Here is a 107031-nt window from a genome sequence, read left to right as displayed (position 1 = left end):
CCACCCGGTCGTTCGACCGGGTGGGGCGCCGTCGTCGGGAGCGGGGCCGGCGCGGAGCCGGCCACCGCACGTCACACCGCGGCGACCTCCCGGGGGAAGAGCCGGGCCATGACGTCGGACAGGGCGATGACCCCGGCGACCGTGGCGCCGTCGGTCACGACCGCGAGATGGTTGCGCGTCTCGCGCATCTGCGCCAACGCCGCGTAGACGGGGACGGACGACTCGAGCGTGAAGGGCGGCCGCATGAGGTCCGCCGCGGGCCGGTCGCCGTCCACGTCGAGCGTGTCACGCACGTGCACGACGCCCGAGATGGTGGTGTCGTCGCCGAGCAGGATCCGCAGGTGACCGGAGGTGCGCGTGGCCTCCTGCACGTCGTGCACGGTCGCGCTCAGCGGGACCATGGTGGGCCTGCCCCGCCCGGTGAGCAGGTCGCCCACGGTGAGGGTCTGCAGGTCCAGCGCACCGGAGAGCTGGGCGAAGTACGCCGGGTCCAGGGCGCCGACGTTGGCCGAGTGCTCGACGAGGTGGCGCAGGTCGTCGGCGCTCTGGCCCGAGGCGACCTGACCGGTCGGCTCGACGCCGACCTTGACCAGGCACCAGTTCGCCATGTTGTTGAGCATCGTCAGCAGGGGACGGGTCAGCCACATGAAGCCGCGCATCGGGATGGCGAGCAGCGTGGCGGACGTCTCGGGGTGGGCGATGGCCCACGACTTGGGCGCCATCTCGCCGACGACCAGGTGCAGGAACGTCACGATGATCAGCGCCAGGACGAACCCGGCGGCGTCCGCGACCCACAGCGGCGCCCCCCACGCCTCGAAGGCGGGCGTGAGCCAGTGGTGGACGGCCGGCTTGGTGAGGGCGCCCAGCGCCAGGGTGCAGGCGGTGATGCCGAGCTGGGAGCCCGCGAGCAGCACGGTCAGCTCGGTCGAGCTGCGGAGCGCGGCGCGGGCCGAACGGCTGTTCGGGGCGGCGTCCTCCAGGCGGTGCCGCTTGGCCGCGAGCAGCGCGAACTCGACGGCGACGAAGAACGCGCTGAGCGCGATGATGACGACGGTGATGGACACGACGACCCAGGGGTTGCTCATCGGTCGCCCTCCTCGGTCTCGGGCGCCGCGGCGGGCGCCGCAGCGGGTGCGGTGTCGGGGACGGGGTCCGGCCGGTCGTCCGTCGGGAAGGTCACGCGGACCAGCGACGGGACGTGGCGCTCGACCTCGATCACGTCGACGCGCATCCAGGCGGGCTCGGGCTCGGCCGCGAGCGCCAGGTCGGCGGGGTCGAGGGGCAGCTCCACGACGATGCCCTCGCCGGGTTCGAGCAGCGAGCCGTGCTGGTCGATGACCAGCCCGGCGATCGTCTCGTAGTCGCCTCGTGGCAGGTCGCGGCCGATCGCGCGCTCGACCTCGTCGATGTGCGTGTCTCCGGGCATGACCCAGATGCCGTCGTCGTCGCGCGGGGCGATGGTGGGCGTCGCGGGGTCGTGCTCGTCGGTGATCTCACCGACGAGCTCCTCGGCGAGGTCCTCGGCCGTCAGGACACCCGCGAAGCCGCCGTACTCGTCGATCACGCACGCGAGCTGGTTGTGCGTCTCGGTGAGCTCGCGCAGCGCGTCCGGAAGGCTCATCGCGGTCGGGATCACGACCACGGGGCGCATGAAGTCCTGGGCGTGCACCTCGTCGGGATGAGCGGTCGTGAGCACGTCCACGAGGTGCACGACGCCGACGACCTGGTCGTCGTCCGCCAGCACCGGGTAGCGCGAGTGCCCGGCTGCCATCCGTGCGCGCACCTCTCCGAGGGTGTCGTCGACGTGCACGACGTCCACGCGGGCCCGAGGGATCATCGCGTGCTCGACGTCGCGCTCGGGGAAGTCGAGGATGCGGTCGAGGAGGACCGAGAGCTCACCGGGCAGGTCGCCGCTCTGGCGCGAGTCCGCGACGATGTGCTCGAGGTCACGGGCCGTGGCCGAGTGCTCGACGTCGTGGACCGGTTCGATCCGCAGCGCCTTGAGCAGGAGGTTCGAGGCCTGGTCGAAGATCTTGATGAGCCATCCGAAGACGGCCAGGTAGATGGTCGTCGAGCGGGCGAGCCACAGGGCGACCGGCTCGGGCCGTGCGATCGCGAGGTTCTTGGGGAAGAGCTCCCCGAAGATCATCTGGATGAAGGTCGAGAACACCAGGGCCAGGACGGTGCCTACGGCGATGCCGACGCCCGTCGGGACGCCTACCCCTCCCAGGGCCGTGCCCAGGGACTCACCGACGAGCGGCTCGGCGACGTAGCCGACGAGCAGCCCCGTCACGGTGATGCCGAGCTGGGCGCCCGAGAGCATGAAGGACGTGCGCTTGGTGACCGCCAGGGCGCGCTTGGCGCCGGCATCGCCCGTGCCGGCGCGCGCGCTCAGGCGAGACCGGTCCACGGCCATGTATGCGAACTCCTGGGCGACGAAGTAGCCGGTCACAGCCGTGATCGCGACGATCACGACGACGCCGAGCAGCAGTGTCAGCACCCACATCAGAACCTGCACCCCCTCGTCGCAGCATCGGTGGCCGGCACAAGGGGGTTCGTACTGTCTGCGTCCATGTCTCTCTCAGATCGCGGGTGGATTCCGACAGGTCAACGCGGAAGCGCGCCCGTGCGTTCCCGGAATCCCGCACCGATTCTCTCAGCGTCGGGCCCGTGCTTCCACCAGGGGGCGACGCGGGCACTCCCCACGGGGGTCCCCGCGGTGGACGAGGAGAGCGACGTAGGGTGTGAGCGACGACCGACGAGCGGACACGACAGACCGAGGAGACCGACGTGGCGACCACTGCCGTGGCCCAGGCGACCGTCAGCGACGTGCTGGCCGAGCTGGCGGCCCTCGAGGACCCGAAGATCCGTGCGGTGAACGCGCGCCACGGTGACGACCACGGCGTCAACCTCACCAGGCTGCGCGCGGTCGCGAAGTCGCTCAGGACGCAGCACGAGCTCGCGGGCGAGCTCTGGGCGACCGGTGACACCGCGGCGCGGCTCGTCGCGATCCTGGTCTGCCGCCCCAAGGCGTACTCGGCGGCAGAGCTCGACGCGATGCTGCGCGACGCGCGCGTTCCCAAGGTGCACGGATGGCTCGTGAGCTACGTCGTCAAGAAGAGCCCGCACGTCGAGGAGCTGCGCACCGTGTGGTTCGCGGACCCCGACCCGGTCGTCGCGAGCGCGGGATGGGCCCTGACGACCGACCGGGTCGCGAAGTCCCCCGACGGCCTCGACCTGCCCGGGCTCCTCGACCGCATCGAGGCAGACATGAAGGACGCCCCGGAGCGCCTCCAGTGGGCCATGAACGAGTGCCTCGCGACCATCGGCATCCACGACCCGGACCTCCGGCCGCGTGCGGTGGCCATCGGAGAGCGGCTCGAGGTCCTCAAGGACTACCCGACGCCCCCGGGCTGCACGTCGCCCTTCGCACCGACCTGGATCGCGGAGATCGTCCGGCGTCGGACCCTGGGGTAGCGGCTCCGGCCGGGGCCAGAGGGCACGGCGGACCGCTCCCTGCGACCACGCGCACCGGAACCCTTGCGCGCAGTCCCCTCGACGGGCCTGGCGGCCGGCTCGCGCGACCGTGCCCAGCTCGTCGTGCTCGCCTACGAGATCGGGCTCACGAGGCCCGGGCAGGGCTCACGGAGAGGTCGGTACGCCTGCGGACCGCGAGCGAGACCACGGCTGCGAGGGCCAGGAGGGCGGTCGCGACGAGGAAGGTCGCCTGCGTCCCGGCCGCGATCGAGGCCGCCGAGGCGTCCTGGATCTCGACCGACCCGGTCGCGCCCGCGAACACCGCGCCCATGACGGAGGCGCCCGCGACGAGGCCGAGGTTGCGCGAGAGGCTCAGGACGCCCGAGACCGTCCCGCGTCGTCCTGCGTCGACCGTGGTCATGACGGCGGTGTTGTTCGCGGCCAGGAAGAGCTGGTACCCGGGAGTCAGGACCACGAGCGCGAGCACGTAGCCGGGCAGCCCCCAGACGGGAGGAAGCCCGACGAGCAGCACGGTCCCCGTCGCCATGGTCAGCAGCGCGCAGGTCGTCATGGGCCCTGCGCCGGCGCGGTCGACGACCCTCCCGGCCACGACGCCGGTCAGGGCCGAGACGACCGGCCCGACCGCGAGCGTGAGGCCGATCGCGGCCTCGTTCAGCCCCAGACCTCCCGCGAGGTAGAAGGGCCCCACGACCAGGGTGCTCATCATGACGGTCGCGACGAGCAGGTTCATGAGCAGGCCGCCGCTCAGTGCACGGGTGCGCAGGAGCCCCCACGGCACGAGGGGAGCTGCCGCCCTGCGCTCGACCACGACGAGCAGCGCGACGAGGACCGCCGCGACCACGAGCAGGGGTGCGGCGCCCACCTGCGGGACCGCGGCAGGGGTCATGGCGAGGGTGCCCGCCACGAGAGCCCCCGCGAGCACGAGGGCACCGGCGACGTCGAACCTCGCACCGGATCGTGCCGGGGCGGGTGCGTCACCGAGGGCGCGCCCGGTCAGCACGAGAGCGACGCCCGCGAGCGGCAGCATGGCCACGAAGCCGGCCTGCCAGCTCGACGCGGCGATCAGCAGCCCGCCCCCGGCAGGTCCCAGTGCCGTCCCCGCCGCAGAGGTCGTACCCAGCAGCCCCATGGCCGCCCCGGTGCGCTCCTCGGGCACGACGTCCCGCACGAGCGCGAGCGGGAGCGCGATCATGACCGCGGCCCCGACCCCCTGCAGCGATCGGGCGGCGACGAGCACCGGGAGGGTGGGCGCCAGGGCGCAGGCGAGCGTTGCGACCGTGAACACACCGAGGCCCGCGAGGAGCACCCGCTGCCGCCCGAGGGCGTCGCCGAGCCTCCCCACGGCGACCGCGGTCACGGTCATCGACAGCAGGTACGACAGGACGACCCACTGCACCCGGCCGAAGGGCGCGTCGAGCTCGTGCGCGAGCGTGGGCAGCGCGACGTTCGCGACGCTCGTGCCGAGCGAGGCCAGGAGCGTGGAGAGCGCGAGCGCGCTCACGAGGACGGACCGGGAGCGTGGGTCGCGCGGGGTGGGGTTCATACCGCCGAGGCTGCCCGCTCCGACCCGGTCTCGGCAATGGATGTTGCTGGAACTGGGACAGGGTGGTGGGATGGCACGATGGACGACCCCACGGCAGCGATCGGACGCGCGCTCGACCAGGTCGGGCCACGGCTCGGCGCCCTCCGGCGGCGACGCGGGATCACCCTCGCGGCGCTCGCGGGCACGACGGGGATCTCGAAGAGCACGCTGTCACGCCTCGAGACCGGGGGGCGCAAGCCCAGCCTCGAGCTGCTCCTGCTCCTCGCTCACGCGTACCGGGTGCCGCTCGACGAGCTCGTGCGCGCCCCGGAGACGGGCGACCCCCGCATCCGGCTCGTCCCGCGCCGGGTCAACGGCCGGGTCGTCGTGCCGCTGACCCGGCAGCCCGCGAACCAGCACGCCTGGAAGATCCTCGTCCCGCGCAAGGCCACCGAGCCCGTGCTCACGGCGCACGACGGCTACGAGTGGCTCTACGTGCTGACCGGCCGGATGCGGCTCGTCGTGGGGGACCGGGACCTCGTGCTCGACGCCGGGGAGGTCGCCGAGTTCGACACCCGCACGCCCCACTGGTTCGGCAGCACGGGTCAGGAGGGCGCCGAGGTGCTCAGCCTGTTCGGGCCGCAGGGCGAACGAGCCCACACCCGCACCGATCTCGCGCCCGACCCCAACACCGACCCCAACACCGACCCCAACACCGACCCCGACCCCGACCCCGACCCCGACCCCGACCCCGACCCCGACGCCGACGCCGACGCCGACGCCGACGCGCCCGGTGCGCCCGGTGCGCTCACCGACGCGCCGCCCTGATCGACGACGCCGGTTCGCGCCCCCTGGCCCGCGAACCGAGCGCGGGCTGTCAGGGCGCGACCGCCACGACCTCCCCGGTCGCGGTGTCCGCGCGGAACGCCTGCTCGAACCGCTCCGTCCCGGCCTGCACGGCGCACCGCACGATCGCGAAGCCGGCCGTCACGTCCTGCGCCGTCACGGTGTAGGTCGGCGTGAAGTACAGGGCGTCCTCGCCGGGCGCGAGGCGCACGGCCGGGAACCGGGCCGCGACGTCGCCGTCGAGGTCCCCGCTCAGCGCGGCCGTGACGGGCTGCGGGCCACGGTGCCGGAAGCGCCCCGTGAACGCGAGGATGTCGCCCGCGCGAAGCCCCGGCGCGGCCGGACCGTAGTTGACGTCCTGCGCCTCGCGCGTGCCGAGGACCTGGTCGCCGTCGTACCCCTGCCCGATCTCCTTCCAGGTGTGCACGCCCCAGTCGCCCCCCTCGGCCGAGATGACGTGCGACGCGCCCACGCTGACCCACTGCGCGGGGCGCCCCGGGGTGATCGAGCGCAGCACCATGGTGAAGTCGCCGCCGTCGTCGTCCACGAACGTCTCGACGGCCTCGGCGAGAGCCGCGGGGGAGAGGGCGTGGGTGTCGACGCGGGCGAACACGATCTCGCTGTACCCGTCGCGCTCGTAGAGCACGCCGAGCGACCCGTCGGCGAGCACGGCCGCGGTCGAGTAGGCGCTCGATCCCGCGCAGATCGTCAGCGCGGGCCGCCAGGTCGTGCCCTCGTCGTGCGAGACGCTGAGCACGGTGTTGCGGCGCAGGTCGGCGTCGCGGTTGTTGGTCACGAGCAGGGGAGCGGCCGGGCCGGTCACCGTACCGAGCCGCAGGATGCTGCCGTTGTCGCTCGGGTCGGGCAGGTCCGGTACGGGCGTCAGCGGCCCGTAGGAGTGGCCGCCGTCGGTCGAGACGGCCTGCACCCGGCAGCCCTTCGCGCGCGAGCTCAGCAGGACGCGGCCGTCGCTCAGCTCGACGACCTTGTTCTCGTTGGCCCCGGGACCCGTGGGCTCGCCCAGCGTCCACGTGTCGCCGTGGTCGTCCGAGTACGCCGACGCCGCGCGGATCTCCCCGCCCAGGAGCAGGACCATCTGCTGGAGCAGCCGCCCCGCGTGCGGTCCGGTCTCGAGCTGGATCCCGGCGCCGGCCGCGGCGAACAGGCCCGTGACGCCGTGCGGCTTGAGCGAGCCCGTGACGCGGCGGTGCGACCAGGTGAGCCCGTCGTCGTCGGAGAACGACAGGTCGACGTGCTGGACGTCGTCCTCGGGCTCGAGGCCCTCGACCGCCTCGAAGAACCCCGCGTGGGTCCCCGCGGCGTGGAAGCAGAAGATGCGACCGGTCACCCGGTCGACGAGCAGGCTCGGGTCGCCGAAGCCCTGGAGCCCCGTACCGACGCGCACGTCCTGCTGCGGGCCCCACGTGCGGCCGTGGTCGGGGCTGCGCCTGACCAGGAGGTCGATCGTGTTCGGCAGGTCGTCGAGGTTGGGGCGTCCGTCGTACGCCGCGAGGACCGTGCCGCGCGTCGAGACGGCCAGGGCGGGGATGCGGTACTGGCGGTGCCCGCCGACGCCGCGGGCGGCCAGGACCTGATGGGTGATCTCGTGGGGGTTCGTGCGCATCACCTAGAAGTACCCCGGTCCGCGCCCGGGACCAAGCTCCGAGGGGCGGCGAGTCCCGGCGCGCGCCCTGCGGCACCTGCCCGACGGCGTCGCGCACCTCCACGCGGAAGGTGCGCGACGCCGTCGGGCAGGTCAGGCGGACCGCGCCTCGCGCGCAGGCGTCCACGCGACCGCGCGGCCCGCGGCGAGCGACGCCGGGACCGACAGGACGCGCTGGTTCGTGCTCCCGCGGAACGGGAGCGTGAGGTCGCGGTGCGCGTTCTCGAACCGGCCGTCGACCAGCACGTCGAGCCCCGCGAGCAGCTCCTGCTTGTCGGCCGACCCCGCGCGGAGCTCCTCGAACGTGTAGCCGGTCCAGCACCACACGTCCTTGCCCCGACCGTGCTGCTCGCGCAGGCGCCGTACGAGGCGCAGGCACACGCCCGTGTTGAGGAACGGCTCGCCGCCGAGGAGGGACAGGCCCTGCACGGACTCGTGCGCGAGGTCCGCCAGGATCCGCTCCTCGAGCTCGCCGGTGTACGGGGTGCCGTAGCGAAAGCTCCACGTCGCCTCGTTGAAGCAGCCCTCGCACGCGAACAGGCACCCGCTCACGTACAGGCTGCAGCGCACGCCCTCGCCGTCGACGAACACGAACGGCTTGTAGTCCGCGACGTGGCCCTGGCTGAAGCGCTCCGCGAGCCAGCCGGGCTGAGGGTCCCGCGGCACGACGACCTCAGGCTTCCGCCGGGCCGGCGCCGGCCGCGGGGCTCCCGTCGGGCGCGGCGCTCGCGGACCCGGCGGCGCCCAGGCTCACCGCGCCCGCCATGTGCTTGACGCGCGAGGAGATCTCGACGTGCCGTCCGTGCACCATGGGGCGCTGCTGCGGGTTGCCGAGGTAGCCGCACGTGCGCTTGACGACGTCGCACGTGCGCGGGTCCGTGTTGCCGCACCCCGGGCACGCGAAGCCGCGCGCCGTCGGTGCGAAGTCGCCCGCGTACCCGCACGCGTAGCAGCGGTCGATCGGGGTGTTCGTGCCGAGGTACCCCACCCGGTCGTAGGCGTAGTCCCACACGGCCTCGAGCGCCTTCGGGTTCTGCTGGAGCACGGGGTACTCGCAGTAGTGGATGAACCCGCCCGACGCGTACTGCGGGTAGTCCATCTCGAAGTCGAGCTTCTCGAACGGCGTCGGGTCCTTGCGCACGTCGTAGTGGAAGCTGTTCGTGTAGTACTCCTTGTCGGTGATGTCGGCCACCACGCCGAACTTCTCCCGGTCGAGCCGCGCGAACCGGTCCGTGAGGCTCTCGCTCGGCGTCGAGTAGACGCTGAACTGGTAGCCGTGCTCGGCCGTCCACGCGGACGTGTGCTCCTTGAGGGTCCGCAGCACGCGCAGCGTCATCTCCTTGGCCTCGGGGTCGGCCTCCCACGCACCCCCGTAGAACGCGGCCGCGACCTCGTACAGCCCGATGTACCCGAGCGAGACGGTCGCGCGCCCGTCGCGGAACAGCTGGTCGACGTCGTCGTCCGGGGCCAGGCGCTCGCCGAACGCCCCGTGCACGTACAGGATCGGGGCGTTGCCCGGGACGGCCTCCTTGCAGCGCTCGACGCGGTAGACGAGCGCGTCGTGGACCGTGGCCAGACGCTCCGCCAGGATGTCCCAGAACGCCTCCTGGCTGCCCTGGGCCTCCAGGGCGATGCGGGGCAGGTTGAGCGTCACGACACCGAGGTTCATGCGACCCTCGACGACGTCGTGGCCGTCCTCGTCGCTCCAGCCCTGGAGGAACGAGCGGCAGCCCATGGGCATCTTGAAGCTGCCCGTGATCTCGACGATCTTGTCGTAGCTCAGCACGTCGGGGTACATGCGCTTGGTCGCGCACTCCACGGCGAGCTCCTTGATGTCGTAGTTCTCGTCGCCCGGCTCCAGGTTCACCCCGCGGCGCAGCGTGTAGATCAGCTTGGGGAAGATCGCGGTGCGGCCCTCCGCCCCCAGGCCCTTGATGCGGATCTGCAGGATCGCGCGCTGGATCTCCCGCTCGAGCCACCCGGTGCCCAGCCCGAAGCCGACCGACGTGAACGGGGTCTGCCCGTTGGACGTGAACAGCGTGTTGATCTCGTACTCGAGGCTCTGCATCGCGTCGTAGATGTCCTTGGCCGTCTTGGCCCGCGCGTAGGCGTCGTGCGTCGACGCGTCGGTGAGCCAGCGCTCGGCCTCGACGAGGTGCTTGGCGTAGTTGAGCTCGGCGTACGGTGCCAGGAGCTCGTCGATCCGGTTGACCGAGCAGCCGCCGTACTGGCTCGAGGCGACGTTCGCGATGATCTGCGTGATCTGAGCGGCCGCGGTCTGGATCGAACGGGGAGGCTCGACCTGCGCGTTGCCGATGCGGAACCCCTCGGACAGCATCGTCCGGAAGTCGATCAGGCAGCAGTTCGTCATGGGTGCGTACGGGTGGTAGTCGAGGTCGTGGTAGTGGATGTCGCCCTTCTGGTGGGCGTTCGCGACGTGCGGAGGCAGCATGCGCAGGCCGATCGCCTTGCCGACCGCGCCCGCCGTCAGGTCGCGCTGGGTGTTGAAGACGTCCGAGTCCTTGTTCGCGTTCTCGTTGACGACCGCCGAGTCCTTGCTGATCAGGCCCACGATCGAGTGGTTGAGGTCGGTCGACCGGCTGCGCGCGAAGTCCCGCTGGACGCGGTAGTCGATGTAGGCGCGAGCCACGTCGTACTCGCGCGACTCGAGCAGCTCGTGCTCGACCACGGCCTGGATCTCGTAGATCTGCACGACGCCCGTGAAGCGCACCGAGATCTCCGCGACCACCCGGTCGAGCACCGCGTCGAGGGCGCGCTCGTGGAAAGGCGTCGCGGCACCGTGGACCTCCTCGTAGGCCTTCGTGAGCGCGGCGCGGATCCGGGAGTCGTCGAACGGGAGCGCTCGACCGTCACGCTTGAGCACCGTGAGGCCGTTCGTCGCCCCCGACGTGACGTCCTCGCCCTGCTCCACCCCGACCAGGCCCATGCGACCACAACCTCTCTGCGTGGCGCCCCGGGCCTGCCCGGACGGGCAGGAGGTGGCGCCGATGAAAACTAGATGTAGTAGCAATTACACCCGTGTGAGCCCACATGTAGTGGACAATCTCGGGCGCGCCGGGACCTTCCTCCCTGAGGTCGGGACGTTGGTCACTCGTTCGACGGACCTTCGGTCCCGGCGTGCCGCACGAGGTTCTCGCGAGCGGGCGGGGCGGTGTGCGGACGGCGGCGGCGGCCCGGCGACGCGGACGCAGCGGGCCGGGCCGGCGGGCCGGCGACGGGGGCCGGTGTCGCGGAGGCAGCAGGCCGGTTCTGCGGGCCCATGGCGCGGGCTGGGTGTGGCCGGGCCCGGACGGGATCGCCGCACAGAGCGATGGTCAAACCTATGTCCTAGGACATATGTTTGGTCGGTGGTCGTTCCGCTCGATGCGGGCGCCGGGACCGGGGAGGGGAGTGACCGTGATCGACAGGATCGACAGGATCGACAGGATCGAGGGCGCCAGCGCTGACGAGGTGGTCTCGTCCGTCCGAACGCTCGTCGAGACGGGAGCGCTGCGGGCAGGGGAGTCCCTGCCTCCCATCCGTGACCTTGCGGGAGCGCTGGGGCTCAACCGGAACACCGTGGCCGCCGCGTACGCCCAGCTGGCGGCCGCCGGGGTCGTCGAGAGCCGGCGGCGCGGGGGCACGGTCGTGCTCGGTGTCCCCGACCTCGACCGCGACGGACTGGCGCCCTCCGGGCTCGTGGACCTGTCGAGCGGGAACCCCGACCCGTCGCTGCTCCCGGGCCTGGCAGGAGCCCTCGACGCGGGCTACGCGCCCTCGCTGTACGGCGGACCACCGGTCGACGCCGACCTCGTCCGGTGGGCGCAGGAGCACCTCGCGCCGGACGTCGACCGCGAGCACCGCGTCGTCCTCGCGCACGGAGCCGTCGACGCGGTCGAGCGCCTGCTCGCCGCGCACCTGACACGCGGCGACCTGGTCGCGGTCGAGGACCCGTGCTTCCTGTCGAGCATCGGCACGCTCCGGCTCGGTGGGTACCGGGGCGTCCCCGTCCCGGTCGACGACGAGGGCATGAGCGTCGCCGGCCTGCGGGACGCTCTCGCGGCCGGCGCGCGAGCCGTGGTGTGCACGCCCCGTGCGCACAACCCCACGGGGGTGAGCCTGACGCCCCGGCGTGCGGCCGCGCTGCGCGACGCGCTGTCCGAGCACCCGGACGTGCTCGTCGTCGAGGACGACCATTTCTCGGCGGTGTCGACCCACCCCTACGTGCGGATCACCCCGCCGGGGGCACCCCGGTGGGCGCTCGTGCGGTCGGTGTCGAAGTTCCTCGGACCCGACCTGCGCCTGGCCTTCGTGCTCGCCGACGCCACCACCGCGGCTCGGCTCGAGACCCGGCTCGGCTCGTCCACCACCTGGGTCAGCCACGTCCTCCAGCGCGTCGTCGCCCACCTGCTCGCCGACCCCGGCACCGATGTCCTGCTCGACCAGGCCCGCGCCACGTACGCCCGCCGGAGCGACCGGCTCGCCGTCGCGCTCGGGGAGATTGGCGTCGCCGTCCCGGGGCCCGGGGACGGCCTCAACCTGTGGGTGCCGTTGCCCGTGCCGGGGTCCGCCCGGCGGGTCGTGGAGGACCTCGCGGCCCACGGGTGGGCCGTCCGCGCGGGCGACGACTTCACGCTCGGCACAGGCCGCCCGTCAGCGATCCGCGTCACGACCTCGACCCTCGACGCCCCGCAGGCAGAAGCCTTCGCGACCGACCTGGCCGCGATCCTCGGGCCTCACGACACCCTGGGAGCACGCGCGCGCGGCAGGACCGCACCGACGCGAGCCGGGACGGGCGGCGCGGAGCAGCGCGCCACCGGGCTCGATGCGCAGGGGGAGGCCTCGTGACCCGGCGGGCGCTCGCGGTCCGGCACGTCCCCTTCGAGGACCTCGGGCTCGCGGCGACAGCTCTCGACGCGCACGGCTACGAGGTGACGTACCTGGAGGCCGGGACGGACCCCCTCACCCCGGAGGCGTTCCTGGACCCCGAGATCCTCGTCGTGCTGGGTGGCCCTGTCGGGGTCGGCGACGTCGAGCGCTACCCGTTCCTCGCCGCCGAGCTCGCGGCACTCTCCGGTCGGCTGAGCGCGGGGCGACCGACGCTCGGCATCTGCCTCGGCGCCCAGCTCGTGGCGCACGCCCTCGGGGCCGACGTCTCCGCGACGGGCCGGCACGAGATCGGGTACGGACCGCTGACGCTCACCGACGCCGGGAGAGGATCGGTCCTCGCGCCGCTCGACGGCGTGCCCGTCCTGCACTGGCACGGAGACCAGTTCGAGATCCCCCCGGGGGCCGTACGCCTCGCGGAGACGCCCGGGTTCCCGCACCAGGCGTTCTCGGCGGGTCCGGCGTTGCTCGGGCTGCAGTTCCACCTCGAGGCGGACCACACCCGGATCGAGAGCTGGCTCGTGGGCCACGCGCACGAGCTCGCGGGCGCCGGGATCGACCCTCGCCGGATCCGTGCGCAGGCCCTCGAGCACGGACCGGTCCTCGCAGACGTGGCCAGGCGCGTCCTCGACGACTGGGTCGCGCAGAGCACCCGCCTCCTGCAGAACCCCGCCCCGACCCCCTCCGACCCGTGGGAGCGCTCGTGACCGCACGACCGGACGACCAGCCCTACCGGACGGCACGCACCGTCGCGGACTTCACCGGCGCGCTGGACACCGTGCGCTCGCGGATCGCGGCGGCGGCCGCCGAGGCGGGACGTGACCCGGACACCGTGCGGCTGCTGCCGGTCAGCAAGACCGTGCCCGAGGACCGGATCCGCCAGGCCGTCGCCGCAGGTCTCGTCCGGCTGGGCGAGAACAAGGTCCAGGAGGCCCGGCGCAAGTCCGAGAACCTGGCGGACCTCGACGTCGAGTGGGCCGTCGTTGGGCACCTGCAGACGAACAAGGCCAAGGACGTCGCGGCCTTCGCGACCGAGTTCCAGGCCCTCGACTCGCTCCGCGTCGCGCAGGCGCTCGACCGGCGGCTCCAGGCGCTCGGGCGGGGTCTCGACGTCCTCGTGCAGGTCAACACCTCGGACGAGCCCAGCAAGTACGGACTGGCGCCCGAGGAGGTGCCCGCCTTCGTCCAGGCGCTGCCGACGTTCTCCGCCCTGCGGGTCCGCGGCCTCATGACCCTGGCCGAGCTCACCACGGACCGCGAACGGGTCCGCGCGTGCTTCGCCCGGCTGCGGTCGCTGCGTGACCGGCTCCGTGACACGGCCCCCGAGGGCGTGGGGCTCGCCGAGCTCTCGATGGGCATGTCCGGCGACTACGAGCTCGCGATCTCCGAAGGAGCCACGTGTGTCCGCGTCGGACAGGCCGTCTTCGGGCCGCGCTCGGTCCCGGACTCGGCCTACTGGCCCACCTGACCCGCCCGGCGCGCGCCGGACGGCTCGTGCGCGGTGCCCCTGGTGTGCTCCGGCGCCGGGCTCAGCTCCCGTCGCGCAGGTCGCCGGGCGCGGTGTCGTGGAGCTCGATCCGGTCGAAGACCGCGGTGCAGGTCGTGCCGAGGGGAGCCTGCGCGAGGAAGCCCACCCGGACCGGCAGGTCGGAGTAGAGGCGGAAGAGGCGGACGAACTCCCAGGTCTCGCCGTCGCGCGAGGCGTGGAACGCCCAGGCGGGGCCGGTGCGCACGACCCGCAGGTGCACGGCCTCGTCGTCGACGTCCCACGAGTTGCAGTCGTCGGTGTACTCGTTCGTGACGGTCGAGACGACCATGGCCCGGCCGTTCGGTGCCTGCTCGAAGCAGAGCTTGGCCCAGTGCGCGTCGTCGGCCCACAGGACCAGGGCGCCTGCGTCGAAGGTCGTGCGCTCGGTCGTCACCCGGACCCGGGCCGACAGCGCGAGCTCGGCCGGGGCGTCGAGCACGAGTGCCGGGGCCGCGTGCTGCGGCGGGGCGCCCAGGGCGTCGTTGGTCCAGTCGGTGCCGGCTGGGGCGGTCAGGGTCACGGCGTCGTCGGCGACCTGACCTGCGCCTTCGTGGGACAACCAGTGCAGCGGGGGGAGGGAGATCTTCGTCACGCCGACACCCTACCCACGTTCGTCCTCCAGGGTGGAAGCGCTCCCGCGTGGCGCGCGGCGCCGTCGGGCAGGTGGTCGAGACGGGGGCGACGGGCGGTCAGGCCCGGTCGTCCGCAGCCTCTGCCCCCGCCCCGGACACCGCCGCCTCCTGCCGGGCCGTCGCGGCCCAGGTCGCGAGAAGATGCAGGGCGTCCTCGGACGGGCTGCCCGGCTCGGGGCTGTACGCGAGGATCGTCAGACCCGGGTCCGCGGGCAGCTCGAAGCCCTCGAAGGCGAGCTCGACCCGGCCCACCACCGGGTGGTTGAAGACCTTGGTCCCGGACCGGTGGTACTTGACGTCGTGCGCGGCCCACAACGTCCGGAACGACTCGCTGCGCGTCGACAGCTCGCCCACGAGGTCCGTGAGCGCCCTGTCGTACGGGTTGCGTCCGGCCTCGGCCCGCAGGATCGCGACCGTGTCGTGCGCGGCCTTGTCGTGGTCGCCCCAGAAGCCCTCGGCACGCGGGCTGAGGAACAGGAACCGGGCGTGGTTGACCGGCCGGACTGGGTCGACGTACATCGGCGAGTACAGGGCCTCGCCCAGGACGTTCGAGGCCAGGACGTCGAGCCGCCCGTTGCGCACGAACGCCGGGACGCCCTCCATGGCGTCGAGGATGCGCTGGACGACGGGGCGCACCGTGGGCCGGGGAGACCGGCGGGCCCGTGTCCGCTGCGAGGCGTTCGCCGTCCGGGCCAGGTCGAGCAGGTGCCCCCGCTCGGCCTCGTCGAGCTGCAGCGCCGAGGCGAGCGCCTCGAGCACGCTCTCGGAGACACCGGAGAGGTTCCCTCGCTCGACCCGGGTGTAGTAGTCGACGCTCACCCCGGCGAGCATCGCGACCTCCTCCCGGCGCAGCCCCGGCACCCGCCGGTTGCCCCCGTAGACGGGCAGCCCCGACTCCTCGGGGCTGATCCTCGCGCGGCGAGAGACCAGGAACTCCCGCACCTGCGTCCTGTGGTCCATGCCCTCGACGGTACGGCCTCGGCGCGGGGCGAGGGAGGTCCTGCCGGTACCCGGGACGTCCTGGCCTCCCGCGTGCGCTCGGGCCAGGAGCATCGTGGACTGGAGAGCGACCAGCCCGTCCCGACGAGGAGAGCCACCATGCCCGACACCGACCGCGCGCACCACGACACGATCTTCGGCGAGCACGTCGCCGCGCTCGCCACCACCGACCCCGAGCTCGTCGAGACGCTCGACCGCCTCGCGTCCGACGAGGCGCTGCGCACGAGCCGCCTCGACGCGAGGACCTGCCTCATGGTCCGGCTCGCTGCCCTCGTCGCGTGCCAGGGGCTGGGGGAGTACCGAGCCCTGCTCGGTGCGGGGCTCGGCGACGAGGTCACGCCCGTCGAGGTCAAGGAGATCGTCTACCAGGCCGTGCCCTACGTCGGCACGGCCAGGGCGCTCGACGCCCTGCGCGTCACGAACGAGGTCCTCGTCGAGCACGGCGTCGAGCTCCCGCTGCCGGGGCAGTCGACCACGACCGCGGAGGACCGTACCGAGAGGGGGCTCGCGGTCCAGCAGGAGATCGTGGGGCCCGACGTCGTCGCCTCGATGTACGCGAACGCGCCCGCCGACCAGGCGCACGTCCAGCGGCTGCTGTCCGCGAACTGCTTCGGCGACCACTACACGCGCACGGGGATCGACGTACCCACGCGCGAGCTGCTCACCTTCGCGATGCTCGTCGCGCTGGGCGGCGCCGACCCGCAGGTGCGCGGTCACGTGGCCGCGAACCGCAACGTCGGCAACGGTCGCGCGGTCCTCGTGGACGTCGCGACCCAGCTCCTGCCGTACATCGGCTACCCGCGCACGCTCAACGCCCTGCGCGCGGTCGACGACGTCGCCCCCGTCCCGTAGGCCGCGCGCCCTCCTGACGCGTCAGGACGTGCGCGGGTCCACGCGGAACGTCGCCGCGGCGCCCGCGGCCCCGGTCACGGAACCGACGATCGCGGGCCCGTACCGGTCGTACTTCGCGTGGTAGGCCGCGTCGACCGCCGGGTGCACCGAGTCGTCGGGCTCGACGAACGCGACGTCCTTCTCGACCCCGCCCGCCCGGACCCGGCCCCGCGGGTCCGCCAGGGCGCGGCGGAACCAGCCGTTGTCCCGGCCGTAGGCCGACCGGACGTAGACGCCGTCGCCCACCCGCACGACCCAGATGGTCACGAACGGGCGCAGGCTCCCGTCGGCGCGCAGCGAGGAGACCTGGAGCTCCTCGGCCCGGCCGACCCGGTCCAGCTCGTCGTCGGTCCAGGCCGTCGTCGTCGATCCGGTCATCGCTCTGCTCCTCGGTGGTGTCGTCGGCGTCGGGCGGCGGTGGCCCGCCAGGACCTCCACCGGTCCGAACCTACGTCGGACCGGCGCCTCGCGGGAGGTTCTCGTGGTACCCCGCACGCCGTGCCCCCGGAGTCCCGCACGCCGTGCCACCCGGTGTCCCGCTCGACGGGGTGTCCCGCGGTCGGACGCCGTGAGCGTGCCGGTGCATCGAACGCGGGCCCCGGGGCCTCCCTCTCGGTAGAGCGGCGACGAGGCCGCTCCCGGACGACCGAGAGCAGGCCCGCCATGGACATCCACGAGGACAGCGTCGGCGAGGACGCGGCCCCCGAGCCCCCCTCGGGGCTGCGCGCCGACGAGCCGGTGCCCGACGCCAGGATCGAGAACGACCCCGACGACTGGACGAAGGTCGTGATCGACGGCGGGACGTCGGTCCCGCCGTTCGACCCGCCCGAACCGCCCGTTCCCGGGCCCCCCGCCCCGGCGCGCCCGGTCGAGCCCGTCGTCCTCGACGGCTCGGTCGGGACCGACCCCTTCGACCCGGACGCCGAGGACCCGTCGTGACCGAGGAGACGGACGGGTCGGGACCCGTCCGGCCACTGCGCCCCGCGCCGCCACCGCCCCTCCCGCCACCGCCGCCGCCACCGCAACCGCCGTCGCCGCAGGTCGCGGCTCCCGACGACGTCCCGGCTCCCGACCCCCGGCTCGTCGCGGGGTACCGCAAGCACGTGCGCGGGATGTACACCGACTTCGCGCGGTACCACGCGCGTCAGATGAGGCGGTACCGCGCGACGCGCGTCGTCGTGATCGTCAGCGCAGGGTCGATCCCCGTGCTCACCGGTGTCCCGAGCGTCCCGACGTGGGTCGTGGCGGTGCTCGGCGCGGTCGCGGCCGCGACGGAGGCGCTCGTGCAGCTCTTCCGGTGGCGCGACTCGGCGATCACCGCCATGCGGTCGGCGAACCTCCTCGAGGATCACCTCACCCGGTTCGACCTGCACCTGCCTCCGTACGACGGTCCGCCCGGCCCGGCGTTCCGCTCCTTCGCCGACGCCGTCCTGGGCACGAACGCCACCGCGTCGCGCGACCTCCTCGGGATCTGGTCCGAGGAGGTGCCGGCAGCGTCCGGCTCGTCCGCCGCGACGGCCAGGCCTCGCGACGGCGCGAGCCCGGTCGGCGCAGGAGGCGCCGGCTAGCGGTCGGCGCCGACGAGCCGGTGCTCGTGCGCGTAGACGACGACCTGCACGCGGTCACGCAGGTCGAGCTTGCGCAGGATCGCGCCCACGTGCGTCTTGACGGTCGACTCGCTCACGAACAACCGCGCCCCGATCTCTGCGTTCGACAGCCCCGTGGCGACGAGCGAGAGCACCCTGCGCTCCTTGCTCGTGAGCGACCCGACCTCCGCAGGGACCGGCGAGACGGTCCGGAACCTGCCGTCGAGGAGCGTCGTCAGGTCCTGCGGTGCCATGACGGCGTTGCCGGCGTGCACCGTGCGGACGCAGTGGGCGAGCTGCTCGGGGCTCGAGTCCTTGAGGAGGAACCCGCTCGCCCCGTAGCGGATCGCGGTCGCGGCGCGGTCGTCGAGGTCGAAGGTCGTCAGGACGACGACCCGGACCGGTCGCGTGCGCCCCGCGGCGCGGGTCGGCGCGAAGATCTGCCGGGTAGCCTCCACCCCGTCGACCACGGGCATGCGGAGGTCCATGAGCACCACGTCGGGCTCCAGCTCGTCGACCAGGTGCACGGCCTCCAGGCCGTCCGCTGCCGACCCGACCACCCGGATGCCGGGCTGGGCGTCGAGGATCACCGCGACGCCCTGCCGGAAGAGCTCCTGGTCGTCGACGAGCAGGACGCGGACGTCCTCGGCGGTGGTCATGAGGCTCCTACGGGGTGGGGGTGGGGGTGGGGGTGGGGTGTGCGGGGCGGCTTGCTGCGGCCGTTGCTCACGAGAGGGGAAGGTGCGCGCTCGCCGTGAACGTCGCGCTGCCGTCCGGCAGGGGTGCGGTGCGGACCGACAGGTGCCCGCCGAAGGGTTCGAGCCGCTGACGCAGCCCGGCGATCCCGAGCCCCCCGACGCCGCGCTCGGCCTCGGGGGAGACGGTGTTCGCCACCTCGACGAGCAGGGAGCTCGTCCGACCCGCGCGGCCGCTCGGCACGGGCTCCGTGCTCCACGCCCGACGGACCGTGACCGCGTGGTCCCGGCGGCCGTGCTTGAGCGCATTGGTCAGCATCTCCTGGAGCACGCGGAACGCGACCGTCTGCTCCTCGAGGGTCAGGTCGCGCGCCTCGCCCGACTCGGTGTCCTCGACCTGGACGCCCGCGGTGCGGACGTCGTCGATCAGGGACTGCAGGCTTCCCTGCGGGAGCAGCCCGGCGGGGGTCGGTGTCCCGGTCGAGCCGAGGACGGCCCGCACGTCGCGCAACGACTGGCGAGCGGACCCGGCGATGCTCGCCATGGCACGCTTGGCGGCGTCGGGGTCGTCGTCGGCGAGCAGCTGGGCGGACTCGGCCTGGGCGAGGATCACGGCGAGCGAGTGCCCGACGACGTCGTGGACGTCGCGCGCCAGGCGAGCGTTCCCGGCCTGGAGACGAGCGATCTCGGTCGCCGCCGCACGCTGCTCGCGGGCCTCGTCGAGGGCCGCGAGGGCCGCCTGCTCGTCCCGGCGGGACGCGCGGGTGCGCTCGCGGCCCCGGAGCACGAGCCCGAGGAACCAGGGCAGCAGGAAGTACGCGAGCGAGCCGAACCCGACCAGGGCCGGACCGACGAGGTGCCCGCCCCCTGAGGACAGCACGAGCGTCACGAGGTCGCTCGAGACGTACATGCCGTCGCTGCCGAGGTACATAAACGCGAAGACCGGGGCGAAGGGGAGCGCGACACCGCTGAGCCACACGACGAGCGTCGACCCGTAGCGTGACGTCCCGTAGGCGACGAGGGGAGCGGTGAGCTGGACCGCGAGGAGCGCAGCCCCGGTCGCGACCTGGAACAGGCCGGTCGCGAGGAGCAGACCGAGCGCGAGCCCCGGGGCCCGGCGGAAGAGCGCGCACGCCAGGGCCGTCGCCAGGACGATCGCCACGCCGGCGACGTGGCGTGCGTCGGACATCCGCTCGTCCCGGCCGACCTCGGTGAGCCCCGCGACGACGACGAGCAGGGCGACGGTCGGGGCGAGCCAGGCGGCTGCGGCGGGAGGTGTCGCGGGACGGCTCGGGCTCACGCCCAGATGCTCCCACGGAGCCGGGCCGAACGGGACGGACGACCGGTGACCATCAGGCGGCGCTCCCTCTCATCGTGACTGCTCGTGGCGGGACCGCTCCCGTCGGGACCTGTCCCGCAGCGCGGGCCGCGGCGGCAGCGAGCACGAGCCCTTCGACCAGGTCCTCGTAGCGCGTCCCCAGCGCGGCGAACATCTTGGGCACCTGGGACGTCGCCGTCATCCCCGGCATCGTGTTGACCTCGTTGAGGACCAGTCCGTGCACGGGGGACAGGAAGAAGTCGAAGCGGGCGACGCCATGGCACCCGAGCGCGTCGAACAGCGCGAGAGCGGCCTCGCGCAGGGCTGCGTGCTCGGCCGGCGAGACCGGGGCGGGCAGGAGGAACGTCGGGTCGCCGTCGTACTTGTCGGCCGTGTCGAACACTCCGCCGGTCGGGACCACGATCTCCAGGGGTGGTCCCACGACCCGCGCACCGTCGGCGGTCTCGAGGACGGCGACGTCGATCTCGCGCCCGGCCACGAAGTCCTCGACGAGGACCCGTTCGTCGAGAAGTCCCGCGCGGGTCACGGACGCGCGCAGCTCGACGTCGTCGTGCGCGACCGTGACGCCGTGGCTGGACCCCGACGCGACGGGCTTGACCACGACGGGGAACGACCGGACCGTCGGGAGCGGCGACCGTGCGTCCACGAGCCTCCCTCCGGCGACGGCGATGCCGAGCTCGCGCGCCACGAGCTTGGTGGTCCACTTGTCCATGGCCAGGGCCCCGCCGCGCACGCCCGACCCGACGTACGGGATCCCGGCGAGGTCGAGCAGGCCCGCGAGGGTGCCGTCCTCGCCCCGAGGGCCGTGGACGGCCGGAAAGGCCACGTCGCACCCGCTGAGGATCCCGACGGCGGCCGTGAGGCTCACGCCGACGCCGTCCCCGAGCGACCCGTACCCGTCGAACCACCGCCCGTCCCGGCCGATCGTGAGCCGCACGACGTCGACGTCGCGCGCCTCGAGCGCCTCGCCGACCGACGCCGCGGTCGCCAGCGACACGTCGTGCTCACAGCTCTGTCCGCCGCCGATCACCGCAACGCGCAGGCGCCCGCTGCCCGGGACGGTGCCCGCGGGCACCGCCTCCGTGGTCACGGCGTCGCCGGGCACGCGGGCTTCGCGGGTCTCGTGCATCGCAGTCCCCATCAGTGGTCCTCCTCGACGTGGCGGCGGTCGACGCGCGGGCCGATGCCGGTGACGATCTCGTGCTCGATGGTGCCGGCCCAGTGCGCCCACTCGTGGGCCGTGGGCTCCCCGGCTGCGCCGGGACCGAGGACCACGGCGGTGTCCCCGGCGACCACGGGAAGGGTCCCGACGTCGACGACCACCTGGTCCATCGAGACGAGGCCCACGACGGGGCAGCGGCGCCCGTGCAGCAGGGCCGACGCGCGCCCGGACGAGATCCGGGGGATGCCGTCGGCGTACCCCACGGGCAGCAGGGCCAGCCGGGTCGCGCGGGGGAGCACGTGCGCCTCGCCGTACCCGACGCGCTGCCCGGCGCCGGCCTCGCGCACGGAGACGACGGGGGCGAGGAGGGTCAGCGCGGGTCGCAGCGGCGCCCTCGAGCCGGCGGGGTCGATGCCGACCAGGCCCGCCCCCACGCGGCACATGTCGAGCCGCGCACGGGGTTCGGTCAGCGCGGCGGCCGTGCCGCCCAGGTGCCTGACCGTCGGACGGAGGCCCGCCGCGTGCGCGACCCGCGTCGCTCGGTCGAACCGGTCGAGGTCGCGCGTCGTCGTCGGGTGCCCGGGACGGTCGGCGCAGCCGAGGTGACCCATGAGGGCGTGCACGACGACCTCCCGCGCTTCCTCGGCCGCACGGGCCTCGGTGCACAGCTGCCCCCAGGCGTCCTGCCCGGCCCCGTCGCGCGACATCCCGATGTCCACGTGCAGGTGGATCGTCGCGGGGACGCCCGTCCGCCGCGCGGCCGCGCGGACCGCCCGGAGGTGGTCGAGGCTCGGGACCGCGAGGTCGACCCGGGCGTGCAGCGCGGGGCGGAAGTCCGTCGCCGGGGCGTTGAGCCAGCTCAGGACCGGGACGTCGATGCCCGCCCGCCGCAGCGCGACCGCTTCCGCGACCGAGGTGACGCCGAGCGCGCTCGCGCCGCCGGTGAGCGCGGCCCGGGCCAGGGCGATCGCCCCGTGCCCGTACCCGTCGGCCTTCACGACCGCCAGGAGGGGCGTTCCCGTGAGCCGGGCGATCGTGAGGGCGTTCGCCCGCAGGGCGGCGAGGTCGACGAGCGCGGTCGGGCGGGTCACGAGGGCCGTCGGCCGCGCGCCGGCACGCCGGTGCAGGAGGTCGGTGCTCATGCTGCGGCCGACGGCCGTTCGACGGGCCCGTAGAGGGCGTGCGGCGCTCCCGTGACGAGCGCCCAGTACCGGTCGCCGTAGCTCCAGTGCCACCACTCGGTCGGGTAGTTGACCAGCCCGACCTGCGTCAACGCCCGGGCCAGGAGGTCGCGGTACGCACGGGCCTCCGGCGCGATCCCCGGGGCCGCGAAGTAGCAGGTGCCGCCGCTCTCCTCGGGCGTCGCGTCGAGCGGGCAGCCCATGTCGACCTCCCGGCCCCGGGCATCGACGAGGGTGACGTCCACCGCGGCTCCCGCCACGTGGGGTGCCACGTCGAGCGGGGCGACGTAGCGCGTCGAGAGCTCGACGACCTCCCACGGCGCGAGGTCCGGTCGTCGGGCGCGCAGCGACGACGTGTAGCGCGCGATGATCTCGGCCTGCGACCGCACGGGGCGGTAGCCCTCGGACAGCGAGAGACGCAGCCCGTCGGGGAGCGCGCGCTGCGCGGCGAGCAGCCGCTCGGCGAGACCCGCGCGCACGTGCCGCGCGGCTGCGCTCGCGGGGCCGTCGATCCAGGTGAGCTCGACGAGCGGGTCGCCGTCGTCCTGGAGCGGGACGAGCCGGACCTGCGGGTCGCCGATCAGCGTGGGGTTGGGCATGGCACGACGCTAGGTCGCGACCTGCGGTCCCGGCCTCCACCTGAGGTACCGGTCGGCGGCCCGTGGGGTCCGTCCAGGGTCCCCCCACGGGGTGACACCAGGGCGGAGGGAGACTCCGGGGCGTCGCGTCCCCCGCGGGCCCTGCCGGCTCGCGGAGGTGCCGGGACGCCCGTCGGCCGAGCCCGCGGGCGAGGGGAGCCGACGACGTCGCGGACGTGACGTCGTCGGGCCCGGTCAGTCCTGGGCCGGGTCGCCTGCCGCGACCCGTGCGACCGAGGAACGCTCGTCCCTGCGCCGTGACGCCGTCCGGACGGCGGCCCAGCCGACCAGGCCGAGGCCTGCGCCGAGCACGGGGTACGTCGCGGCCAGGCGCGCGAGGGAGAAGACGGTCACGGCGTGGTCGGTCGCGACGAGGCGCGCCGTCGCCCCGACCATCCCGACCGCTGCCCCCGCGCACAGGGCGACCACCGCGGAGCGCAGGTGCTGCGGGCGGTCGACAGGCTCCGCACGACGCCACCAGCGCACGGTGAGCACCGCGATCGTCACGAAGCCGACGAGCGAGCTCCCGTGCTGGAGGTACTTGTAGGCCATCACTCCCGCGACGGGCGTGCGCAGGACGTCCCACGTCTGGACCGCGGTGCCGCGCAGGTGTGTGAAGTCGTCCCAGAGGATGTGCGTGAGCGTGCCCGCCACGGCGAGCCCGACGGCGGCCCCCGCGATCACGAGCGGGCGTGCCGCGCGCGTCGACGCACCGGGCACGGGCACGGTACGGCGGGGGAGCGCAGCCAGGAACGGCCCCCGGACGACCAGGACCCACAGTGCGGTGAACGCGAGCGCGAGGGCCAGGTCCACGGTCACGACGCCCAGCAGGCGGTGCGTGGGGTGGGCCAGCTCGTCGGTGCCCGGGACCAGGACGTCGAGGAAGAGCGGGGCGTCGGGCACCATCGCGCCGACCGCGAAGGCGGGCAGCGCCCACAGGAGCAGGTCCGGGGGGAGCGTGCGCCGCGCACGGCGACCGGCGAGGGGGAGCGACACCAGGGCGTGGACGGGGGTGTACGGCACGCGGCACATCATGGCAGCGGCGCAGGACGCGCGGGAAGGCCGTCCGTGGGAGAGAGGGCCCCGAGGGAGCGTCGGACATCTCACACTTTTCGGGCTCGCCGGGACCTGAGGTTGAAAATAGTGTGCCAAGCGGAGATCGCCCCAGCACCCCACCTGCCGTACCCGACTCACCACCAGCAGGGAAGGACCGGGTTTCGCTCCGCCCAGGGTGTCGGAGTCGTCCCTCCCGTGGAAGGAAGCTCCGGACGGCGGTACTTTCGCTGAGGCGGGACAGGGGTCTCGCGCGCGACCTGGAGCGAAGGAGACGAGCATGGGAATCGACGACGCCAAGGACAAGGCGGCTGCCGCCGGCGACGAGGCCAAGGAAGGTCTGGGGGGACTGGTCGACAAGGCCAAGGGCTTCCTGACCGACGACAAGATCGACGAGGTCGCCGACAAGATCAAGGGATTCACGCCGGACTCGGTCGACGGGCACGTCGACGCCCTGGCCGAGAAGGCCAAGGAAGCGAACGACTGACCGGGCGCGATAAGCACGCGACCGGCCGAGGTCGGTAACATCGAGGGGCGCCGCCGTCTGGTGGCGCCCTTTCCACTGCCCTCTCGAGCCGCTAGGAGCGCGCACCGTGTCAGACGTTCTCTCGTCACCCTTGTCCATCACTCTCGACGGAGAACGGACCACGGTGGAGACGGGGACGACCGGCGTGGACCTGTTCCAGGGCCGCCGTGACGTCGTCGTCCTGCGTGTGAACGGTCAGCTCAAGGACCTCGACACCCCCGTCGCCGAGGGCGACGAGGTCGAGGGCGTGACCATCGACTCGCCCGACGGGCTCGACGTGCTGCGCCACTCCGCCGCGCACGTCCTCGCCCAGGCCGTCCAGCAGGTCAACCCCGACGCCAAGCTCGGCATCGGCCCGCCGATCCGCGACGGCTTCTACTACGACTTCGACGTCGAGACCCCGTTCACCCCCGACGACCTCAAGGCCCTCGACAAGGCCATGGCCCGCATCGTCAAGGACGGCCAGACGTTCAAGCGTCGCGTCGTGACCGAGGACGAGGCGCGCGCCGAGCTCGCGAACGAGCCCTACAAGCTCGAGCTGATCGGCCTCAAGGGCTCCGGCTCTGCCGACGAGGAGGCAGGGGAGGGCGTGTCGGTCGAGGTCGGCGCCGGCGAGCTCACCATCTACGACAACCTGCGTCGCGACGGCTCCGTGGCCTGGAAGGACCTGTGCCGCGGCCCGCACCTGCCCAGCACGCGCCTCATCGGCAACGGCTTCCAGCTCATGCGCAGCGCCGCGGCCTACTGGCGCGGCAGCGAGAAGAACCCCCAGCTCCAGCGCGTCTACGGCACGGCCTGGCCCACCAAGGACGAGCTGCGCGCCTACACCGAGCGCCTGGCCGAGGCCGAGCGACGCGACCACCGTCGCCTGGGCGTCGAGCTCGACCTCTTCTCCTTCCCGGACGAGATCGGCTCCGGGCTCGCGGTCTTCCACCCCAAGGGCGGGATCATCCGCAACGAGATGGAGGAGTACTCGCGCAAGCGGCACATCGAGGCGGGCTACTCGTTCGTCAACTCCCCGCACATCACCAAGGAGAAGCTGTACCAGGTCTCCGGGCACCTCGACTGGTACGCCGAGGGCATGTACCCCCCCATGCACCTCGACGAGGAGCGCGACGCCGACGGCACGCTGCGCCGTGCCGGGCAGAACTACTACCTCAAGCCCATGAACTGCCCCATGCACAACCTGATCTTCGACGCGCGCGGCCGCTCGTACCGTGAGCTCCCGCTGCGCCTCTTCGAGTTCGGGACCGTGTACCGCTACGAGAAGTCGGGCGTCGTGCACGGTCTGACCCGTGCCCGTGGCTTCACCCAGGACGACGCGCACATCTACTGCACGCGCGACCAGATGAAGTCCGAGCTGACCGACGCGCTCAACTTCGTCCTCGACCTGCTCAAGGACTACGGGCTCGACGACTTCTACCTCGAGCTCTCGACGCGCGACCCCGAGAAGTCGGTCGGCACCGACGACGCGTGGGAGGAGGCGACCGAGACGCTGCGCCAGGTCGCCGAGGAGTCCGGTCTGGCCCTCGTCCCGGACCCGGGCGGCGCCGCGTTCTACGGCCCCAAGATCTCCGTCCAGGCGAAGGACGCGATCGGCCGCACCTGGCAGATGTCGACCATCCAGCTCGACTTCAACCTGCCCGAGAAGTTCGACCTCGAGTACCAGGCCTCCGACGGCACTCGCCAGCGCCCCGTCATGATCCACCGCGCGCTGTTCGGCTCGATCGAGCGCTTCTTCGCGGTGCTCACCGAGCACTACGCGGGCGCCTTCCCGGCCTGGCTCGCGCCGGTCCAGGTCGTGGCCGTGCCGGTCGCCGAGCCCTTCAACGACTACCTCGCCGACGTCGTCGCGCAGCTCCGGGCCCAGGGCATCCGGGCCGAGGTCGACTACTCGGACGACCGCTTCGGCAAGAAGATCCGCACGGCCAGCACCCAGAAGGTGCCGTTCGTGCTCATCGCCGGCGGCGAGGACGTCGAGGCCGGTGCGGTCTCGTTCCGCTACCGCGACGGGCGCCAGGACAACGGCGTGCCCGTGGCCGAGGCCATCGAGCGGATCGTGTCTGCGGTCCGCGAGCGCAGCCAGGTCTGACGCGTGACGTCGGACGGCGCAGGGGCAGGCGGGTCGGTCGAGGGCCCGGAGGGGCATCCTCGGTTCGACGACGGGATGGACCGGTTGTGGACACCGCACCGGATGGTCTACATCGGTGGGCAGGACAAGCCGGTCGACGACCGGTCGTCGTCGTGCCCGTTCTGCCGGGTCCCTGCGCTGTCCGACGAGGACGGGCTGGTCGTGGCGCGGGGCACGTGGTGCTTCGTGGTGCTCAACCTGTACCCGTACAACCCGGGGCACCTGATGGTGTGCCCGTACCGGCACGTGTCGGACTACACGGAGCTGACGCCCGAGGAGACCGGCGAGCTGGCGCGGCTGTCGCAGCAGGCGATGCGGGTCACGCGCGCGGTGTCGGGTCCTGACGGCTTCAACCTGGGCATGAACCAGGGGGCGGTCGCGGGGGCGGGTATCGCGGCGCACCTGCACCAGCACGTGGTGCCCCGGTGGTCGGGGGACGCGAACTTCCTGCCGATCGTGGCGCACACCAAGGCGGTGCCGGAGCTGCTGGGGGACACCCGGGCCCGGTTGGCGGCGGCGTGGGGGAGCGTGGGCCCGGCGACGACCGGCGGGCCCACTGTCCCCGACGAGGTCCCCGCGCCGGAGTACGTGCCGGACGAGAACGTGCCGGACGAGAACGACGTGGCGCCGGTGGCGCCCACTTCCGAGGAGAGCTAGATGTTCGGTCGGCTGCGCGCCGTCGTGACGAGGTTGTTCACGCCGATCGCGGCGTTCCTGCTGCGTGTCGGGGTGTCCCCGGACGCGGTCACGATCGTGGGGACCCTCGGGGTCGTGGGGTCCGCGCTGTGGCTGTTCCCGACGGGGCACCTGTTCGCGGGCACCATGGCGATCATGGTCTTCGCGTTCTCGGACGCGCTCGACGGTGTGATGGCGAGGCTGTCGGGTCGTTCGGGGCCGTGGGGGGCGTTCCTGGACTCGACGCTCGACCGGCTGGCCGACGCCGCGATCTTCACGGGGCTGATCGTGTGGTTCGTGCGCACCGACAACACGTGGGGCATCTCGGTGGGGCTCGCGTCCCTGGTCCTGGGGTCGGTGGTCCCGTACGCGCGGGCCAGGGCCGAGGGGCTGGGCATGACGGCTGCCGTGGGGATCGCGGAGCGTGCCGACCGTCTGGTCGTGACGCTCGTCGCGGCGGGGCTCGTGGGTCTGGGGCTGCCCGTGACGGTGCTGGTCGTGGTCCTGGGCCTGCTCGCGGCCGCGAGCGCCGTGACGGTCGTGCAGCGGATGGCGACGGTTCGTCGTCAGGCGGTCGCTGCTGCGGGGGCCGCGCCGTCGGAGGGTGCTGCGGCGTCCGAGGGTGGTGCCTGAGGTGGGGGTGAGCGCGGACAAGGCGTTCACGTTCGCGTGGCGCAACGCGCACAAGGTGCCGGAGCCGCTGCTGCGCGGGTTGTTCACGGTGATCGCGGACGTGGCGTGGGCGACGCGCAAGGGGGGGGTGTCGCAGCTGGAGCGGAACCTGGCGCGGGTGCGCCCGGACCTGGACGCGCGGGGGCTGCGCCGGTTGAGCCGTGCGGGCATGCGGTCGTACATGCGGTACTACCGGGAGGCGTTCACGCTGCCGGCAGCGTCTCCTGCGCAGATCGAGGCGCGGGTGCGGCTGGAGGGGTACGAGAACTGCCTGCAGTTCACGTCGCGGGGGGTGACGCCTCTGCTGGCGCTGGGGCACACGGGCAACTGGGACCTGGCGGGCGCGTATGCGACGCCGCACATCGCCCCGGTGCTGACGGTCGCGGAGCGGCTGAAGCCGGAGGAGCTGTTCCAGGAGTTCCTGGCGTTCCGGAACTCGTTGGGGATCGAGATCCTGGCCCTGGGTGACGGGGACGTGTTCCGTGAGCTGATGCGTGGTGCGCGGGGGCCGGGCAGGCTCATCCCGTTGCTCGCGGACCGTGACCTGACGTCGCGGGGCGTGGAGGTTGACCTGTTCGGTGAGCGGGCCCGGGTGGCGGCGGGGCCGGCGGCGCTGGCGGTCTCGACGGGTGCGCCGTTGTTGACGGCGTCGATCCGTTACGAGCGGCTGACGGGGGTCCGGCGGCGGGCGGCGGGGACTCCGTGGGGGATCGTGATCCGGTTCTTCCCGCCGGTCGCGGTCCCGGACGGGGTGCCGCGCAGCGAGCGGGTGGCGGCGGTGACGCAGGCGTGGGTCGACCAGCTGGCGGAGGGTATCGCCGCGGACCCGGAGGACTGGCACATGCTGCAGAAGGTGTTCGTGGCGGACCTGGACCCGGACCGGTACGCCCGGACGCGGGCGACGGACGCGCAGGGTTCGACTGGTGGAGGGGTGGTGGGCTCGGCATGAGCCTGAAGGTCGGGATCGTGTGCCCGTACTCGTTCGACGTCCCGGGGGGTGTGCAGTTCCACATCCGGGACCTTGCGGAGGCGCTCATGGCGCAGGGGCACGAGGTGTCGGTGCTGGCCCCTGCGGACGAGGACACCCCGATCCCGGACTACATCACGTCCGCGGGTCGTGCGGTGCCGGTGAGGTACAACGGGTCGGTGGCGCGCATGACGTTCGGTCCGGTCACGGCGGCGCGGGTGCGCCGGTGGTTGGACGCGGGTCAGTTCGACGTGCTGCACCTGCACGAGCCGGTGACGCCGTCGCTGAGCATGCTGGCGCTGTGGATCGCGCAGGGGCCGATCGTGGCGACGTTCCACACGGCGTTGATCCGGTCGCGGGCGCTGCAGGTGGTGTACCCGTTGGTGCGTCAGAGCCTGGAGAAGATCTCGGCGCGCATCGCGGTCTCCGAGGATGCGCGGCGCACGCTCGTGGAGCACATGGGTGGTGATGCGGTCGTGATCCCGAACGGGGTGTACGTCGACACGTTCGCCGACGCCGAGCCGTCCGCGAAGTGGCAGGGGACCCCGGACGCGCCGACGATCGCGTTCCTGGGTCGCCTGGACGAGCCGCGCAAGGGTCTGCCGGTCCTGACGGCCGCGATCCCGCGAATCCTGGAGCAGGTCCCGGGGGCGCGCTTCCTGGTCGCGGGTCGCGGGGACCAGGGGCGGGCCGACGCTCTGGAGGCGTTGGGCGAGGCCGCGAGCGCCGTGGAGTTCCTGGGGTCGATCTCGGACGAGGAGAAGGCGTCGCTGCTGTCGTCGGTGGATCTGTACATCGCGCCGCAGACGGGTGGTGAGAGCTTCGGGATCGTGCTGGTGGAGGCGATGAGTGCGGGGGCGTGCGTGGTCGCCTCGGACCTGGGGGCGTTCCGTCGGGTCCTGGACGAGGGGGAGGCGGGGGCGTTGTTCCCGGTGGGGGACTCGGTCGCGTTGGCGGAGACGGTGGTGCGGGTGCTGGCGGACCCGGCGGGTCGGGTGCGGTACTGCGAGCGTGCGATCTCGTTCGTGCGCCGGTTCGACTGGTCGACGGTGACGGCGGAGGTGCTCGCGGTGTACGAGATGGCTTTGGCGGCGTCGGACGCGGTGATCCCGGTGCACGAGGATCCGGCGTCGTTGCGCGGCGGTCGCCGTCTGGGGTTGTGGCCCCGCCCGGAGCAGGAGAGGAACCCGTCGTGACGTGGTCGGAGATCGCCATCATCGTGGTGGCCGTGGTGCTGGTGGCGGGGTGGGCGCTGTGGGTCGCGGCTTCTCGCCTGGACCGGTTGCACCGCAAGGTGATGGCGTCGCGCCTGGCGTTGGACGCGCAGCTCGAGCGGCGGGCGTCGGCGGCCCTGGACCTGGCGGGGTCGGGGGAGCTGGACCCGGCGAGCTCGGTCCTGGTCGCGGAGGCGGCGTACGCGGTCCTGGACGACGACCTGCGCATGCGGGAGGTCGCGGCGGCGGTGCCGGGTCTGGCGGAGCTGGTGGCGGCCCCGGAGGGGGTGCGCAGGCCCGACGGCGGCGCGCCCGTGGTGCGGGCTCCTCGCCTCCTGGCGGGGGTGGGGATGCAGCGGGCGATGGCGGAGAGCGACCTGTCGGCGACGTTGCGCGGGGCGCTCGAGGACCCGCAGGAGGTCGCGGAGATCCGTGCCTCGCCTCTGGGGGCGGAGCTGCTGGCCGCGCTCGCGGGGGCCTGGTACCGGGCGCAGATCGCCCGCCGCTTCCACAACGAGGCGGTGGCGCAGACGCAGCGCCTGCGCCGGACCTGGTACGCCCGGGCGTTCTCCTTGGCGGGGCACGCACCCATGCCGGTCACGGTCGAGCTGGACGACGCGTGGCCTCCGGCGCTGGACCGCAACCCCTGAGCGGTCCTGGTGCCCGAGGGGTGAGCGCGCCTCCGTAGACTGGGGGTGACGTGCAAGCATGTCGGCGGCACGAGCGTGACCCCTGCTCGTGCGTCCCAACGTGAAGATTCGAGGTTTCGCGGTGTCCGTGGAGAATTCCGGCGAGAACAGCCCCCAGGTGACCGACGTCGTCGGCTCGGCCAAGGTCAAGCGCGGCATGGCCGAGATGCTCAAGGGCGGCGTCATCATGGACGTCGTCACGCCCGAGCAGGCGAAGATCGCGGAGGACGCCGGCGCGGTGGCCGTCATGGCCCTCGAGCGTGTCCCGGCGGACATCCGCGCCCAGGGCGGCGTCTCGCGCATGAGCGACCCCGACATGATCGACGGCATCATCGCGGCCGTGTCGATCCCCGTCATGGCGAAGGCGCGCATCGGTCACTTCGTCGAGGCGCAGGTCCTGCAGGCGCTGGGTGTCGACTACATCGACGAGTCCGAGGTCCTGACCCCGGCCGACTACGCGAACCACATCGACAAGTGGGCGTTCGACGCGCCGTTCGTGTGCGGGGCGACGAACCTGGGCGAGGCGCTGCGCCGCATCACCGAGGGCGCGGCCATGATCCGTTCCAAGGGCGAGGCGGGCACGGGCGACGTGTCCAACGCGACGACGCACATGCGCACCATCCGCGCCGAGATCCGCCGCCTGACGTCCCTGCCGGAGGACGAGCTGTTCGTCGCCGCGAAGGAGCTCCAGGCGCCGTACGAGCTCGTCAAGGAGATCGCCGCCACGGGCAAGCTGCCCGTGGTCATGTTCACCGCGGGCGGTATCGCGACCCCGGCCGACGCGGCGATGATGATGCAGCTCGGCGCCGAGGGCGTGTTCGTCGGCTCGGGCATCTTCAAGTCCGGCAACCCTGCCCAGCGTGCCGCGGCGATCGTCAAGGCCACCACGTTCTACGACGACCCGGCCGTCCTCGCGGACGTCTCGCGCGGCCTGGGCGAGGCCATGGTCGGCATCAACGTCGACGACATCCCCGTCCCGCACCGCCTCGCCGAGCGCGGCTGGTGACCCCGCGGGCCGGTCGGGTCGTCCCGGGGCCCCGGGGCGTCGCCCCCGTGACCTCCTCATGACGAGCACCCCCGACCGGCCCGTCGGCCACGCCCCGGCCGGGGCGGACGCACCCGCTGCGCCCGCCCCGGCGGCGTCCACGGCCCCGCCTGCCGGGGCGGGCGCCCGGGCACCGGCGCCCCCCAGCACGCTCGGTCCCGAGTGGGTCCTCGGACCCGACGGTCTGCGCCACCGGCGCGGCGCCCGCGTCCTGCTCCTCGACGCCGCGGACCGGGTCCTGCTCGCTCGCGGCCACGACACCGACCAGCCCGAACGCTCCTGGTGGTTCACGATCGGCGGCGGCATCGAACCCGGCGAGAGCGACCTCGACGCCGCGGTCCGCGAGGTCCGCGAGGAGACCGGGCTGCACCTGGACCCCGCCGCGCTCGAGGGCCCCGTGTGGACCCGCTCGGCGATCTTCGACTTCTACCGTGAGCGCTGCCGCCAGGACGAGGTCTTCTACCTCGCCCGCCTCACCGGCCCCGGCGCGACCGCGCCCCTGACCCGCGACGGCTGGACCGAGGTCGAGCACGACGTCGTCGACGAGATGCGCTGGTGGACGCTGCCCGCGCTGCGCGAGGTCACCATCGAGGTCTTCCCCGCCGGGCTGCCCGACCTCCTCGAACCTCTCCTCGGCGGCTGGGACGGGCGCACCCGCCACCTGGGCGAAGCGACCGAGTAGCCCCGCGCTCCCGCGCCCGTGCCCGCACCCGCCCGGCCGGGCTCCCCACGCACGGCGGGCGCCGCCGTCGGGCCCCTGCTGCGCGCTGCTGTCCCCGGGAGCGCGGACGGGGTGCCACGGGTGCCGCGTACGATGGGCGATCGTGAAACCGGTCATTGGAGTCCTCGCCCTGCAGGGCGACGTCCGCGAGCACGTGGCCGCCCTCGAGGTGGCCGGCGCCCGCGCCGTCACCGTGCGGCGCCCCACCGAGCTCGACGGCCTCGACGGCCTCGTGCTCCCCGGCGGGGAGTCGACCACGATCGACAAGCTGCTGCGGATCTTCGAGCTGTTCGACCCGCTGCGCACCGCGATCGGGGCAGGGCTGCCCGTGTACGGGTCGTGCGCCGGCATGATCCTGCTCGCCGACCGCGTCCTGGGCGCCACGCACGACCAGCAGACCCTCGGAGGGCTGGACGTCACGGTGCGGCGCAACGCGTTCGGCCGCCAGGTCGACTCGTTCGAGTCGTCCGTCGAGATGACCGGCGTCCCCGGCGGGCCCGTGCCCGCCGCGTTCATCCGCGCCCCCTGGGTCGAGGAGACCGGCCCCGGGGTCCAGGTCCTGGCCCGCACCCGCCACCGCGGCGCGGGCTCCCACGCGCCGTCCGGCGACGGGCCGGACGCCGGTGCCGACGGGACGGGTGACGCCGCAGGTAGAATCGTCGCAGTACGTCAGGGAACGTTGCTCGCCACCTCCTTCCACCCCGAGATCACGGGCGATGCGCGGGTGCACGAGCTCTTCGTCGCAATCGTGAAGGAGTAACAGGGGTATGTCAGGACACTCCAAGTGGGCTACGACCAAGCACAAGAAGGCCGTGATCGACGCCAAGCGCGGCAAGCTGTTCGCCAAGCTCATCAAGAACATCGAGGTCGCGGCCCGCACGGGCGGCGGAGACCTCGCCGGTAACCCCACGCTCTTCGACGCCGTCCAGAAGGCCAAGAAGTCCTCGGTCCCCAACGACAACATCGACCGCGCCCTCAAGCGCGGCTCGGGCCAGGAAGCCGGCGGCGCCGACTACCAGACGATCATGTACGAGGGCTACGGCACGGGCGGCATCGCCGTCCTCGTCGAGTGCCTCACCGACAACAAGAACCGTGCCGCCGCGGAGGTCCGCATCGCGTTCACGCGCAACGGCGGCCAGCTCGCCGACCCGGGCTCGGTGTCGTACCTGTTCTCCCGCAAGGGCGTCATCGTGGTCCCCAAGGAGGGCACCACCGAGGACGACGTCATGGAGGCCGTCCTGGAGGCGGGTGGCGAGGAGGTCACCGACGAGGGCGACACGTTCGAGATCCTCACCGAGGCCACCGACCTCGTCGCGGTCCGCACCGCGCTGCAGGACGCCGGCATCGAGTACGACTCCGCCGACGTCGTCTTCCACCCCTCCATGGAGGTCGAGGTCGACGCCGAGGGCGCCCGCAAGATCCTGCGCCTCATCGACGCCCTCGAGGACAGCGACGACGTGCAGAACGTCTACGCCAACTTCACCGCGAGCGACGAGGTCATGGCCGAGCTCGAGAGCGACGACTGACCCACCCTGGTGTGACGAAGGGCTCCCGCGCGACCGCTCGCGTGGGAGCCCTTCGTCGTGGGCGGCCCGTGAGAGGGTGAGCGCGTGCGCGTGCTCGGAGTGGACCCAGGACTGACCCGCTGCGGCGTCGGCGTCGTCGACTCGCTGCCCGGGCGGCGCGCCCGCATGGTCGCGGTCGGGGTCCTGCAGAGCCCGCCCGACCAGTCGGTGGACCTGCGCCTGCTCACCATCTCCCAACGCCTGGACGCCTGGATGGACGAGCACGTCCCCGACGTCGTGGCCGTCGAACGCGTCTTCGCCCAGCACAACGTCAGCACCGTCATGGGCACCGCCCAGGTCGCGGGCCTCGCGATGGTCGCCGCCGCGCGCCGCGGGGTGCCCGTCGCGATGCACACCCCCAGCGAGGTCAAGGCCGCCGTGACCGGCACCGGACGCGCCGACAAGATCCAGGTCCAGCGCATGGTCGCGCGCATCCTCGAGCTCGCCGAGCTGCCCAAGCCCGCCGACGCCGCCGACGCCCTCGCCCTCGCGATCTGCCACCTCTGGCGCCCCGCCGGCGCCCTGCAGGGCGGCGACCGGCACCAGCTCACCCCCGCCCAGCGCGCATGGGCCGCGGCCGAGCAGGCCTCGCGCGGCCCCCGCCGCTGACCCCCGCTGCCCGTGCCCGACGGCGAGGCTCACCCGGGAGCGCCACCGCCCGTTGCTAGAGTGGCCCACGGTTCGTACAGGTGTTCGGGGCCGGTCGTGCGCGGCCGGGACCCGCGAGGAAGCATGGAGGCACAGTGATCGCTTCGCTGTCGGGCACGGTCGCGGACGTCCGTCTGGACCGCGCCGTCATCGACGTGGGAGGCGCCGGGGGAGCCGTGGGCTACCTCGTCCACGCGACCCCCGCGACGCTGTCCGGGCTGCGCGTGGGCGAGCCCGCCCGCCTGGCCACGAGCATGGTCGTGCGCGAGGACTCCTTCACGCTGTTCGGGTTCACCGACGACGACGAGCGCGCCGTGTTCGAGGCCGTGCAGACCGTCAGCGGCGTCGGCCCGCGCCTTGCCCTGGCCATGCTCGCCGTCCACACGCCCGACGGGCTGCGCCGCGCCGTCGCGGGCGAGGACATCGCCGCGCTCATGCGCGTGCCCGGCATCGGGCGCAAGGGCGCCCAGCGCATCGCGCTCGAGCTCGGCGACAGGCTCGGGGCCCCCACGGGCACCGACCCGGGCGAGACCCCGGGAGGCCCGGGCGCCACAGTCGTGGACGACCAGCGCGACCAGGTCGTCCAGGCGCTCGTCGGCCTCGGGTGGAACCCCAAGGCCGCCGAGGACGCCCTCGCCACGGTCCTGACCCAGGCCGGGGCCGATGCCGTCGCCCCCGACGAGATCGCCGGCGCCCTGCGCGCCGCGCTGCGCGTCCTGGGCGGCCCCCGTGGCTGACTTCGACCGCGTCGGCTACGAGGACGGGCACGAGCCGTTCACGTCCGAACGCATCGTGACCTCGACCGCGGACGACCTCGAACGCGCCGCCGAGGCCGCCCTGCGACCGCGGCGCCTCGAGGAGTTCGTCGGGCAGCTCGTCGTGCGCGACCAGCTCTCCCTCGTCCTGCAGGCTGCGCTCGCACGCGGCGCGACGCCCGACCACGTCCTGCTCTCGGGCCCGCCCGGGCTCGGCAAGACGACCCTCGCGATGATCATCGCGGCCGAGCTCGGCACCTCGCTGCGCGTCACGTCGGGCCCCGCGATCCAGCACGCGGGCGACCTCGCCGCCGTCCTGTCCTCCCTCGAGGAGGGCGAGGTCCTGTTCATCGACGAGATCCACCGCCTCGCACGCCCCGCCGAGGAGCTGCTGTACGTCGCGATGGAGGACTTCCGCGTCGACGTCGTCGTCGGCAAGGGGGCGGGGGCCAGCGCCATCCCGCTGTCCCTGCCACCGTTCACCGTCGTGGGCGCCACCACGCGCGCCGGGCTCCTGCCCGCGCCGCTGCGCGACCGCTTCGGGTTCACCGGGCACCTCGACTTCTACTCGGCCGAGGAGCTCGAGCGCGTCATCATCCGCTCGGCCGGGCTCCTCGGCGTTGAGATCAAGCACGCCGCCGCCCACGAGATCTCCGGCCGCTCGCGCGGCACGCCCCGCATCGCCAACCGCCTCCTGCGCCGCGTGCGCGACTGGGCGCAGGTGCGCGGCGACGGGACCATGGACCTGCGGGCGGCCCGCGCGGCCCTCGAGGTCTACGAGGTCGACGAGCTCGGCCTCGACCGCCTCGACCGGGCCGTCCTGGGCGCCCTGTGCACCCGGTTCGGGGGCGGCCCCGTGGGGCTGAGCACGCTCGCCGTGACCGTGGGGGAGGAGTCGGAGACGGTCGAGACCGTCGCCGAGCCCTTCCTCGTGCGCGAAGGCCTGATCGGGCGCACCCCGCGCGGTCGCGTGGCCACCCCCGCGGCCTGGGCCCACCTCGGCCTCACCCCGCCCGACCCCCTCACGCCCCGCGGACCGGGCGCCGGGCTCGGCCAGCGGACCGGCTCCGCGCGGTCGGGCGGAACCCTGTTCGACACAGGGGCCTAGACTGAGGGAATCTGAGCGGCGGAACTCCACGGCCGGACGGTTCGTTGGTGATCCGTACGCGTGCGCCTAGACTGCCGCGCAGATCCCAGCACAGAACAGGAACCGGTTACCCCGTCATGGACTTCAGCCTCATTCTCATCCTCGCTCTCGCCGCCGGAGCGATGTTCCTCATGACCAACCGGTCGCGCAAGGCTCAGAAGGAAGCGGCTGCCTTCCGTACCAACCTGGCCCCCGGCCAGGAGGTCATGACCGGGTCTGGCCTGTTCGGCACCATCGTCGACGTCGACGAGGAGAAGGACATCATCACGATCGAGTCCACGCCCGGCACCCAGACGCGCTGGCTGCGTGCCGCGATCGCCAAGCTCGTCGACCCGCCCGTCGAGGAAGAGGGCACCGACGAGCTGACCGAGGGCACCGAGGAGGGCGCGGTCTACGGCGACGCGGCCACGGTCTCCTCGTCGAACGACGACGTCCTCGACGTCCCGGACGACCTGTCCGGGCTCACCGACAAGCCGGGGGACAAGCGGGACGACGGCACCGACAGCAAGTGACACCACGTCGCACCCCGATCCCGGGGTGCGACGTCGACCCGCGCCATCTCACGATGTCGCGCGCACGAGAAGAGACGGATAGTTGGCCACCTCCAACACACGACGCGCCAGGCCCGTACGCACCCTGGTGACCCTCGCTGTACTGATCCTCGCGTTGTTCGCGTCGATCTTCGCCGGCACCAAGTGGTCGGACGCGAGCATCACCCCGGGACTCGCCCTCGACCTGGAGGGCGGCACGCAGATCATCCTGACGCCGATCGCCTCCGAGGGTCAGGTCACCGACGAGACGATCACGCAGGCGATCAACGTGATCCGCCAGCGCGTCGACTCCTCGGGCGTGACCGAGGCCGAGATCACCAGCCAGGGCAACAACATCGTCGTCGGGCTGCCCGGCACCCCGAGCGACGAGACGCTCGACCTCGTGCGCAAGTCCGCGCAGATGCGGTTCCGCCCGGTCCTGACCGTCGGCGCCCCCACCCCGGTGGAGACCACGACCCCGGCCGAGGCTCCCGCGGAGCCCGAGACGCCCGTCGTCCCCGCCAACCCGAGCGACCTCGCCCAGATCACCCCCGCGGTCCAGGCCCAGTTCGACGCGCTCGACTGCACCGACCCCAAGAACCTCACGGGCGGGCTGGGCGACGAGCCCGACGCACCCCTGGTCACGTGCGCCGACGACGGCAGCGCGAAGTACATCCTGGGGCCGGTCGAGATCGAGGGCACCGAGATCTCCAACGCCAGCTCGGGCATGGGCACCACGGCGCAGGGCGTGAGCACCGGCCAGTGGGTCGTCAACCTCGAGTTCAACAACGAGGGCACCGCAGCCTTCAAGGACACGACGACGCGCCTGGTCTCGCTTCCCTCCCCGCAGAACGCGTTCGCGCTCGTCCTCGACGGGCTCGTCATCTCCGCCCCGACCGCGAACGACGTCATCACGGACGGCAAGGCCGAGATCTCCGGCAGCTTCACGCGTGAGAGCGCCGCGCTGCTCGCCAACCAGCTCAACTTCGGCTCGCTCCCGCTGACCTTCGAGGTCCAGAGCGAGCAGCAGATCTCCGCGACCCTCGGCAGCGAGCAGCTCGAGAAGGGCCTCATCGCCGGCGCGATCGGCCTCCTGCTGGTCGTCATCTACTCGCTCTTCCAGTACCGGGCACTGGGCCTGGTCACCGTCGCCTCGCTCGGCATCGCCGCAGTGCTCACCTTCGGGGTGATCCTGCTGCTGTCCTGGACGATCGGGTACCGGCTCTCGCTGCCCGGCGTCGCCGGCATCATCGTCGCGATCGGCATCACCGCGGACTCGTTCATCGTGTACTTCGAACGCATCCGCGACGAGCTGCGCGACGGCCGCACCCTGAACTCGGCCGTCGAGAAGGGCTGGGACCGCGCACGGCGCACCATCCTGGCCTCCGACGCGGTCAACTTCCTCGCCGCGGTCGTGCTGTACTTCCTGGCCGTGGGCGGCGTGCGCGGCTTCGCGTTCACGCTCGGACTGACGACCCTGATCGACCTGATCGTGGTCTTCATGTTCACCCACCCGGTCATGCAGCTCCTCGCGAAGACCAAGTTCTTCGCCAGCGGGCACCCGGCCTCGGGCCTCGACCCGCGTCGCCTCGGAGCGACCACCCGGTACGCCGGCCGCGGGCGGGTCGCCCGCCCCGGGACCACCGAGGACAAGGGCGCACCGGTCAGCGACGCGGCCGTCGACGAACCGTTCGACAGCCCCACCCGCGAGAAGGTCGGTGCCGGCGCGAGCCTCCAGGGCGCGACCGGAGGTGACGGCACCCGCATGACGATCGCCGAGCGCCGTGCCGCGGCCCGCCGGGCAGCCGAGTCCGACGCCCCCACCACCGGCTCCTCGACCGAGGGCGACAAGAACGAGGAGAACCTCTGATGGCGCAGGGATTCGCCCAGTGGGGCAACGACCTCTACACGGGTCGCAAGTCCTACCAGATCGTCGGCAACCGCCGCCGCTTCTACATCGTCGCGATCGTCATGGTCGTCCTGTCGTTCGGGGTCCTGCTCACCAAGGGCTTCAACCTCGGCATCGACTTCCGCGGCGGCTCGGAGTTCGTCGTCTCCAACGTGAGCGACACCAGCCAGCAGCCCGCGATCGACGCCGTGGCAGAGGTCGCGCCGGAAGAGGTCCCGCGCGTCACGACCGTCGGTGGCAGCGCGATCCGCGTCCAGACCGACCGACTGACGGCGGACGAGGTCCTCGAGGTCCGCGACGCGCTCGCCGGCGCCTACTCCGTGACAGAGAACGACGTCACGACCGCGTTCATCGGCCCCAGCTGGGGCAAGGACGTCTCGCAGAAGGCCATCACGGGCCTCATCGTCTTCCTCGCGCTCGTGGGCCTGGTCATGACGATCTACTTCCGCAACTGGCGCATGGCCGCGGCCGCGCTCATCGCGCTGTTCCACGACCTCATCATCACGGTCGGGATCTACGCGGCGATCGGCTGGGAGGTGACCCCGGCGACCGTGATCGGCTTCCTGACGATCCTCGGGTACTCGATCTACGACACGGTCGTGGTCTTCGACAAGGTCCGTGAGAACACGCACGGCATCCTCGACCAGACCCGCAGCACCTACGCGGAGCGTGCGAACCTCGCGGTCAACCAGACCCTCGTCCGGTCGATCAACACCTCCGTCGTGGCGCTGCTGCCCGTGAGCGCGATCCTGTTCATCGGCGCGTTCCTCCTGGGAGCCGGCACGCTGCGCGACATCTCGCTCGCACTGTTCGTCGGCATGGCCGTCGGTGCGTACTCCTCGATCTTCCTGGCGACGCCCCTGGAGGTCACGCTGCGCGAGCGCGAGCCCGCCATCAAGGAGCACACCAAGAAGGTCCTGGAGAAGCGGGCGGCTCTCGTCGAGCAGGCCGCGCAGTCCACGGGCGGCGCGACGGACGACGCCGCCCTGGCCGCCGCCGGGGTCCAGGGTGCCGGCCAGCTCCAGCCCGGCTCGCACCAGGGCGTCAAGGCACAACCGCGACGCAAGCGGGGGCACTGACCCCTCATGAGCACCAGCAGCATCCTTCCCGTCGGCCTGACGGGTCTGGGGGACGAGCGCGCGGCAGAGGTCCTCGGACTGATCCGCGACGTCCCGGACTACCCCCAGCCCGGCGTCACGTTCCGTGACATCACCGGCCTGCTCGCCGACGGCAGGGCGCTCGGCGACGTGGTCGACTCCCTCGCGGCCTTCGCCGCGGGGGGCGTCGACCTCGTCGCCGGTCTGGAGGCCCGCGGCTTCCTGATCGGCGCCCCGCTCGCGACCCGCCTCGGCGTCGGCTTCCTGCCGCTGCGCAAGGCGGGCAAGCTCCCGCCGCCCACCGAGACCGTCACGTACGACCTCGAGTACGGCACCGCCTCGATCGAGCTGCGCACGGGGACGCTCGCCCCTGGGGCACGGGTCCTCGTGGTCGACGACGTGCTCGCCACGGGCGGGACCGCCTCGGCCGGTGCCGAGCTCGTGGAGCGCTGCGGCGGCGTCGTCGTCGGCCTCGCCTTCCTGCTCGAGCTCGACGGGCTCGGGGGCCGCGAACGGCTCGCGGGCCGCCAGGTCGACACGCTCCTGCGCGTGGAGTCGTAGGATTGCCACTCCGACGGACGTCGAGATTCTCCGGCGATCAGGGTGAGGAGGCACGCATGAGCGAAGAGACACGGACCGGTCGGTCCACGAGCGACAGCGGGCAGTCCTCGGCAGCACGGGTACGGTCGCGGCTGGTGCGGTTCGGGGTCCGGGGGAGCCAGGGAGGCATCCCCGCGCTCGAGCCCGTGCTCCAGGCGGTACGGACCAACCACCCCAAGTCCGACCTGTCGGTCATCGAGCGCGCCTACGCGACCGCGGAGAAGGCTCACCGCGGTCAGATGCGCAAGAGCGGTGACCCGTACATCACGCACCCCGTGGCCGTCGCGACGATCCTCGCCGACCTCGGGTTCGACGGGGCGACGCTCGCCGCGGCCCTGCTGCACGACACGGTCGAGGACACCGAGTACTCGCTCGACCACCTGACCGAGGAGTACGGCGAGGAGATCGCCATGCTCGTCGACGGCGTCACCAAGCTCGACAAGGTGACGTACGGCGACGCGGCGCAGGCCGAGACGGTCCGCAAGATGGTCGTGGCCATGGCCCGCGACATCCGCGTCCTGGTGATCAAGCTCGCCGACCGCCTGCACAACGCCCGGACGTGGAAGTTCGTCCCGTCGTCCTCGGCCGAGCGCAAGGCCCGCGAGACGCTCGAGATCTACGCGCCGCTCGCCCACCGCCTGGGCATGAACACGATCAAGTGGGAGCTCGAGGACCTGTCGTTCGCGACCCTCTACCCCAAGGTGTACGAGGAGATCGTGCACCTGGTCGCCGAGCGTGCGCCGGCCCGCGAGGAGTACCTCGCCGTGGTCCGCGAGCAGGTGACCGCGGACCTGCGGACCGCGAAGATCAAGGCGACCGTGACCGGGCGCCCCAAGCACTACTACTCGATCTACCAGAAGATGATCGTGCGCGGGCACGACTTCGCGGAGATCTACGACCTGGTCGGCGCACGCGTCCTCGTGGACACCGTGCGCGACTGCTACGCGGCGCTCGGCGCGCTGCACGCGCGATGGAACCCCGTCCCCGGGCGGTTCAAGGACTACATCGCGATGCCCAAGTTCAACATGTACCAGTCGTTGCACACCACGGTCATCGGCCCCGGCGGCAAGCCCGTCGAGATCCAGATCCGCACGCACGACATGCACCGCCGCGCGGAGTACGGGGTCGCGGCGCACTGGAAGTACAAGGAGGTCGCCAAGTCGAGCGGCGCTCCGGACACCGCGTCGACCGACATGCAGTGGCTGCGCCAGCTCGTCGACTGGCAGCGGGAGACCGCGGACCCCTCGGAGTTCCTCGACTCGCTCCGCTTCGAGATCGGCGGCGCGGAGGTCTACGTCTTCACGCCCAAGGGTGACGTCATCGCGCTGCCCGCAGGGTCGACGCCCGTCGACTTCTCCTACGCGGTGCACACCGAGGTGGGCCACCGCACCATGGGGGCGCGCGTCAACGGGCGGCTCGTCCCGCTCGACTCCAAGCTGGAGAACGGCGACGTCGTCGACGTCCTGACCTCCAAGTCGGAGACCGCGGGTCCCAGCCGTGACTGGCTCGCGTTCGTCAGCAGCCCGCGTGCCCGCAACAAGATCCGCCAGTGGTTCTCCAAGGAGCGCCGCGAGGAGGCCGTCGAGCACGGCAAGACCGCGATCGCCAAGGCCATGCGCAAGCAGAACCTGCCGATCCAGCGCCTGCTCAGCCACGAGTCGCTCGTGGGTCTCGCGAACGAGATGCGCTACCCCGACGTCTCGGCGCTGTACGCGGCGATCGGCGAGGGCCAGGTCTCGGCGGCGAGCGTCGTGCAGAAGCTCGTGCACGCTCTCGGTGGCGAGGACGGCGCGTCGGAGGACCTGGCCGAGATCACGCGCCCCGGGCACACGGCCCGCCGCCCCCGCACGGGCGACCCGGGCGTGGTCGTCAAGGGCGTGGACGACATCTGGGTCAAGCTCGCCAAGTGCTGCACCCCGGTGCCCGGCGACGAGATCATCGGCTTCATCACGCGCGGTCAGGGCGTCAGCGTCCACCGGGCGGACTGCGCCAACGTCGTGGGGCTGCGCAACCAGCCCGAACGCATCGTGGACGTCGACTGGACCACGGGCAGCAACGCCCTGTTCCTGGTGCAGATCCAGGTCGAGGCGCTCGACCGGGCACGCCTGCTCTCGGACGTGACGCGGGTCCTGTCGGACCACCACGTCAACATCCTCTCGGCGACGGTCTCGACCTCGAACGACAGGGTCGCGATGTCCCGCTTCGTGTTCGAGATGGCCGAGCCGGGCCACCTGGCCACGGTCCTGTCCGCGGTGCGCAAGGTCGACGGCGTGTTCGACGTCTACCGCATCACGGGATCCAAGGCCGAGGAACGGCCGCCGCTCCCGGCCTGACCGGGCTGCGCCCCCGCGACGCCCGACGACGTCGGGCACCGGGGGCGTGCCCGTCGCCCGGGGGAGCGGCGCGCGGGCGAGCCGACCCGGCCCAGCCGGGCGACGTCGTCGGGCCTGGGTGCGCGGCCAGGGCCGTGCTCGACAGGTGCCCGCCCGCCCCCGGTGGCAGCATCGGGGGATGGACCTGCCCGTGCTGCCACCCACGCTGCCCATGCTCGCGAAGGCCGTCTCGGGTGTCCCGGACCCTGCTGCGGTCGCCGGCGGCCTGGTGTTCGAGCCCAAGTGGGACGGCTTCCGGGCGATCGTGTATCGGGACGGCGACGAGGTGCGCCTCGACAGCCGCAGCGCCAAGCCCATGGAGCGGTACTTCCCCGACGTCGTGGCCGCGGTGCTCGACGCCCTGCCCGAGCGGTGCGTCGTCGACGGGGAGATCGTGCTCGCGCAAGGGGGTCGGCTCGACTTCGAGGCGCTCCAGCAGCGCATCCACCCCGCGGCCTCGCGCGTCGCGCGCCTGGCCGAGGAGACCCCGGCGAGCCTCGTGGTTTTCGACCTGCTGGCCCTGGGCGACGAGGACGTCACGGGTGAGCCCCTGAGCCGTCGTCAGGAGCTGCTGGCGGGCCTGGGGCTCGACGGCCCGCACGTGCACCTGACCCCGCGCACGACCGACCGTGCGGTGGCCCAGGAGTGGTTCGCCGTCTTCGAGGGGGCGGGGCTCGACGGGGTCGTGGCCAAGCCGCTCGCGGCGCCCTACCAGCCGAACAAGCGTGTCATGCTCAAGGTCAAGCACGAGCGCACGGCCGACGTCGTGCTCGCGGGGTACCGGCTGCACAAGACCTCGACGCCCGAGGAACCGCTCCTGGGCTCGCTGCTCCTGGGCCTGTACGACGACGTGGGGGCGCTGCAGTTCGTCGGGGTCGCGGCGTCGTTCCCCCGGGCGCGCCGGGCCGAGCTCGTCCCCGAGCTGGCCCCGCTCGTGCTCGACCCGGCCGACCCGGACGCGGCCGAGCATCCCTGGGCGGGGTGGGAGAGCCCCGGCACGGGTCGCATGCCCGGCGCACAGTCGCGCTGGAGCGGCACCAAGGACCTGTCGTTCGTGCCGCTGCGGATCGAGAAGGTGCTCGAGGTCGCGTACGACCACATGGAGGGCAGCCGGTTCCGGCACACCGTCCAGCTCCGGCGCTGGCGCACGGACCGCGAGCCGTCGTCGTGCACGTACGACCAGCTCGAGGAGCCGGTGAGCTACCGCCTCGACGAGCTGCTGCCGGGGGCGCCGGGCGTGGCGTGAGCGCACACGGACCCCGGCCGAGCGGCGTCGGCGGCACCGACAGCGCTGACAAGGGCCCAGGAGGCGCCTCAGGCCTCCTTCCCGGCGCGGACGAGCCGGGCACGCGTCACGGGCCCTGGGAATCCTCGGCGTGCCGTGAGGCGTCCTTGCTGGGCTGCACGCGCTTGGGCTCGCCGGGCATCTTGGGATGCTCGGGCGGGTAGGGCAGGTCACCCAGGCCGTGGTCGCGCTCGTCGCGCGCCGCGAGCTCGAGGGTCTGCTCGAGCGAGAACCGTGGCTCGGGGGCCGCCGCGTCGAGGCGCGCGTGCAGGTCGCCCACCTCCGCGAAGCGCGCGGGCATGGTCAGCACGTCGAAGTCGTCCGGCCCGACGTCGGGCACCTCCTCCCAGCGCAGCGGCGCCGAGACCGTGGCCCGGGCGTTGGAACGGATCGAGTACGCCGAGGCGATCGTGCGGTCGCGCGCCATCTGGTTGTAGTCGACGAAGATCTTGACCCCGCGCTCCTCCTTCCACCACTTCGTCGTGACCTGGTCGGGCAGGCGACGTTCGAGCTCGCGCCCGATCGCGATCGTCGCCCGGCGCGCCTGCACGAAGCTCCACCGCGGCTCGACCGGGACGAACACGTGCAGCCCGCGGCCGCCCGACGTCTTCGGGAAACCCTCCAGACCCAGCTCGCCCAGCAGCTCGCGCAGGTGCGGGGCCACGCGTGCGGCATCGGAGTAGTCGGTGCCGGGCTGCGGGTCCAAGTCGATGCGGAGCTGGTCGGGGGACTCCACGTCCGCGCCCGTCACGGGCCACGGGTGGAAGGTCAGGGTGCCCAGGTTGGCGGCCCACAGGACGACCGCGAGCTCGGTGGGGCGCACCTCGTCGGCCGTGCGGCCGCTCGGGAACGCGATGCGGGCCGTCTCGACGTAGTCCGGGGCCCCCTGGGGGATGCGCTTCTGGTAGAACGCGTCGCCGCTGTTGTCCGTGCGCGTGCTCAGCCGTGCTCCCTCGAAGACTCCCTTGGGCCAGCGTTCGAGCGTCGTGGGCCGCTCTCGCAGCGCCGCGAGGATGCCCGGTCCGACCGACCGGAAGTAGGTGACGACGTCGAGCTTCGTCAGCCCGCGGCCGGGGAAGACGACGCGGTCGGGGCTCGTGACGCGCACGGTGCGCCCGTCGACGTCGAGCTCGACCGCCGGGGTCGTGGAACGAGGCATCCCCTCACGGTAGACGCGGGGCCGTCCCGGCGCCCGGCGACGACCCGGCGCCCGGCGGCGCGGGCGCGGCCGACAGGTCCGTGAGCAGCGCCCGGGCGCGCGGTCGGCCCGTGCGACGGTGACGCAGGTCGAGGACCCGCAGGGCCGCCCGGGCGTCCAGACCGGCCCGCTCCACCAGGGCCCGCAGGACCGGGGCCGCGAGCCGAGGGTCGGTCAGGCACGCGACGTCCACGGCGGTCCGCTCGACGGTCGTCACGAGGACCGACCCGAGCTCGACCGTCTCGGGGCGCAGCAGGGCGCTCTGGCGTGCGACCCGACCGTGGCGCGGTGGTGGTCGGTGGACACCCAGGGGGTGGACGACCTCGACCACGGCGTCGTCCGGGACCCCGCAGTGGACCCACGCGGCGCTCATCCCGCCGACCACGGTGCGCGGGGGGACGAGGGGAGCCAGGCAGAGCGCGCGGACGGCTGGGGTGACCTCCGTCGTCGGGCGGACCGCGACGTCCTCCCGGACCCGCACGAGCGCCCCGCACCGGACCAGGTCCGCCCAGGCGACACGACCGCCCACGTGCTCAGGACGGACCAGGAGCGGCGCGTCCGCGACGGGGACGTCCATCGCGAGGTCCGCGGGCGTGCGGGCACGGGCCGAGACGACGGCAGGAGGCTGGGTCAGCGTGGTCACGGACCCAGCCTGACGTCCCCCGCAGGCATGCGCGAGGGGCCCGGGCGGGCCTGTGGACAAGGTGCTCGTCCACAGGCCCGCCCGGGCCCCTCGTGTGCTGCGCGATCAGCCGCGCGAGTCCTCGGCGGCCTTCACGACCTGCTCGAGCCACGCGCGACGAGCCGTGATCGCCGACTCGATCTCGGCGACCTTGCGCTTGTCGCCCTTCGCCGTCGCGGCAGCCAGGTCCTCCTCGAGGCCCGCGATCGCGGACTCGAGCTGGGCGGCAGCACCCTCGGCGCGGGCGCGCGTCTCGGGGTTCGACCGCGACCACTGCGACTGCTCGGCGTCACGGACCGCGGTCTCGACCGCCCGCAGACGGGCCTCGACACGCTGGACGTCGGCACGCGGCACCTTGCCCGCGTCCTCCCACCTCTCCTGGATGTCGCGCAGCGCGACCTTGGCCTGGGCCAGGTCCGTGACCGGAACCAGCTTCTCGGCCTGCTCCAGGAGAGCCTCCTTGACCACGAGGTTCTGCGCGTACTCGGCGTCCGTCGCGGCGTTGAGCTCGTCACGGGCCTGGAAGAACGCGTCCTGCGCCGCACGGAAACGCGCCCACAGGGCGTCGTCGTCGCGACGGTTGGCGCGCCCGGCGGCCTTCCACTCGGTCATGAGGTCGCGGAAGGCGCCCGCCGTCGCACCCCAGTCGGTGCTGTTCTGCAGGGCCTCGGCTCGCTGGACCAGCTTCTCCTTGACCTCCTTGGCCGAGGAGTTGCGCTGCTCGAGCTCGGCGAAGTAGTGCCGGCGCTCGCGGTCGAAGGCCGTCCGGGCGTGGCTGAAGCGCTTCCAGAGCGCCTCCTCGCTGGTCCGGTCGATCCTCGGCCCGTTGCGCTGGGCGTCCTTCCACTGGTCGAGGAGCTTGCGCAGCTCCTCGCCCGCCGGGCGCCACTGGATGCGCGACGGGTCGGTCGAGGCGATCTTCTCGGCGGCCTCGATGATCTCGGTGCGGGCCGCGAGCGCCGCCTCCTTGGCGGCGTTGCGCTCGGCCTCGAGCTCGGCGCGGCGCGAGGCCGCGACCGTGCGCAGGGACTCGACGTGGGCGCGCAGGCCGTCGAGGTCGCCCACGGCGGACGGCTCGGCGGTCTCCTCGGTGAGCTTGGCGAGGGTCGAGTCGATCTCCTTGACGGACAGGTCCGTGCCGGTCAGGCGCGCCTCGAAGAGGGCGACCTTGGCCTGGAGGTCGAGGTAGCGGCGCACGTACAGCGCGAGCGCCTCCTCGGGGGTGACCCCGGGGAACTGCCCGACGCTGCGTTCGCCCGCGGTCTCGGTCACGTAGACGGTGCCGTCCTCGTCGACCCGGCCGAAGCCTGCGGCGGCCTTGGCGGCCGGGCTGTCGTCGGGGATGACTGCCGCGGCTGCGGCCGGGGCGATGGCCGTCGCGGCCGGGGCGGTGGGGGCCGGGGTCCCCGGCTTGGGGGGACGCGGGACCGGGATCGCGCTCGGCTTGGGCGCGGCCGACGGCTTGGGCACCGCGGTCGGCTCGGGGGCCGGTGCGGCGTCGGTCGGGGCCTCGGCCTCGGCGGTCTCTGTCGCTGCCTCGGTGACAGCCGCGGGTGCGGCGACCTCGGCGTCGGCCGGGGCGTCGGGCGTCTCGGCAGGAGTCTCGTCCGTGACGGGGGCGGCGGCCTCGTCGCCCGCTGCTGCGGGCGCGTCCGTCGTGGCCTCGGGCGCGTCGGTCGCAGGCGCGGCCTCGGTCGGTTCAGCGACCGCCGGCACCTCGACCTGCTCCGTCGCGGGGGCCTCCTCGGATGCCTGCGCCGGAGAGTTCGCGTGGTTCTCGGTGCTCTCGCTCACTGGGTCTCAACTCCTTCGATGGTGACCGGGGTGGCGGGGGAGCCGTCGACGGCTCCGTCCGCTGTGCCCGCGTCAGCGACTGCTCGGACGACGTCCAAGCCGGATGTGATCTTGCCGAAGACGGTGTACCCACCGGTGTTCGTCGGCAAGGTGCTGTCCTCGTAGACGAGGAAGAACTGGCTGCCCTGGGAGTCCGTCGACTGCGCACGGGCCATGGCGATGGTGCCTGCGGGGAAGAACCCGTCCTCGGGCGTGTTCTCCACGGGTCCGAACGTGTAGCCGGGCCCTCCGGTGCCTGTGCCCGTGGGGTCGCCGCACTGCAGGACGAAGATGTTCGCGGTGGTCAGGCGGTGGCAGTCGGTGTCGTCGAAGAACCCTGCACGGGCGAGCGAGACGAAGTTCGCGACGGCCTGGGGTGCCGCCTGCCCGTCGAGGGTGAACGCGACGTCGCCGGCGCTCGTGCGCAGCTCGCCGGTCCACTCGCGGTCCTCGGCGGCCGCGGCGGGAGGGAGCGTGTACGTCGCGTCGGGGGCGTTCGCGGAGACGGCGAGCGCGGTCACGCCGGCGAGGACCGCGACCCCGGAGACGGCCGCGGCGATCGTCCACACGCGACGTCGGCGGGCGCGAGCGTCGGCCTGACGCCGGGTCCACTTCTGCTCACGCAGACGGGCGCGCTCACGTTCGCGCTTGCTCGTTGACACCCCAACTCCTTCGTCTCACGCCACGGGCAGGTCCGCGTGCCGGCGCGAAGGCGCGTGCTTGCACGGGTGATCCACGGTTTCAGAGGACAGTCTAGGCATCGGGAGCGGTCCGGCGCGGTGACTTTCCGCCTTTCAGGTCACGGTCCGGTATCAGGTGTCCTGTTTGTGAGGTCGGTACTGTCCCTGCATGGACATCTTCCTCGTGGTCGCCCCCGTGTTCGGGACCAACTGCACGATCGTCGCGCCCGGGTCGCAGGACGTGCCCGACGGCGCCGCGCGCCCGTGCGTGATCGTCGACGCGGGGGCAGGGGTCGTCCCCGGCGTGACCGCGCTCGTGCGCGAGCACGGCCTGTCGCCGACCGCGGTCCTCGCGACGCACGGGCACGCCGACCACACGTGGGACGCCGCGGAGCTGTGCGACCTGTACGGGGTGCCGCTGTGGATCCACGCGGCCGACGCGTACCGGCTCGCGGACCCGCTCGGCACGATCGAGCACGCCCCCTCCTCGGCGGGCGGACGCCTCGCGACCGGGCCGCTGGCCGCCGCGCTCGCGGCAGGCGGCGCCCTGGTCGAGGACTACCGGGAGCCCGGTGACGTCCGCACGTTCGGCTCGGGAGGTGCGGACGGAACCCCGGGGACGCCCGGTCCCGGTGGCACGTCGGCGGCGGACCAGCGCACCCGGCTCGACCTCGGTGGCGTCCTGGTCGACGCGCTGCACGCGCCGGGCCACACCCAGGGCTCGACGCTCTACCTCCCGCTCACGGCGGGCGACGAGCACGGGACGTCGGGCGCGGCACGGGACGGCCAGGAGGCGGCCGGGGTCGTGCTCGCCGGGGACGTCCTGTTCGCCGGGTCCGTGGGCCGGACCGACCTGCCCGGAGGAGACGGCGAGACGATGCAGCGAACCCTGCGCGACGTCGTCGGGCACCTCGACGACTCCCTCCAGGTGGTCCCCGGTCACGGCCCGCTCACCACGGTCGGCCGCGAGCGCCGCACCAACCCGTACCTGCGCGGTCTGTGAGCTCGTGCGTCCCGGCACGGTCCGGGTGGGACGCACGAGGCCGGGGGACGCCGCCGCGGTGAGTGGATTGCTCGTTCGGTTCGCGAGTCTGGAAAGATCGGGTCCCATGGCCCGACCTACACCTCTCTCCGGTTTCCCCGAATGGCTCCCTGCTGGACGCGTCGTGGAGCAGCACGTGCTCGACACGCTGCGTCGCACGTTCGAGCTCCACGGGTTCGCGGGGATCGAGACGCGGGCCGTCGAGCCCCTGGACCAGCTGCTGCGCAAGGGCGAGACCTCCAAGGAGGTGTACGTGCTGCGCCGCCTCCAGGAGGAGGCCGAGCCGGGCGACGGGGACCGGGGCGGCAAGGGGGACAAGCAGCTCGGCCTGCACTTCGACCTGACGGTGCCGTTCGCGCGCTACGTGCTGGAGAACGCCGGGCACCTGGCGTTCCCGTTCAAGCGGCACCAGATCCAGAAGGTGTGGCGCGGTGAGCGCCCGCAGGACGGGCGCTTCCGCGAGTTCGTGCAGGCGGACATCGACGTGGTGGGTGCGGGTGAGCTGCCCTACCACTTCGAGGTCGAGCTGCCCCTGGTCATGGCCGAGGCGCTGGGCGAGCTGCGCTCGATCGGCGTTCCCGAGGTCCGCATCCTGGTGAACAACCGCAAGGTCGCCGAGGGCTTCTACCGCGGGCTGGCCCTGGACGACGTCGAGGGGGTGCTGCGCAGCATCGACAAGCTCGACAAGGTCGGTCCGGACAAGGTCGCGGCGCTGCTGGTCGCCGAGACGGGGGCGACGCCCGAGCAGGCGGCCGCGTGCCTGGCGCTCGCGGCGATCTCCGGATCGGACGCGACCGTCGCGGAGCGGGTGCGGGCGCTCGCGGGCGAGCACGGCGTGACGTCGGAGCTGCTCGAGGAGGGGCTGGGAGAGCTTTCGGCGCTGATCGACGCGGCGGCCGTGCGGGCGCCGGGCGTCGTGGTCGCGGACCTGAAGATCGCGCGCGGTCTGGACTACTACACGGGGTCGGTGTACGAGACGGTCCTGGTGGGGCACGAGCAGCTCGGGTCGATCTGCTCGGGAGGTCGCTACGACACCCTGGCCTCGGACGGTGCGAACACCTACCCGGGCGTGGGTCTGTCGATCGGGGTCTCCCGCCTGGTCTCGCGGCTGCTGAGCGCGGGCCTGGTCCGCTCGACGCGGTCGGTGCCGAGCGCCGTCGTGGTCGCGGTGACGAGCGAGGAGACGCGGGCTGCGTCGGACGCGGTCGCGGTGGCGCTGCGCTCGCGCGGCATCCCGGTCGAGGTCGCACCGAGCGCGGCGAAGTTCGGCAAGCAGATCAAGTTCGCGGACCGTCGCGGCATCCCGTTCGTGTGGTTCCCTGCGGGGATCGGCGCGGACGGCGAGGTCGTGCCGCACCAGGTCAAGGACATCCGCTCGGGCGAGCAGGTCGCCGCGGACCCGTCGGTGTGGACCCCTGCCGCGGAGGACCTGTGGCCGCGCGTGGTGCCCGCGGGGGAGTGAGCATGCCGCCCGGGCGCTGACCCGGAGGACGTGCGTGAGGCCCGGCAGGGGAGCCCTGCCGGGCCTCACGCGTCCTACCGGGTGCACGTCAGGGCGCGCTCACGCCTCGGGGATCTCCCTGCCGAAGGCCTCCAGGGTGATGTCGGCCGGGTCGGGGCCGCGGCGCACACCCTGGTCGAGCGCGTCGATCGCGGCGAGCTCTGCGTCCGTGAGCGCGAAGTCGGCCACGTCGAAGTTCTCGGCGATGCGGGCCGGCCTGGTCGACTTGGGGATCGCGGAGCGCCCCTCCTGGAGGTGCCAGCGGAGCATGACCTGCGCGGCCGACTTCCCGTGCGCCTCGGCGATCGCGAGGATCTCGGGGTCGTCGAACGTGCGCGCGCCACCCTCGCGGTAGGACGTGATGCCGCCGATGGGTGACCAGGCCTGGGTCAGGATGCCGCGGGCCGAGTCCGCCGCCTGGAGCTCACGCTGCTGGAAGTACGGGTGGACCTCGACCTGGTTGACGGCCGGGACGACGCTCGCGGTCCCCAGCAGCCGGTCGAGGTGCTCGGGCATGAAGTTGCTCACGCCGATCGCCCGGACCCTGCCGTCGGCGAGCAGGGTCTCCAGGGCGCGGTAGGCCTCGAGGGTGAGGTCGAACCGGGACGGCAGCGGCTGGTGCAGCAGGAGCAGGTCGATCTGCTCGACGCCGAGCTTGCCGGCCGACTTGTCGAACGCGTGCAGGGTCGACTCGTAGCCGTAGTCGCTGATCCAGACCTTGGTCTCGACGAAGACCTTTCCGCGGTCGAGGCCGGACTCGGCGATCGCCCGGCCGACCTCGCGCTCGTTGCCGTAGGCCGCGGCGGTGTCCACGAGCCGGTAGCCGGTCTCCAGGGCGGTCGCGACCGAGGAGATCGTCTCCTCGGGCGCGGTCTGGAAGACGCCGAAGCCGAGGGCGGGCATCGTGACGCCGTTGTTCAGGGTGAGGGTCGGTGCTGCGGGGGTGGTCATGTGATGGTGCTCCTCAGGAGTTCTCGTCGTGCGGACGGGCGGTCCGGACGGTCGGCCGTGGTGATCTCGTCGGGCGGAGGCGGCCGCGGCGCGCAGGGGCACCTGCTCACGGCAGGACCACGACCTTGAGGGCCTCGCGGGCGTCCATGAGGCGGTAGGCCTCGGCGACGTCGTCGAGCGGCAGGGTCCGGTCGAACACCCTGCCGGGATCGATGCGCCCGGCCAGCACGTCGGCCAGGGCGTCCTCGATGTAGGCCCGCACGGGGGCGGGGCCGCCCGTGAGCGTGATGTTCCGCCCGAACAGGGACCCCCACCCGACGGGCGCGTCCTCGTACTGCGGGACGCCCACCCGGGAGATGACGCCGCCGACCCGCACGACCCCGAACGCCTGCTGGTAGGCGGGCATGTGCCCGACGGCCTCGATCACGACGTGGGTGCCCTGCCCGTCGGTGAGGTCTCGGACCCGCGCGACGCCTTCTTCCCCCCGCTCGGCGACGACGTCGGTCGCGCCGAGCTCGATGCCCAGGTCGGTGCGGTCGGTGTGACGCCCCATGAGGACCACGCGCTCGGCACCGAGCCGGCGCGAGGCGAGTACCGCGCTCAGCCCGACGGCGCCGTCCCCGATCACCGTGACGGTCCGCCCGGGCCCGACGCGGCCCATGTGCGCGGCGTGGTGCCCGGTCAGGAAGACGTCGGAGAGCGACAGGAACGAGTCGAGCAACGCCTCGTCGGTGTCCGCGAGCGCCGTGCCCGTCCGGACGAGGGTGCCGTCGGCGAGGGGGATGCGCACGGCCTCGGCCTGCGCCCCGCCGACGCCGCCGGTCCCGAAGAACTGGCCGTGCACGCACGAGGTCTGCATGCCCTCGCGGCAGTAGACGCACGTGTTGTCCTGGATGGTGAACGGGCAGATCACGAGGTCGCCGGGGCGGACGGAGCTCACGTCCGCCCCGACGTCCTCGACGACGCCGAGGAGCTCGTGGCCCATGGGTCGGCCGCGGTCGGTCGGCGGGAAGTCGTGGTAGCGGTGCAGGTCGGAGCCGCACACGCACGCCCGCACGACCCGCACGAGGGCGTCGGTGGGCTCCTGGATCGCGGGGTCGGGGACCTCCTCGACCCTGATGTCTCCCGTGCCGTACAAGAACGTCGCTCGCATGGGTCAGGTCCCTCTCGTCCCGGTGGCCACCGGTCGGTCCGTGGCTCGTCACCTACTCCACCATCGCCCGGACGAGGGTGGAACGCCCTGTCGAAGGGTGTACTGGCAGTGCGTGGCTGGGACGGGGCGCGGCTCGTAGGCTCGAGGGCATGGACCCACGAGACGAGGTGCGCGAGTTCTTGTCCAGCCGCCGTGCCCGGCTGTCGCCGGCCGAGGTGGGCCTGCCCCCGAGCACGGGGCGGCGCCGGGTGCCCGGGCTGCGCCGTGACGAGGTCGCGGTGCTCGCGGGCGTCTCGTCCGAGTACTACGCGCGGCTCGAGCGGGGGAACCTGGCCGGGGCGTCGGACGCGGTGCTCGACGCGCTCGCGGCGGCCCTGCGGCTCGACGAGGCCGAGACGCTGCACCTGCGCCATCTGGCGCACGCCGCCAACCGGCCGGCGCGCAGGCGCCGGGAGCCGGCGCGCGCCGCGTCGGTCCCGGTGTCGGTGCAGCGGGTCCTGGACTCGATGACGGCGACGCCCGCGTACGTGACGGACAGCCGTCGCGACATCGTCGCGACCAACGCGCTGGCCCGCGAGCTGCACGCCCCGGTCCACGACTTCGCGCGCGCGACCGGCACCGCTCCCAACACGGCCCGGTTCGCGTTCCTCGACCCTGCGGCGCGCCGCTACTACGTCGACTGGGACGACGTCTCGCGCGCCGTGGTGGCCGCGCTGCACGGTGCGGCGGGACGCAACCCGTACGACAAGGCGCTCAGCGACCTCGTCGGGGAGCTCTCGACGCGCTCCGAGCGCTTCCGCGAGCTGTGGGCGACCCGGGACGTCCGCGTGCACCGCGCGGGTCTCAAGCGCATGCGCCACCCCGACGTCGGTGTCCTTGCCCTCGACTACGACGTCATGGAGCTCGCCCAGGAGCCGGGACTGGCCCTGGTCGCGTACAGCGCGGCCCCGGGGAGCCCCGCGGCGGACGCCCTCGCGCTGCTGGCGTCTCTCGCGGCGACCCGCGACGCCGACGCGGTTGCCGAGGTGGCCGGTGCGGCGGGCGCGCCCGACGGGTCGGTCGCCGACCGGGCGACGGGCGTGTGACGGGCGTGTGACGGCACTCGTCGTCGCCGACGGCGTCGACAACATGATCGAACATGTGTTCGAATGATGCCATGAGGTGGGACGGGCAGGCGATCACGGCGGACGACGGCGCGCTGCCCGGGCTCGGGCGCATGGCAGGGCTGGTGCGGACCGTGCGCACGCCGGAGTTCGCCGGTGTCACGTTCCACGAGGTGCTGGCCAAGAGCGCGCTGTCCAAGGTGCCTGGGGAGTCCCGCATGCCGTTCACCTGGACGATCAACCCGTACCGCGGATGCTCCCATGCGTGCAGCTATTGCTTTGCCCGCCCCTCGCACCGCTACCTCGACATGAACCCCGGCGAGGACTTCGACAGCCAGATCGTCGTGAAGATGAACGTCGCCGAGGTGCTGCGTGCCGAGGTCGCCAAGCCGTCCTGGGCGGGCGACGCGGTCGCGCTCGGCACCAACACCGACCCCTACCAGCGTGCCGAGGGGCGCTACCGGCTCATGCCCGGGATCATCGACGCCCTCGAGGCCTCGCGCACGCCGTTCTCGATCCTCACCAAGGGCACGCTCCTGCGCCGGGACCTGCCGCGCCTGACGCAGGCGGCCGAGCGCGTCGACGTCGGCATCGGGGTCTCGCTGGCGTTCGTCGACGAGGACCTCCAGCAGGCCGTCGAGCCCGGGACGCCCACGCCGCGCGCCCGCCTCGACCTCGTCCGCGCCGCCCGGGCGGCCGGGCTGCCGTGCGGGGTCATGATCGCGCCCGTGCTGCCGTGGCTCACGGACTCGACCGACCACCTCACGCGCCTGCTCGACGCGGTCCACGAGGCGGGGGCGACGGGCGCCACGGTGCTCCCGCTGTTCCTCAAGCCCGGCACCCGCGAGTGGTTCATGGCCTGGCTGCGCCGCGACCACCCCGGGCGGGTCGCGGGCTACGAACGCGTCTACGCCGGCGGGGCGTACGCGAGCCGCGCCTACCGCGACTGGCTGTGGGACCGGGTGCGCCCGCTGCTCGTCGAGCGCGGCTTCGAGAGCGCCGGGCACCGTGCCCAGGCGCGCACGTCGGGCCACGCCCGGACCGCAGGGCACCCGGACGGCGGAACCTCTCACGACGAGGGCGACTACCCGGTCGGAAGCCTGGTCGGACGTCGACGACCTGGGCCCGGTGCAGCCCGACCGGGTGAATCCGTGAGCACCCCCCAGCCCCTCTTCTGATCCCGCCTCGCGAAACGGGCGAAACCTGCTATCTTGCGGCCAGTCACACCATGGCGCGGATGCCGATGCCTCGCCGGTGCCCCCGTGATCGGCCGAGGAAACCCCCATGCCCAGGAAGAGGTCGAGCGCGGCGCCGCCGCCGGTGCCCCCGCTGTTCAAGACCGCTGAGACGCATCCGGAGATCGCCGCGTTGCAGGCCGTGGCCGCCACGGGCGACTGGGCCGCAGTCACCGCGCACCTGGAAGGGATGAGCCCTCGGGACCGGGACTTCGCGCTCGCCACGGTCGCCGACGTGCCGGGAGTCGAGGAGAAGCTCGAGCGGGCACTGTCCGACGAGCCGCACGACCCGACGATCCGCACGCTCCTGGCCGAGCGGTACGTGCGGATCGGGTGGGAGATCCGCAGCAGCGCCCGTGCGGAGCACGTGTCGGGCGACCAGTTCGCCCAGTTCCACGACTGGCTGCGGCGGGCCGAGCGGATCCTCGTCGAGGTCTGCGCGGAGCACCCGTCCTTCGCCCCGGCATGGGACGCGCGGCTGACCACGGCCCGTGGACTCGAGCTGGGCCACTCCGAGGCGCGTCGACGGTACGCCCGCCTGTCCGCGACGGACCCGCACAGCTACTCGGCGCAGAAGGCGCTCCTGCAGCAGCTGTGCCCGAAGTGGAGCGGCACGTGGGAGGAAGCGCACGGGTTCGCGACCGAGTGCTCGGCCTCCTCCCCGCCGGGAGCCCCGAACGGTGCCGTCGTCGCGCTCGCGCACATCGAGCACTGGGCGGAGCTGCCCGCGCAGGAGGACGAGCGGTACATGAAGAGCCCGGCTGTCAGGGACGACCTGCGCCGGGCCGCCGCCCGGTCGGTCCTGCACCCCGAGCACCGTGAGGACTTCCGGAGCGTGGGTGCGCACAACGCGTTCGCGCTGGCGTTCCTGCTCGGCGAGCACACGCAGGACGCGGAGCCGCACCTGCGCGCGATCGGCAACCGGGCCTCGGGCGCGCCCTGGGACTACGTGGGCGATCCGGTCGCCTTCTTCACCTACCACCGCGACGCCGTCCAGGCCGCGGGCTGAGAGGGATCGACATGTCCGCACAGATCGACACCGCAGCGCAGCACCCCTCGGACGCTGCGGTCCCGGCCGGCCTCGACGAGCTCGCGCCCGTCGCGCACCTCATCAGCTCCACGACCGTCGACGGCATCCCGGTGCTCTACGCGCCGCGGTCCACCGAGCAGGACGGGACGCGCACGGCGGGCCTGTTCTTCCGGGTCGGGAGCGCCGACGAGACGCTCGCCACCTCGGGCATCACGCACCTCGTCGAGCACCTGGCCCTGCACGGGCGCCAGCTCAGCGACGGGCACCACAACGGGGTGACCGCCGAGTCGTACACGCTCTTCCACGTGCAGGGGTCCGACGACGACGTCGTCGCCTACCTCAACAACGTGTGCGCGGCGCTCCAGGACCTTCCGGTGCAGCGGCTCGAGGTCGAGAAGCAGATCCTGCGGACCGAGGCCCAGCGGCGCGCCGGCGGGCCGTTCCGGCCCATGCGCCAGTGGCGGTACGGTGCGCGGACCTACGGGCTGGCCGGCTACGACGAGCTGGGGGCGCGCAGGCTCGGCGAGGACGACGTGCGAGCCTGGGTGCGCACCCACTTCACGCGGGACAACGCCGTCCTGTTCGTCACGGGTGGCACGCTGCCCGACGGGCTGGACCTGTCGCTGCCCAGCGGTGCCCGCATGCCCACCCCGTCCCCGAGCGACGCGCTGCCCCGCACGCCAGCGTTCTTCCGGGGCGAGGACGGGAACGTGGTGCTGGACGCGGTCGTCGAGCGGTCGGCGGCCGCGGTCGTCCTGGCCCAGGTCGCGGCGCGTGCCCTGTTCCACGACCTGCGTGAAGAGGGCGGATACTCGTACACCGCAGACGCCGACTACTCCCGGCGCGACGCCTCGCACGCGACGTTGACGCTCTACGCCGACGCGCTGCCCCAGCAGCAGGGCGCCGTCGTCGGCGGCATGATCGACACTGTCGCGAGGCTCCGGCTGGGAACCATCGAGCAGTCGGAGCTCGACTCGGCGCGGGCGCAGCTGCTCAAGCGGTTCGACGCACCGGACCTCGCGTCCGAGCTGTTGCCGACGTACGCGCTCGACGTCCTCCTCCGGCACCCGGTGAAGGCCCCCGAGGTGACCAGGGCCGAGCTCGAGGCCGTCACGGTCGAGGACCTGCGTCGCGTCGCGACCGAGGTCTGGTCCGACGCCCTCCTGCAGGTGCCCGGTCGGGCGGGGGCCGAGTGGGCGGGGCTCGCGGTCGCGCCGCAGTGGTCGGAGACCGCGGTCGAGGGGATCCGCTACCCGCGCGTCGATGACCCGGACGTCGCGCTCGTGGTCGGGCTGGCGGGGGTCAGCCTGACGACGCCGGACGGCGCGGTGACGGTCCTCTTCGAGGAGTGCCAGCTGCTGTCGAAGCGTCCGGACGGGGCCCGCTACCTGATCGGGGAGGACGGCTTCCACGTCGTGGTCGAACCCACCCTGCACGTGGGACTGGGTGCCCCTGCGGTCGCTCAGGGTATCGACGCCCGGGTGCCCGAGCACCTCGTCGTCACGCTCCCGGCTCGCGACCCGCAGGACGTCCCGCAGCCACGTCCGGCCCCGCCGGCCCCGCCCAAGGAGCGCTCCAGGCTGGGCCGTTGGGTCGACCAGCGCCTGGACCAGAGCGTGAAGACCCTGAACCAGGTGTTCCTCATCGTGGCCGCTCTCGGGGTGCTCGTGACGCTGCGCGCCGAGCCGCAGGGGAGCGCACTGGTCGCCGTGCTCGGGGCCTGGGCCCTGCTCCAGGGCGCGGTCGGGCTCGCCTGGTGGCTCGTCGCACGGCGTCGGCGCCGGGCGCGGGCCGCCGGGAGGCGATGAGCCGCGCCGCGGGCCGTGCCGGGCGGCAGGCCCCACCCGGGCCCCGGGCCCCGGGCCGCGCTCGCCGGGTGACCGGGCCGCTCAGTCCTGCGCGAGCCGTGCCGGGAACCCGCCCGTGGCCACGGGTCCCCAGCCCGTGACGGTCACGCGCAGCAGCGACTTGCCCTGGGAGACCATGGCCTGGCGGTACTCGTCCCAGTCGGGGTGCTCCCCGGCGACCGAGCGGTAGTACTCGACGAGCGGCTCGACCGCGTCGGGCAGGTCGATGACCTCGGCCGTGCCGTCGACCTGGACCCACGCGTCGTCGAAGTCCTCGCCCAGGACGCACAGGGACGCGGCGGGGTCGCGACGCAGGTTCACGGCCTTGGCGCGGTCGGGGTAGGTCGAGACGACGACGCGTCCCTCGCCGTCGACCCCGTACGTGACGGGGCTCATCTGGGGGGCGCCGCTCGCGCGCCGGGTGAGCAGCACCGCGCGCCGGTTGGCGCGCAGGAACGCGACGAGCTCCGCGCGTCCGATCCGGTCCGTGGTCGCGATCCGTCGGGCCATGGGTGCCTCCTGAGGGAATTCTCCTGAACGTGGTCCGCTCAGAGACTAGACTCGTCCGAGTGCGTCGTCTGCGCACTCCCCACTCCCATCCCGGGACGCCACTGCGCGCCCCGGCATGTTCCGGAAGGACTCTCTCCGTGCTTCGCACCCACACAGCCGGCTCCCTGCGGGCCGAGCAGATCGGTCAGACCGTCACCCTCACCGGTTGGGTCGATCGTCGCCGCGATCACGGTGGGGTGGCCTTCATCGACCTGCGTGACGCCTCGGGTATCGCCCAGGTCGTCATCCGTGACGAGTCGATCGCGCACCCGCTGCGCTCGGAGTTCGTGCTCCAGGTCACCGGTGTCGTGTCCCGACGCCCTGAGGGCAACGAGAACAAGAACCTCCCCACGGGTGAGGTCGAGGTCGTGGTGAGCGACGTCGTCGTGCTCAACGAGTCCGCACCCCTGCCCTTCCAGGTCTCCACGGCCCTCGAGGGCACTGAGGTCATCGGCGAGGAGGCGCGTCTCAAGCACCGCTACCTGGACCTGCGCCGCCCCACCCCGGCCCACGCGCTGCGCCTGCGCGCCAAGGCCAACCAGGCTGCGCGCCGCGTGCTCGACGAGCAGGACTTCGTCGAGATCGAGACCCCGACCCTGACGCGCTCGACGCCCGAGGGCGCCCGCGACTTCCTGGTGCCCGCGCGCCTGGCCCCCGGTTCCTGGTACGCGCTGCCGCAGTCCCCGCAGCTCTTCAAGCAGCTGCTCATGGTCTCGGGCATGGAGCGCTACTACCAGATCGCGCGCTGCTACCGCGATGAGGACTTCCGCGCGGACCGCCAGCCCGAGTTCACGCAGCTCGACGTCGAGATGAGCTTCGTCGAGCAGGACGACGTGATCGCGCTCGGCGAGAAGATCCTCGTCGCGCTGTGGGACCTGATCGGGTACAAGATCCCCACGCCCATCCCGCGCATGACGTTCCACGACGCGATGCGCCTGTACGGGTCGGACAAGCCCGACCTGCGCTTCGGCAACCCGCTCGTCGAGCTCACGGACTACTTCAAGGACACCCCGTTCCGCGTCTTCCAGGCCGAGTACGTCGGTGCCGTCGTCATGGAGGGCGGGGCCTCGCAGCCGCGCCGCCAGTTCGACGCCTGGCAGGAGTGGGCCAAGCAGCGCGGGGCCAAGGGCCTGGCGTACGTGACGTTCCAGGAGGACGGGACCCTCGCGGGCCCGGTCGCCAAGAACCTCTCGGAGGCCGAGCGCGAGGGCCTGCGCGACGCGACCGGCGCCCAGCCGGGCGACGCGGTGTTCTTCGCCGCGGGCAGGACCAACGAGTCGCGCGCCCTGCTGGGTGCGGCCCGCCAGGAGATCGCCAAGCGCACGGGTCAGATCGACGAGGACGCCTGGGCGTTCGTGTGGATCGTCGACGCCCCGCTGTTCAAGCCCACGGGCGAGGCAGCCGACGAGGGCGACGTCGCCCTCGGCAACTCGGCCTGGACCGCGGTGCACCACGCGTTCACCTCGCCCACGCCCGAGTGGATCGACACGTTCGAGCAGAACCCCGGCGAGGCCCTCGCCTACGCGTACGACATCGTGTGCAACGGCAACGAGATCGGCGGCGGCTCGATCCGTATCCACCGCCGCGACGTCCAGGAGCGCGTGTTCGCCGTCATGGGCATCGGCGAGGAGGAGGCGCAGGAGAAGTTCGGCTTCCTGCTCGACGCCTTCGCGTTCGGCGCCCCGCCGCACGGCGGCATCGCGTTCGGCTGGGACCGCATCGTGGCGCTGCTGACGAAGTCGGACTCGATCCGCGACGTCATCGCGTTCCCCAAGTCGGGCGGCGGGTTCGACCCGCTGACGCAGGCGCCGGCGCCCATCACGGCGCAGCAGCGCAAGGAGGCGGGCGTCGACGCGAAGCCCAAGGCCGTCGCCGCCGACGAGTCCGCCGCCACGGCGGACGCCTCGACCACCGGGAAGGCGTGAGCGCCCCGGACACCCGCACGCTGGCAAGGACGCTGGGAGGCTCGACCGGTCTGACCGACCGGTGGGCCTCCCACCCCTTTGTCCTGGTGGACCTCCCCGAGTGGGACGTGCGTGGGGTGTGGCAGGACGAGCACGCGTGCGTGCTGAGCGTGGCGCTCGAGGTGGGCGTGCCCGACGGCGGCGCTCACCACCAGCGCGTCGGCCTGTGGGGCATGGGGTCGCCCGAGGCGACCGCGGACCTGCTGGCGCGCTTGGCCCAGGCCGGTGAGCTCGGGGAGCACGTCGTGAGCACGGGACTGCCACGCGGGACCCTCACGATCCTCGGGGACCGGTGCGCGGGCGAGGACCTGCCGGCGATCCTGCGCGAGCGCGAGGAGCTCTCGGTCTCGACGTGGGACTTCTTCGCGACGCGCGAGGTCCCCGTCGCCCAGGCGGGCGAGGAGCACGTCGAGGCCCTGACCGGCCCCTCGGCGGCGACCGACGTCCGGGCGTGCCTGGACGTGGCGAACCCGCTCGCGGAGATGAGCCCCGAGGACCCGCTCACCCGCTGGTGGGGCTGGCGCGACCACGACGGGGCGCTGCGCGGGGTGGTCGGCGCCCGGCAGGCCGCACCGGGGGCACCGTGGTCGCTCGGCAGCATCGCGACCGACCCCGCGTGGCGCGGGCACGGCATCGCCGCGGCGACCACGGCCGTCGTGACCCGCGCGGGGCTCACGGAGTCCGACTGGGTCACGCTGGGCATGTACGCCGACAACGACGCCGCCCGCCGCGTCTACACCCGGCTGGGCTACGCCGTCGTGCAGGAGTTCGAGAGCCGGCGCTGAGCGCGCACCCCTCGTGGCCCGCCGAGCGCGGGGCAGTCGTCTCGAGCACCTCGTGCTCCCGGCGACGACCCCGCGCTCGGTGACCGGGGACCGGCCGCCGGGTCAGTGCGTGATCGAGAACTTCGAGTAGAGCCACCTGAGGTGCTTGGGCGCCCACCAGTTGGCCCGGCCCAGCAGCGTCATGGTGGCCGGGACCAGCAGGATCCGCACGATCGTCGCGTCGATGAAGACCGCCACCGCCAGCGCGAACCCGACCTCCTTGATGACGAGCAGCTCGCCGAACACGAAGCCCGCGAACACCACGATGATGATGGCCGCGGCCGAGGTGATGATGCGCCCCGACCGCTGCAGCCCCAGGCGCACCGCCTCGTCGTTCGACAGACCCGCGTCGTGCAGCTCCTTGATGCGGGACAGCAGGAACACCTCATAGTCCATGGCGAGCCCGAACGCGAACGCGATGACCAGCGCCACGACGTACGTCTCGATGCCGCCCGCCGAGGAGAAGTCGAGCAGCCCCTCCAGGTGACCCTCCTGGAACACCCACACCAGCACGCCCAGCGACGCGGCCAACGACAGCGCGTTCGTCAGGAGCGCCTTGACCGGGATGAGGACCGAGCCCGTCATGAGGAACAGCAGCACGAACGTCGCGACCACCACGATCCCCACGGCCCACCACACGCGGTCCGCGAGCGCCGCCCGGAAGTCGACCTGCCCGGCGGCCTGACCGGTGACGTAGAACGTGAACCCGGGGTCCTGGGCACGCAGCTCCTCGACGACGGCCACGGCTTCCGGACCGCCGGCGTCGGCAGCCTCGAGGTGGACCCCGACGAGCGCGTGGTCGTCCCCGACGGGGACCGCGGGGTCGACGCGTGCGACGCCGTCGAGGCCCGCGATGTCGTCGGCCCAGACCTGGGCCTCCTCGGTCGTGGAGTCGGTCACGACGCGGACGTCGGCGCTCGCGGACGCGGGGAACTGTGCCGAGAGCTCGTCGACGAACTCCCGCTGGGGTGAGCTCTGGGGCAGCAGCTCGATGCCCGAGTTACGCATCTGCAGGCCCAGCACGGGGAGTGCGAGCACCACCAGGACGGCGACGGTCGCGAGCATGACCCACATCGGGTGGCGCTGGACGCGGCCCGTGAGCCGGGAGAAGAAGCCCTCGTCGGACTGGACGTCGGCCGTGCGGGCCAGGACGGCGCGCAGCCCGGGGACCTTGCTCAGGACGCTGGGCCGCACGAGCCGGTGGCCGGCGAGCGCGAGCAGGGCGGGCACGAGGGTCATCGCGGTCGCGACGGCGATGAGGATGACGGCGAGCCCGGCGGCACCGATGGCGCGCAGGATGTCGGGCTCGAAGACCATGAGGCCCGCGATCGAGATCGCGACGGTCAGCGCCGAGAAGGCCACGGTGCGGCCCGCGGTGGCCATGGTGCGCACGACGGCGGTGGTCACGTCGGCGTCGCGGCGCCGCGAGCGCCGGGTCCTGCGGGTCGTCCGGGGTACACCGGCCGCACCGGCGCCGGGCGCGGCTTCCCCGGGCTCCGCTGTTCGGACCGGGGCGGCGTCGTCGAGCAGGTGCATCTCCTCGCGGAAGCGCGACACGATGAGCAGCCCGTAGTCGATCGAGAGCCCCAGGCCCAGGAGCGTCACGACGTTGACGACCGACGCGTCGATGGTCAGCAGGTAGGACAGGCCGAGGAGGACGCCGAGCCCGGCGCCGATCGAGGCGATGGCCCCGGCCATGGGCATCGCGGCCGCGAGGAACCCGCCGAAGACCAGGACCATGACGAGCAGCGCGATGGGCAGGGCGATCATCTCGCCCGTCGTGAGGTCCTTCTCGACCTGGGAGGTGATGGCCTCGACGATCAGGTCGTTGCTCGACACGAGCCCGGTCGCGTCCGGGGCGACGTCGGCGAGGTCCCCGGGGACGGCCTCGAGGATCTCGACGACGTCGCTCGAGGCCGCGGCCTGGGCGTCCTCGTCGAGACCCGGCTCGAGCGTCACGGACAGCACGAACCCGTCGCCGTCGGCCGCGACGAGCGACTGCGCGGCCTCGGTCTCGACGCCCCCGGGGATCACGAACGGGTCGACGACGGTCCCGACCCCGGCGACCGCGGCGAGCTCCTCGTGCACGGGGGACATGGCCTCGGCGAGCGCCGGGTCCGCGGGGTCGACGCCGCTCACGAGCAGCGAGACGGTCTCGCCCGTCTCCGCCTGGTCGGCGAGGATCTGCGTGCCGCGCTCGTTCTGCGAGCCCGGCACCGAGGGTTCGCCCGTGGTCAGGCGGTCGAACAGGCTCTCGCCGTGGACGCCCACGACGGCCAGGGCGAACCCCAGGGTGGTCAGCACCACCCACACGGCGACGGTCAGGCGGGGACGGTGGGCGACGGCGCGGCCAAGGCTCTCGAACACCCCGTCAGCATGGCACCTCGCGCGGTGCGGCGCCGGGCCGTGCACAGTGTGGGCGGGTACCTCTCACGGGGTGCGGCGGCGCGACGTCGCCGGCACGTGTACGGCGCGGGGGCGAGGCCCCGTCAGGCGGTGGCGCGCCGTGTCGGTAGGGGTGCGTAGGCTCGGAGCATGCTTCCCGGGATGGACCTGTTCGACTCTGCGACCTCAGGCACCCAGGGGACTCCTCGCCCGGGACCGGGCGCGCCGCTCGCCGTGCGCATGCGTCCCGCCGCGCTCGACGAGGTCGCCGGTCAGGAGCACCTGCTCGTCGCCGGCTCGCCGCTGCGCCGCCTCATCGACGTGGACGGGCCCGGCGCCTCGCGCGCCGCCCCGGGCTCGGTCATCCTGTGGGGTCCGCCGGGCACGGGCAAGACGACGCTCGCGTACCTCATCGCCACGACCTCGGGTCGGCGCTTCGTCGAGCTCTCGGCCGTGACCGCAGGAGTCAAGGACGTGCGTCAGGTCATCGACGACGCGCGGCGCCGCCTCGCGACGGGCGGCGAGGAGACCGTCCTGTTCATCGACGAGGTCCACCGCTTCTCCAAGTCCCAGCAGGACGCGCTGCTGCCCAGCGTGGAGAACCGCTGGGTCACGCTCGTGGCGGCCACGACCGAGAACCCCAGCTTCTCGGTCAACTCCCCGCTGCTCTCACGCTCGCTCCTGCTCACGCTCAAGCCGCTCACGTCGGGCGACGTGCGCGCCCTGGTGCACCGGGCGCTCGTCGACGAGCGAGGGCTCGGCGGCGCCGTCACGCTCGCGGACGAGGCCGAGGAGCACCTGGTCCGCCTCGCGGGCGGCGACGCCCGCAAGGCCCTGACCATCCTCGAGGCCGCGGCGGGGGCCGCGCTGTCCGACGTCCCGGACGCGCCCGTCCGCACCACCGACCTGCCCGACGACGACGCACCGGACGCGAGCGACGCCGTCGGGCAGGGCGAGGTGCCGGGGGAGAGCAAGGCCGCCGAGGCCAGCGACGCGACGGCCGACGCCGCCACCGGGGCGGGCGCGCCCGGGACCGTGGTCGTCGACCTCGAGACCATGGAGCGCGCGATCGACGTCGCCGCGGTGCGCTACGACCGTGACGGCGACCAGCACTACGACGTCACGAGCGCGTTCATCAAGTCGGTGCGCGGCTCCGACGTCGACGCCTCGCTGCACTACCTCGCGCGCATGATCGCCGCGGGGGAGGACCCGCGGTTCATCGCCCGGCGCATCGTCATCTCGGCCGCCGAGGACGTCGGCATGGCCGACCCCAGCGCGCTGCAGACCGCGGTCGCCGCGGCCCAGGCCGTCGCGCTCATCGGCATGCCCGAGGCCCGCATCATCCTCGCCGAGGCCGTCGTGCACCTCGCGACCGCCCCCAAGTCCAACGCGGCCTACCTGGGGATCGACGCGGCGCTCGCGGACGTGCGCGCCGGCAAGGTCGGGACGGTGCCCGCGCACCTGCGCGACGCGCACTACGCGGGAGCCAAGGAGCTGGGCCACGGCAAGGGGTACAAGTACGCGCACGACGCCCCGCACGCGGTCGCGCGCCAGCAGTACCTGCCCGACGTCCTGCAGGGCACGCGCTACTACACGCCCACCGACCGCGGCTTCGAGCGGTCGGTGACCGAGCGGCTCGAGCGGATCCGGCAGATCCTGGGCGACTGAGGGACCCTGCCGGGCCTCGTGCCAGGTGCCACTCCTGGGCTGCACCCGGCGGAGGACGGGGCGACGCGCCCGGTGCGGTAGACTTCTCAGGTTGTCTCCGCCCGTCAGGGCAGTAGCAACCGCCTGGGACCTCGGCCCCGCAGCCCCGCACGTCATCCTCGACCTCGCGTCGACGGGTGGGCATCCTCACGGATGCGTGACGGCTCATCGGCTGGTCCCGCACCCGGCAATCCGCACGGGTGTGACGTCAAGTACACACGACAGGACAGGAACACACTGTGTCTTCAGTGACTCGTTCGCGCCGCCAGGTTCGCCTGAGCCGCGCGCTGGGCCTCGCGCTCACGCCCAAGGCAGTCAAGCACTTCGAGAAGCGTCCCTACCCGCCCGGTGAGCACGGCCGTGCCCGTCGCCGCACCGAGTCGGACTACGCGGTGCGTCTTCGTGAGAAGCAGCGTCTGCGCGCCCAGTACGCGCTCCGCGAGAAGCAGATGGCTCGCGCCTACGAGGACGCTCGCAAGGACGCCGGTCTGACCGGTGAGGCCATGGTCGAGAACCTCGAGATGCGTCTCGACGCGCTCGTGCTGCGTTCGGGCTTCGCCCGCACCATCCTGCAGGCGCGCCAGGCCGTCGGCCACCGCCACATCCTCGTCGACGGCAAGATCGTCGACCGCCCCTCGTTCAAGGTGAAGCCGGGTCAGACGATCCAGGTCAAGCCCAAGAGCCAGGCCACCACGCCGTTCCAGGTCGCCGCCGCCGGTGCGCACCGCGACGTCCTGCCGGCCGTCCCGGCCTACCTCGACGTCCAGCTCGAGAAGCTGAGCGCCGTCCTGGTGCGTCGCCCCAAGCGCGTCGAGGTCCCCGTGACCTGCGAGGTCCAGCTCGTCGTCGAGTACTACGCTCGCTGATCCTCCAGCGCGGCTGCTGCCGCGCGCCGTGCACGAACGCCTCGCTCACCGCTTCGACGGGGAGCGGGGCGTTCGTGCATCCGGGTAAGGTTTCGCGAGGCGTGCCGTCCGTCGCGTCGCGCCGTCGAAGGAGGAGCAGGAGATGTCCGTAGGAGATGTGGCCGGGCTGATCGCCGCCATCGCGTTCGTGCTGCTGGTGGGGGTCCTCGCGGTTCCTCTGGTCAAGCTCGGCCGGGTGCTCGACGAGGCCAGGGTGAGCATCAAGGAGGTCACGGACCACTCGGTGCCGATCCTCGACGAGGCCGCGACCACCGTGGCCACGACGAACAGCCAGCTCGTCAAGGTCGACACGATCACGACGTCCGCCGCGCAGGTCAGCGAGAACGTCTCGGCCCTCACGGGCCTGTACGCGGCGACCTTCGGGGCTCCGCTCGTCAAGGTCGCGGCGTTCACGTACGGCGTGCGCCAGGCGTTCGCGCGGGCCTCGGGCCGTTCGGGCTCCGGACCCCGGGCCGGCCGCTGATGCGTAGGGTCTTCTGGGTCGGCGTCGGCGTCGCCATCACGGTCGTGGTGGTCGTCAAGGGGCGGCAGGTGATCGCGCGCTACGCGCCCGCCTCGCTCGTCGACCAGGCCACCGACCAGGTCAACTCGCTCGGCGAGAAGGCCACGAGCTTCGTGTCGGTCTTCCGCGAGGAGTTCCGCACCGCGCGCGACGCGCGCGAGGCCGAGCTGCTCGCGTCCCTGCTCGCCGAGGGCCAGCCCCACCCCGACGACGTGCGCGCCGCCCGTGCGGCGCGCCGCGAGCGCGCGGGGGACGGCGTCGACGACGACGAGGACCTGCTCGGGTACTCGTTCTACTGATCCACCCACCGGGCCTGCTGCCTCCCGCGCGACGAACGTCGCGCGCACGGGAGGGAAGCACGCCGGGAACATACTTGTTCTAGCCGGTGTCGCCCGCCCCTGCGGCGCGCCCCGGGCCGTTCCGTCTCCGACTTCCGAAGGACATCATGCGTACCGCCGAGATCCGCAAGCGTTGGCTCGACTACTTCGCCGCCCAGGACCACACCGTCGTGCCCTCGGCGTCGCTCATCTCGCCGGACCCGTCGACCCTGTTCACCATCGCGGGCATGGTGCCGTTCATCCCGTACATGACGGGCGAGCAGACCGCGCCGTGGGCGCGTGCGACGAGCGTGCAGAAGTGCGTGCGCACCCTCGACATCGACGACGTGGGCAAGACGACGCGTCACGGCACGTTCTTCCAGATGAACGGCAACTTCTCGTTCGGGGACTACTTCAAGGAAGGCGCGATCACCTACGCCTGGGACCTCATCACGCGGTCGCAGGACGACGGCGGGTACGGCATCCCCGAGGACAAGATCTGGGTCACCGTCTTCCACGAGGACGACGAGGCGCGCCAGCTCTGGAAGAAGATCGCCGGACTGCCGGACGAGCGCATCCAGGGACTGGGCATGGGGCCCAACTACTGGTCCACAGGAGCCCGCGGACCCGCCGGGCCGTGCTCGGAGATCTTCTACGACCGTGGCCCGGCCTACGGCCCCGACGGGGGTCCGGCGATCGACCTCGCGGGCGACCGGTTCCTGGAGATCTGGAACCTCGTCTTCATGCAGTACGAGCGCGGGGACGGCGGGACCAAGGAGTCCTTCCCCATCCTGGGCGAGCTCACCAAGAAGAACATCGACACCGGCATGGGGCTCGAGCGCGTCGCGTTCGTCCTGCAGGGCGTCGACAACATGTACGAGATCGACGAGGTCTTCCCCGTCATCGCCGCGGCCCAGGAGCTCTCGGGCAAGCGGTACGGCGCCGACACGGACGACGACGTGCGCATGCGCGTGGTCGCCGACCACGTGCGCTCGGCCCTCATGATCATCAGCGACGGCGTGCGCCCCTCGAACGAGGGCCGCGGCTACGTGCTGCGCCGCCTGCTGCGCCGCTCGGTGCGCGCGATGCGCCTGCTGGGTGTCGAGGACCCCGCGCTGCCGCAGCTGTTCCCCGTCTCGCGCGACGCCATGCAGGCCTCCTACCCGGAGGTCGGCGCCGACTTCGAGCGCATCTCGCAGATCGCCTACGCCGAGGAGGAGGCGTTCCGCCGCACCCTGACCTCGGGCACCACGATCCTGGACACCGCCGTCGCGGCCGCCAAGTCGAGCGCGGGCACGGGTGGCACGCCCGTGCTGCCCGGAGACCAGGCGTTCGCCCTGCACGACACGTACGGCTTCCCGATCGACCTGACCCTCGAGATGGCCGCCGAGCAGGGTGTCCAGGTCGACGAGAAGGCGTTCCGCGCCCTCATGCAGGAGCAGCGCACCCGTGCGCGCGCCGACGCGCTCGCCAAGCGGACGGGCGGCGTCGACACCGCGGCCTACGAGGCCCTGCAGAGCGAGCTCGCCCGGCCCGTGGATTTCCTCGGCTACACGGACGCCACGGCGTCGGTCAACGTCGTTGGACTCCTGGTCGACGGCGTGCCCTCCCCGGCCGCGACGGCCCCGGCCGACGTCGAGGTCGTCCTCGACCGCACGCCCTTCTACGCCGAGGCCGGCGGCCAGCTCGCCGACCACGGCACGATCGTGCTCGACGGCGGCGCGACCATCGAGGTCGACGACGTGCAGCGCCCCATCAAGGGCTTCTCGGTCCACCGCGGGCGCCTCGTCGAGGGCGTCGTCGCGGTGGGCGACCCGGGCACCGCGCAGATCGACACGGCGCGCCGCAAGGCGATCAGCCGCGCCCACACCGCGACGCACATGATCCACAAGTCCATCCAGGAGGCCCTGGGCAAGGACGCGACGCAGGCCGGGTCGGAGAACGCACCGAGCCGCATCCGCTTCGACTTCCGCGCCTCGAGCGCGGTCCCCGCAGGGGTGCTCTCCGAGGTCGAGGAGCGCGTCAACACCCAGCTCGCCGAGAACCTCGAGGTCACGGACAAGGTCATGCCCATCGCCGAGGCCAAGGCGCTGGGCGCCATGGCGCTGTTCGGCGAGAAGTACGGCGACCAGGTGCGTGTGGTCTCGATCGGCGGCGACTGGTCGCGCGAGCTGTGCGCGGGCACCCACGTCAAGCAGTCCGGCCAGCTCGGCCTGGTCACGCTGCTCGGCGAGTCCTCGATCGGCTCGGGGGTGCGCCGCGTCGACGCCCTCGTCGGCGACGGGGCCTACGGCTTCCAGGCCAAGGAGCACGCGCTCGTCGGACAGCTCACGGGTCTGCTGAACGTGCGCACCGAGGAGCTGCCCGACCGCGTGGGCTCGCTGGTCTCGCGTCTGCGCGACGCCGAGAAGGAGCTCGCGGCACTGCGTCAGGCCCAGCTGCTCGCGGCCGCCGCGAACCTGGCGGCCGGTGCGCAGACCGTCGGGACCGTGCGCGTCGTCGTGCACGACGCCGGTGAGGTCGCCTCCGCGGACGACCTGCGGGCCCTCGCGCTTGACGTGCGCGGCCGTCTCGCCGACGCGGCGCCGAGCGTCGTCGCGGTCGGCGGCGTGAGCAAGGAGCGCCCCCAGGTCGTCATCGTGACCAACGCGCCTGCGCGCGAGGCGGGCCTGCGGGCCGGGGCCCTCGCGAAGAAGGCGTCGGGCGTGCTCGGCGGCGGCGGCGGCGGCAAGGACGACATGGCCCAGGGTGGCGGCACGGACGTGTCCGCCCTCCCGACGGCTCTCGCGGGCATCCGCGACGACGTCGCCTCGGCGCTCTGAGCGCGCACCCGATGACGGTCGACGACCACCAGGCGGGCACCCCTCTCCCGAGGGGTGCCCGCCTGGGCGTCGACGTGGGCAGCGTGCGCGTCGGGCTCGCCGCGAGCGACCCCGACGGGCTCATCGCGACCCCCGTCGAGACCCTGCCGCGCGACCTGAGGACCACGCCGTCCGCGCCCGAGGACGCGGTCGCGACCTTCCCGAGCGACGTCGCGCGGATCGCGGCGGAAGTGGAGGAACGGGGTGCACGTGTGGTGTACATCGGGCTTCCTCGACACCTTTCCGGCGCGGAGGGTGCCGCCACGGCCGCCGCACGTGCGTACGCTGGACTGGTGGCACGTGCCGTCGCACCCGTCCCGGTGCACCTCGTCGACGAACGCATGACGACCGTGAGCGCCCACCAGGCGCTGCGGGCGTCTGGGCGCGCCGGGCGCAAGCAGCGCTCTGTCGTCGACCAAGCCGCGGCGGTTATCATCCTCCAGACCGCTCTGGACCGCGAGCGGAGCGCGGGGGCGCGCGCTGGAGAGTACGTAGAACGTTGATCGTTGCGTCGTGGCAAGGACCGCCGCGCGCACACCCGTCAGGAGGCAGCCTCCCGTGACCGACCTATTCGACCGCCCGCCGGTGCAGCAACAACCACCGTCGCGGGCGACCCGTTCGGGGAGCCGAGACCGTCGCGCCGCGAAGAAGCGTGCGCAACGACGGCGTCGCCGTACCCTGATCGTGGTCCTCGCGCTGGTCCTCGTGGGCGGGGCCGGTTACTACCTGGTCAACAACGCCTCGAGCCTGCTGGGCTTCGAGAACCCCTTCAGCGTCTCGGACTACGAGGGGCAGGGGGTCGATCCCGTCGACGTGACGATCGAGCCGCAGTCGACGGGTGCGGACATTGGCCAGACCCTCGTCGAGGCGGGCGTCGTGAAGTCGGCCAACGCCTTCGTCAAGGCCTTCAAGGAGAACCCGGACGCAGCGAAGATCCAGCCGGGCAACTACACGTTGCTCACCGAGATGAAGGCGTCCGCCGCGATCACCCTGCTGCTCTCCAAGGAGAGCAAGAACGAGATGAAGCTGACGGTCCCCGAGGGGTTCACGGCTGCGCAGGTCATCGAGCGCGCTGTCTCAGTGACCGGCAAACCTCAAGAGGAGTTCCAGGCCGCGATGGCGGACCCGGCTGCAGTCGGCCTGCCGGCCGAGGCGGGCGGCAACTTCGAAGGGTGGTTCTTCCCGAGCACCTACGTCCTCGAGCCGAACGACTCGGCGACGACCATCGTGGCCAACATGATCGCGACGACCGTCGCGAACCTCGACTCTCTCGGCATCCCGGCGGCGGACCGTGAGATGGTCCTGATCAAGGCCTCGCTCATCGAGCGGGAGGCCAAGGCCGAGGAAGACCGGCCCAAGATGGCGCAGGCGATCGAGAATCGCCTCTCGCGTGAGATGACACTTGACATCGACGCGGCCGTCGCGTTCGGCCTGGGCAAGCCGGGTACCGAGATCACCAACGCCGACAAGGCGAACACGGACAACCTCTACAACCTGTACAAGCACAAGGGGTTGCCGCCCGGGCCGATCGCGTCCCCCGGGATGAAGTCGATCGAGGCCGTGCTGAATCCGGAGCCCGGTGACTGGATCTTCTGGGTCGCCGTGAACCTTGACACGGGTGAGACCAAGTTCTCGTCCACCTTGGCCGAGCATCAGAAGTACGTCGACGAGCTGCGCGCGTGGCAGAGGGAGAACCCGTGACCGTAGGCACAGTGCGCCGCGCCGCCGTCCTGGGCCACCCCGTGGCCCACTCCCTCTCACCGGTCCTGCACTCGGCCGCGTACCGCGCGCTGGGGCTGGACGGGTGGGAGTACGCCTCGGTCGACGTGACCGAGGAGGAGCTGGCGTCGTTCGTGGCGGGCCTCGACGAGAGCTGGGCCGGGCTGTCCCTGACCATGCCGCTCAAGCAGGTCGTGCTGCCGCTCCTGGATCACGTCGAGCCGCTCGCGGGCGTCGTGGGGGCCGTGAACACGGTCCTGTTCCAGCCCACGGGCTCGGGGCGCACGCTCGTGGGCGCCAACACCGACGTCCACGGCCTCGTGGCCGCGCTGCGCGAGGGGCTGGGCGACCGCCCGGTCGGCTCGGCCGTCGTGCTGGGGGCGGGCGCGACCGCGGCCTCGACGCTGGCCGCGCTCGCCGAGCTCGGCTGCACGACCCCGACCGTCCTGGTGCGCTCCCTCGGGCGCACGGGCGGGCTGCAGCGGGCCGCGCACCGCATGGGCGTGGCCCCGCGGTTCGCGGTGCTCGACCCGGCCTCACCGCTCGTCGCGCAGGCTGACGTCGTCGTGTCGACGCTGCCCTCCGGGGCGGCGGACCCGGTCGCCGACGCTCTCGCGGCGCAGACCGCCGCCGGGAGCCCCGGCCCCCGAGGCGTGCTGCTCGACGTGGTCTACGACCCCCGCCCGACGGCGCTCTCCCGCGCCTGGGCGCAGGCGGGCGCCACCGTGGTGGGCGGCGAGCGCATGCTCCTGCACCAGGCTGCCGAGCAGGTGCGGCTCATGACGGGGCAGGTCGCGCCCCTGGCGGCGATGGCCGAGGCCCTCGAGACGGCCCTCGCGCCGAGCGCCACCCGGGCCTGACGTCGGGGCTCACCCGAGCAGCAGCGCCTCGCCCAGCACCGCCGGGCCGCACACCACCCCGACCAGCGCCCCGGCGAGCATGAACGGTCCGAACGGGATCGCGGTGCGTCGTCCTGCCCGCCGTGCGGCGAGCAGGACGACGGCCCAGGCGCCGCCGAGGAAGAAGGCTGCGCTCGCTCCCACGGTGAGCTCGGCCCACCCGCACCCCGCGAGCAGCGCGCCGATCAGCCCGGCGAGCTTCACGTCGCCGAAGCCCAGCCCCGACGGGGCGAGGGCCAGCACGAAGTACGCGCCGTAGAGCCCCAGACCGCCGGCCAGGGCACGCACGAGCGTGCCGCCGTCGGGCCCGAGGACGCTCGCCAGCGCCAGCAGCACCGCCAGCAGCGGGTAGGAGGGCAGGACCAGGGCGTCCGGGAGGCGGTGCGTGCGGGCGTCGATCACTGCGAGAGCCGACCCCACGAGCGCGAGGTACCCGGCCGCGGGCGCCAGCGTGACGGGCTGCCCCACGCTCAGCATCCCCGTGACGGTCGCAGGCACGGCCACCGCCGCCACCGTGACGATTGCGCGACGGTGCGGGCGGACCTCGGACACGGCCCGGCGCCAGGCCCGGGCCAGGTGCCCGGCCGACAGTTCCGCCGCTCCGACCCCGACCGGGCCCGTCGTCGCGGAACCGTCCTGCCCCGGCGCGTCGACCGGACCGCCGCCCCCTGCGTTCGTCACGCGGCGAACCTAGCGCAGCGCGCTGCACCGTGGCAGGCGTCGTCCACAGGCCCGCCGCCTCGCCCGCGCCGTCCGCCCCGCCTGAGCCGTCCACCGGCCCCGGCGGGACGCGCGCGAGGCGGCGGTCCGCACTGCGGGCGGGTTCGGGGGCGCGCCGCGTGACGTGGGAGGATTCTCCTCATGCTTCGTTGGTTGACATCGGGTGAGTCGCACGGTCCGGCGCTGGTCGGCATCCTGGAAGGGCTGCCCGCAGGGGTCGAGCTCGTGACGAAGGACGTGCAGGACGCGCTCGCGCGCCGCCGCCTCGGGTACGGGCGCGGTGCGCGCATGAAGTTCGAGCAGGACGAGGTCCGCATCCTCGCGGGCCTGCGCCTGGGCCTGACGCAGGGCGGGCCGCTCGCGATCGAGATCGCCAACACCGAGTGGCCCAAGTGGGTCGACGTCATGAGTGCGGACCCCGTGCCCGCCGAGGCGCTGCAGGTCGACGCCGGGACGGGTGACGTGCGGGAGATCGCCCGCAACCGTCCCCTGACGCGCCCGCGCCCCGGGCACGCCGACCTGATCGGCATGCGCAAGTACGCGTTCGACGACGCCCGTCCGGTCCTGGAGCGCGCCTCGGCGCGCGAGACCGCGACCCGCGTCGCGCTCGGGGTGGCCGCCGCCAGGTTCCTCGAGCAGGCCGTCGGGATCCGCCTGGTCTCGCACGTCGTGGGCATCGGCACGGTCGACGTCCCGCAGGACGCGGCCCTCCCGCACCCCGACGACGTCGCGCGCCTCGACGCCGACCCGGTGCGCTGCTTCGACGCTGCCAGCTCGGCGGCGATGGTCGCCGAGATCGACGAGTGCCACAAGGACGGCGACACCCTCGGTGGCGTGGTCGAGGTCCTGGCGTACGGCGTCCCGTCGGGGCTCGGCACCTACGTGCAGTCCGACCGCCGCCTCGACGCGCGCCTCGCTGCCGTCCTCATGGGCATCCAGGCCATCAAGGGCGTCGAGGTCGGCGACGGCTTCCGCACCGCGCGCCGTCGCGGCTCGCAGGCCCACGACGAGATCGTGCGCGGCGAGGACGGGCACCTGCACCGCCTGAGCAACCGCGCCGGCGGCGTCGAGGGCGGCATGTCCAACGGCGAGGTGCTGCGCGTCCGCGCCGCCATGAAGCCCATCTCCACGGTGCCGCGCGCCCTCGCGACGGTCGACGTCGCGACGGGCGAGCCCGCCAAGGCCCAGCACCAGCGCTCGGACGTGTGCGCCGTGCCGCCCGCAGCCGTCGTCGCCGAGGCCATGGTCGCGCTCGTCCTCGCCGAGGCCGTCCTGGAGAAGTTCGGCGGTGACTCGGTCTCCGAGGTCCGCCGCAACGTCGAGGGCTACCTCGCGTCGGTCCCCGAGCTGCTGCGCTGAGATGACCACGAGCAGCGGCCCGCGCGTCGTCCTCATCGGCCCTCCCGGCAGCGGCAAGTCCACCGTCGCGCACGTCCTGGCCGAGCGCCTGGGCCTCGCGGCACGCGACACCGACAGCGACGTGGAGACCCTCGCGGGCAAGACCGTCGCAGACGTCTTCCTCGAGGACGGCGAACCGCACTTCCGCGACCTCGAGCGCGAGGCCGTGACCCAGGCGCTCGCGGTCCACGAGGGAGTCCTCGCGCTGGGCGGCGGCGCCGTCCTCGACGAGCACTCCCAGGCCGCCCTCGAGTCCTACTCGGTCGCGGGGGGCACCGTGGTCTTCCTCGACGTCTCCCTCGCCCACGCCGGGCCGCGGGTCGGGTTCAACCAGGCGCGCCCCCTGCTGCTCGGCAACCCCCGGGCCAGGTGGCAGGCGCTCATGGAGCAGCGCCGCCCCGTCTACGAGCGGCTCGCCACGGTGCGGGTCGTGACGGACGCGCGCACCCCCCGCCAGGTGGCCGGGGAGATCGAAGCAGCACTCGGCGGCGCGTCCCACGACGCCCCGGCCGACCAGACGAGGAGCGAGCAGTGAACGACCAGCAGACGACCGGGACCGACGGGTCGTCCGGCGACGCCTCCACCACCGGCGCCGCACCGGCGACGACGGCCCGCGTGCGCGTCGAGGGCGCCCAGCCCTACGACGTCCTCATCGGGCGCCACCTGCTCGGTGAGCTGCCCTCGATGCTGGGCCCGGACGTGCGCCGCGTCCTCGTGATCCACCCGGCCGCGCTCGCGACGTCAGCGGACACGGTCCGCGAGGACCTGCTCGCGGTCGGCTACGAGGCGTACATCGCCGAGGTCCCGGACGCCGAGGAGGCCAAGACCGCGCAGGTCGCGGCGTTCCTGTGGCAGGTGCTCGGCCAGGCCGACTTCACGCGCAGCGACGCGATCGTCTCGGTCGGCGGCGGCGCCACGACCGACCTCGCGGGCTTCGTCGCCGCGACCTGGCTGCGCGGCATCAAGGTCGTGCACGTCCCGACGACGCTGCTTGCCATGGTGGATGCGGCCGTGGGCGGCAAGACGGGCATCAACACGGCCGAGGGCAAGAATCTCGTGGGCGCGTTCCACCCGCCCGCGGGTGTCCTGTGCGACGTCGCGGCCCTCGAGTCCCTGCCGAAGTTCGACTTCGTCGCGGGCCTCGCGGAGATCGTCAAGACGGGCTTCATCGCCGACCCGCGCATCCTCGAGCTCGTCGAGGAGAACGTCGAGGAGCTCAAGAGCTGGGGCGGCGCCGAGGTGCCGGCCTCGACGTGGGCCGTGGTCGTCGAGCTCATCGAGCGTTCCGTCGCGGTCAAGGCACGGGTCGTGGGCGAGGACCTCAAGGAGGCCGGCCTGCGCGAGATCCTCAACTACGGGCACACCCTGGGCCACGCGGTCGAGCTTACCGAGCGCTACGCGTGGCGCCACGGCGCGGCTGTGTCGGTCGGGATGGTCTTCGCGGCCGAGCTCGCACGCCTCGCGGGCCGCCTCGACGACGAGACCGTGGACCGCCACCGCGCGATCCTCGGCAGCCTCGGCCTGCCGCTGACCTACCGCGGCGACCGCTGGGAGCAGCTCCTGTCCGCGATGCGCCGCGACAAGAAGTCGCGCGGCGACATGCTGCGCTTCGTCGTGCTCGACGGCCTGGCCAAGCCCGGGCGCCTCGAGGGCCCGGACCCGGCGCTGCTCGCGGCCGCGTACGCCGAGATCTCGATCGACGCGCCCCGCGGTGGCCCGATCGCCCTCTGACGCGCCGCAGTCGGGCCGTCGCGCCGGCACGGGTCACGGCCCGCCTCCCCGTCCGGGGAGGCGAGCCGTTCGTCGTCCGGCCTCGTGACGCCGGGCGGGAGGAGGCAGCAGCCGTCAGCCCCAGCGGCCCCGCGCGGCCAGCACGTCGCGCAGCAGGTCCGCCCGATCGGTCACGATGCCGTCCACACCCAGGTCCAGCAGGCGTGCCATCTCGACCGGGTCGTTGATCGTCCACACGTGCACCTGGCGACCGGCGGCGTGCGCGGCGGCCACCGTCCGGGCGTCCACGACGCTCACGCGTCCGTGGGCCACGGGGACCTGCAGGCAGTCCGCGCCCCGCAGCGCCCACGAGGCCAGGGAACCGAACGGGCCTCGGGGAGCACCCGCCCGGGCAGCGAGGAGGAACGTCGCGACCTCGCTCGTCCCGGTCGAGGTCGCCACGGGCCGGTCCAGGAGCGCGACCGTCCGACGGCGCCGGCCGGGGGAGAAGGACGTCACGCACACGCGCTCGTGCGCCCGGGTGCGCTCGATCGCGCGCGCGACCGGCCCGACGGCAGAGTCCGCCTTGACGTCGATGTTGACGCGCAGGTCAGGCCAGGTCCCCAGGACGTCCTCCAGGAGCGGCACGGGCTCGACCCCGCCGATCCGCGCCCGCCGCACGGACTCCCAGGGCAGGTCCGCGACCAGACCCGTGCCGTCGGTCGTACGGTCCAGGCTCGCGTCGTGCAGGGCGACAGCGACGCCGTCGGACGTCGCGTGCGCGTCGGTCTCGACGTACCCGAAGCCCAGCGCCCGGGCCGCGGCGAACGCCGCGAGCGAGTTCTCCAGCCCGTCCCGGGAGAAGCCACGGTGCGCGAGCGCCACGAACCCGGTGGGGGAGTCGAGGTAGGGGTGGTGCCAGGTACCCGGGCGTCCGCCGCGGGCGTCAGGGCGGCTCACGGGGCGTTACCCGCAGCGCGCCCGTCGCCCTGCCCGTCGCTCTGGCCCACCCGGTCACCGAGCCAGCCCAGCACCGCGTCCAGGTAGGCGCGCCGCGGACCGTCCGCCGACAACGTCAGGTCGTGCACCCCGCCGTCGAACGCCCGGACCGTCACGTCCGCCCCCGCACGCGGGGCGAGCCGCTCGATCTGGGCGACGTCCAGGACCGTGTCCTGCGCGTCCAGCAGGGGGTTCGCCAGGTCGTCCGGCCCGGAGTGCGCGCTGTGGGCGACCAGCACGGGACACGCCACGTCCAGACCCCGCGCGAGGCGTGCCTGCCCCTGCCGCACCGCACGCAGCCACCCCGCCCGCACCGGCAGCCCGTCGGGACGCTTGAGCGTCGGGTCGAACTCCCACCGGCCCCCGTTCGCGGCCAGCAGGTGCGCCGCGTACGCCGACGGAGCGGCGCTCAGCACCGCGAGCGGAGACCACGGCCCGACGGCGTCGAGCACCCGGGTGGCGATCGTCCGGTTCAGCCAGCTCGAGTCGAGGTCGAGGAACGGCGAGTCCAGCACGAGCGCGTCGACCAGCCCCTGACCGCGGTGGGCGTGCGCCCACAACGACGCCACGAGACCACCCGTCGAGTGCGCGTGCACGACGACCGGCAGCCCCGGGTGCAGCCCCCGGACCGCAGCGACCGCGACCGACAGGTCCGTCGCGGGCTCCCGCAGGTCCTCGACAAAGTGTGGGACCTGCCCCGGACGCCACGACCGACCCGCGCCGCGCAGGTCCACCGCGAAGAACGCGTAGCCCGCGTCCTCGACCGCCCGCGCGAGGTGCTCCTGGAAGAAGTAGTCGTTGTACCCGTGCACGTGCAGGAAGACACCACGGTGGGTACCTGTGGCGAGCGTCCCGGGCCGAGGCACTCGCCGCACGAGGGTCGCGACGGGTGCAGGGACCGCCTGGGCCGTCGCGGGCCCAGGGTCCGCATCACGGTCCGCGGCGGCGCTCGCGGCCCGGCGGGGCAGGGGCGGGACGAGCGAGAGGAGTCCGTTCCGCGCCGCGGGCGGGGGCCCACCCGTCGCCAGGGTCGCGGCCTCGAACCCGGCGAGCAGGGGGTCGGGCGCCCACGGCAGCGCGGTGCCGTCCGTCCCTGCTGTGCCTGCTGTGCCTGCCGTGCCTGTCATGACCGGCTCCACCTTCCTCAGACCTCCGTGCTCGCCGATCCTGCCGTCCCCGCGGGCACTGCCGCGAGGTCCTTGCCGCCGTCGACGCCGTCCCCGGCGGGGAAGCGCACGAACAGCATGAGCACGAGGCCCACGAGGATCACGGCGACGATCCCCAGGATGCCCCAGTACTGCTGGCCGGACACGGCGACCATGGTCGCGAACGCCATGGGGGCGAGGAAGCTCGCCGCGCGCCCCGTGGTCGCGTACAGGCCGAACGCCTCGGCCTCACGGCCCTCGTCGCTGATCCGTCCGAGGAGCCCGCGGCTCGCGGACTGGGCCGGGCCGACGAACGCGCACAGCAGCAGGCCCCACAGCCAGAAGACGCTCGCGCCGCCGTCGTGCTGGACGAAGACCGCGGTGCCGGAGATCACGAGGCCCACGAGCGAGGCGAGGATCACCCGACGCGGGCCGATCCTGTCGTCGAGCCAGCCCGCGGCGATCGTGGACAGGCCCGCGACGACGTTCGCCGCGATCGCGAACACGATGACCTCGCTCGCGCTGAAGCCGAACGTGCCCGACGCGATCACGGCGCCGAACGTGAAGACGCCCGCCAGGCCGTCACGGTAGACGGCGCTCGCGACGAGGTAGCCGAGCGTCGAGCGGCGCGTGCGCCACAGGTGCACCAGGTCGCGGCCGAGCTTGCGGTAGGCGCCCACGACGCCGATCGGGGTCGACCCGCCGCGGCGCGGCGACTCGGGGACCGCGAGGAGCACGGGGATCGCGAACACCGCGAACCACACGGCGGACAGCAGGACGCTGACCCGGATGTCCATGCCGTCGGCGCCCGTGATCCCGAACCAGCCCACCTCGGGGTTGATGAATCCGACGAACAGCACGAGCAGCAGGACGATCCCGCCGACGTACCCGGCGCCCCACCCGATGCCGCTGATGCGCCCGATCGTGCGCGGCGTGGAGATGTCGAGCAGCAGGGCGTTGTACGCGACCGAGGCCAGCTCGAAGAAGACGTTGCCCGCCGAGAGCAGCACGACGCCCAGGATCACGGCGTCGGACAGCGACCCGGGGGTCGGCTGGACGAAGAACATCGCGACCATGGCCGCGACGGTCGCCGCGGTGTTGACACCGAGCCACACCTTTCGCCGACCGGAGGCGTCCGCGAGCGCCCCGAGCGCGGGGGCGAGCAGCGCGATGAGGGCCCCGGCGATGGTGAGCCCCCAGCCGAGCCATGCGGTGTGGTCGGCCATGACGGCCTGGGGGTCGCCGGCGCCGGCCTCGACGAACGCGTCGCTCGTGATCCAGCGCGTGAAGACGAAGGTCGTGACGACGGCGTTGAACGCGGCCGACCCCCAGTCCCACAGGGACCAGGCGAGGACCTGGCGACGCCCGACAGCAGGACGTGGCGCGGGGGAGCTGCGGCCCTCGTCGGGGGTCCCGGTGGCGTCGTGGTCGGGTGTGGCGGGGGTCACGTTCGTGTGATCTGGCACGCGCGCATCGTAGACCGTCCGGCGGGCGGGTTGGTGAACACGGGGCGGCCGGCCGGGTGGGCGGGCGCCCGCTCGCCGAGTGTGCAGTTCGGGCTGTCATGCGCGGCGATCGACAGCCCGAACTGCACACTCGGCGCATTCCTGTGCGCGGACGGTCGCCGCGGGGGCGACCGTGGCCCCGCTAGGCTTCCCGCATGACTCGTGTCCTCATCCTCAACGGTCCCAACCTCGGTCGCCTGGGCGTCCGCGAGCCCGACGTCTACGGTGCGGCGTCCTACGCCGACCTGGTCGCGGCGGGGGAGCGGTGGGGGGCGGAGAACGGCCTGGAGGTCCAGGTGCGCCAGACGGACGACGAGTCGGAGCTCGTCGGGTGGCTGCACGGCGCGGTCGACGACGGCGCGCACGTGGTGCTCAACCCCGCGGCGTTCACCCACTACTCGTACGCCCTGCGCGACGCCGCGGCGCAGGTGACCAAGGCGGGCCTGCTGCTGGTCGAGGTGCACCTGAGCAACCCGGCCGCGCGCGAGGAGTTCCGGCACAACTCGGTCATCGGTGGGGTCGCGACGGGGACGGTGGCCGGCTTCGGGTTCGACTCGTACCGCCTGGCGGTGCTCGCGATCGTGTCGAGGCTCGCGGACTAGATCCCACCTGCTCAAGCCTGAGGCATTGATAACGGCTGATCAAGCCCCAGGCCTTGTGAGTGGCCTATCAACGGTCTACCGTGGAGGGATGTTCGTCCTGACCGTGGACCAGAAAGCCAGCACCCGCCGAGGAGACCTCGTGCCGGAGGTGCTGGCCGCGCTCGCGCCCTTCGACGCGCGTGACGGGGTCGTCATCGGCTTCGACCGCACCGTGGGTGACGAGATCCAGGCCGTGCTCGACGACGCCGCGCTCGTCGTGGAGATCGTCCTCACCCTGGGCAGGTGGGGAGGCTGGAGCACGGGCCTCGGCATCGGGGCCGTGCTGCCGGGGCCGGGCGGGCGCCTGCCCGAAGCCTCGCGCGAGGCGTCCGGGTCCGCGTTCGTGCACGCGCGGGCCGCCGTCGAACGGGCCAAGACTCGCGGCACCCACGTCCCGCTGGCGGTCGAGGGGCCGGATCCGGCGGCGGCAGGGGAGGTCGAGGCGCTCCTGCGGCTCCTGCTCGCCGTGGGCGCCCGCCGCACCCCGGCGGGGTGGGAGGTCGTGGACGCGCTGGCGCGTGTGGGTGGCACTCAGAAGGATGTGGCCCGAGACCTCGGGATCAGCGAGCAGGCCGTGAGCCAACGGCTGCGCGCGAGCCTGTGGGCCGAGGAAGCGGCCGTCCGGCCGGTAGCGACGAGGCTCCTCCAGGAGGCGGACGCATGAGCTTCACCCCAGGGTTGGCCGTCGCAGGGGTCGTGGTGGCGACGCTCGTGCTGAGCGTGCTCGGCGGCATGCTCGTGACACCGTGGGTCCTGCGGGCAGCCGCCCGCCGATCGGAGGCGGAGGGGGAGGTCCCGCCCGTCCGGGACCCCGGGCCCGTCCCTCCGCCCCCGGGCCGCGTCGTCCCGGCCGCGGGGGCCGTCGTGGCGGCGAGCACTCCCGTGCCCCCTCCGCCCGCGGCAGGGCCGTCCGCACCGGCCCCTGCCACGCCCTCGGCGCCCAGCCCGTCCCACGTGCCCGCCGCGCCCGACCCGGCGACCGGTGCGACGCCGTCGGACCCTGGGGGGCCCGTGGGCACCGAAGCCGTCCAGACGCTGCGCGGCGGGACCTGGATCGGGATCCTCGAACGCCTCGCGATCACGGGCTGCCTGCTCGCCGGGTACCCGGCCGGGATCGCGGTCGTGGTCGCCATCAAGGGCCTCGGACGCTACCCCGAGCTGCGCGAGCACCCGGTCGGCGCCGAGCGATTCCTGATCGGCACGTTCGCCTCGACGATCTGGGCCGCGGGGACCGGACTGCTGGGCGCAGCGATCCTTGGACTCCTCCGGTAGACTGGACCGGGCCTTTCGCGGCCCCCGAGGACCCCGCTGCGCCTGAGCGCGCCGAGGTCGCCCCGGGGAGCCCGCCAGGGAAGGCCGGCTACCGCCAGGGCGCGCACCCGAACGTGTGCGCATCAGTGGCTCGCCCGCGGATCACGCGGTGAGGCACCCCGACGGCAGCACCATGACAACGCGACAGGAAGACCGAACGTGGCGACGACCAACGACATCAAGAACGGCACCGTGCTCAAGCTCGACGGCCAGCTGTGGACCATCATCGAGTTCCAGCACGTCAAGCCCGGCAAGGGTGGCGCCTTCGTTCGCACCAAGATGAAGAACGTCCTGTCCGGCAAGACCGTCGACAAGACCTTCAACGCCGGCCTCAAGATCGAGACCGCGAACGTCGACAAGCGCGACATGCAGTACCTGTACAAGGACGGCGACGACTTCGTCTTCATGGACACCTCGACGTACGACCAGATCACGGTCCCGGCCGCGACCGTCGGCGACGCCGCCGACTACATGCTCGAGAGCCAGAACGCGCTCGTCGCGACCAACGAGGGCGTCCCGCTCTACATCGAGCTCCCCCCGTCGGTCGTCCTCGAGATCACCTACACCGAGCCGGGCCTGCAGGGCGACCGCTCGACCGGTGGCACCAAGCCCGCGACCCTCGAGACCGGCGCCCAGATCCAGGTCCCGCTCTTCCTCGAGCAGGGCACCAAGGTCAAGGTCGACACCCGCGACGGCTCCTACCTGGGGCGCGTGAACGACTGACGTGGGTGCACGAACCAAGGCACGCAAGCGCGCGCTCGACGTCCTCTTCGAGGCCGAGCAGCGCCAGCTGGACCCGCAGACCCTCCTTGCCGACCGGGTCGTCGACTCGGGCACCCAGACCCCCCTGCCGCAGTACAGCGTGGACCTCGTCGAGGGTGTCCTGGCGCACCGTGAGCGGATCGACGAGCTGCTCGAGACCTACTCGCACGGGTGGACGCTCGACCGCATGCCCGCGGTCGACCGGGCGCTCCTGCGCATCGGCAGCTGGGAGATCCTCTACAACGACGACGTCCCCGACGCCGTCGCGATCGACGAGGCCGTCGACCTGGCCCGCGAGCTGTCCACGGACGACTCGCCGAGCTTCGTCAACGGCCTGCTGGCCCGTATCGAGGAGATGAAGCCGACGATCCTGGCCTGAGGCCGGGACGTCGTCGGGCGTCTCCCGGGCGCGCGGGCCCACGGCCCGCGTCCAGGTGACACCACGTGCCGTCGTGTGCCGGTCCCGCCCTCGCGGCGGGGCCGGCACACGTGCGTCCGGGCCGCGGGCCTCTGCCCTCGTTGCGTGGCCGGGGCGGGGCCGGGGCGGGGACCGGGCCCGCAGGCGCGGGCGCCGGACGCCCGGCGGCCCCCGGCGCCGCAGTGTGACCAACGACGCCCGTCCACCCTCCGAGAAGCACCGGGGCGGGGTCCGGGCGGGCGGTAGGGTGAAGGCGTCAGATTTCCTTTAAGGCCCGTCCAGTGAGGCGGGGAAGGAGGTCACCAGAATGAGTTCTGGGCCTGCTGTGCCATCTTCCGAACCGACCGTCACCCCCGAGGACCCCTCGGACGGCGTGACCACCGTTCTCGGTGAAGCCGAGATCGCGCGGGCACTGACCCGCATCGCCCACGAGGTCGTCGAGCGCAACAAGGGCGCGCACGACGTGGTCCTCCTGGGCATCCCGACGCGCGGCGTCCCCCTGGCCGAACGGCTCGCCGAGCGCCTCGCGACGATCGAGCCCGGCCTCGTGCCCGCGGACGTCGTCGGAGAGCTCGACGTCACGATGTACCGCGACGACCTCCACAAGCACCCCGTGCGGACCATCGGTGCCACGCGCCTGCCCGCGTCGGGCATCGACGGCAAGGTCGTCGTCCTGGTCGACGACGTGCTGTTCTCCGGCCGCACCATCCGCGCCGCGCTCGACGCGATCAGCGACATCGGCCGCCCCCGGGCGGTCCAGCTCGCCGCGCTGGTCGACCGAGGGCACCGCGAGCTGCCGATCCGCCCCGACTACGTGGGCAAGAACCTGCCCACGTCGCTCTCCGAGCGGGTGAGCGTGCGCCTCGTCGAGACCGACGGCGCACCCGCCGCGGGCGAGCCCGCCACCGACGCGGTCCTCATCAGCCAGCGGCCCACCTCCACCTCGAGCGAGGGCACCCGATGAAGCACCTGCTGTCCACCGCTGACCTTGCGCGCGCCGACGCCATCCGCATCCTCGACACGGCCGCCCAGATGGCCGCCACGCAGTCGCGCGAGATCAAGAAGCTCCCGACGCTGCGCGGTCGCACGGTCGTCAACCTGTTCTTCGAGGACTCGACGCGCACCCGCATCTCGTTCGAGACCGCGGCCAAGCGTCTGTCGGCCGACGTCATCAACTTCTCGGCCAAGGGCTCGAGCGTCTCCAAGGGCGAGTCCCTCAAGGACACGGCCCTCACGCTCCAGGCCATGGGCGCCGACGCGGTCGTGATCCGCCACCAGGCATCGGGTGCGCCGCACACGCTCGCGCACGCGGGCTGGGTCGACTCCGCCGTCGTCAACGCGGGCGACGGGATGCACCAGCACCCGACGCAGGCGCTGCTCGACGCCTTCACGATGCGCCGCCACCTCGTTGGGCGCGGCGCCGCGGGCGCGTCGGTCGCGGGGGACCCGACCGGCCAGGACCTCGCAGGTCTCAGGATCGCGGTCGTGGGCGACGTGCTGCACTCGCGCGTCGCGCGCTCGAACGTCCACCTGCTGCACACGCTCGGCGCGCAGGTCACCCTGGTGGCACCGCCCACGCTCGTGCCCGTGGGCGTCGAGACGTGGCCGTGCGAGGTGTCGTACCACCTCGACGAGGTCCTCGCCGAGACCGCCCCCGACGCCGTGATGATGCTCCGCGTCCAGCGCGAGCGCATGAGCGGCTCGGGCGCCGGCGGGGGAGCGTTCTTCCCCAACCCGCTCGAGTACACGCGCAACTACGGGCTCGACGGGCGCCGCCTGGCGCTCCTGCCGGACCACACGATCGTCATGCACCCCGGCCCCATGAACCGTGGCCTGGAGATCTCCGCCGAGGCCGCCGACTCACCGCGCGCGGTGATCGTCGAGCAGGTCGCCAACGGCGTGGCGGTCCGCATGGCCGTCCTCTACCTGCTCCTCGCGGGCGACGCATCGAAGGAAAGGGCTGGACTCGAATGAGCGAGCAGACCACGAACCCCACCTACGTCCTGCAGGGCGCGGCCCCGCTGGGCGCCGACCCGGTCGACCTCGTCCTCGCGGGCGGCGTCATCACCGAGGTCCGCGCGGCGAACAGCCCCGTGGCGGACGACGAGACGGCCGTCGACGCGACCGGCCTGGTCGCCCTGCCCGGCCTCGTCGACCTGCACACGCACCTGCGCGAGCCGGGCCGCGAGGACGCCGAGACCATCGTCTCGGGCACGCGCGCCGCGGCCGTGGGCGGTTTCACGGCCGTGCACGCCATGGCCAACACGACCCCGGTCGCGGACACCGCGGGCGTCGTCGAGCAGGTGTGGCGCATCGGGCGCGACGCGGGCTGGGTCGACGTCCACCCGGTCGGCGCGGTCAGCGTGGGCCTCGAGGGCCACCAGCTCGCCGAGCTCGGCGCCATGGCGGACTCGGCCGCGCGCGTGCGCGTCTTCTCCGACGACGGCAAGTGCGTCTGGGACCCGATCCTGATGCGCCGCGCGCTGGAGTACGTCAAGGCGTTCGACGGCGTCGTGGCCCAGCACGCGCAGGAGCCGCGCCTCACGGAGGGCGCCCAGATGAACGAGGGCGTCGTGTCGGCCGAGCTCGGCCTCGCGGGCTGGCCCGCGGTCGCCGAGGAGGCGATCATCGCGCGTGACGTGCTGCTCGCCGAGCACGTGGGCTCGCGCCTGCACGTGTGCCACCTGTCCACGGCCGGCTCGGTCGAGATCATCCGCTGGGCCAAGGGCCGCGGGATCGACGTCACGGCGGAGGTCACCCCGCACCACCTCGTCCTGACGGACGAGCTCGCCCGGGACTACGACCCGACGTTCAAGGTCAACCCGCCGCTGCGCACCGCTGCCGACGTCGAGGCCGTGCGCCAGGGGCTGGCGGACGGCACGATCGACATCGTCGCGACCGACCACGCGCCGCACACGCGCGAGGACAAGGACTGCGAGTGGGCTGCGGCCGCGTTCGGGATGACCGGTCTGGAGACGGCGCTGAGCGTCGTGCAGCAGACCATGGTCGACCCGGGTCGCATGACCTGGGCCGACGTGGCCCGCGTCCTGTCGGCGGCGCCCGCGCGCATCGGCCGCATCGACGAGGGCCCGACGGCGCAGGGTCGCCCCCTCGAGGTCGGCGAGCCCGCCAACGTGGTCCTCGTGGACCCGGCGGCCCGCCGCGTGGTCGACGGCCGCTCGCAGGCCACGGCCAGCACCAACACGCCTTTCCACGGCTACGAGCTCCCGGGCCGTGTCGTCGCGACGTTCCTGCGCGGTCGTGCGACCGTCCTGGACGGCGCGCCCGTCGAGCAGGTCGCGGGGGTCCGCTCGTGAACCTCCCCCTGCCCGTCGCGGTCGGCATCTGGGTCGTCATCGGCCTCGTCCTGCTCGCCGTCGTCTTCGTGGGGCTCAAGCGCCTGACGACCCGCACGGCCCAGACCGTCCCGGCCCCGCCCGCCGTCCCGGACGGCGACCTCGGCGAGGTCGTCGCCGGACCGCTCACCGCGGTCTACGTGTCCAGCACCCTCGCGGGGGACTGGCTCGCGCGCGTCGGGGCCCACCGGCTCGGCTTCCGGTCCAACGCGACCGTGACCGTGCACCGCGGCGGAGTCCTGATCGCCCGCCAGGGTGCGCCGGACCTGTTCGTGGCCGCGAGCGCCCTGGAGGCCGTCGCGCTGGCCCCGGGCATGGCGGGCAAGTACGTCGGCAAGGACGGCCTGGTCGTGCTGACGTGGACGGTGCCCGCTGCCGGGGACGCCCCTGCCACCCGCTTGGATACTGGACTCCGGACCCAGCTCGCCCCGGACCGTGCCACCCTCCTGAACGCAGTCCGCGAGCTTCTTCCCGCCGCCGACAGCGCACCGAACGACGACTCGAAGGAGCCGCAGCAGTGAGCATCTCGACCCCCAGCACGGACGCCCTGGACACCGACCGGACCGCGGTCCTGGTCCTCGAGGACGGGACGACCCTGACCGGTCGCGCCTACGGGGCCCGCGGCACGACGTTCGGCGAGATCGTCTTCAACACCGGCATGACCGGCTACCAGGAGACGTTGACCGACCCGTCCTACCACCGGCAGATCGTCGTCATGACGGCCCCCCACATCGGCAACACCGGGGTCAACGACGACGACCCCGAGTCGCGCAAGATCTGGGTCAGCGGCTTCGTGGTGCGCGACCCTGCGCGCCGCCCGTCGAACTGGCGCTCGGCCGGCTCCCTGACCGACGAGCTCGTCGAGCAGGGGGTCGTCGGGATCAGCGACGTCGACACGCGTGCGCTGACCCGCCACCTGCGCGACCGTGGCGTGATGCGCGCCGGTGTCTTCTCGGGCGACGCGCTGGTGCGTGAAGGCTACCGGCGCCCGGTCGAGGAGCTCGTCGAGCTCGTGCGCTCGGCCCCCGCGATGGCCGGGGCGGACCTGGCCCGCGAGGTCAGCACCCCCACGGCCTACGTGGTCGAGCCCTCGGGGGAGTTCGCCGGCAAGGAGCCGCTCAAGACGGTCGTTGCGGTCGACCTCGGCATCAAGTCGATGACCCCGCAGCGCCTGTCGGAGCGTGGCATCCGCGTGCACGTCGTGCCCTCGGCGTCGACGATCGAGGACGTCCTGGCCCTTCAGCCCGACGGCGTGTTCTTCTCGAACGGCCCGGGCGACCCGAGCGCCGCGACGCACGAGGTCACGCTGCTGCGCGAGGTCCTCGACCGCCGCCTGCCGTACTTCGGCATCTGCTTCGGGAACCAGATCCTGGGCCGTGCGCTGGGCTTCGGCACGTACAAGCTCGCGTACGGCCACCGCGGCATCAACCAGCCCGTGATGGACCTCGCGACGCGCAGGGTCGAGATCACGTCCCAGAACCACGGCTTCGCGGTCGACGCCCCCATCGGGGAGCAGGCGACCGCGCCGCACGACGGCGGTCGCTACGGCCGTGTCGTCGTCTCGCACATCGGGCTCAACGACGACGTGGTGGAGGGGCTCGAGTGCCTCGACATCCCCGCGTTCTCGGTCCAGTACCACCCGGAGGCAGCCGCCGGCCCGCACGACGCCGCCTACCTCTTCGACCGCTTCCTCGACCTCATGACGTCCGGCGCGGCCTCTGCCGCCGGCCTCTCGGCCGCCACGCCGTCGACGTCCGCAAAGGAGAACTGACCAGTGCCTCGCAGAACTGACATCAACAGCGTCCTGGTCATCGGGTCCGGCCCGATCGTCATCGGCCAGGCCTGCGAGTTCGACTACTCGGGCACCCAGGCCATTCGGGCGCTCAAGGAGGAGGGCCTGCGGGTCGTCCTGGTGAACTCGAACCCGGCCACGATCATGACGGACCCGGAGTTCGCGGACGCGACGTACGTCGAGCCGCTGACGACCGAGGTCCTGACGACCATCATCGCCAAGGAGCGCCCGGACGCGGTCCTCGCGACCCTGGGCGGGCAGACGGCGCTCAACGCGGCGATCGCGCTCGACGAGGCCGGTGTGCTCGCGAAGTACGACGTCGAGCTCATCGGGGCGAACATCGCCGCGATCGAGAAGGGCGAGGACCGCCAGCAGTTCAAGGACGTCGTGGAGAAGTGCGGCGGCGAGTCGGCCCGCTCGGAGATCATCCACACGGTCGAGGAGGCCGTCGCGGCCGCCGACTCCCTGGGCTACCCCATGGTCGTGCGCCCGTCCTTCACGATGGGCGGCCTCGGCAGCGGCATCGCGTACGACGAGCAGGACCTGCGCCGCATCGTCGGCCAGGGCCTGCACTACTCGCCCACGACCGAGGTCCTCCTCGAGGAGTCGATCCTCGGGTGGAAGGAGTACGAGCTCGAGCTCATGCGCGACACGGCGGACAACGTCGTGGTGATCTGCTCGATCGAGAACGTGGACCCGGTGGGCGTCCACACGGGCGACTCGATCACGGTGGCGCCGGCTCTCACGCTCACGGACCGCGAGTTCCAGCGGCTGCGCGACATCGGTATCGCGGTCATCCGCGAGGTCGGCGTCGACACGGGCGGCTGCAACATCCAGTACGCGGTGCACCCGGAGACGGGGCGCGTCATCGTCATCGAGATGAACCCGCGCGTGTCGCGCTCGTCGGCGCTGGCCTCGAAGGCCACGGGCTTCCCGATCGCGAAGATCGCCGCGAAGCTGGCCATCGGCTACACGCTCGACGAGATCCCCAACGACATCACGGGCTCGACGCCCGCGTCGTTCGAGCCGACGCTCGACTACGTCGTGGTCAAGGTGCCGCGGTTCGCGTTCGAGAAGTTCCCCGCCGCGGACGACACGCTCACGACGACCATGAAGTCGGTGGGCGAGGCCATGGCGATGGGCCGCAACTTCACCGAGGCGCTCGGCAAGGCGCTGCGCTCGATCGACAAGGGCGGCGCGGTGTTCCACTGGGACGGCGAGCCCGTGTCGGGCGAGGCGCTCGACGCCCTGCTGGCGGAGATCGCCCGCCCCACGGAGGGCCGCCTGATCGCGACCCAGCAGGCGCTGCGCGCCGGGGCGAGCATCGAGCAGGTCTTCGAGGCCACCAAGATCGACCCGTGGTACCTCGACCAGATCCAGCTCGTCAACGAGGTCGCGGACGAGGTCGCGCGCGCCGACGCGCTGACGCGCGACGTGCTGGTCCAGGCGAAGCGTCACGGCCTGTCGGACGCGCAGGTCGCGAAGCTGCGCGGCATGGGTGCGGCGGGGGAGTCGACGGTCCGCGAGGTCCGGTACGCGCTCGACGTGCGCCCGGTCTACAAGACGGTCGACACGTGCGCGGCCGAGTTCGAGGCGAAGACCCCGTACCACTACTCGACGTACGACCTGGAGACCGAGGTCTCCCCGCGCGAGCGCCCGGCCGTCCTGATCCTGGGCTCGGGCCCGAACCGTATCGGGCAGGGCATCGAGTTCGACTACTCGTGCGTGCACGCGACGCTCGCCCTCAAGGGCGAGTACGAGACCGTGATGGTCAACTGCAACCCGGAGACGGTCTCGACCGACTACGACACCTCGGACCGCCTGTACTTCGAGCCGCTCACGTTCGAGGACGTGCTCGAGGTGTACCAGGCCGAGCTCGCCGCGGGTCCGGTCGCGGGCGTCATCGTGCAGCTCGGCGGCCAGACGCCGCTGGGGCTCGCGCAGCGTCTGGCGGACGCGGGCCTGCCGATCCTGGGCACCTCGCCCGAGGCGATCGACGCCGCGGAGGACCGTGGGGTCTTCGGCCGCGTGCTCGCCGAGGCGGGTCTGCCCGCGCCGGCGTTCGGCACGGCGACGTCGCTCGCCCAGGCCCGCGAGGTCGCCGAGGGCATCGGCTACCCCGTTCTCGTCCGCCCGTCCTACGTGCTGGGCGGGCGCGGCATGGAGATCGTGTACTCGGCGGAGCAGCTCACGGGCTACGTCGAGCGTGCGCTGCACGCCGCAGCGACCGACGACCGCACGACGACGGGCTCGCTGCCCGCACCGCTGCTCATCGACCGCTTCCTCGACGACGCCATGGAGATCGACGTCGACGCGCTCTACGACGGCACCGAGCTGTACCTGGGTGGCGTCATGGAGCACATCGAGGAGGCCGGCATCCACTCGGGCGACTCGGCGTGCGTGCTGCCCCCGGTGTCGCTGAGCGAGGCCGAGATCGAGCGCATCCGCCGCTCGACCGAGGCCATCGCCAAGGGCGTGGGCGTGCGCGGCCTGCTCAACGTGCAGTACGCGCTCGTCTCGGACGTCCTGTACGTCCTGGAGGCGAACCCGCGCGCCTCGCGCACGGTGCCCTTCGTCTCCAAGGCGACGGGCGTCTCGCTGGCCAAGGCCGCGGCCCGCGTCATGGTCGGCGAGACCATCGCCGACCTGCGCGCGAGCGGTGTCCTGCCCGCGGAGGGCGACGGCGGCCTGCTCGACATCGACTCGCCCATCGCCGTCAAGGAGGCCGTGCTGCCCTTCAAGCGCTTCCGCACGACCGACGGCGTCGTCGTCGACACGGTGCTCGGCCCGGAGATGCGCTCGACGGGTGAGGTCATGGGCTTCGACCGTGACTTCCCGCGCGCGTTCGCGAAGTCGCAGGCGGCGGCCTTCGGCGGCCTGCCGACCTCGGGCTCGGTCTTCGTGTCGGTCGCGGACCGCGACAAGCGCTCGATCGTCTTCCCGATCAAGCGCCTGACGGAGCTGGGCTTCGAGATCCTCGCGACCCAGGGCACCGCGGGTGTGCTGCGTCGCAACGGCATCCCGGCCACGATCGTGCGCAAGTTCTCGTCGGGCCGCGGCGCCGACGGCGAGCCCACGATCGTCGACCTCATCACCGAGGGCAAGGTCGACATGGTCATCAACACGCCGTCGGGCCAGGGCGCGCGTGCGGACGGCTACGAGATCCGTGCGGCCACGACCGCGGCGGACAAGCCGATCGTCACGACGACGCAGCAGCTCGCGGCCGCGGTCCAGGGCATCGAGGCGGTCCTCGCGGGCCCGTTCGACGTGTGGAGCCTGCAGGAGCACACGGCCGCCACGGCGGCGCGCAAGGCCGAGGCGGACGCGTGAGCGCTGTGAGCGCGGCGCGCCGTCCCTTCGGGGAGCGGCTCGCCGAGGCCATGGACGCGCACGGGCCGCTGTGCGTGGGCATCGACCCGCACCCGGGTCTGCTCGCGGCCTGGGGCCTGCCCGACGACGCCACGGGGCTCCGGGAGTTCGGCCTGCGGGTCGTGGACGCCGTGGGCGGGCAGGTCGCGGCGCTCAAGCCGCAGTCGGCCCTGTTCGAGCGGCACGGGTCGCGCGGTGTCGCGGCTCTCGAGGACGTGCTCGCGGCCGCGGCGGCGGCAGGTCCTTCCGGGACGCTGACGATCGTCGACGCCAAGCGCGGGGACATCGGCTCGACCATGGCCGGGTACGCGGACGCCTACCTGCGGGACGGGTCACCGCTCGCGGGCGACGCCCTGACCGTCTCCCCGTACCTGGGCTTCGGGTCCCTGACCCCGGCAGTGGAGGCGGCGCTCGCCACGGGGCGCGGACTGTTCGTGCTGTGCCTGACGTCGAACCCGGAGGGCGCGCAGGTCCAGCACGCCCGCACGGGGGCGGGGGTCGGCGTCCGGTCGGTCGCCGCCCGCATCGCCGCGGAGGCCGCGGCGGTCAACGAGGGGGCCGAGCCGCTCGGGTCGATCGGCCTGGTCGTGGGCGCGACGATCGGTGACGCTGCACGCAGCACCGGGGTGGACCTGCCGGCCGTCAACGGGCCGCTCCTGGCACCCGGGGTCGGGGCGCAGGGCGCGGGTGCCGCCGAGCTGGCCGCGGTGTTCGGCGACGCTCGCCGCCAGGTGCTCGCGTCCTCGTCCCGCGGCGTCCTCGCCGCCGGACCGGACGCCGCGTCGCTGCTCACGGCGGCGCGGACGGCCTCACGTGAGGCCGCTGACGCGCTGCGCGGCTGACGAGCCTCGTCCGAGCCCCGAGGGGGCGTCCACCGAGCCGGTGGGCGCCCCCTCGGGCGTCTGCGGGGGCAGCGGGGGAGCCGGCGACTCACCGGGGGGTCGGCACCGGGCCGTCGACCGCGCGGCCTGACAGACTCGTCCCATGACCTCCTCCCTCGCCGCCTCGGACCGGCAGACCCCCGACGCCCTCGACATCCCCGGCACCTGGAACGCGCGCGACGTCGGTGGCCGCGCCGTGCCTGCCGGTGCCACCGCCCCGCTGCGCACGGGTGTGCTCGTGCGGACGGCCAGCCTGTCGCGGTTGACCCCTGAGGGCGTGGCTGCGCTCGAGGCGTTGGGTGTGACGCTCGACCTCGACCTGCGCGGCGAGGACGAGGTCGCGCGTGACGGGCAGGACGTCGTCCCGGCGACCACGCGCGTGGTGCCGCGACGGATGGACCCGGGCGTCGGCGTCGGGCATGCGCTGGGCGGCGCCGACGAGCCCGCCCCCACCGGCACCCCGGGCCACGAGGGCGCAGACGACCCCACGACCGAGGAGCGCTCGGCGGACACGGCCGCGATGATCGGGCGCCTGCTCGGGGCGAAGGACCCGCAGGCGCTCGCACGAGCCATGATGCACGGCGTCTATGCGACGTTCGTCACGGACGACACGATCCGCCGGACCGTCGGGGCGGCCCTGGGGGACGTCGCCGAGGCCGACGGGACGGTCGTCGTGCACTGCTCGGCGGGCAAGGACCGGACCGGCTGGATCGTCGCGCTCGTCCAGCACGTGTGCGGCGTGGGCGAGGAGGACCGGCTCGCCGAGTACCTCGCGAGCGGCGCGGCCGTCGAGGGGCTCGCGGCCGTCGTCCCCCCGATCCCCGGCCTCGACAAGGACGCCCTGACGCCACTGCTGGGCGTCGAGCCGGAGTACCTCCAGGGCGCCTGGGCGCTCGCAGAGAAGGAGTTCGGGAGCATCGACGGCTACCTCGACGCGTGCGGCGCCGGGCCTGCGACCAGGGCGAAGATCGCCAGGAAGTTCGCTGCTCAGGGCGTGTGAACGTTGCCTGACCTGCCAGGTGTGGCTAGTTTCGAGGGTGTCGAGGTCGCCACCGGGGGCATCAGATCCGGTCGGCGGCCCCGGTGCACGTGTGGGCCCATCCGTCTGAGGACAAGTAGGTGACTTGCGTGGCACTACCATCCCTGACCCCCGAGCAGCGCGCGGCGGCACTCGAGAAGGCGGCCGAGGCCCGTCGGGTGCGGGCCGAGGTCAAGAACCGGTTGAAGCACTCCCAGGGCTCCCTCGCCGAGGTGATCGAGCAGGGGCGCACGGACGACGTGATCGGCAAGCTGCGCGTCGTCGCGCTGCTGGAGTCGCTGCCTGGCGTGGGTAAGGTGAAGGCCCGGGCGATCATGGAGGAGATCGGGATCGCCGAGACACGTCGTGTCCGCGGGCTGGGACCCCACCAGTCCGCGGCGCTCATCGAGAGGTTTGGCTGACATTTCCGCTTCACCCGTCGAGCAGGCCGCCCCGGCGCCTGCCGCACCACCGACCCCTGCCCGCCTGACCGTCCTGGCGGGGCCCACCGCCGTCGGGAAGGGGACCGTGTCGGCGGACATCCGCGCGCGGTACCCGCAGGTGTGGCTGTCCGTGTCCGCGACGACCCGTGCCGCTCGTCCCGGCGAGGTGGACGGCGTCCACTACCACTTCATCAGCTCTGAGGAGTTCGACCGGCTGGTCGAGGCGGGCGAGATGCTGGAGTGGGCCGTGGTGCACGGGCGCAACAGGTACGGGACCCCTCGCCGGCCGGTCGAGGAGAAGCTCGCGGCGGGGGTCCCGGCGCTGCTCGAGATCGACCTGCAGGGTGCGCGCCAGGTGCGTGCGTCCATGCCCGAGGCCCGGTTCGTGTTCCTCGCCCCACCGAGCTGGGAGGAGCTCGAGCGCCGGCTCGTCGGGCGCGGTACGGAGGGTCCCGAGGAGCGCGAGCGTCGCCTCGCCACGGCCCGTGTCGAGCTGGCGGCCGAGCCCGAGTTCGACGTCGTGATCGTCAACGACGAGGTGCACCGGGCGACCGACGCGCTCGTCGAGGCGATGGGCCTGACGCCCGTCGCGTGACCGCCGAGGTGCCGGCGCCCCGGGCCTGGGCACCACGACGATTTGTGCCTGCCCAGTAGACTGGTCGTCAGGCGTGTGCGTCATGAGCGCGCGCAACCTCTTTGATCCATCCTGCGGGCGACCGTCTGAGCCGCCGCAGGCCCCCCTGACTCACGGAGTGAGACTGTGTCTGGAACCATCGCCGCCCCCGAGGGCATCACCGACCCGCCGATCGACGACCTGCTGGAGCGCGCCGACTCCAAGTACGCGCTCGTGATCTACGCCGCCAAGCGCGCGCGCCAGATCAACGCGTACTACTCGCAGCTCAACGAGGGCCTGCTGGAGAACGTGGGCCCGCTCGTCGAGACCCGCAACCAGGAGAAGCCGCTGTCGATCGCGATGCGCGAGATCAACGAGGGCCTGCTCACGATCGAGACCGTGGAGGCCCCCGCCTCCTGACCGCCGGGCCGCCTGCGGGCGGCTCAGCGGTCCGGGTGGGCGCGGCGTGCGTGGCACAGAGGGAGGGCTCGTACCGATGAGGATCCTTCTGGGGGTCTCCGGGGGAGTGGCGGCCTACAAGGCCGTGCTCCTGCTGCGGCTCCTGCGCGAGCAGGGGCACCAGGTGCGGGTCGTGCCCACCGCGTCCGCCCTGCGTTTCGTCGGGGCGCCGACGTTCGAGGCCCTGTCGGGCGAGAAGGTCAGCACCGAGGTGTTCGACGACGTCCCGCAGGTCGCGCACGTCGCGCTCGGCCAGGGCGCGGACCTCGTGATCGTCGCGCCCGCCACGGCGGACCTCCTCGCGCGCGCGGCTGCGGGCCGCGCGGACGACCTGCTCACCTCGACCCTGCTGACCGTGTCCTGCCCGGTCGTCATGGCCCCGGCCATGCACACCGAGATGTGGCAGCACCCGGCGACCGTGGCCAACGTCACGACGCTGCGCTCGCGCGGGGTGCACGTGATCGAGCCGGCGAGCGGTCGCCTCACGGGCAAGGACTCCGGTCCGGGCCGCCTGCCGGAGCCCGAGGACATCGCACGGATCGCCCTCGAGGTGGCCGCGCGGGGCGCTGCTCCCGCGGCGGCCCGGGACCTGTCCGGTCTGCGCGTGGTCGTCTCGGCCGGCGGCACGCGCGAGCCGATCGACCCGGTGCGCTTCATCGGGAACCTGTCGAGCGGTCGACAGGGCATCGCCCTGGCCCGTGCCGCGCAGGAGCGGGGCGCAGAGGTGACGCTCGTCGGGGCGAACCTGACCGAACCCCTCGACGACGTCGCCGACGTCGTCCGGGTCGGCTCGACCGCCGAGCTGCGCGAGGCCGTGCGTTCGCTGGCTCCGGGGGCCGACGTGGTGGTCATGACGGCCGCGGTCGCGGACTTCCGCCCGGCCCGCACCCCGTCGTCGAAGATCAAGAAGGTCCCCGGTCAGGGGCCCGCCCCGATCGAGCTGGTCGAGAACCCCGACATCCTGGCGGAGCTCGCGCGCGAGCGCCTGCGCCCGGGGCAGGTCGTCGTCGGGTTCGCGGCCGAGACGGGCGACGACGCGGGAGACGTGTGGCACCACGGCCGCGCCAAGGCGCGCCGCAAGGGCGCCGACCTCCTCGTGATCAACCCCGTGGGCGACGGCAGGGGCTTCGGGACCGACACCAACGAGGTCCTGATCGTCGACGCACAGGGCGAGACCGTCGCTCAGGCCCAGGGCACGAAGCGTGAGGTCGCGGACGCGGTGTGGGACACGGTCCTCAAGGTCTCTCCTCCGATCGCGCCGACCACGGACTGAGATCTCGTTCACGTCTCAGTGGTCGGATGCCGGGTATCACCTAGCGGGACAGTACTCTGGTTCCCATGAGTTCTGACCTGCGCCTGTTCACGTCCGAGTCCGTGACGGAAGGCCACCCGGACAAGGTCTGTGACCAGATCTCCGACGCGATCCTCGACGCGCTCCTCGAGCAGGACCCGTCGTCGCGCGTGGCGGTGGAGACCATGGTCACGACGGGCCTCGTGCACGTGGCGGGCGAGGTCACGACCAACGCCTACGTCGAGATCCCGCAGATCATCCGTGAGGTGGTCCGGGGGATCGGCTACACCTCCTCGGCGATCGGCTTCGACGGCGACTCGTGCGGCGTCTCGGTCTCGATCGGCCAGCAGTCCCCGGACATCGCCCAGGGCGTCGACAAGAGCATCGAGCAGCGTGACGACACCAGCGACCTCGACCCGCTCGACGCCCAGGGTGCCGGTGACCAGGGTCTGATGTTCGGCTACGCGAGCGACGAGACCCCCACGCTCCTGCCCCTGCCGATCTTCCTCGCGCACCGCCTCGCGGAGCGCCTGGCCCTGGTCCGCAAGGACGGGTCGTTGCCGGGCCTTCGCCCCGACGGCAAGACCCAGGTCACCATCGGGTACGACGGCGACCGCGCGGTCCGCCTCGACACAGTGGTCCTGTCGACCCAGCACGACGAGGACGTCCTGCAGGAGACGCTGCGCGCCCAGGTCGCCGAGCTCGTGGTCGCGCCCGTCGTCGAGGGGCTCGACCTGGACGTCGCGGACTTCCGCCTGCTCGTGAACCCGACCGGCAAGTTCGTCATCGGTGGCCCGCAGGGAGACGCGGGGCTCACGGGTCGCAAGATCATCGTCGACACCTACGGCGGCATGGCCCGTCACGGCGGTGGCGCGTTCTCGGGCAAGGACCCGTCGAAGGTCGACCGCTCGGCCGCCTACGCCACTCGCTGGGTCGCCAAGAACGTCGTCGCGGCGGGTCTGGCACGCCGCTGCGAGGTGCAGGTCGCGTACGCGATCGGCAAGGCGCACCCCGTGGGCCTGTACGTGGAGACGTTCGGCACCGAGACCGTCCCGGTCGAGCGCATCCGTGCCGCGATCGACGCGGTCTTCGACCTGCGTCCAGCGGCGATCATCGCCGACCTCGACCTGCTGCGGCCCATCTACTCGCAGACGGCCGCGTACGGGCACTTCGGACGCGAGCTGCCCGACTTCACGTGGGAGCGCACGGATCGCGTGGCGGCCCTCCAGGCCGCGGTCTGAGCCTCGGCGCGCGGGTTGGCCCGCCGTGGGTGGCGCGTGCTGAGATAGGGCGATGACCAGCCAGGACGCCGTGCACCAGGACGCGGGGGAGCAGCTCACGCTGCTCCCCGCGCCCCAGCCGCGCCAGGCGCCGCGTGGCGGCCGCACGGGCAGCAAGGCCGCTCGCCCGGTGGGTGCGCTCGAGATCGCGAGCGACCTGCCGGTCGCGCGGGTCGTCCTGGACCTGGTGCCGCACCACCTGGACCAGACGTTCGACTACCTCGTCCCGGCCTCCATGGCCGGTGACGCGCAGCCCGGTGTCCGGGTCAAGGTGCGGTTCGGCCCGCAGGAGGTCGACGGGTTCGTCCTGGCCCGGGCCGGCGAGAGCGACCACGACGGGCGGCTCGTGCCGCTCAAGCGCCTCGTCTCGCCCGAGCGGGTGCTCACCCCGCAGGTGGCACAGCTGTGCCGCACGGTCGCCGACCACTACGCGGGCACCCTCTCGGACGTGCTGCGCCTCGCGATCCCGCCGCGCCACGCGCGGGCCGAGGCGGCGCCGTCGGGCAGCGAGCCGCCCACCGGGGACGCACCGGCGGACCCGAGCACCGAGACACCCCCGGGTGCGGGAGCCCAGGAGGCCGCGCCCGCTCGCCCCTCCGAGTGGGCCCCCTACCGCGGCGGCGCCGCGTTCCTGAACCACCTGGTCGGCGGGTCGGCGCCGCGAGCCGTCTGGACGGCCCTGCCGGGCCGCGTGGCCGACGGCGTGCCCGTGCAGGACGCACAGGCCCCGGGCGGGCGCGGCGCGGGCGACGAGGACCCCGCGCAGGCCGTCCAGCACTGGGCTCTGGCCCTTGCCGAGGCCGTGCGTGCCACGGTCACGGGCGGCCGGGGCGCGCTCGTGGTGCTGCCCGACGCGCGCGACGTCGACCAGATGTGCCTCGCCCTCGAGCTCGCGGGCTACGCCCCGCACACGGCACGCCGTGACGGGCAGTTCGTGCGCCTGACGGCCGACGAGGGCCCCTCGCCCCGGTACCGCAGCTTCCTGGCGGCGCTGCGGGGCGACGTGCGGATCGTCGTGGGGACGCGCGCCGCGGCGTTCGCACCCGTCCAGGACCTGGGGCTCGTCGCCTGCTGGAACGACGGCGAGGAGACCCTCGCCGAGCCCCGCTCTCCCTACCCGCACGCCCGGGAGGTCCTCGCCCTGCGCAGCGAGCAGGAGGGGGCCGCGTTCCTGCTCGGCTCGGTCAGCCGGACGGTGCAGGCCCAGGCGCTCCTCGAGTCGGGGTGGGCCCGGGAGGTCGCGGCCCCGCGCGAGGTGCTGCGCTCGCGCGCGCCCCGGGTGCGGGCGCTGACGTCGGTCGAGCTCGCGGCGGAGGGAGCCGGGGCCGCGGCCCGCTTGCCGAGCGCCGCGTGGCGGGCCGTGCGGGACGCCCTGGGCACCGGGCCCGTGCTGGTCCAGGTCCCCCGGGCCGGGTACATGCCCGTCGTGGCGTGCGCGCGCTGCCGGACGGCCGCGCACTGCGGCACGTGCCACGGGCCCCTGATGCTGCCCGGACCGGGCGCACCGCCGCAGTGCGCGTGGTGCGGGGCGCTGGCCGGGGCGTGGTCGTGCGACGAGTGCCGCTGGACGGGGCTGCGCTCGGTGCGCGTCGGGTCCGGTCGCACGGCCGAGGAGCTGGGACGGGCCTTCCCGGGCGTCGCGGTGCGCGTCTCGGGGGCGAGCGCACCGGGCGGGGTGCTCTCCGCCGTCGGGCCGCGCCCGGCCGTGATCGTCGCGACCCCGGGTGCCGAGCCCGTCGCGGAGGGCGGCTACGCCGCCGCGCTGCTGCTCGACGCGGCGCTGAGCACAGCGCACGTGGGCCTCGCGGTCGCCCAGGACGCGCTGCACCGCTGGCTCGCGGCCGCGGGCCTGGTGCGCTCGGCGCGCGAGGGCGGGCAGGTGCTCCTCGTGGGGGACGCGGCCCCCGGGCCGACCAACGCCCTGGTGCGCTGGGACCCGGCCGGGTTCGCGGACCGCGAGCTGGCCGAGCGCCGCGAGCTCGACCTGCCGCCCGCGGTGCGGGTCGCGGCGGTCACGGGCGACCGGCAGGCCGTGGACGCGGTCGTGGCGCGGGTGGGCCTCGCGGACCCCTCGACGACCCTGGGGCCCGTGGAGGTCGCCGAGGCCGCAGGACGCCCCGCCCGGGCGGGGGCCGGGCGCGACCCGTCGCTGCAACCTCCCGTCCGCACGATCGTGCGCGTGCCGCTGCGCGAGGGTCGGCGGCTCGCGCGCGAGCTCTCGGCCTCCCTGGCGGTCCGCTCCGCGAAGCGCGAGGGTGGGAGCGTACGCGTCCAGCTCGACCCCAAGGAGATGTTGTGAGCACCGTCCCGCACGAGAACCCGTCCGAGAGCTCGACCCGGCCCACGATCGACACGGTCCTGCTCGACTTCGGCAACGTCCTGGTGACCTGGGACCCCTACGTCGCCTACGCCGGGCGCATGGACCGGGCCGACGTCGAGGCCTTCTTCGAGGCCGTCGACTTCCCCACGTTCAATGCCCGTCAGGACGCGGGCAGGTCCTGGGCCGACGCGCGCCGCGAGCTCGCCGAGCACCACCCCGAGCACGTGAGCACGCTCGACGTGTACACCGAGAACTTCGCCGCGAGCCTCGTGGGGCCCGTGCCGGGCACCGAGGAGGTCGTGCGCGAGCTGCGCACCCTCGGGGTGCGGCTGTACGGCCTGACGAACTGGTCCGCGGAGATGTTCCACGAGGCCGAGCCCGCGGCGCCCGCGATCGGCCTCATGGAGGACGTCCTGGTCTCGGGGCGCGTGGGGCTCGTCAAGCCGGACCCGCGCATCTTCGAGGCCGCGATCGAGCGCTTCGCCCTGGACCCCGCGCGGACCCTGTTCGTCGACGACTCCGTGGCGAACGTCACGGCCGCCGCCGGGCTGGGCTTCCGCACGCTGCACTTCGTGGACGCCGCGGGGCTGCGGGCGACGCTGCGCGACCTCGGCGTCGGGGTGCGCGAGGCCTGAGCCCTCGCCGGCCGGTGCACCCGGGCGGGCCCGCCCTCGGTCCGTCCCGGGCCCGTCCCGGCGCGGGCCGGGAGGGCCGCACCGCCTAGACTCGCCCCATGCGTGTGCTCTTCGCCGGAACCCCGGACGTGGCCGTCCCGGCCCTCGATGCCCTGATCGACTCCCGGCACGAGGTGGTCGCCGTCCTCACCCGCGCCGACGCGCCCTCCGGCCGTGGGCGGAGGCTGACGCCCAGCCCGGTGCGCGTGCGTGCCGAGGAGGCCGGGATCCCGGTCATCACCGACCGCCCTCGCGGCGAGGAGTTCGTCGCGCGCCTCGCGGCCCTGGAGGTCGACTGCGCGCCCGTCGTGGCGTACGGGGAGATCCTGCGCCGCGAGGTGCTCGACGTGCCCCGCTACGGCTGGGTCAACCTGCACTTCTCGGTCCTGCCCGCCTGGCGTGGCGCGGCCCCGGTGCAGCGAGCGATCATCGCGGGCGACGAGGTCACCGGAGCCACGACGTTCCTCATCGAGGAGGGCCTGGACTCGGGTCCCGTGCTGGGCACCATGACCGAGACCATCCGCCCCCGTGACACCGCGGGCGACCTCCTGGGACGCCTCGCGACCTCGGGGTCCGGGCTGCTCGTCGCGACCCTGGACGCGATCGAGGACGGCCAGGCCTCCCCGGTCCTGCAGCCCGCGGAGGGCGTCAGCACGGCCGCGAAGCTGACGCCCGAGGACGCCCGCGTGCGCTGGGCGCTCCCCGCGCTGGCGATCGACCGTCAGGTGCGCGGCTGCACGCCCGCCCCCGGCGCCTGGACCACGTTGCCCGACGGCGCCCGCCTGGGCCTGGGGCCCGTGACGCCGCGCCCCGACGTCCACGACCTGGCGCCCGGCGAGCTGCGCGCCGCCAAGCGCGAGGTCCTCGTGGGCACCGGCACGCACGCCGTCGCGCTCGGCGAGGTGGCCCCCGTGGGCAAGAAGCACATGGCCGCGACCGACTGGGCCCGCGGCGCCCGCCTGGGCGAGCACGTCGTCCTGGGCACCCCTGACGAGACGAAGGACCAGGCATGAGCGGCGAGGCACGCACCGGCGGCACCCCCGGGCAGGACGGGCACGGCGCGCACGGTGGCCGTGACCGTCGCGACGCGCGCGGCCGGGAGCGCGGCTCGGCCCGTGCCCGGGGGGCCGGCCAGCGTTCCGAGGCGGCGCCCTCGCAGCGCGCCAAGGGCGCCGACCCGGCGCGCAACGTCGCGTTCGACGTCCTGCAGGAGGTCGCGACCTCCGACGCGTACGCGAACCTGGTCCTGCCCCCGCTGCTGCGCTCGCGCGGCATCCGCGGGCGCGACGCCGCGTTCGCGACCGAGCTCGCCTACGGCACCCTGCGCCTGCGCGGGCGCTACGACGCGATCATCGCCCAGTGCGTGGACCGCCCCCTCGACCAGGTCGACCCGAACGTGCTCGACCTGCTGCGCCTCGGCGCCCACCAGCTCCTGGGCATGCGCGTGGCCCAGCACGCGGCCGTCTCGGAGACCGTGGGCCTGGCCCGGGCCCGCGCCGGGGCGGGCAGCGCCCAGTTCGTCAACGCGGTCCTGCGCAAGATCTCCCGCTCGACCCTCGAGGAGTGGCTCGAGGCCATCACGCTGGACGCGCCCGACGACGTCACGCGCCTCGCGATCACCCAGTCCCACCCGGTGTGGATCGCCCGGGCCCTGCGCGAGGCCCTCGTCGGCACTGGACGCTCCGCCGACGACCTGGCCGAGCTCCTCGAGGCCGACAACACCGCGCCGCGCGTGACGCTCGTCGCCCGACCGGGCCTGGTCAGCCGCGAGCGCCTCGCGGGCGAGGTCACGCACGACGTGCGCGGGGACGCCACGACCACCCCCGGGCGCTGGACGCCCACGGCCCTGGTCCTGTCGGGCTCGGACCCCGCCGCGATCCCCGCGGTCCGGTACGGGGCCGCCGGGGTCCAGGACGAGGGATCCCAGCTCGTGACGCTCGCGTTCGCGGCAGTACCGACGCTGCCCACGCTCCCCGTGGCCTCCGCAGGTGGCACCGGTGGCGCGGGCGGCGCCCGGCCCGACGGCGCAGCGAACCCCGACGAGCGCTGGCTCGACCTGTGCGCGGGCCCGGGCGGCAAGGCCGCGCTCCTGGCCTCCCTCGCGGGCGAGCAGGGCGCACGCGTCGTCGCCAACGAGGTCGCCCCCCACCGGGCCCGCCTCGTCGAGCAGGCGCTCGCGGCCGTGCCCGCCGACGCGGTCGAGCGGGTCCAGGTCGGCGACGGGCGCCAGGTGGGGGTCGAGGAGCCGGGCGCGTACGACCGCGTGCTCGTCGACGCCCCCTGCACGGGCCTGGGGGCGCTGCGCCGCCGCCCCGAGTCGCGCTGGCGCCGCACCCCGGGGGACATCGCGACCCTCACGACGTTGCAGCGCGAGCTCCTCGGCTCGGCCCTGGACGCCGTGCGCCCGGGCGGCGTCGTCGGGTACGTGACGTGCTCCCCGCACCTCGCGGAGACCCAGCTCGTCGTCAAGGACGTCCTGGCCGGGCGCGACGACGTCGAGGTCCTCGACGCGGCCGCCGCCGTGCGGCAGGTCGCGGGGGACGACATCCCCCTCGCGGACCGCACCGACGTGCAGCTGTGGCCCCACGTCCACGGGACCGACGCGATGCACCTGACGCTGCTGCGCCGTCGGGCCTGAGACGACCCCGTCCGCGGCTGGGCAGGGTGGTGAAGGCCACCCGGCCCGGCCGTCGTGCGTCCCCCGCACGGCGCACGGACGCCCTCTAGGCTGGTGCCCATGTCCGCACTCATCGCCCCCAGCATCCTGTCCGCCGACTTCGCGAACCTCGAGCGCGACCTGGGCGCGATCTCGACCGCCGACTACGCGCACGTCGACGTGATGGACAACCACTTCGTGCCCAACCTGACCCTGGGGCTGCCGATCTTCGAGCGCCTCGCCCAGGTGTCCCCGGTGCCGCTCGACGCGCACCTCATGATCGCCGACCCCGACCGCTGGGCGCCCGGCTACGCCGAGGCCGGCGCCGCGTCCGTCACGTTCCACGCCGAGGCCGCCACGGCCCCCGTGCGCCTGGCCCGCGAGCTGCGCCGCCTGGGCTCGCGCGCCGGGCTCGCGCTGCGCCCCGCGACCTCGGTCGAGCCCTTCCTGGACCTGCTGCCCGAGTTCGACATGCTCCTGGTCATGTCCGTCGAGCCCGGCTTCGGAGGCCAGTCCTTCATCGACGGCGTCCTGCCGAAGATCCGCCGCATCCGCGACGCCGTGTCCGAGGCGGGGCTCGACGTGTGGGTCCAGGTCGACGGCGGCATCTCGCGCGCCACCATCGAGCGCGCGGCCGAGGCGGGCGCCAACGTGTTCGTCGCCGGATCGGCCGTCTATGGGGCGGAGAACGTCCCCGAGGAGATCGCGGCACTGCGGGCGCTCGCGGACCAGCACACGCACTGACCGCCGCCCGACCGGCCACGGGTCGGCGCGGGGCCGCGTCGCCCACCCCCCGGTCGACGCCGCGCGCGCCTGGTTCGGTGCGCCACCGAGCCCGGCCACGTCGTCGCCGTTCACATCGGTCCAGCCCGCGGGACGGGCCGGACCGGGTACCTGCCGGGCACCCCCGGTGTGGCATGCTGGGAGGAGACGAGACGCCGGACGCAGCGCACCCGCGCGGGGCCCGGGTCTCGACGGCAGGCAGAACGAGAAGTACGCACACACGTGCTCCGGGGTCGGTGCAATTCCGAGCCGGCGGTGACAGTCCGCGACCCGCGCCTCGGCGTGGTTGACCTGGTGGAACTCCAGGACCGACGGTGAAAGTCCGGATGGGAGGAAGTACGTGGCGGTGCGGGGCGAAGCCCTGTGCCGTGGTGTCGTGACGTCCGTGGACCCTCGGGTCCCGTGACGTCGTCGACCCCCTCACCCCGGAGCGTCGTGCTCACCGGGAGGAGGACGCATGGGCGCCAGGCCCACCCTGACGATCGACGCCGCGATGGTGCGCGCGCTCGAGCTGGCCGCGCACGGCCCTGCGCACGGCCCCAACCCCCGTGTGGGGTGCGTCCTGCTGGGCCCCGCCCCCCGACCGCTGGACTCCCTGCCCGACGGCGCCGCTCCCGGCCCCGTGGACTCCTCGCCCCGGGTGCTGCTCGCCGAGGGCTTCCACCGTGGCGCCGGCACCCCGCACGCCGAGGCGGCCGCGCTGGCCGACGCCCGCGGGCGCGACGTGGACGTGCGCGGCGCGACGGCCGTGGTGACGCTCGAACCGTGCAACCACACGGGGCGGACGGGACCGTGCGCCCTGGCGCTGCTGGAGGCGGGCGTGGCCGAGGTGGTCTACGCGGTCGCGGACCCCAACCCCGTGGCGACCGGCGGTGGGGAGCGTCTGCGCGCGGCAGGGGTCCTGGTGGCCTCCGGGCTGCGCGAGGCCGAGGGGGAGCGTCTCCTGGGCCCCTGGCTGGTCGCCGTGCGCCGCGGGAGCCCCTACGTGACCCTCAAGCTCGCCTCGACCCTCGACGGGCGCGTCGCGGCCGCCGATGGCACCTCGCAGTGGATCACCGGTCCCGCGGCGCGCGAGCACGCCCACCAGGTGCGGGCACAGGTCGACGCGATCCTCGTGGGCACCGGCACGGTCGTCGCGGACGACCCGTCGCTCACGGCGCGCACCAGGCCGTCTGCGAGCGCCCCGGGGGAGCCGGCGCGCGGGCTTGCCGACCACCAGCCTCTGCGTGTCGCTGGTGGGGTGGTCGGGCCGGAGCCCGGGCTTGCCGACCACCAGCCCCTGCGTGTCGCTGGTGGGGTGGTCGGGCCGGAGCCCGGGCTTGCCGACCACCAGCCCCTGCGCGTCGTCGTCGGGCTCCGTGACCTTCCTCCGCACGTGCGGCTCGCGCCCGGTGGCGCCTGGACGACCGACGGGGGCGGCCCGGTGCTGCACGTGCGCACGCACGACGTCCACGCGGTCCTGGCGGAGCTGGCCGCCCGCGAGGTGCGCCACGTCCTGGTCGAGGGCGGCCCGGGCCTGGCGACGGCGTTCCTCGCAGCGGGTGTCGTCGACGAGGTCCACGCGTACCTCGCACCCGTGCTCCTGGGGGCGGGCCTGGGTGCCGTCGGCGACCTGGGCGTGACGACGCTCGCCGGCGCCCTCCGCTTCGGCGCGCACGACGTGCGGCGGCTGGGGGAGGACGTCCTGGTCGTGGCACGGGCCTCGGCCCCCGCACCTGACCTTCCTGCACCTGACCTCCCCGCGCCGGGGCCGCCCGCGCCGCCCGCCGTCCCGACCTCCCCCCATGCCAGCACCCACCGCACCACCCCCGAACAGGAGAGCTGATGTTCACCGGAATCGTCGAAGAGATCGGCACGGTCCGCGAGATCGCGTTCCCCGGGGGTGAGACCTCCGACGCCGTCCTGACCGTG

99 protein-coding genes and 1 riboswitch (1 of these 100 running past the window's edge) are annotated in these 107031 nt (G+C 73.3%); of the genes, 72 read left to right on the top strand and 27 right to left on the bottom strand.

The window, feature by feature from the left end; all coding sequences use genetic code 11:
* Positions 1–71: 71 nt before the first annotated feature.
* On the bottom strand, positions 72–1085 hold the full coding sequence (locus tag ACFVQ3_RS04590) for a hemolysin family protein (protein ID WP_387635623.1): 1014 nt from the start codon (positions 1083–1085) through the stop codon (positions 72–74).
* Positions 1082–2506 carry a hemolysin family protein gene (locus ACFVQ3_RS04585; RefSeq protein WP_387635620.1) on the bottom strand — a complete coding sequence of 475 codons (1425 nt, stop codon included), beginning with the start codon at positions 2504–2506 and terminating at the stop codon, positions 1082–1084. The genes ACFVQ3_RS04590 and ACFVQ3_RS04585 overlap by 4 nt, the downstream gene beginning before the upstream one ends.
* Before the next feature lie 284 nt (positions 2507–2790).
* Here ACFVQ3_RS04585 and ACFVQ3_RS04580 point away from each other — a divergent pair, with 284 nt between their 5' ends.
* The gene (locus ACFVQ3_RS04580; RefSeq protein WP_387635617.1) at positions 2791–3477 is read left to right on the top strand and encodes a DNA alkylation repair protein; all 687 of its coding nucleotides are present in this window, start codon (positions 2791–2793) and stop codon (positions 3475–3477) included.
* Positions 3478–3622: 145 nt separating this feature from the next.
* Here ACFVQ3_RS04580 and ACFVQ3_RS04575 read toward each other — a convergent pair whose 3' ends face one another.
* A complete protein-coding gene (locus ACFVQ3_RS04575; protein WP_387635615.1) occupies positions 3623–5041 on the bottom strand; it encodes an MFS transporter in 1419 nt (472 codons plus the stop codon).
* Positions 5042–5119: 78 nt separating this feature from the next.
* On the opposite strand from ACFVQ3_RS04575, the gene ACFVQ3_RS04570 reads away from it, so the two are divergent.
* Positions 5120–5848: a helix-turn-helix domain-containing protein gene (locus ACFVQ3_RS04570; RefSeq protein WP_387635612.1), complete on the top strand. Its 729-nt coding sequence runs from the start codon at positions 5120–5122 to the stop codon at positions 5846–5848.
* 49 nt (positions 5849–5897) lie between these two features.
* Here the strand turns inward: ACFVQ3_RS04570 and ACFVQ3_RS04565 are convergent, their stop codons facing one another.
* The 3 genes from ACFVQ3_RS04565 to nrdD all read right to left on the bottom strand — a co-directional run bounded on the left by ACFVQ3_RS04565 (position 5898) and on the right by nrdD (position 10476).
* Entirely contained in the window at positions 5898–7490 is a 1593-nt protein-coding gene (locus ACFVQ3_RS04565; protein ID WP_387635609.1) for an exo-alpha-sialidase, read from the bottom strand.
* Between the two features lie 132 nt (positions 7491–7622).
* The gene (gene nrdG / locus ACFVQ3_RS04560; protein ID WP_387635606.1) at positions 7623–8195 is read right to left on the bottom strand and encodes an anaerobic ribonucleoside-triphosphate reductase activating protein; all 573 of its coding nucleotides are present in this window, start codon (positions 8193–8195) and stop codon (positions 7623–7625) included.
* A gap of 7 nt (positions 8196–8202) precedes the next feature.
* Complete coding sequence (nrdD, locus tag ACFVQ3_RS04555) at positions 8203–10476, bottom strand: anaerobic ribonucleoside-triphosphate reductase (protein WP_387635604.1); 2274 nt, start codon at positions 10474–10476, stop codon at positions 8203–8205.
* 470 nt (positions 10477–10946) lie between these two features.
* On the opposite strand from nrdD, the gene ACFVQ3_RS04550 reads away from it, so the two are divergent.
* Genes ACFVQ3_RS04550 through ACFVQ3_RS04540 form a run of 3 tightly spaced genes read left to right on the top strand, consistent with a single transcriptional unit; the run spans position 10947 to position 13884 of the window.
* Entirely contained in the window at positions 10947–12377 is a 1431-nt protein-coding gene (locus ACFVQ3_RS04550; RefSeq protein WP_387635601.1) for an aminotransferase class I/II-fold pyridoxal phosphate-dependent enzyme, read from the top strand.
* Positions 12374–13123: a glutamine amidotransferase gene (locus ACFVQ3_RS04545; RefSeq protein WP_387635598.1), complete on the top strand. Its 750-nt coding sequence runs from the start codon at positions 12374–12376 to the stop codon at positions 13121–13123. The genes ACFVQ3_RS04550 and ACFVQ3_RS04545 overlap by 4 nt, the downstream gene beginning before the upstream one ends.
* The gene (locus ACFVQ3_RS04540) at positions 13120–13884 is read left to right on the top strand and encodes a YggS family pyridoxal phosphate-dependent enzyme (RefSeq protein ID WP_387635596.1); all 765 of its coding nucleotides are present in this window, start codon (positions 13120–13122) and stop codon (positions 13882–13884) included. Before ACFVQ3_RS04545 ends, ACFVQ3_RS04540 begins: the two co-directional genes overlap by 4 nt.
* A gap of 61 nt (positions 13885–13945) precedes the next feature.
* Here ACFVQ3_RS04540 and ACFVQ3_RS04535 read toward each other — a convergent pair whose 3' ends face one another.
* Together ACFVQ3_RS04535 and ACFVQ3_RS04530 are read right to left on the bottom strand one after the other, a co-directional pair.
* The gene (locus tag ACFVQ3_RS04535) at positions 13946–14536 is read right to left on the bottom strand and encodes a DUF1349 domain-containing protein (protein ID WP_387635594.1); all 591 of its coding nucleotides are present in this window, start codon (positions 14534–14536) and stop codon (positions 13946–13948) included.
* Positions 14537–14633: 97 nt separating this feature from the next.
* On the bottom strand, positions 14634–15536 hold the full coding sequence (locus ACFVQ3_RS04530; RefSeq protein WP_387635591.1) for a helix-turn-helix transcriptional regulator: 903 nt from the start codon (positions 15534–15536) through the stop codon (positions 14634–14636).
* A gap of 138 nt (positions 15537–15674) precedes the next feature.
* On the opposite strand from ACFVQ3_RS04530, the gene ACFVQ3_RS04525 reads away from it, so the two are divergent.
* Positions 15675–16427: a carboxymuconolactone decarboxylase family protein gene (locus ACFVQ3_RS04525; RefSeq protein ID WP_387635588.1), complete on the top strand. Its 753-nt coding sequence runs from the start codon at positions 15675–15677 to the stop codon at positions 16425–16427.
* Positions 16428–16448: 21 nt separating this feature from the next.
* On the opposite strand, the gene ACFVQ3_RS04520 is transcribed toward ACFVQ3_RS04525, so the two are convergent.
* The gene (locus ACFVQ3_RS04520) at positions 16449–16844 is read right to left on the bottom strand and encodes a DUF2255 family protein (RefSeq protein ID WP_387635586.1); all 396 of its coding nucleotides are present in this window, start codon (positions 16842–16844) and stop codon (positions 16449–16451) included.
* 285 nt (positions 16845–17129) lie between these two features.
* On the opposite strand from ACFVQ3_RS04520, the gene ACFVQ3_RS04515 reads away from it, so the two are divergent.
* Both ACFVQ3_RS04515 and ACFVQ3_RS04510 read left to right on the top strand, forming a co-directional pair.
* Positions 17130–17405 carry a hypothetical protein gene (locus tag ACFVQ3_RS04515; RefSeq protein WP_387635583.1) on the top strand — a complete coding sequence of 92 codons (276 nt, stop codon included), beginning with the start codon at positions 17130–17132 and terminating at the stop codon, positions 17403–17405.
* Positions 17402–18034, top strand: a complete 633-nt coding sequence (locus ACFVQ3_RS04510) for a DUF4231 domain-containing protein (protein WP_387635581.1) — start codon at positions 17402–17404, stop codon at positions 18032–18034. Before ACFVQ3_RS04515 ends, ACFVQ3_RS04510 begins: the two co-directional genes overlap by 4 nt.
* Here ACFVQ3_RS04510 and ACFVQ3_RS04505 read toward each other — a convergent pair.
* The 6 genes from ACFVQ3_RS04505 to ACFVQ3_RS04480 all read right to left on the bottom strand — a co-directional run bounded on the left by ACFVQ3_RS04505 (position 18031) and on the right by ACFVQ3_RS04480 (position 24090).
* Complete coding sequence (locus tag ACFVQ3_RS04505) at positions 18031–18711, bottom strand: response regulator (protein WP_387635578.1); 681 nt, start codon at positions 18709–18711, stop codon at positions 18031–18033. The genes ACFVQ3_RS04510 and ACFVQ3_RS04505 overlap by 4 nt on opposite strands.
* A gap of 67 nt (positions 18712–18778) precedes the next feature.
* On the bottom strand, positions 18779–20047 hold the full coding sequence (locus ACFVQ3_RS04500; RefSeq protein WP_387635576.1) for a sensor histidine kinase: 1269 nt from the start codon (positions 20045–20047) through the stop codon (positions 18779–18781).
* A 52-nt stretch (positions 20048–20099) separates the two neighbouring features.
* Positions 20100–21227 carry a D-alanine--D-alanine ligase gene (locus ACFVQ3_RS04495; protein ID WP_387635574.1) on the bottom strand — a complete coding sequence of 376 codons (1128 nt, stop codon included), beginning with the start codon at positions 21225–21227 and terminating at the stop codon, positions 20100–20102.
* Positions 21227–22390 (bottom strand): alanine racemase, encoded by a 1164-nt coding sequence (alr, locus tag ACFVQ3_RS04490; RefSeq protein WP_387635571.1) that lies wholly within the window; start codon positions 22388–22390, stop codon positions 21227–21229. The genes ACFVQ3_RS04495 and alr overlap by 1 nt, the downstream gene beginning before the upstream one ends.
* Positions 22387–23028, bottom strand: coding sequence for a M15 family metallopeptidase (locus ACFVQ3_RS04485; RefSeq protein WP_387635569.1), 642 nt, complete (start codon positions 23026–23028; stop codon positions 22387–22389). Before ACFVQ3_RS04485 ends, alr begins: the two co-directional genes overlap by 4 nt.
* 234 nt (positions 23029–23262) lie before the next feature.
* Entirely contained in the window at positions 23263–24090 is an 828-nt protein-coding gene (locus ACFVQ3_RS04480; RefSeq protein ID WP_387635566.1) for a DUF4184 family protein, read from the bottom strand.
* A 310-nt stretch (positions 24091–24400) separates the two neighbouring features.
* Here ACFVQ3_RS04480 and ACFVQ3_RS04475 point away from each other — a divergent pair, with 310 nt between their 5' ends.
* From ACFVQ3_RS04475 to ACFVQ3_RS04380, 20 genes are all read left to right on the top strand, one after another.
* Complete coding sequence (locus ACFVQ3_RS04475; protein WP_387635564.1) at positions 24401–24607, top strand: hypothetical protein; 207 nt, start codon at positions 24401–24403, stop codon at positions 24605–24607.
* A 106-nt stretch (positions 24608–24713) separates the two neighbouring features.
* Positions 24714–26738: a threonine--tRNA ligase gene (gene thrS / locus ACFVQ3_RS04470; RefSeq protein ID WP_387635561.1), complete on the top strand. Its 2025-nt coding sequence runs from the start codon at positions 24714–24716 to the stop codon at positions 26736–26738.
* A 3-nt stretch (positions 26739–26741) separates the two neighbouring features.
* Positions 26742–27434: an HIT family protein gene (locus ACFVQ3_RS04465; RefSeq protein ID WP_387635558.1), complete on the top strand. Its 693-nt coding sequence runs from the start codon at positions 26742–26744 to the stop codon at positions 27432–27434.
* Complete coding sequence (pgsA, locus tag ACFVQ3_RS04460; RefSeq protein ID WP_387635556.1) at positions 27435–28085, top strand: phosphatidylinositol phosphate synthase; 651 nt, start codon at positions 27435–27437, stop codon at positions 28083–28085.
* Between the two features lies 1 nt (position 28086).
* Complete coding sequence (locus ACFVQ3_RS04455) at positions 28087–29073, top strand: phosphatidylinositol mannoside acyltransferase (protein ID WP_387635553.1); 987 nt, start codon at positions 28087–28089, stop codon at positions 29071–29073.
* A gap of 2 nt (positions 29074–29075) precedes the next feature.
* Positions 29076–30287 (top strand): glycosyltransferase family 4 protein, encoded by a 1212-nt coding sequence (locus ACFVQ3_RS04450; protein ID WP_387635647.1) that lies wholly within the window; start codon positions 29076–29078, stop codon positions 30285–30287.
* Entirely contained in the window at positions 30284–30955 is a 672-nt protein-coding gene (locus tag ACFVQ3_RS04445) for a hypothetical protein (RefSeq protein WP_387635551.1), read from the top strand. Before ACFVQ3_RS04450 ends, ACFVQ3_RS04445 begins: the two co-directional genes overlap by 4 nt.
* Positions 30956–31076: 121 nt before the next feature.
* On the top strand, positions 31077–32000 hold the full coding sequence (gene pdxS, locus ACFVQ3_RS04440; RefSeq protein ID WP_206053308.1) for a pyridoxal 5'-phosphate synthase lyase subunit PdxS: 924 nt from the start codon (positions 31077–31079) through the stop codon (positions 31998–32000).
* 58 nt (positions 32001–32058) lie between these two features.
* The gene (locus tag ACFVQ3_RS04435; protein ID WP_387635549.1) at positions 32059–32721 is read left to right on the top strand and encodes an NUDIX hydrolase; all 663 of its coding nucleotides are present in this window, start codon (positions 32059–32061) and stop codon (positions 32719–32721) included.
* 139 nt (positions 32722–32860) lie between these two features.
* Positions 32861–33520: a pyridoxal 5'-phosphate synthase glutaminase subunit PdxT gene (gene pdxT / locus ACFVQ3_RS04430; protein WP_387635644.1), complete on the top strand. Its 660-nt coding sequence runs from the start codon at positions 32861–32863 to the stop codon at positions 33518–33520.
* Between the two features lie 7 nt (positions 33521–33527).
* Positions 33528–34286, top strand: a complete 759-nt coding sequence (locus ACFVQ3_RS04425) for a YebC/PmpR family DNA-binding transcriptional regulator (protein ID WP_387635546.1) — start codon at positions 33528–33530, stop codon at positions 34284–34286.
* 84 nt (positions 34287–34370) lie between these two features.
* A complete protein-coding gene (gene ruvC / locus ACFVQ3_RS04420) occupies positions 34371–34934 on the top strand; it encodes a crossover junction endodeoxyribonuclease RuvC (protein WP_138824357.1) in 564 nt (187 codons plus the stop codon).
* A 134-nt stretch (positions 34935–35068) separates the two neighbouring features.
* Positions 35069–35710, top strand: a complete 642-nt coding sequence (gene ruvA, locus ACFVQ3_RS04415) for a Holliday junction branch migration protein RuvA (protein WP_387635543.1) — start codon at positions 35069–35071, stop codon at positions 35708–35710.
* 52 nt (positions 35711–35762) lie between these two features.
* The gene (gene ruvB / locus ACFVQ3_RS04410) at positions 35763–36836 is read left to right on the top strand and encodes a Holliday junction branch migration DNA helicase RuvB (protein ID WP_387635641.1); all 1074 of its coding nucleotides are present in this window, start codon (positions 35763–35765) and stop codon (positions 36834–36836) included.
* Between the two features lie 116 nt (positions 36837–36952).
* Complete coding sequence (gene yajC, locus ACFVQ3_RS04405) at positions 36953–37387, top strand: preprotein translocase subunit YajC (RefSeq protein WP_387635540.1); 435 nt, start codon at positions 36953–36955, stop codon at positions 37385–37387.
* 127 nt (positions 37388–37514) lie between these two features.
* The gene (gene secD / locus ACFVQ3_RS04400; protein ID WP_387635537.1) at positions 37515–39275 is read left to right on the top strand and encodes a protein translocase subunit SecD; all 1761 of its coding nucleotides are present in this window, start codon (positions 37515–37517) and stop codon (positions 39273–39275) included.
* Complete coding sequence (gene secF / locus ACFVQ3_RS04395) at positions 39275–40393, top strand: protein translocase subunit SecF (RefSeq protein WP_387635534.1); 1119 nt, start codon at positions 39275–39277, stop codon at positions 40391–40393. The genes secD and secF overlap by 1 nt, the downstream gene beginning before the upstream one ends.
* Positions 40394–40399: 6 nt before the next feature.
* Complete coding sequence (locus ACFVQ3_RS04390; protein ID WP_030151412.1) at positions 40400–40972, top strand: adenine phosphoribosyltransferase; 573 nt, start codon at positions 40400–40402, stop codon at positions 40970–40972.
* Positions 40973–41028: 56 nt separating this feature from the next.
* A complete protein-coding gene (locus tag ACFVQ3_RS04385) occupies positions 41029–43344 on the top strand; it encodes a bifunctional (p)ppGpp synthetase/guanosine-3',5'-bis(diphosphate) 3'-pyrophosphohydrolase (RefSeq protein WP_138824363.1) in 2316 nt (771 codons plus the stop codon).
* A gap of 178 nt (positions 43345–43522) precedes the next feature.
* The gene (locus ACFVQ3_RS04380; RefSeq protein WP_387635530.1) at positions 43523–44629 is read left to right on the top strand and encodes an ATP-dependent DNA ligase; all 1107 of its coding nucleotides are present in this window, start codon (positions 43523–43525) and stop codon (positions 44627–44629) included.
* 106 nt (positions 44630–44735) lie between these two features.
* Here the strand turns inward: ACFVQ3_RS04380 and ligD are convergent, their stop codons facing one another.
* From ligD to ACFVQ3_RS04360, 4 genes are all read right to left on the bottom strand, one after another.
* The gene (gene ligD / locus ACFVQ3_RS04375) at positions 44736–45827 is read right to left on the bottom strand and encodes a non-homologous end-joining DNA ligase (RefSeq protein WP_387635527.1); all 1092 of its coding nucleotides are present in this window, start codon (positions 45825–45827) and stop codon (positions 44736–44738) included.
* Between the two features lie 4 nt (positions 45828–45831).
* On the bottom strand, positions 45832–46509 hold the full coding sequence (locus ACFVQ3_RS04370) for a hypothetical protein (RefSeq protein WP_387635524.1): 678 nt from the start codon (positions 46507–46509) through the stop codon (positions 45832–45834).
* A gap of 105 nt (positions 46510–46614) precedes the next feature.
* Positions 46615–48342 carry a DUF349 domain-containing protein gene (locus tag ACFVQ3_RS04365; protein WP_387635522.1) on the bottom strand — a complete coding sequence of 576 codons (1728 nt, stop codon included), beginning with the start codon at positions 48340–48342 and terminating at the stop codon, positions 46615–46617.
* Positions 48339–49043: a peptidylprolyl isomerase gene (locus tag ACFVQ3_RS04360; RefSeq protein WP_387635520.1), complete on the bottom strand. Its 705-nt coding sequence runs from the start codon at positions 49041–49043 to the stop codon at positions 48339–48341. Before ACFVQ3_RS04360 ends, ACFVQ3_RS04365 begins: the two co-directional genes overlap by 4 nt.
* 187 nt (positions 49044–49230) lie before the next feature.
* On the opposite strand from ACFVQ3_RS04360, the gene ACFVQ3_RS04355 reads away from it, so the two are divergent.
* Positions 49231–50064 carry an MBL fold metallo-hydrolase gene (locus ACFVQ3_RS04355; RefSeq protein WP_387635517.1) on the top strand — a complete coding sequence of 278 codons (834 nt, stop codon included), beginning with the start codon at positions 49231–49233 and terminating at the stop codon, positions 50062–50064.
* Between the two features lie 106 nt (positions 50065–50170).
* Positions 50171–51565 carry a histidine--tRNA ligase gene (gene hisS / locus ACFVQ3_RS04350; RefSeq protein WP_387635514.1) on the top strand — a complete coding sequence of 465 codons (1395 nt, stop codon included), beginning with the start codon at positions 50171–50173 and terminating at the stop codon, positions 51563–51565.
* Between the two features lie 99 nt (positions 51566–51664).
* On the opposite strand, the gene ACFVQ3_RS04345 is transcribed toward hisS, so the two are convergent.
* Together ACFVQ3_RS04345 and ACFVQ3_RS04340 are read right to left on the bottom strand one after the other, a co-directional pair.
* Positions 51665–52555 (bottom strand): aldo/keto reductase, encoded by an 891-nt coding sequence (locus ACFVQ3_RS04345; RefSeq protein ID WP_387635511.1) that lies wholly within the window; start codon positions 52553–52555, stop codon positions 51665–51667.
* A gap of 106 nt (positions 52556–52661) precedes the next feature.
* Positions 52662–53708: a zinc-binding dehydrogenase gene (locus ACFVQ3_RS04340; protein WP_387635508.1), complete on the bottom strand. Its 1047-nt coding sequence runs from the start codon at positions 53706–53708 to the stop codon at positions 52662–52664.
* A gap of 149 nt (positions 53709–53857) precedes the next feature.
* Here ACFVQ3_RS04340 and ACFVQ3_RS04335 point away from each other — a divergent pair, with 149 nt between their 5' ends.
* The 4 genes from ACFVQ3_RS04335 to ACFVQ3_RS04320 all read left to right on the top strand — a co-directional run bounded on the left by ACFVQ3_RS04335 (position 53858) and on the right by ACFVQ3_RS04320 (position 58884).
* Positions 53858–54793, top strand: coding sequence for a helix-turn-helix domain-containing protein (locus tag ACFVQ3_RS04335; RefSeq protein ID WP_387635506.1), 936 nt, complete (start codon positions 53858–53860; stop codon positions 54791–54793).
* A gap of 71 nt (positions 54794–54864) precedes the next feature.
* Positions 54865–55989 carry an Rv2578c family radical SAM protein gene (locus tag ACFVQ3_RS04330; RefSeq protein ID WP_387635503.1) on the top strand — a complete coding sequence of 375 codons (1125 nt, stop codon included), beginning with the start codon at positions 54865–54867 and terminating at the stop codon, positions 55987–55989.
* A gap of 106 nt (positions 55990–56095) precedes the next feature.
* Positions 56096–57055 carry a hypothetical protein gene (locus ACFVQ3_RS04325; protein ID WP_387635500.1) on the top strand — a complete coding sequence of 320 codons (960 nt, stop codon included), beginning with the start codon at positions 56096–56098 and terminating at the stop codon, positions 57053–57055.
* Between the two features lie 11 nt (positions 57056–57066).
* Complete coding sequence (locus tag ACFVQ3_RS04320) at positions 57067–58884, top strand: M16 family metallopeptidase (protein ID WP_387635498.1); 1818 nt, start codon at positions 57067–57069, stop codon at positions 58882–58884.
* Positions 58885–58965: 81 nt separating this feature from the next.
* Here ACFVQ3_RS04320 and ACFVQ3_RS04315 read toward each other — a convergent pair whose 3' ends face one another.
* Positions 58966–59433, bottom strand: a complete 468-nt coding sequence (locus ACFVQ3_RS04315) for a PPOX class F420-dependent oxidoreductase (protein ID WP_387635495.1) — start codon at positions 59431–59433, stop codon at positions 58966–58968.
* A gap of 137 nt (positions 59434–59570) precedes the next feature.
* Between ACFVQ3_RS04315 and aspS the strand changes: the two genes are divergently transcribed.
* Positions 59571–61397: an aspartate--tRNA ligase gene (aspS, locus tag ACFVQ3_RS04310; RefSeq protein ID WP_387635492.1), complete on the top strand. Its 1827-nt coding sequence runs from the start codon at positions 59571–59573 to the stop codon at positions 61395–61397.
* Positions 61394–62221 carry a GNAT family N-acetyltransferase gene (locus tag ACFVQ3_RS04305; RefSeq protein WP_387635490.1) on the top strand — a complete coding sequence of 276 codons (828 nt, stop codon included), beginning with the start codon at positions 61394–61396 and terminating at the stop codon, positions 62219–62221. The genes aspS and ACFVQ3_RS04305 overlap by 4 nt, the downstream gene beginning before the upstream one ends.
* A gap of 102 nt (positions 62222–62323) precedes the next feature.
* Here ACFVQ3_RS04305 and ACFVQ3_RS04300 read toward each other — a convergent pair whose 3' ends face one another.
* Positions 62324–64627 (bottom strand): MMPL family transporter, encoded by a 2304-nt coding sequence (locus ACFVQ3_RS04300; protein WP_387635488.1) that lies wholly within the window; start codon positions 64625–64627, stop codon positions 62324–62326.
* A gap of 180 nt (positions 64628–64807) precedes the next feature.
* Between ACFVQ3_RS04300 and ACFVQ3_RS04295 the strand changes: the two genes are divergently transcribed.
* The 8 genes from ACFVQ3_RS04295 to ACFVQ3_RS04260 all read left to right on the top strand — a co-directional run bounded on the left by ACFVQ3_RS04295 (position 64808) and on the right by ACFVQ3_RS04260 (position 73537).
* Positions 64808–66313, top strand: a complete 1506-nt coding sequence (locus ACFVQ3_RS04295) for a replication-associated recombination protein A (RefSeq protein WP_387635639.1) — start codon at positions 64808–64810, stop codon at positions 66311–66313.
* 278 nt (positions 66314–66591) lie between these two features.
* Positions 66592–67218, top strand: coding sequence for a 30S ribosomal protein S4 (gene rpsD / locus ACFVQ3_RS04290; RefSeq protein WP_030151397.1), 627 nt, complete (start codon positions 66592–66594; stop codon positions 67216–67218).
* A gap of 142 nt (positions 67219–67360) precedes the next feature.
* Positions 67361–67741: a DUF948 domain-containing protein gene (locus ACFVQ3_RS04285; RefSeq protein WP_387635486.1), complete on the top strand. Its 381-nt coding sequence runs from the start codon at positions 67361–67363 to the stop codon at positions 67739–67741.
* Entirely contained in the window at positions 67741–68079 is a 339-nt protein-coding gene (locus ACFVQ3_RS04280) for a hypothetical protein (RefSeq protein WP_387635484.1), read from the top strand. Before ACFVQ3_RS04285 ends, ACFVQ3_RS04280 begins: the two co-directional genes overlap by 1 nt.
* A gap of 146 nt (positions 68080–68225) precedes the next feature.
* Positions 68226–70919 carry an alanine--tRNA ligase gene (gene alaS / locus ACFVQ3_RS04275; protein WP_387635482.1) on the top strand — a complete coding sequence of 898 codons (2694 nt, stop codon included), beginning with the start codon at positions 68226–68228 and terminating at the stop codon, positions 70917–70919.
* A gap of 11 nt (positions 70920–70930) precedes the next feature.
* Positions 70931–71461 carry a Holliday junction resolvase RuvX gene (ruvX, locus tag ACFVQ3_RS04270; RefSeq protein ID WP_387635480.1) on the top strand — a complete coding sequence of 177 codons (531 nt, stop codon included), beginning with the start codon at positions 70931–70933 and terminating at the stop codon, positions 71459–71461.
* Positions 71462–71642: 181 nt separating this feature from the next.
* Entirely contained in the window at positions 71643–72659 is a 1017-nt protein-coding gene (gene mltG, locus ACFVQ3_RS04265) for an endolytic transglycosylase MltG (protein ID WP_387635478.1), read from the top strand.
* On the top strand, positions 72656–73537 hold the full coding sequence (locus ACFVQ3_RS04260; RefSeq protein WP_387635476.1) for a shikimate dehydrogenase: 882 nt from the start codon (positions 72656–72658) through the stop codon (positions 73535–73537). The genes mltG and ACFVQ3_RS04260 overlap by 4 nt, the downstream gene beginning before the upstream one ends.
* A gap of 9 nt (positions 73538–73546) precedes the next feature.
* Here ACFVQ3_RS04260 and ACFVQ3_RS04255 read toward each other — a convergent pair whose 3' ends face one another.
* Positions 73547–74257, bottom strand: a complete 711-nt coding sequence (locus ACFVQ3_RS04255; RefSeq protein ID WP_387635474.1) for a prepilin peptidase — start codon at positions 74255–74257, stop codon at positions 73547–73549.
* A gap of 180 nt (positions 74258–74437) precedes the next feature.
* Here ACFVQ3_RS04255 and aroC point away from each other — a divergent pair, with 180 nt between their 5' ends.
* The 3 genes from aroC to aroB are packed head-to-tail and all read left to right on the top strand — an operon-like array spanning position 74438 to position 77425.
* Entirely contained in the window at positions 74438–75655 is a 1218-nt protein-coding gene (gene aroC / locus ACFVQ3_RS04250; protein WP_387635472.1) for a chorismate synthase, read from the top strand.
* A 1-nt stretch (position 75656) separates the two neighbouring features.
* A complete protein-coding gene (locus tag ACFVQ3_RS04245; protein WP_387635470.1) occupies positions 75657–76229 on the top strand; it encodes a shikimate kinase in 573 nt (190 codons plus the stop codon).
* On the top strand, positions 76226–77425 hold the full coding sequence (aroB, locus tag ACFVQ3_RS04240; RefSeq protein WP_387635468.1) for a 3-dehydroquinate synthase: 1200 nt from the start codon (positions 76226–76228) through the stop codon (positions 77423–77425). The genes ACFVQ3_RS04245 and aroB overlap by 4 nt, the downstream gene beginning before the upstream one ends.
* A gap of 114 nt (positions 77426–77539) precedes the next feature.
* Here aroB and ACFVQ3_RS04235 read toward each other — a convergent pair whose 3' ends face one another.
* Genes ACFVQ3_RS04235 through ACFVQ3_RS04225 form a run of 3 tightly spaced genes read right to left on the bottom strand, consistent with a single transcriptional unit; the run spans position 77540 to position 81014 of the window.
* Complete coding sequence (locus ACFVQ3_RS04235; protein WP_387635465.1) at positions 77540–78364, bottom strand: glycerophosphodiester phosphodiesterase; 825 nt, start codon at positions 78362–78364, stop codon at positions 77540–77542.
* Entirely contained in the window at positions 78361–79530 is a 1170-nt protein-coding gene (locus tag ACFVQ3_RS04230; protein WP_387635462.1) for an alpha/beta fold hydrolase, read from the bottom strand. The genes ACFVQ3_RS04235 and ACFVQ3_RS04230 overlap by 4 nt, the downstream gene beginning before the upstream one ends.
* 17 nt (positions 79531–79547) lie before the next feature.
* Complete coding sequence (locus ACFVQ3_RS04225) at positions 79548–81014, bottom strand: MFS transporter (RefSeq protein ID WP_387635460.1); 1467 nt, start codon at positions 81012–81014, stop codon at positions 79548–79550.
* Positions 81015–81208: 194 nt separating this feature from the next.
* On the opposite strand from ACFVQ3_RS04225, the gene ACFVQ3_RS04220 reads away from it, so the two are divergent.
* The 25 genes from ACFVQ3_RS04220 to ACFVQ3_RS04100 all read left to right on the top strand — a co-directional run.
* Positions 81209–81655 (top strand): type II 3-dehydroquinate dehydratase, encoded by a 447-nt coding sequence (locus ACFVQ3_RS04220; RefSeq protein ID WP_387635457.1) that lies wholly within the window; start codon positions 81209–81211, stop codon positions 81653–81655.
* Positions 81656–81743: 88 nt separating this feature from the next.
* Positions 81744–82358 carry a hypothetical protein gene (locus ACFVQ3_RS04215; protein WP_387635455.1) on the top strand — a complete coding sequence of 205 codons (615 nt, stop codon included), beginning with the start codon at positions 81744–81746 and terminating at the stop codon, positions 82356–82358.
* The gene (locus tag ACFVQ3_RS04210) at positions 82355–82966 is read left to right on the top strand and encodes a hypothetical protein (protein ID WP_387635453.1); all 612 of its coding nucleotides are present in this window, start codon (positions 82355–82357) and stop codon (positions 82964–82966) included. The genes ACFVQ3_RS04215 and ACFVQ3_RS04210 overlap by 4 nt, the downstream gene beginning before the upstream one ends.
* A 198-nt stretch (positions 82967–83164) precedes the next feature.
* Positions 83165–83728, top strand: a complete 564-nt coding sequence (efp, locus tag ACFVQ3_RS04205; protein ID WP_387635450.1) for an elongation factor P — start codon at positions 83165–83167, stop codon at positions 83726–83728.
* Position 83729: 1 nt separating this feature from the next.
* Positions 83730–84146, top strand: a complete 417-nt coding sequence (gene nusB, locus ACFVQ3_RS04200) for a transcription antitermination factor NusB (RefSeq protein WP_138824391.1) — start codon at positions 83730–83732, stop codon at positions 84144–84146.
* A 346-nt stretch (positions 84147–84492) separates the two neighbouring features.
* Positions 84493–85149 carry a bifunctional pyr operon transcriptional regulator/uracil phosphoribosyltransferase PyrR gene (gene pyrR, locus ACFVQ3_RS04195; RefSeq protein ID WP_387635447.1) on the top strand — a complete coding sequence of 219 codons (657 nt, stop codon included), beginning with the start codon at positions 84493–84495 and terminating at the stop codon, positions 85147–85149.
* A complete protein-coding gene (locus ACFVQ3_RS04190; protein ID WP_387635445.1) occupies positions 85146–86159 on the top strand; it encodes an aspartate carbamoyltransferase catalytic subunit in 1014 nt (337 codons plus the stop codon). The genes pyrR and ACFVQ3_RS04190 overlap by 4 nt, the downstream gene beginning before the upstream one ends.
* Positions 86156–87502: a dihydroorotase gene (locus ACFVQ3_RS04185; RefSeq protein WP_387635442.1), complete on the top strand. Its 1347-nt coding sequence runs from the start codon at positions 86156–86158 to the stop codon at positions 87500–87502. The genes ACFVQ3_RS04190 and ACFVQ3_RS04185 overlap by 4 nt, the downstream gene beginning before the upstream one ends.
* Positions 87499–88062 carry a hypothetical protein gene (locus ACFVQ3_RS04180; protein WP_387635439.1) on the top strand — a complete coding sequence of 188 codons (564 nt, stop codon included), beginning with the start codon at positions 87499–87501 and terminating at the stop codon, positions 88060–88062. Before ACFVQ3_RS04185 ends, ACFVQ3_RS04180 begins: the two co-directional genes overlap by 4 nt.
* Positions 88059–89312, top strand: coding sequence for a glutamine-hydrolyzing carbamoyl-phosphate synthase small subunit (gene carA / locus ACFVQ3_RS04175; protein ID WP_387635436.1), 1254 nt, complete (start codon positions 88059–88061; stop codon positions 89310–89312). The genes ACFVQ3_RS04180 and carA overlap by 4 nt, the downstream gene beginning before the upstream one ends.
* A gap of 3 nt (positions 89313–89315) precedes the next feature.
* On the top strand, positions 89316–92663 hold the full coding sequence (gene carB / locus ACFVQ3_RS04170) for a carbamoyl-phosphate synthase large subunit (protein ID WP_387635434.1): 3348 nt from the start codon (positions 89316–89318) through the stop codon (positions 92661–92663).
* A complete protein-coding gene (gene pyrF / locus ACFVQ3_RS04165; RefSeq protein ID WP_387635432.1) occupies positions 92660–93544 on the top strand; it encodes an orotidine-5'-phosphate decarboxylase in 885 nt (294 codons plus the stop codon). Before carB ends, pyrF begins: the two co-directional genes overlap by 4 nt.
* 142 nt (positions 93545–93686) lie before the next feature.
* A complete protein-coding gene (locus ACFVQ3_RS04160) occupies positions 93687–94583 on the top strand; it encodes a tyrosine-protein phosphatase (RefSeq protein WP_387635430.1) in 897 nt (298 codons plus the stop codon).
* A 128-nt stretch (positions 94584–94711) separates the two neighbouring features.
* On the top strand, positions 94712–95023 hold the full coding sequence (gene mihF / locus ACFVQ3_RS04155; protein WP_030151369.1) for an integration host factor, actinobacterial type: 312 nt from the start codon (positions 94712–94714) through the stop codon (positions 95021–95023).
* 1 nt (position 95024) lies between these two features.
* A complete protein-coding gene (gmk, locus tag ACFVQ3_RS04150; RefSeq protein WP_387635636.1) occupies positions 95025–95639 on the top strand; it encodes a guanylate kinase in 615 nt (204 codons plus the stop codon).
* Between the two features lie 165 nt (positions 95640–95804).
* Complete coding sequence (rpoZ, locus tag ACFVQ3_RS04145; RefSeq protein WP_030151367.1) at positions 95805–96077, top strand: DNA-directed RNA polymerase subunit omega; 273 nt, start codon at positions 95805–95807, stop codon at positions 96075–96077.
* A 76-nt stretch (positions 96078–96153) separates the two neighbouring features.
* Positions 96154–97389 (top strand): bifunctional phosphopantothenoylcysteine decarboxylase/phosphopantothenate--cysteine ligase CoaBC, encoded by a 1236-nt coding sequence (gene coaBC / locus ACFVQ3_RS04140; protein ID WP_387635426.1) that lies wholly within the window; start codon positions 96154–96156, stop codon positions 97387–97389.
* Between the two features lie 65 nt (positions 97390–97454).
* Positions 97455–98648 (top strand): methionine adenosyltransferase, encoded by a 1194-nt coding sequence (gene metK / locus ACFVQ3_RS04135; RefSeq protein WP_387635424.1) that lies wholly within the window; start codon positions 97455–97457, stop codon positions 98646–98648.
* Positions 98649–98700: 52 nt separating this feature from the next.
* Positions 98701–100986, top strand: coding sequence for a primosomal protein N' (locus tag ACFVQ3_RS04130; RefSeq protein WP_387635421.1), 2286 nt, complete (start codon positions 98701–98703; stop codon positions 100984–100986).
* Positions 100983–101642: an HAD family hydrolase gene (locus tag ACFVQ3_RS04125; protein WP_387635419.1), complete on the top strand. Its 660-nt coding sequence runs from the start codon at positions 100983–100985 to the stop codon at positions 101640–101642. The genes ACFVQ3_RS04130 and ACFVQ3_RS04125 overlap by 4 nt, the downstream gene beginning before the upstream one ends.
* A 98-nt stretch (positions 101643–101740) precedes the next feature.
* Complete coding sequence (gene fmt, locus ACFVQ3_RS04120) at positions 101741–102694, top strand: methionyl-tRNA formyltransferase (RefSeq protein ID WP_387635416.1); 954 nt, start codon at positions 101741–101743, stop codon at positions 102692–102694.
* Positions 102691–104319 carry an RsmB/NOP family class I SAM-dependent RNA methyltransferase gene (locus ACFVQ3_RS04115; RefSeq protein WP_387635413.1) on the top strand — a complete coding sequence of 543 codons (1629 nt, stop codon included), beginning with the start codon at positions 102691–102693 and terminating at the stop codon, positions 104317–104319. The genes fmt and ACFVQ3_RS04115 overlap by 4 nt, the downstream gene beginning before the upstream one ends.
* Positions 104320–104418: 99 nt before the next feature.
* Positions 104419–105081 (top strand): ribulose-phosphate 3-epimerase, encoded by a 663-nt coding sequence (rpe, locus tag ACFVQ3_RS04110; RefSeq protein WP_387635411.1) that lies wholly within the window; start codon positions 104419–104421, stop codon positions 105079–105081.
* A 257-nt stretch (positions 105082–105338) separates the two neighbouring features.
* A riboswitch (FMN riboswitch) is annotated at positions 105339–105464 on the top strand.
* A gap of 113 nt (positions 105465–105577) precedes the next feature.
* A complete protein-coding gene (gene ribD / locus ACFVQ3_RS04105; RefSeq protein WP_387635408.1) occupies positions 105578–106945 on the top strand; it encodes a bifunctional diaminohydroxyphosphoribosylaminopyrimidine deaminase/5-amino-6-(5-phosphoribosylamino)uracil reductase RibD in 1368 nt (455 codons plus the stop codon).
* On the top strand, positions 106945–107031 hold the 5' end (the start) of the coding sequence (locus tag ACFVQ3_RS04100; protein WP_387635405.1) for a riboflavin synthase. Its footprint extends 624 nt past the window's final position; 87 of the gene's 711 nt are visible here — the first part of the coding sequence; its start codon is at positions 106945–106947; its stop codon lies off the right edge, out of view. The genes ribD and ACFVQ3_RS04100 overlap by 1 nt, the downstream gene beginning before the upstream one ends.

Source organism: Oerskovia sp. NPDC057915, assembly GCF_042887685.1.
In the GTDB taxonomy this organism is placed as follows: Bacteria; Actinomycetota; Actinomycetes; order Actinomycetales; family Cellulomonadaceae; genus Oerskovia.
The sequence above is the reverse complement of the archived record's forward strand: the minus strand, read 5'-3'. Positions and strand labels throughout refer to the sequence as shown.

Coding starts and splice junctions, on each gene's coding strand:
- ACFVQ3_RS04590 (WP_387635623.1), bottom strand. CDS start 1,085: ATGAGCAACCCCTGGGTCGTCGTGTCCATCACCGTCGTCATCATCGCG.
- ACFVQ3_RS04585 (WP_387635620.1), bottom strand. CDS start 2,506: ATGTGGGTGCTGACACTGCTGCTCGGCGTCGTCGTGATCGTCGCGATC.
- ACFVQ3_RS04575 (WP_387635615.1), bottom strand. CDS start 5,041: ATGAACCCCACCCCGCGCGACCCACGCTCCCGGTCCGTCCTCGTGAGC.
- ACFVQ3_RS04570 (WP_387635612.1), top strand. CDS start 5,120: ATGGACGACCCCACGGCAGCGATCGGACGCGCGCTCGACCAGGTCGGG.
- ACFVQ3_RS04565 (WP_387635609.1), bottom strand. CDS start 7,490: ATGCGCACGAACCCCCACGAGATCACCCATCAGGTCCTGGCCGCCCGC.
- nrdD (WP_387635604.1), bottom strand. CDS start 10,476: ATGGGCCTGGTCGGGGTGGAGCAGGGCGAGGACGTCACGTCGGGGGCG.
- ACFVQ3_RS04530 (WP_387635591.1), bottom strand. CDS start 15,536: ATGGACCACAGGACGCAGGTGCGGGAGTTCCTGGTCTCTCGCCGCGCG.
- ACFVQ3_RS04525 (WP_387635588.1), top strand. CDS start 15,675: ATGCCCGACACCGACCGCGCGCACCACGACACGATCTTCGGCGAGCAC.
- ACFVQ3_RS04520 (WP_387635586.1), bottom strand. CDS start 16,844: ATGACCGGATCGACGACGACGGCCTGGACCGACGACGAGCTGGACCGG.
- ACFVQ3_RS04515 (WP_387635583.1), top strand. CDS start 17,130: ATGGACATCCACGAGGACAGCGTCGGCGAGGACGCGGCCCCCGAGCCC.
- ACFVQ3_RS04505 (WP_387635578.1), bottom strand. CDS start 18,711: ATGACCACCGCCGAGGACGTCCGCGTCCTGCTCGTCGACGACCAGGAG.
- ACFVQ3_RS04495 (WP_387635574.1), bottom strand. CDS start 21,227: ATGGGGACTGCGATGCACGAGACCCGCGAAGCCCGCGTGCCCGGCGAC.
- alr (WP_387635571.1), bottom strand. CDS start 22,390: ATGAGCACCGACCTCCTGCACCGGCGTGCCGGCGCGCGGCCGACGGCC.
- ACFVQ3_RS04485 (WP_387635569.1), bottom strand. CDS start 23,028: ATGCCCAACCCCACGCTGATCGGCGACCCGCAGGTCCGGCTCGTCCCG.
- ACFVQ3_RS04475 (WP_387635564.1), top strand. CDS start 24,401: ATGGGAATCGACGACGCCAAGGACAAGGCGGCTGCCGCCGGCGACGAG.
- pgsA (WP_387635556.1), top strand. CDS start 27,435: ATGTTCGGTCGGCTGCGCGCCGTCGTGACGAGGTTGTTCACGCCGATC.
- ACFVQ3_RS04435 (WP_387635549.1), top strand. CDS start 32,059: ATGACGAGCACCCCCGACCGGCCCGTCGGCCACGCCCCGGCCGGGGCG.
- ACFVQ3_RS04425 (WP_387635546.1), top strand. CDS start 33,528: ATGTCAGGACACTCCAAGTGGGCTACGACCAAGCACAAGAAGGCCGTG.
- yajC (WP_387635540.1), top strand. CDS start 36,953: ATGGACTTCAGCCTCATTCTCATCCTCGCTCTCGCCGCCGGAGCGATG.
- secF (WP_387635534.1), top strand. CDS start 39,275: ATGGCGCAGGGATTCGCCCAGTGGGGCAACGACCTCTACACGGGTCGC.
- ACFVQ3_RS04390 (WP_030151412.1), top strand. CDS start 40,400: ATGAGCACCAGCAGCATCCTTCCCGTCGGCCTGACGGGTCTGGGGGAC.
- ACFVQ3_RS04385 (WP_138824363.1), top strand. CDS start 41,029: ATGAGCGAAGAGACACGGACCGGTCGGTCCACGAGCGACAGCGGGCAG.
- ACFVQ3_RS04380 (WP_387635530.1), top strand. CDS start 43,523: ATGGACCTGCCCGTGCTGCCACCCACGCTGCCCATGCTCGCGAAGGCC.
- ligD (WP_387635527.1), bottom strand. CDS start 45,827: ATGCCTCGTTCCACGACCCCGGCGGTCGAGCTCGACGTCGACGGGCGC.
- ACFVQ3_RS04355 (WP_387635517.1), top strand. CDS start 49,231: ATGGACATCTTCCTCGTGGTCGCCCCCGTGTTCGGGACCAACTGCACG.
- hisS (WP_387635514.1), top strand. CDS start 50,171: ATGGCCCGACCTACACCTCTCTCCGGTTTCCCCGAATGGCTCCCTGCT.
- ACFVQ3_RS04345 (WP_387635511.1), bottom strand. CDS start 52,555: ATGACCACCCCCGCAGCACCGACCCTCACCCTGAACAACGGCGTCACG.
- ACFVQ3_RS04340 (WP_387635508.1), bottom strand. CDS start 53,708: ATGCGAGCGACGTTCTTGTACGGCACGGGAGACATCAGGGTCGAGGAG.
- ACFVQ3_RS04335 (WP_387635506.1), top strand. CDS start 53,858: ATGGACCCACGAGACGAGGTGCGCGAGTTCTTGTCCAGCCGCCGTGCC.
- ACFVQ3_RS04330 (WP_387635503.1), top strand. CDS start 54,865: ATGAGGTGGGACGGGCAGGCGATCACGGCGGACGACGGCGCGCTGCCC.
- ACFVQ3_RS04325 (WP_387635500.1), top strand. CDS start 56,096: ATGCCCAGGAAGAGGTCGAGCGCGGCGCCGCCGCCGGTGCCCCCGCTG.
- ACFVQ3_RS04320 (WP_387635498.1), top strand. CDS start 57,067: ATGTCCGCACAGATCGACACCGCAGCGCAGCACCCCTCGGACGCTGCG.
- ACFVQ3_RS04315 (WP_387635495.1), bottom strand. CDS start 59,433: ATGGCCCGACGGATCGCGACCACGGACCGGATCGGACGCGCGGAGCTC.
- ACFVQ3_RS04295 (WP_387635639.1), top strand. CDS start 64,808: ATGGACCTGTTCGACTCTGCGACCTCAGGCACCCAGGGGACTCCTCGC.
- ACFVQ3_RS04285 (WP_387635486.1), top strand. CDS start 67,361: ATGTCCGTAGGAGATGTGGCCGGGCTGATCGCCGCCATCGCGTTCGTG.
- ACFVQ3_RS04280 (WP_387635484.1), top strand. CDS start 67,741: ATGCGTAGGGTCTTCTGGGTCGGCGTCGGCGTCGCCATCACGGTCGTG.
- alaS (WP_387635482.1), top strand. CDS start 68,226: ATGCGTACCGCCGAGATCCGCAAGCGTTGGCTCGACTACTTCGCCGCC.
- ruvX (WP_387635480.1), top strand. CDS start 70,931: ATGACGGTCGACGACCACCAGGCGGGCACCCCTCTCCCGAGGGGTGCC.
- aroC (WP_387635472.1), top strand. CDS start 74,438: ATGCTTCGTTGGTTGACATCGGGTGAGTCGCACGGTCCGGCGCTGGTC.
- ACFVQ3_RS04245 (WP_387635470.1), top strand. CDS start 75,657: ATGACCACGAGCAGCGGCCCGCGCGTCGTCCTCATCGGCCCTCCCGGC.
- ACFVQ3_RS04230 (WP_387635462.1), bottom strand. CDS start 79,530: ATGACAGGCACGGCAGGCACAGCAGGCACAGCAGGGACGGACGGCACC.
- ACFVQ3_RS04220 (WP_387635457.1), top strand. CDS start 81,209: ATGACTCGTGTCCTCATCCTCAACGGTCCCAACCTCGGTCGCCTGGGC.
- ACFVQ3_RS04215 (WP_387635455.1), top strand. CDS start 81,744: ATGTTCGTCCTGACCGTGGACCAGAAAGCCAGCACCCGCCGAGGAGAC.
- ACFVQ3_RS04210 (WP_387635453.1), top strand. CDS start 82,355: ATGAGCTTCACCCCAGGGTTGGCCGTCGCAGGGGTCGTGGTGGCGACG.
- pyrR (WP_387635447.1), top strand. CDS start 84,493: ATGAGTTCTGGGCCTGCTGTGCCATCTTCCGAACCGACCGTCACCCCC.
- ACFVQ3_RS04190 (WP_387635445.1), top strand. CDS start 85,146: ATGAAGCACCTGCTGTCCACCGCTGACCTTGCGCGCGCCGACGCCATC.
- ACFVQ3_RS04185 (WP_387635442.1), top strand. CDS start 86,156: ATGAGCGAGCAGACCACGAACCCCACCTACGTCCTGCAGGGCGCGGCC.
- ACFVQ3_RS04160 (WP_387635430.1), top strand. CDS start 93,687: ATGACCTCCTCCCTCGCCGCCTCGGACCGGCAGACCCCCGACGCCCTC.
- coaBC (WP_387635426.1), top strand. CDS start 96,154: ATGAGGATCCTTCTGGGGGTCTCCGGGGGAGTGGCGGCCTACAAGGCC.
- metK (WP_387635424.1), top strand. CDS start 97,455: ATGAGTTCTGACCTGCGCCTGTTCACGTCCGAGTCCGTGACGGAAGGC.
- ACFVQ3_RS04130 (WP_387635421.1), top strand. CDS start 98,701: ATGACCAGCCAGGACGCCGTGCACCAGGACGCGGGGGAGCAGCTCACG.
- fmt (WP_387635416.1), top strand. CDS start 101,741: ATGCGTGTGCTCTTCGCCGGAACCCCGGACGTGGCCGTCCCGGCCCTC.
- ACFVQ3_RS04115 (WP_387635413.1), top strand. CDS start 102,691: ATGAGCGGCGAGGCACGCACCGGCGGCACCCCCGGGCAGGACGGGCAC.
- rpe (WP_387635411.1), top strand. CDS start 104,419: ATGTCCGCACTCATCGCCCCCAGCATCCTGTCCGCCGACTTCGCGAAC.
- ribD (WP_387635408.1), top strand. CDS start 105,578: ATGGGCGCCAGGCCCACCCTGACGATCGACGCCGCGATGGTGCGCGCG.